The 113,838-nt window shown below is 70.8% G+C and carries 96 protein-coding genes (2 of these 96 cut by a window edge); 41 read left to right on the forward strand and 55 right to left on the reverse strand.

Going from position 1 to position 113,838, the window contains the following annotated elements:
- The 3 genes in view from argC to CRP50_RS16230 are tightly spaced (at most 23 nt apart) and all read left to right on the forward strand, a layout consistent with a single transcriptional unit that may run on beyond the window.
- On the forward strand, positions 1 to 215 hold the 3' portion of the coding sequence (argC, locus tag CRP50_RS16220) for an N-acetyl-gamma-glutamyl-phosphate reductase (RefSeq protein WP_097280223.1). Its footprint begins 829 nt before the window's first position; 215 of the gene's 1,044 nt are visible here — the last part of the coding sequence; the start codon falls outside the window, past its left edge; its stop codon occupies positions 213 to 215.
- A 23-nt stretch (positions 216 to 238) separates the two neighbouring features.
- On the forward strand, positions 239 to 793 hold the full coding sequence (locus CRP50_RS16225) for a gamma carbonic anhydrase family protein (protein ID WP_097280224.1): 555 nt from the start codon (positions 239 to 241) through the stop codon (positions 791 to 793).
- Positions 790 to 1,302, forward strand: a complete 513-nt coding sequence (locus tag CRP50_RS16230) for a nucleoside deaminase (protein WP_097280225.1) — start codon at positions 790 to 792, stop codon at positions 1,300 to 1,302. Before CRP50_RS16225 ends, CRP50_RS16230 begins: the two co-directional genes overlap by 4 nt.
- 146 nt (positions 1,303 to 1,448) lie before the next feature.
- Here CRP50_RS16230 and CRP50_RS16235 read toward each other — a convergent pair whose 3' ends face one another.
- Positions 1,449 to 3,143, reverse strand: a complete 1,695-nt coding sequence (locus tag CRP50_RS16235; RefSeq protein ID WP_097280226.1) for a Na/Pi cotransporter family protein — start codon at positions 3,141 to 3,143, stop codon at positions 1,449 to 1,451.
- A 209-nt stretch (positions 3,144 to 3,352) separates the two neighbouring features.
- Here CRP50_RS16235 and CRP50_RS16240 point away from each other — a divergent pair, with 209 nt between their 5' ends.
- A complete protein-coding gene (locus CRP50_RS16240) occupies positions 3,353 to 4,066 on the forward strand; it encodes a response regulator transcription factor (protein ID WP_097280227.1) in 714 nt (237 codons plus the stop codon).
- A 235-nt stretch (positions 4,067 to 4,301) separates the two neighbouring features.
- Here the strand turns inward: CRP50_RS16240 and CRP50_RS16245 are convergent, their stop codons facing one another.
- Positions 4,302 to 4,505 (reverse strand): helix-turn-helix domain-containing protein, encoded by a 204-nt coding sequence (locus tag CRP50_RS16245; protein ID WP_097280228.1) that lies wholly within the window; start codon positions 4,503 to 4,505, stop codon positions 4,302 to 4,304.
- A gap of 219 nt (positions 4,506 to 4,724) precedes the next feature.
- On the opposite strand from CRP50_RS16245, the gene CRP50_RS16250 reads away from it, so the two are divergent.
- Positions 4,725 to 5,138, forward strand: a complete 414-nt coding sequence (locus CRP50_RS16250) for a CoA-binding protein (RefSeq protein WP_217992066.1) — start codon at positions 4,725 to 4,727, stop codon at positions 5,136 to 5,138.
- A gap of 19 nt (positions 5,139 to 5,157) precedes the next feature.
- Here CRP50_RS16250 and CRP50_RS16255 read toward each other — a convergent pair whose 3' ends face one another.
- The 3 genes from CRP50_RS16255 to CRP50_RS16265 form a co-directional block, all read right to left on the reverse strand.
- Entirely contained in the window at positions 5,158 to 6,387 is a 1,230-nt protein-coding gene (locus tag CRP50_RS16255; protein ID WP_097280230.1) for an MFS transporter, read from the reverse strand.
- 114 nt (positions 6,388 to 6,501) lie between these two features.
- Entirely contained in the window at positions 6,502 to 7,095 is a 594-nt protein-coding gene (locus CRP50_RS16260; protein ID WP_097280231.1) for a hypothetical protein, read from the reverse strand.
- 185 nt (positions 7,096 to 7,280) lie between these two features.
- A complete protein-coding gene (locus CRP50_RS16265; RefSeq protein WP_097280232.1) occupies positions 7,281 to 7,544 on the reverse strand; it encodes a DUF2249 domain-containing protein in 264 nt (87 codons plus the stop codon).
- 239 nt (positions 7,545 to 7,783) lie between these two features.
- Here CRP50_RS16265 and ccoG point away from each other — a divergent pair, with 239 nt between their 5' ends.
- On the forward strand, positions 7,784 to 9,232 hold the full coding sequence (ccoG, locus tag CRP50_RS16270) for a cytochrome c oxidase accessory protein CcoG (protein WP_097280233.1): 1,449 nt from the start codon (positions 7,784 to 7,786) through the stop codon (positions 9,230 to 9,232).
- 27 nt (positions 9,233 to 9,259) lie between these two features.
- Here ccoG and CRP50_RS16275 read toward each other — a convergent pair whose 3' ends face one another.
- Entirely contained in the window at positions 9,260 to 10,672 is a 1,413-nt protein-coding gene (locus CRP50_RS16275; RefSeq protein WP_097280234.1) for a hypothetical protein, read from the reverse strand.
- A 151-nt stretch (positions 10,673 to 10,823) separates the two neighbouring features.
- On the opposite strand from CRP50_RS16275, the gene CRP50_RS16280 reads away from it, so the two are divergent.
- On the forward strand, positions 10,824 to 11,939 hold the full coding sequence (locus CRP50_RS16280; RefSeq protein WP_097280235.1) for a CaiB/BaiF CoA transferase family protein: 1,116 nt from the start codon (positions 10,824 to 10,826) through the stop codon (positions 11,937 to 11,939).
- A gap of 40 nt (positions 11,940 to 11,979) precedes the next feature.
- On the opposite strand, the gene CRP50_RS16285 is transcribed toward CRP50_RS16280, so the two are convergent.
- From CRP50_RS16285 to CRP50_RS16300, 4 genes are all read right to left on the reverse strand, one after another.
- A complete protein-coding gene (locus tag CRP50_RS16285) occupies positions 11,980 to 12,285 on the reverse strand; it encodes a hypothetical protein (RefSeq protein WP_141415180.1) in 306 nt (101 codons plus the stop codon).
- Positions 12,286 to 12,414: 129 nt separating this feature from the next.
- Complete coding sequence (locus CRP50_RS16290; protein ID WP_176525215.1) at positions 12,415 to 12,867, reverse strand: bacteriohemerythrin; 453 nt, start codon at positions 12,865 to 12,867, stop codon at positions 12,415 to 12,417.
- Positions 12,868 to 13,047: 180 nt separating this feature from the next.
- Positions 13,048 to 13,719, reverse strand: a complete 672-nt coding sequence (locus CRP50_RS16295; RefSeq protein WP_097280238.1) for an SRPBCC family protein — start codon at positions 13,717 to 13,719, stop codon at positions 13,048 to 13,050.
- Between the two features lie 146 nt (positions 13,720 to 13,865).
- Positions 13,866 to 15,293, reverse strand: a complete 1,428-nt coding sequence (locus tag CRP50_RS16300) for an NAD-dependent succinate-semialdehyde dehydrogenase (protein WP_097280239.1) — start codon at positions 15,291 to 15,293, stop codon at positions 13,866 to 13,868.
- Between the two features lie 181 nt (positions 15,294 to 15,474).
- On the opposite strand from CRP50_RS16300, the gene CRP50_RS16305 reads away from it, so the two are divergent.
- Positions 15,475 to 17,370, forward strand: coding sequence for an ATP-binding protein (locus CRP50_RS16305; RefSeq protein WP_176525216.1), 1,896 nt, complete (start codon positions 15,475 to 15,477; stop codon positions 17,368 to 17,370).
- Entirely contained in the window at positions 17,367 to 17,735 is a 369-nt protein-coding gene (locus tag CRP50_RS16310; RefSeq protein WP_176525217.1) for a response regulator, read from the forward strand. The genes CRP50_RS16305 and CRP50_RS16310 overlap by 4 nt, the downstream gene beginning before the upstream one ends.
- Before the next feature lie 59 nt (positions 17,736 to 17,794).
- On the opposite strand, the gene CRP50_RS16315 is transcribed toward CRP50_RS16310, so the two are convergent.
- The 3 genes from CRP50_RS16315 to CRP50_RS16325 form a co-directional block, all read right to left on the reverse strand.
- Entirely contained in the window at positions 17,795 to 18,229 is a 435-nt protein-coding gene (locus CRP50_RS16315) for a hypothetical protein (protein WP_097280241.1), read from the reverse strand.
- Between the two features lie 126 nt (positions 18,230 to 18,355).
- A complete protein-coding gene (locus tag CRP50_RS16320; RefSeq protein WP_097280242.1) occupies positions 18,356 to 18,583 on the reverse strand; it encodes a hypothetical protein in 228 nt (75 codons plus the stop codon).
- A gap of 125 nt (positions 18,584 to 18,708) precedes the next feature.
- Positions 18,709 to 19,251, reverse strand: coding sequence for a hypothetical protein (locus tag CRP50_RS16325; protein ID WP_097280243.1), 543 nt, complete (start codon positions 19,249 to 19,251; stop codon positions 18,709 to 18,711).
- 300 nt (positions 19,252 to 19,551) lie between these two features.
- Between CRP50_RS16325 and CRP50_RS16330 the strand changes: the two genes are divergently transcribed.
- Positions 19,552 to 20,826 (forward strand): glutamine synthetase family protein, encoded by a 1,275-nt coding sequence (locus tag CRP50_RS16330; RefSeq protein ID WP_416045215.1) that lies wholly within the window; start codon positions 19,552 to 19,554, stop codon positions 20,824 to 20,826.
- 84 nt (positions 20,827 to 20,910) lie between these two features.
- On the opposite strand, the gene ileS is transcribed toward CRP50_RS16330, so the two are convergent.
- The 3 genes from ileS to CRP50_RS16345 all read right to left on the reverse strand — a co-directional run bounded on the left by ileS (position 20,911) and on the right by CRP50_RS16345 (position 25,214).
- On the reverse strand, positions 20,911 to 24,054 hold the full coding sequence (ileS, locus tag CRP50_RS16335; protein WP_097280245.1) for an isoleucine--tRNA ligase: 3,144 nt from the start codon (positions 24,052 to 24,054) through the stop codon (positions 20,911 to 20,913).
- Positions 24,055 to 24,250: 196 nt separating this feature from the next.
- Positions 24,251 to 24,979 (reverse strand): SDR family NAD(P)-dependent oxidoreductase, encoded by a 729-nt coding sequence (locus CRP50_RS16340; protein ID WP_097280246.1) that lies wholly within the window; start codon positions 24,977 to 24,979, stop codon positions 24,251 to 24,253.
- Positions 24,980 to 25,001: 22 nt separating this feature from the next.
- The gene (locus CRP50_RS16345) at positions 25,002 to 25,214 is read right to left on the reverse strand and encodes a DUF2256 domain-containing protein (protein WP_097280247.1); all 213 of its coding nucleotides are present in this window, start codon (positions 25,212 to 25,214) and stop codon (positions 25,002 to 25,004) included.
- Between the two features lie 341 nt (positions 25,215 to 25,555).
- Here CRP50_RS16345 and CRP50_RS16350 point away from each other — a divergent pair, with 341 nt between their 5' ends.
- Positions 25,556 to 25,891 carry a hypothetical protein gene (locus CRP50_RS16350; protein WP_097280248.1) on the forward strand — a complete coding sequence of 112 codons (336 nt, stop codon included), beginning with the start codon at positions 25,556 to 25,558 and terminating at the stop codon, positions 25,889 to 25,891.
- A gap of 71 nt (positions 25,892 to 25,962) precedes the next feature.
- Here the strand turns inward: CRP50_RS16350 and CRP50_RS16355 are convergent, their stop codons facing one another.
- Entirely contained in the window at positions 25,963 to 26,580 is a 618-nt protein-coding gene (locus CRP50_RS16355) for a hypothetical protein (protein ID WP_097280399.1), read from the reverse strand.
- A gap of 269 nt (positions 26,581 to 26,849) precedes the next feature.
- On the opposite strand from CRP50_RS16355, the gene CRP50_RS16360 reads away from it, so the two are divergent.
- The 9 genes from CRP50_RS16360 to CRP50_RS16400 all read left to right on the forward strand — a co-directional run bounded on the left by CRP50_RS16360 (position 26,850) and on the right by CRP50_RS16400 (position 37,081).
- Complete coding sequence (locus CRP50_RS16360) at positions 26,850 to 27,968, forward strand: SDR family NAD(P)-dependent oxidoreductase (RefSeq protein WP_097280249.1); 1,119 nt, start codon at positions 26,850 to 26,852, stop codon at positions 27,966 to 27,968.
- Positions 27,965 to 30,010, forward strand: a complete 2,046-nt coding sequence (locus tag CRP50_RS16365; protein ID WP_097280250.1) for an SDR family NAD(P)-dependent oxidoreductase — start codon at positions 27,965 to 27,967, stop codon at positions 30,008 to 30,010. Before CRP50_RS16360 ends, CRP50_RS16365 begins: the two co-directional genes overlap by 4 nt.
- Positions 30,007 to 31,305: a TIGR04295 family B12-binding domain-containing radical SAM protein gene (locus CRP50_RS16370; RefSeq protein WP_097280251.1), complete on the forward strand. Its 1,299-nt coding sequence runs from the start codon at positions 30,007 to 30,009 to the stop codon at positions 31,303 to 31,305. Before CRP50_RS16365 ends, CRP50_RS16370 begins: the two co-directional genes overlap by 4 nt.
- Complete coding sequence (locus CRP50_RS16375; protein ID WP_097280252.1) at positions 31,302 to 32,459, forward strand: glycosyltransferase family 4 protein; 1,158 nt, start codon at positions 31,302 to 31,304, stop codon at positions 32,457 to 32,459. The genes CRP50_RS16370 and CRP50_RS16375 overlap by 4 nt, the downstream gene beginning before the upstream one ends.
- A complete protein-coding gene (locus CRP50_RS16380; protein WP_097280253.1) occupies positions 32,456 to 33,574 on the forward strand; it encodes a glycosyltransferase family protein in 1,119 nt (372 codons plus the stop codon). The genes CRP50_RS16375 and CRP50_RS16380 overlap by 4 nt, the downstream gene beginning before the upstream one ends.
- A gap of 2 nt (positions 33,575 to 33,576) precedes the next feature.
- Positions 33,577 to 34,677 (forward strand): glycosyltransferase family protein, encoded by a 1,101-nt coding sequence (locus CRP50_RS16385; protein ID WP_097280254.1) that lies wholly within the window; start codon positions 33,577 to 33,579, stop codon positions 34,675 to 34,677.
- On the forward strand, positions 34,674 to 35,792 hold the full coding sequence (locus tag CRP50_RS16390) for a glycosyltransferase family protein (RefSeq protein ID WP_097280255.1): 1,119 nt from the start codon (positions 34,674 to 34,676) through the stop codon (positions 35,790 to 35,792). Before CRP50_RS16385 ends, CRP50_RS16390 begins: the two co-directional genes overlap by 4 nt.
- Positions 35,789 to 36,583 carry a TIGR04290 family methyltransferase gene (locus tag CRP50_RS16395; RefSeq protein ID WP_097280256.1) on the forward strand — a complete coding sequence of 265 codons (795 nt, stop codon included), beginning with the start codon at positions 35,789 to 35,791 and terminating at the stop codon, positions 36,581 to 36,583. The genes CRP50_RS16390 and CRP50_RS16395 overlap by 4 nt, the downstream gene beginning before the upstream one ends.
- A gap of 78 nt (positions 36,584 to 36,661) precedes the next feature.
- Complete coding sequence (locus CRP50_RS16400; RefSeq protein WP_097280257.1) at positions 36,662 to 37,081, forward strand: CBS domain-containing protein; 420 nt, start codon at positions 36,662 to 36,664, stop codon at positions 37,079 to 37,081.
- A gap of 590 nt (positions 37,082 to 37,671) precedes the next feature.
- Here CRP50_RS16400 and glpX read toward each other — a convergent pair.
- The 4 genes from glpX to CRP50_RS16420 form a co-directional block, all read right to left on the reverse strand.
- A complete protein-coding gene (glpX, locus tag CRP50_RS16405) occupies positions 37,672 to 38,679 on the reverse strand; it encodes a class II fructose-bisphosphatase (RefSeq protein WP_097280258.1) in 1,008 nt (335 codons plus the stop codon).
- Positions 38,680 to 38,744: 65 nt separating this feature from the next.
- Complete coding sequence (locus tag CRP50_RS16410; protein WP_097280259.1) at positions 38,745 to 40,037, reverse strand: homoserine dehydrogenase; 1,293 nt, start codon at positions 40,035 to 40,037, stop codon at positions 38,745 to 38,747.
- Entirely contained in the window at positions 40,034 to 41,260 is a 1,227-nt protein-coding gene (locus CRP50_RS16415; protein WP_176525218.1) for an LL-diaminopimelate aminotransferase, read from the reverse strand. The genes CRP50_RS16410 and CRP50_RS16415 overlap by 4 nt, the downstream gene beginning before the upstream one ends.
- A 199-nt stretch (positions 41,261 to 41,459) precedes the next feature.
- Positions 41,460 to 42,764 carry an OmpA family protein gene (locus CRP50_RS16420; RefSeq protein ID WP_097280260.1) on the reverse strand — a complete coding sequence of 435 codons (1,305 nt, stop codon included), beginning with the start codon at positions 42,762 to 42,764 and terminating at the stop codon, positions 41,460 to 41,462.
- A 321-nt stretch (positions 42,765 to 43,085) separates the two neighbouring features.
- Between CRP50_RS16420 and CRP50_RS16425 the strand changes: the two genes are divergently transcribed.
- The gene (locus tag CRP50_RS16425) at positions 43,086 to 44,885 is read left to right on the forward strand and encodes a PHA/PHB synthase family protein (protein ID WP_097280261.1); all 1,800 of its coding nucleotides are present in this window, start codon (positions 43,086 to 43,088) and stop codon (positions 44,883 to 44,885) included.
- Between the two features lie 91 nt (positions 44,886 to 44,976).
- Positions 44,977 to 46,305, forward strand: a complete 1,329-nt coding sequence (locus tag CRP50_RS16430; RefSeq protein ID WP_097280262.1) for a flavin monoamine oxidase family protein — start codon at positions 44,977 to 44,979, stop codon at positions 46,303 to 46,305.
- A gap of 85 nt (positions 46,306 to 46,390) precedes the next feature.
- On the opposite strand, the gene CRP50_RS16435 is transcribed toward CRP50_RS16430, so the two are convergent.
- The 3 genes from CRP50_RS16435 to CRP50_RS16440 form a co-directional block, all read right to left on the reverse strand.
- Positions 46,391 to 47,083, reverse strand: a complete 693-nt coding sequence (locus CRP50_RS16435; RefSeq protein WP_097280263.1) for a PRC-barrel domain-containing protein — start codon at positions 47,081 to 47,083, stop codon at positions 46,391 to 46,393.
- Between the two features lie 404 nt (positions 47,084 to 47,487).
- Entirely contained in the window at positions 47,488 to 47,661 is a 174-nt protein-coding gene (locus CRP50_RS25630; protein WP_176525219.1) for a hypothetical protein, read from the reverse strand.
- A 336-nt stretch (positions 47,662 to 47,997) separates the two neighbouring features.
- Positions 47,998 to 48,594: an MgtC/SapB family protein gene (locus CRP50_RS16440; protein WP_097280264.1), complete on the reverse strand. Its 597-nt coding sequence runs from the start codon at positions 48,592 to 48,594 to the stop codon at positions 47,998 to 48,000.
- Between the two features lie 333 nt (positions 48,595 to 48,927).
- Between CRP50_RS16440 and CRP50_RS16445 the strand changes: the two genes are divergently transcribed.
- The gene (locus tag CRP50_RS16445; RefSeq protein WP_097280265.1) at positions 48,928 to 49,803 is read left to right on the forward strand and encodes a RibD family protein; all 876 of its coding nucleotides are present in this window, start codon (positions 48,928 to 48,930) and stop codon (positions 49,801 to 49,803) included.
- 5 nt (positions 49,804 to 49,808) lie between these two features.
- On the opposite strand, the gene CRP50_RS16450 is transcribed toward CRP50_RS16445, so the two are convergent.
- The 4 genes from CRP50_RS16450 to CRP50_RS16465 form a co-directional block, all read right to left on the reverse strand.
- Complete coding sequence (locus CRP50_RS16450) at positions 49,809 to 50,648, reverse strand: alpha/beta hydrolase (RefSeq protein ID WP_097280266.1); 840 nt, start codon at positions 50,646 to 50,648, stop codon at positions 49,809 to 49,811.
- A gap of 41 nt (positions 50,649 to 50,689) precedes the next feature.
- A protein-coding gene (gene prfB, locus CRP50_RS16455) for a peptide chain release factor 2 (RefSeq protein ID WP_097280267.1) occupies positions 50,690 to 51,821 on the reverse strand; the annotation gives its coding sequence in 2 pieces (ribosomal slippage) (positions 50,690 to 51,751 and positions 51,753 to 51,821; 1,131 coding nt in all).
- A 137-nt stretch (positions 51,822 to 51,958) separates the two neighbouring features.
- Entirely contained in the window at positions 51,959 to 54,664 is a 2,706-nt protein-coding gene (locus CRP50_RS16460) for a penicillin-binding protein 1A (protein ID WP_097280268.1), read from the reverse strand.
- Positions 54,665 to 54,781: 117 nt separating this feature from the next.
- The gene (locus tag CRP50_RS16465; protein ID WP_245913504.1) at positions 54,782 to 56,053 is read right to left on the reverse strand and encodes an N-acetylmuramoyl-L-alanine amidase; all 1,272 of its coding nucleotides are present in this window, start codon (positions 56,051 to 56,053) and stop codon (positions 54,782 to 54,784) included.
- A 632-nt stretch (positions 56,054 to 56,685) separates the two neighbouring features.
- Here CRP50_RS16465 and CRP50_RS16470 point away from each other — a divergent pair.
- Positions 56,686 to 59,301, forward strand: a complete 2,616-nt coding sequence (locus tag CRP50_RS16470; RefSeq protein ID WP_097280269.1) for an Rne/Rng family ribonuclease — start codon at positions 56,686 to 56,688, stop codon at positions 59,299 to 59,301.
- Between the two features lie 85 nt (positions 59,302 to 59,386).
- Here CRP50_RS16470 and CRP50_RS16475 read toward each other — a convergent pair whose 3' ends face one another.
- From CRP50_RS16475 to CRP50_RS16495, 5 genes are read right to left on the reverse strand one after another with little or no spacing between them, the layout of a single operon-like run.
- Positions 59,387 to 59,728 carry a helix-turn-helix domain-containing protein gene (locus tag CRP50_RS16475; RefSeq protein WP_217992062.1) on the reverse strand — a complete coding sequence of 114 codons (342 nt, stop codon included), beginning with the start codon at positions 59,726 to 59,728 and terminating at the stop codon, positions 59,387 to 59,389.
- 49 nt (positions 59,729 to 59,777) lie between these two features.
- Positions 59,778 to 60,125, reverse strand: a complete 348-nt coding sequence (locus CRP50_RS16480; protein ID WP_097280270.1) for a hypothetical protein — start codon at positions 60,123 to 60,125, stop codon at positions 59,778 to 59,780.
- A 28-nt stretch (positions 60,126 to 60,153) separates the two neighbouring features.
- Entirely contained in the window at positions 60,154 to 61,077 is a 924-nt protein-coding gene (locus CRP50_RS16485) for a 3-hydroxyacyl-CoA dehydrogenase NAD-binding domain-containing protein (RefSeq protein WP_097280271.1), read from the reverse strand.
- A 1-nt stretch (position 61,078) separates the two neighbouring features.
- Positions 61,079 to 62,239 carry a pyridoxal phosphate-dependent aminotransferase gene (locus CRP50_RS16490; protein ID WP_097280272.1) on the reverse strand — a complete coding sequence of 387 codons (1,161 nt, stop codon included), beginning with the start codon at positions 62,237 to 62,239 and terminating at the stop codon, positions 61,079 to 61,081.
- Between the two features lie 7 nt (positions 62,240 to 62,246).
- The gene (locus CRP50_RS16495; RefSeq protein ID WP_097280273.1) at positions 62,247 to 63,614 is read right to left on the reverse strand and encodes a gamma-glutamyltransferase; all 1,368 of its coding nucleotides are present in this window, start codon (positions 63,612 to 63,614) and stop codon (positions 62,247 to 62,249) included.
- 151 nt (positions 63,615 to 63,765) lie between these two features.
- Here CRP50_RS16495 and CRP50_RS16500 point away from each other — a divergent pair, with 151 nt between their 5' ends.
- On the forward strand, positions 63,766 to 65,049 hold the full coding sequence (locus CRP50_RS16500) for a M48 family metalloprotease (protein ID WP_245913505.1): 1,284 nt from the start codon (positions 63,766 to 63,768) through the stop codon (positions 65,047 to 65,049).
- A 71-nt stretch (positions 65,050 to 65,120) separates the two neighbouring features.
- A complete protein-coding gene (locus tag CRP50_RS16505) occupies positions 65,121 to 65,891 on the forward strand; it encodes a DsbA family protein (RefSeq protein WP_097280274.1) in 771 nt (256 codons plus the stop codon).
- A gap of 217 nt (positions 65,892 to 66,108) precedes the next feature.
- Here CRP50_RS16505 and CRP50_RS16510 read toward each other — a convergent pair whose 3' ends face one another.
- The 7 genes from CRP50_RS16510 to CRP50_RS16540 all read right to left on the reverse strand — a co-directional run bounded on the left by CRP50_RS16510 (position 66,109) and on the right by CRP50_RS16540 (position 74,998).
- On the reverse strand, positions 66,109 to 67,242 hold the full coding sequence (locus CRP50_RS16510) for a DUF2336 domain-containing protein (protein ID WP_097280275.1): 1,134 nt from the start codon (positions 67,240 to 67,242) through the stop codon (positions 66,109 to 66,111).
- 168 nt (positions 67,243 to 67,410) lie between these two features.
- Positions 67,411 to 67,839, reverse strand: coding sequence for a universal stress protein (locus tag CRP50_RS16515; protein WP_097280276.1), 429 nt, complete (start codon positions 67,837 to 67,839; stop codon positions 67,411 to 67,413).
- Between the two features lie 26 nt (positions 67,840 to 67,865).
- Positions 67,866 to 70,538, reverse strand: coding sequence for a TRAP transporter permease (locus CRP50_RS16520; RefSeq protein WP_097280277.1), 2,673 nt, complete (start codon positions 70,536 to 70,538; stop codon positions 67,866 to 67,868).
- 85 nt (positions 70,539 to 70,623) lie between these two features.
- Positions 70,624 to 71,604, reverse strand: a complete 981-nt coding sequence (locus CRP50_RS16525; protein ID WP_097280278.1) for a TAXI family TRAP transporter solute-binding subunit — start codon at positions 71,602 to 71,604, stop codon at positions 70,624 to 70,626.
- A 288-nt stretch (positions 71,605 to 71,892) separates the two neighbouring features.
- Entirely contained in the window at positions 71,893 to 72,732 is an 840-nt protein-coding gene (locus tag CRP50_RS16530; protein WP_097280279.1) for a 3-keto-5-aminohexanoate cleavage protein, read from the reverse strand.
- The gene (locus CRP50_RS16535) at positions 72,729 to 74,063 is read right to left on the reverse strand and encodes an aspartate aminotransferase family protein (RefSeq protein ID WP_097280280.1); all 1,335 of its coding nucleotides are present in this window, start codon (positions 74,061 to 74,063) and stop codon (positions 72,729 to 72,731) included. The genes CRP50_RS16530 and CRP50_RS16535 overlap by 4 nt, the downstream gene beginning before the upstream one ends.
- Positions 74,060 to 74,998 (reverse strand): MurR/RpiR family transcriptional regulator, encoded by a 939-nt coding sequence (locus tag CRP50_RS16540; RefSeq protein WP_176525220.1) that lies wholly within the window; start codon positions 74,996 to 74,998, stop codon positions 74,060 to 74,062. Before CRP50_RS16540 ends, CRP50_RS16535 begins: the two co-directional genes overlap by 4 nt.
- Positions 74,999 to 75,202: 204 nt before the next feature.
- On the opposite strand from CRP50_RS16540, the gene CRP50_RS16545 reads away from it, so the two are divergent.
- Positions 75,203 to 75,718, forward strand: coding sequence for an adenine phosphoribosyltransferase (locus CRP50_RS16545; RefSeq protein ID WP_097280282.1), 516 nt, complete (start codon positions 75,203 to 75,205; stop codon positions 75,716 to 75,718).
- A 75-nt stretch (positions 75,719 to 75,793) separates the two neighbouring features.
- Positions 75,794 to 78,781 (forward strand): PAS domain-containing sensor histidine kinase, encoded by a 2,988-nt coding sequence (locus CRP50_RS16550; protein ID WP_097280283.1) that lies wholly within the window; start codon positions 75,794 to 75,796, stop codon positions 78,779 to 78,781.
- Between the two features lie 14 nt (positions 78,782 to 78,795).
- Here CRP50_RS16550 and CRP50_RS16555 read toward each other — a convergent pair whose 3' ends face one another.
- Entirely contained in the window at positions 78,796 to 78,981 is a 186-nt protein-coding gene (locus CRP50_RS16555; RefSeq protein WP_097280284.1) for a hypothetical protein, read from the reverse strand.
- A 189-nt stretch (positions 78,982 to 79,170) separates the two neighbouring features.
- Here CRP50_RS16555 and CRP50_RS16560 point away from each other — a divergent pair, with 189 nt between their 5' ends.
- From CRP50_RS16560 to CRP50_RS16580, 5 genes are all read left to right on the forward strand, one after another.
- Positions 79,171 to 80,979 (forward strand): type I secretion system permease/ATPase, encoded by a 1,809-nt coding sequence (locus CRP50_RS16560; protein WP_141415181.1) that lies wholly within the window; start codon positions 79,171 to 79,173, stop codon positions 80,977 to 80,979.
- Between the two features lie 3 nt (positions 80,980 to 80,982).
- Complete coding sequence (locus CRP50_RS16565) at positions 80,983 to 82,335, forward strand: HlyD family type I secretion periplasmic adaptor subunit (protein ID WP_176525221.1); 1,353 nt, start codon at positions 80,983 to 80,985, stop codon at positions 82,333 to 82,335.
- Between the two features lie 43 nt (positions 82,336 to 82,378).
- Positions 82,379 to 85,303 carry an Ig-like domain-containing protein gene (locus CRP50_RS16570; RefSeq protein ID WP_176525222.1) on the forward strand — a complete coding sequence of 975 codons (2,925 nt, stop codon included), beginning with the start codon at positions 82,379 to 82,381 and terminating at the stop codon, positions 85,301 to 85,303.
- Positions 85,304 to 85,382: 79 nt separating this feature from the next.
- Positions 85,383 to 85,892 carry a hypothetical protein gene (locus CRP50_RS16575; RefSeq protein WP_141415182.1) on the forward strand — a complete coding sequence of 170 codons (510 nt, stop codon included), beginning with the start codon at positions 85,383 to 85,385 and terminating at the stop codon, positions 85,890 to 85,892.
- 9 nt (positions 85,893 to 85,901) lie between these two features.
- The gene (locus tag CRP50_RS16580) at positions 85,902 to 86,420 is read left to right on the forward strand and encodes a DUF421 domain-containing protein (RefSeq protein ID WP_097280288.1); all 519 of its coding nucleotides are present in this window, start codon (positions 85,902 to 85,904) and stop codon (positions 86,418 to 86,420) included.
- 15 nt (positions 86,421 to 86,435) lie between these two features.
- Here CRP50_RS16580 and ybiO read toward each other — a convergent pair whose 3' ends face one another.
- The 3 genes from ybiO to CRP50_RS16595 form a co-directional block, all read right to left on the reverse strand.
- Positions 86,436 to 88,691, reverse strand: coding sequence for a mechanosensitive channel protein (gene ybiO / locus CRP50_RS16585; RefSeq protein ID WP_245913506.1), 2,256 nt, complete (start codon positions 88,689 to 88,691; stop codon positions 86,436 to 86,438).
- Positions 88,692 to 88,833: 142 nt separating this feature from the next.
- Positions 88,834 to 89,688 carry an S-formylglutathione hydrolase gene (gene fghA, locus CRP50_RS16590; protein ID WP_097280289.1) on the reverse strand — a complete coding sequence of 285 codons (855 nt, stop codon included), beginning with the start codon at positions 89,686 to 89,688 and terminating at the stop codon, positions 88,834 to 88,836.
- 23 nt (positions 89,689 to 89,711) lie between these two features.
- Positions 89,712 to 90,830, reverse strand: a complete 1,119-nt coding sequence (locus CRP50_RS16595) for an S-(hydroxymethyl)glutathione dehydrogenase/class III alcohol dehydrogenase (RefSeq protein WP_097280290.1) — start codon at positions 90,828 to 90,830, stop codon at positions 89,712 to 89,714.
- Between the two features lie 134 nt (positions 90,831 to 90,964).
- On the opposite strand from CRP50_RS16595, the gene CRP50_RS16600 reads away from it, so the two are divergent.
- Positions 90,965 to 91,900, forward strand: coding sequence for a LysR family transcriptional regulator (locus tag CRP50_RS16600; protein WP_097280405.1), 936 nt, complete (start codon positions 90,965 to 90,967; stop codon positions 91,898 to 91,900).
- Here CRP50_RS16600 and CRP50_RS16605 read toward each other — a convergent pair.
- Together CRP50_RS16605 and CRP50_RS16610 are read right to left on the reverse strand one after the other, a co-directional pair.
- Complete coding sequence (locus CRP50_RS16605; protein ID WP_097280291.1) at positions 91,866 to 92,714, reverse strand: division plane positioning ATPase MipZ; 849 nt, start codon at positions 92,712 to 92,714, stop codon at positions 91,866 to 91,868. The genes CRP50_RS16600 and CRP50_RS16605 overlap by 35 nt on opposite strands.
- A 31-nt stretch (positions 92,715 to 92,745) precedes the next feature.
- Positions 92,746 to 94,815, reverse strand: a complete 2,070-nt coding sequence (locus CRP50_RS16610) for a molybdopterin-dependent oxidoreductase (RefSeq protein ID WP_097280292.1) — start codon at positions 94,813 to 94,815, stop codon at positions 92,746 to 92,748.
- A gap of 196 nt (positions 94,816 to 95,011) precedes the next feature.
- Here CRP50_RS16610 and CRP50_RS16615 point away from each other — a divergent pair, with 196 nt between their 5' ends.
- The 3 genes from CRP50_RS16615 (at position 95,012) to CRP50_RS16625 (ending at position 97,792) form a co-directional block, all read left to right on the forward strand.
- Positions 95,012 to 95,536 carry a queuosine precursor transporter gene (locus tag CRP50_RS16615; protein ID WP_097280293.1) on the forward strand — a complete coding sequence of 175 codons (525 nt, stop codon included), beginning with the start codon at positions 95,012 to 95,014 and terminating at the stop codon, positions 95,534 to 95,536.
- A gap of 64 nt (positions 95,537 to 95,600) precedes the next feature.
- Positions 95,601 to 96,704, forward strand: coding sequence for an NAD(P)/FAD-dependent oxidoreductase (locus tag CRP50_RS16620; protein WP_097280294.1), 1,104 nt, complete (start codon positions 95,601 to 95,603; stop codon positions 96,702 to 96,704).
- Complete coding sequence (locus CRP50_RS16625; RefSeq protein ID WP_097280295.1) at positions 96,701 to 97,792, forward strand: hypothetical protein; 1,092 nt, start codon at positions 96,701 to 96,703, stop codon at positions 97,790 to 97,792. Before CRP50_RS16620 ends, CRP50_RS16625 begins: the two co-directional genes overlap by 4 nt.
- A 228-nt stretch (positions 97,793 to 98,020) precedes the next feature.
- On the opposite strand, the gene CRP50_RS16630 is transcribed toward CRP50_RS16625, so the two are convergent.
- The 3 genes from CRP50_RS16630 to nthA are packed head-to-tail and all read right to left on the reverse strand — an operon-like array spanning position 98,021 to position 99,640.
- Complete coding sequence (locus tag CRP50_RS16630; protein ID WP_097280296.1) at positions 98,021 to 98,365, reverse strand: nitrile hydratase accessory protein; 345 nt, start codon at positions 98,363 to 98,365, stop codon at positions 98,021 to 98,023.
- Complete coding sequence (gene nthB, locus CRP50_RS16635; protein WP_097280297.1) at positions 98,355 to 99,014, reverse strand: nitrile hydratase subunit beta; 660 nt, start codon at positions 99,012 to 99,014, stop codon at positions 98,355 to 98,357. The genes CRP50_RS16630 and nthB overlap by 11 nt, the downstream gene beginning before the upstream one ends.
- Positions 99,011 to 99,640, reverse strand: coding sequence for a nitrile hydratase subunit alpha (gene nthA / locus CRP50_RS16640; RefSeq protein WP_097280298.1), 630 nt, complete (start codon positions 99,638 to 99,640; stop codon positions 99,011 to 99,013). Before nthA ends, nthB begins: the two co-directional genes overlap by 4 nt.
- 152 nt (positions 99,641 to 99,792) lie before the next feature.
- Here nthA and CRP50_RS16645 point away from each other — a divergent pair, with 152 nt between their 5' ends.
- Positions 99,793 to 100,179, forward strand: coding sequence for a group III truncated hemoglobin (locus CRP50_RS16645; RefSeq protein WP_097280299.1), 387 nt, complete (start codon positions 99,793 to 99,795; stop codon positions 100,177 to 100,179).
- Between the two features lie 10 nt (positions 100,180 to 100,189).
- Here the strand turns inward: CRP50_RS16645 and CRP50_RS16650 are convergent, their stop codons facing one another.
- The 4 genes from CRP50_RS16650 to CRP50_RS16665 form a co-directional block, all read right to left on the reverse strand.
- The gene (locus CRP50_RS16650; RefSeq protein WP_097280300.1) at positions 100,190 to 101,899 is read right to left on the reverse strand and encodes a putative bifunctional diguanylate cyclase/phosphodiesterase; all 1,710 of its coding nucleotides are present in this window, start codon (positions 101,897 to 101,899) and stop codon (positions 100,190 to 100,192) included.
- A gap of 60 nt (positions 101,900 to 101,959) precedes the next feature.
- Positions 101,960 to 105,199: a PAS-domain containing protein gene (locus CRP50_RS16655; RefSeq protein WP_097280301.1), complete on the reverse strand. Its 3,240-nt coding sequence runs from the start codon at positions 105,197 to 105,199 to the stop codon at positions 101,960 to 101,962.
- A 9-nt stretch (positions 105,200 to 105,208) separates the two neighbouring features.
- Positions 105,209 to 105,979: a transporter substrate-binding domain-containing protein gene (locus tag CRP50_RS16660; protein ID WP_097280302.1), complete on the reverse strand. Its 771-nt coding sequence runs from the start codon at positions 105,977 to 105,979 to the stop codon at positions 105,209 to 105,211.
- 129 nt (positions 105,980 to 106,108) lie between these two features.
- The gene (locus tag CRP50_RS16665) at positions 106,109 to 107,062 is read right to left on the reverse strand and encodes a YihY/virulence factor BrkB family protein (RefSeq protein ID WP_097280303.1); all 954 of its coding nucleotides are present in this window, start codon (positions 107,060 to 107,062) and stop codon (positions 106,109 to 106,111) included.
- A 226-nt stretch (positions 107,063 to 107,288) separates the two neighbouring features.
- Between CRP50_RS16665 and CRP50_RS16670 the strand changes: the two genes are divergently transcribed.
- The 3 genes from CRP50_RS16670 to CRP50_RS16680 all read left to right on the forward strand — a co-directional run bounded on the left by CRP50_RS16670 (position 107,289) and on the right by CRP50_RS16680 (position 111,669).
- Entirely contained in the window at positions 107,289 to 108,629 is a 1,341-nt protein-coding gene (locus CRP50_RS16670) for a uracil-xanthine permease family protein (protein WP_097280304.1), read from the forward strand.
- Between the two features lie 431 nt (positions 108,630 to 109,060).
- Positions 109,061 to 110,083: a ligase-associated DNA damage response exonuclease gene (locus CRP50_RS16675; protein ID WP_097280305.1), complete on the forward strand. Its 1,023-nt coding sequence runs from the start codon at positions 109,061 to 109,063 to the stop codon at positions 110,081 to 110,083.
- A 5-nt stretch (positions 110,084 to 110,088) separates the two neighbouring features.
- Positions 110,089 to 111,669, forward strand: a complete 1,581-nt coding sequence (locus CRP50_RS16680; protein WP_097280306.1) for a cisplatin damage response ATP-dependent DNA ligase — start codon at positions 110,089 to 110,091, stop codon at positions 111,667 to 111,669.
- 289 nt (positions 111,670 to 111,958) lie between these two features.
- Here CRP50_RS16680 and CRP50_RS16685 read toward each other — a convergent pair whose 3' ends face one another.
- Both CRP50_RS16685 and CRP50_RS16690 read right to left on the reverse strand, forming a co-directional pair.
- Positions 111,959 to 113,788 carry an ABC transporter ATP-binding protein gene (locus CRP50_RS16685; protein WP_097280307.1) on the reverse strand — a complete coding sequence of 610 codons (1,830 nt, stop codon included), beginning with the start codon at positions 113,786 to 113,788 and terminating at the stop codon, positions 111,959 to 111,961.
- 19 nt (positions 113,789 to 113,807) lie between these two features.
- Positions 113,808 to 113,838, reverse strand: partial view of an FAD-binding oxidoreductase gene (locus tag CRP50_RS16690; RefSeq protein ID WP_097280308.1) — the end only. It continues 836 nt past the right edge of the window; the window shows 31 of its 867 coding nt (coding positions 837-867); its start codon lies beyond the right edge, outside the window — the gene reads right to left on this strand; it ends in the stop codon at positions 113,808 to 113,810.

Consider the following 113,838-nt stretch of genomic DNA (forward strand, 5'->3'; position numbering starts at 1 on the left):
TGCCCGAGGGTCAGGTGCCGGCGACGCGCCATGTGCGCGGCTCCAACTTCGTGCTGATGAACGCCTTCGACGACCGCCTGCCCGGCCGCGCCATCCTCACCTGCGTCGAGGACAACCTGGTGAAGGGCGCCTCCGGCCAGGCCGTGCAGAACATGAACGTGATGCTCGGCTTCGAGGAGACGACCGCCCTGATGCAGCAGCCCATGTTCCCGTAATCGCGCCGACGGAGAGACGCCGCATGAGCCCGATCACGACCCAGCAGCCGCTCGTCCTGCCCTGGCAGGGCGTGTGGCCGAAGATCGCCGACACCGCCTTCGTCGCCCCCAACGCCACCGTCATCGGCGACGTGGAGATCGGCGCCGACAGCTCCCTCTGGTTCAACGTCACCGTGCGCGGCGACGTGAACTTCATTCGCATCGGCGCCCGCAGCAACATCCAGGACGGCAGCGTCATCCACGTCACGCGCGCCAAGCACGAGACGGTGATCGGCGACGACGTGCTGGTCGGCCACATGGCGGTCATCCACGGCTGCCGGCTGGAAAGCGGCAGCTTCGTCGGCATGGGCGCGACGGTCATGGACGCCGCCGTGGTCGAAGGCGGCGCCATGGTGGCGGCCGGCGCCCTCGTCAGCCCCGGCAAGGTGGTGAAGTCGGGCCAGTTGTGGGCCGGCACCCCCGCCAAGTACATCCGCGACCTGACGGCCGAGGAACTGGAAAGCCTGCCGAAGGGCACCGCCCACTACGCCAACATGGGCCGCCAGTACCGCGAGATGCTGGCGGGCGGCGGCGCATGACGGCGGCGACTCCGCCGGCCACCGATGACGCCGAGGCCGACCCGCACCGCCGCTTCATGCACCGCGCCATCGAGCTGGCGCGCCAGGGCATGGAGACGGGCGCCGGCGGCCCCTTCGGCTGCGTCATCGTGAAGGACGGCGTCATCGTCGGCGAGGGCCACAACGAGGTGGTGGCCGGCTGCGACCCGACCGCCCACGCCGAAGTGGTCGCCATCCGCCGCGCCGCCAGGGAACTGGGCGCCTTCCACCTGGAAGGCTGCACGGTCTACACCAGCTGCGAGCCCTGCCCCATGTGCCTCGCGGCGCTGTACTGGGCACATGTCGAGCGCATCTTCTACGCCGCCGACAAGCAGGACGCGGCCACCGCCGGCTTCGACGACGCCTTCCTCTACCAGGAACTGCCGCGCCCCATGGAGGCGCGCAGCATCCCCTTCGAGCGCCTGCTGGCCGAGGACAGCCGCAAGGTCTTCGAAAGCTACATGGCCCTGGAAGGCCGGATTCCGTATTGATTTCGGATGGTGTCGATCGCTTGCGATCGACACCGCCCTCACGCGCCGGGCGGGTCGCGCCGCGACCCTCGGCTCCCGCGCCTCGCGGCGCGCGGCCGCACTTGCGGCCGGGCAAGGGGCGAAGAGGCCCTCGCCTGCCCCCTCCCCTACTCCGCCGCCGCGCCCAGCGACGGTGCGGCTTCTTCCGTCGCCGGCTCGGGGTCGGCGAGCGCGCGGCAGATGCGCTTGCAGAAGTAATAGATGCGCCGCAGTTGCTCGATCAGCTCCATCTCGCGGGTATAGGCGGCGACGCGGTTGGGCTCGTTGGCGACAAGCCGGGCGGCGCCGTGGCGGGTGGCGGCCTGCACCAGGGCGTGGATGTCGGGCTTCATGGCGACCACCCGGCGCGCCGCGTCCACGTCGCCCGAGCGCACCGCCTCCAGCGTGCCGTCCAGCGCATCGAGCACCCGGTCGTGCAGGGCGGTGACGCGGCGGGCGGAATGTTCGCTGATGGCGATCTTCTCCTCCAGCCGACGGCGGCCGATGGTCACCATGTCGGTCTCCACCAGATCGCCGATGCTCTCCAGCCCCCGCGCCGCCTCCATGAGCGCCAGATAGGTCGTCGCCTGGGACCGCGTCATGGTGCGCGAGCCGATGCGCCGCAGGTAGTCCATCACCGATTCGTAGAGCACGTCGACCCCGGCATCCATGCGCGCCACCGCGTCCAGCGCCGGCCGCGAGCCCTGGATGGCCGCCGGCAGCCCAGCCACCAGCATGCGCCGCACCCGCGCGCCGACATTGCCCAGTTCCAGGCGCACGGCATCCAGGGCGGCGGGCGGCGTCTCCAGCAGGGCGGAGTCGAGGTAGCGGGGCCGCGGCAGATCCTCCATGCCCGGCAGCGGCGCCCGTTCGGGCACCAGCCACAGGATCAGGCGGGTGAGCGGCCCGGTGAACCAGATCATCACCGCCACGTTCACCACGTTGAACAGGGTATGGGCGTTGGCAATCTCGCGCGCCGCGCTGCCGGGCGTCAGGCCGGTGACCACCGCCTCCAGCTGCGGGATGAACGGCAGCCAGGCGACCACGCCGATGACGTTGAACAGCACGTGCGCCAGCGCCGCCCGCACCGCCTCGCGCGGGCGGCCGATGCAGGCCAGCATGGCCGTCGCGCAGGTGCCGATGTTGGCGCCGAGCAGCACCGCGATGCCGGCGTCGAGCGGGATCAACCCCTGCGACGCCATGGTGATGACGATGCCGAGGGTGGCGGCCGAACTCTGCACCACGGCGGTGAACACGAAGCCGACCAGCACGCCCCAAACCGGTTCACGCAGGGTCGCCACCGCCTCCACGAACTCGGGCGACTGGCGCAGGGGCGCCATGGCGTCGCTCATCATCGCCATGCCGAGGAACACGAAGCCGAGGCCGAGCAGCACCGCGCCCCACTGCTTCACCACCTCGTTGCGGGCGAGGAACCCGATGGCGAAGCCGGCGGTGACCAGCGGCAACGCCGCCTCGGTGATCTTGAAGGCGACCAGTTGGGCGGTCATGGTCGAGCCGATGTTGGCGCCCATGATGACGCCGATGGCCTGCCCGAGCGTCATGATGCCGGCCGAGATGAAGCCGACCACCAGCACCGTCGTCACCGACGACGACTGGATCACCGCCGTCACCAGGGCGCCGGTGAAGGCGCCGACGAAGCGGTTGGTGGTCAGCGTCGCCAGCACCTTGCGCATGCTGTCGCCGGCCACCGTGCGCAGGGCGCGCGACAGGGTCTCCAGCCCGAACAGGAACAGCGCGAGCCCGCCGAGCAGCCCGGTGACGATGGCGAAGACGGGAAGGTCCGCGGCGCCGCTGGCGTCCATGGTAAAACCCCCTCGAAGGACGGCGGTCACGAGGCCGCCGGGCCGCAGCAAGCGCACTCTGTGCGCCTTTCGCAGCATACACGGCGACCGGGAAGGTTACAATGGTGTGACAGCGGCCGGTCGCATGGCCCCTTGACCCTACGGGGAATCCCGGCATCCTGACGCGGAAGGCGGGGCAACCATCATCACCGCACGGCATCGGGAGAAGCATGGCGCGACGGGAACGGCTGGTGATCGTCGACGACGACCGCACGGCGCGCGAGTTGACGGGCGACTATCTGCGGCGCGAGGGCTTCGACGTCTGGGAAGCGGCCACCATGGCCGAGGCTCTGGAGGGCGCCCCGCGCTGGGGGGCCGACTGCTGGCTGCTCGACGTCCGCCTGCCCGACGGCGACGGCTTCGACCTGGCGCGCAGCCTGCGGGCCGGGCCGGCGCCCGACGCCGGCATCATCTTCGTCACCTGCCGCGACGACACCATGGACCGCGTCATCGGCCTGGAACTGGGCGGCGACGACTACGTGCCCAAGCCGGTCGCCCTGCGCGAGCTGCTCGCCCGCGTGCGCAGCGTGCTGCGCCGCCGCCGCCCGGCCGTGCCGGCCGATCTGTCGGTGCATACCTTCGACGACTGGACCATCGACCTCACCCGCCGCGAGTTGATGGACCCGGCGGGCGCGCCGGTGCGCCTGACGCGCGGCGAATTCGACCTGCTGGCCGCCCTGGTGCGCTCCGCCGGGCGGCCGGTGGCGCGGTACTACCTGGTGGAGGTGGTGTCCAACCGCGATCCCGACGTCGGCGAGCGCACCGTCGACACCCTGGTGTCCCGCTTGCGCCGCAAGCTGGAGTCCAATCCGCGCAGCCCGCGGCTGATCGTGACGGTGCAGGGGGTCGGCTACAAACTCGCGGCCCAGGTGCGGGGCGGATAATTCCGGGTCCGGACGGATCCCGCGGTTGAAATGTCGCGGTTGCGCCCCATGTCGAGTCGGTGACGAGAAGACTTCCCCTTCTTCGATCAGATCCCGTCCTTGGCGGCGAGCGGCATCCCCTGCCGTTCGCCGCTTTTTTCGTCGCCCGGCCGCGGTCGCGGTGCAAACGTGCGAAGGCCCGGCGCGACGGCCGGGCCTTCGTGTCGGGGCGGTGTGCGGCGGGCGGCGCCGGGCGTCAGCTGCGGTCGGGCGTGGCCGGCGCCGGAATGTTGGCGTGGGCGTCGGCGAAGGCTTCCAGGTCCCGCACGGCGATCCGCCAGTCGCGGCCCACCTTGATGGCGCGCAGCTTGCCGTGGCGGATCCAGTCGCCCACCGTGCGGGGCGTGACCTTCATGCGCTCCGCCACTTCGTTGACGGTCAGCATGGGAGTGCGGAACATGCGCGGACTCCAGTGATCGGGCTCACCGGGTATCCACATCCGGCCGGCGGCGCGCCGCACCGGAGGATACCCTTCCGAAAACGCATATAAACACATGCCCGCTGCTTTCAACCACTGTCTCATGCGCATCCCGCCGTCGCCCTTCGGCGTAGCATGCGCGACTCCGCCACCGCGAGGGAGACCGCCGCCATGCCCGCCGACGACTTGCGCCACGCCCCCATGGACGCGCGCGTCCACGCCCTGCTCACCCAATGCCGCCGCATCGCCGTGGTCGGCGCCTCGCCCAAGGCCCACCGCGCCAGCAACCGCGTCATGGCCTTCCTCGGCCGCCACGGCTACGAGACGGTGGCGGTGAACCCGGGGCACGAGCGCATCGACGGCGTGCCCTGCTTCCCGCGCCTCGCCGACGTGCCGGGGCCGGTAGACATGGTGGACGTGTTCCGCCGCAGCGAGCGGGCCGGCGACATCGTCGACCAGGCCATCGCGCTGAAGGACGAGAAGGGCATCCGGGGGGTGTGGCTGCAGCTCGGCGTCATCGACCATGCGGCGGCGGAACGCGCCGCCGCCGCCGGGCTGATCGTCGTCATGGACCGCTGCCCGGCCATCGAACTGCCGCGCCTCGGCCTCGGTTGACGCGCGGCGGGCGCCCGCCCTACTCGGCCGGCACGGCCACGGGGGCCGGCTTGGGCTGGTCGCCGGGCAGGCGCAGGGCGCAGGCGGCGATGATGGCGGCGGCGCTGGCGAGGCCGACGTAGAGCCAGAAGAAGTCGCCCGTGGTGCCGCGGATCCACCCCGCCAGCTGCACGCCGAGGCCGGAGATACCGAAGGCGATGACGAACTTGGCGCCATAGGCGGTCGCCCGCCAGCGCGCCGGGGTGAACTTGGCGAGCAGGCTGTTCTCCGCCGGCAGGGCGCCGATGCTCAGCGTCACCATCATCACCGCCGTCAGCAGCAGCGGCACGCCGGCGAGGCTCGCCGCCGCCGCCAGCAGCGGCACCTGCACCAGATACATGCCGATGTAGACGGCCTTCAGCGGGTAGCGGTCGGCGAGATGGCCGCACCACACCTGCAGCAGCCCGGCGACGCCGTAGACGATCATCACCGCCGTGCCGATGCCGAGCGTGCCGGTGCCGCCGATCCAGTCGCCGAGACGCTCCTCGAACACCTTGGGCAGGCTCGATTGCGTCGCCTGATAGATGAGGCCGCCGCACAGCATGCATAGGGCCAGGATGGCGTAGGCGCGCACCGTGTCGCGGCGGTCGGGTTCGGCCTGCGGGGCGGCGTCGCGCTTGGTCTCGCGGATGACGCCGGTGCGCAGCAGCACGACGAAGACGACGCCCAGCGCCAGCACCAGCACCGCCGGCGCGATGAAGGCCGACCGCCAGCCGAAGGTCTCGATGAGGGCGCCGGCCGTCACGCCCGCCGCCGCCGGGCCGAGGCCGCCGAACACGCCGTTGAAGCCCAGCGCCTTGCCGCGGTTCTTCGCCGAACGCACCAGCCAGGCGATGCCGACGGGGTGGTAGATGGACCCGAAGATGCCCATGGCGACCAGTGCCAGCGCCATTTCCGTCGGCGATCCGGCGAGCCCGACCCACAGGGCGGAGGCGCCGAGGCCGAGGAAGTAGACCGCCATCATGCCCGTCGCCGACCAGCGATCGCCGAGCCACCCGGCCGCCGGTGCGCACAGGCCGTAGAGCAGCTTGCCGACGATGATGAGGGTCAGCGCCTGCTCGTAGGGAATGCCGAACTGCTTCGGCAGCACCAGGGCGACCACGTAGAACACGGGCTCGAACAAGTGGCTGAAGAAGTGCGCGATGCCGGCGATCCACGCGACCGTGCGGGCCTCGCGCTCGGCGGGGTCGGCGGCGACGGAGGTCGGCATCGGCGGGCTCCATGGACACGGTGGAGGCGACAGCATAAGCGCACCACCGCGCAGCGTCCCAGGGCCATTACCGGATCGTGGCGGGGCTGGCCGTCCCGGACGGCCGGCCGCGCGTCACCAGGGGAAGCTGCCGCGCGCCTGCTTGAGGCAGCGGCTCAGCTTCTTGGCGTTGCCGGCGTAGCGCAGATGGCAGCCGTCCTCCAGCGCTTCCTCGAACAGGCGGGGGTCGCCGTTGAGGCAGCGGCGCAGCTTGCTCGGGTTGCCCTCGTAGCGGGCGACGCAGCCCTGGTCGAGGGCGGCCGACTGCCCCTTGCTCAGGTTGTCGCGGGGGTCGTCGCGGTCGCGCCCGCCGTAGCCGCCGCCGAACCCGCCACCGCCGCCGGGGAACCCGGGGAAGCCGAGGTTGGTCTGCGGCCGGCCGACGGAGTCCGTGGGGATCTGGCGGCCGTAGCGGTCGACATAGATGGCGCGGCCGTATCGGTCGGTGACCGGGCGGCCGAAGCGGTCGACCAGCAACCGCGCGTCGCCCTGCCGGCCGTAGGAGGAGGACGAACCGCCGTCGCCCCAGCTCCAGCTCAGGGTGCCGTCGTTGCCGTACCCGCCGCCGTCGTTCAAGCGCGGGTCGAGGGCCCCGGCCGAGGTCACCGACAGGCAGCCGGTGAGCAGAAGGGTGGCGCAGGCGGCGGCGAGGCTGCGGAGGCTCGGCATGGCGGGGCTGTCCGGCTGGAGGGATCCACGCTGGCTACGCTGCCCCGGCATGATGGCGGAATTGCGGATGGGGTGGTGGGGCGGCACAACGGGCGTTCCGTCCGCGCCCCGCCGCCCCCCCAAAGCGAAAAAGGGCCCGCCGTCCGGGAGGAGGACGGCGGGCCCGGCGGTGGTGCGGCGTCCCCTCAGCCGCCGCAACAGCCGCAACAGTGGTCCTTGCCGCGCAGCTTTTCGATGCGGACCTGCCACTGCTCCGGCCCCTGGGCGAGGTAGGCCCAGGCGAACTCGCCGTCGTGCAGGGCTTCGAACTGGCGGTGCAGCGGCACCGGGTCGTGGTCGACGTCCAGGCGCAGGGCGCCGCCCACGGGCAGGCGGCCGAAGCTGTCGAAGATGGCGTGGTGGCGGTCCCACGGCGCGAGGGCGGCCACGTCGATGACGATGTCGGACAAGGAAGCGGTCTCCGCTGATCGGTTGTGCGTCGCGCCCGATCCTGCCCGGCCCGCCCCCCCCGCCCCTTGATCCCGGTCAAGCCGCCGCCCGCCCCATCGCCCCGTTTTGACCAACGTCAAGGGCGCCCCGTCACGGTGCGGGCATGGTCCGGAAACGATGGCGCCGACACCTCTTCCGTTCGGTCGGCGCCCGGTCTATATGATGCAGATACGATGCATCTTATCCAAACGGGGTCCGCATGAGCCAGACGCAGACGCACGGGGGCGGCAGCCTCTACGCCAGCCGCGTGAAGATCCACCCGAAGGCGGTCAAGGGGCCGTTCCGGCGGGCGAAGGACGTTCTCGGCGTGGCGCTGATGATCGTCTTCTTCGTGTCGCCGTGGCTGCGCTGGACCCGCACCGGCACGGCACCGGACCAGGCGATCCTGCTCGACCCCGTCGGCCAGCGCGGCTGGTTCTTCGGCCTGGAGATCTGGCCGCAGGAAGTCTACTACCTCGCCGGCATCCTCATCGTCGGGGTGCTGGCGCTGTTCATGACGGCGTCGCTGGCGGGCCGCGTATGGTGCGGCTTTTCGTGCCCGCAGACGGTGTTCACCGACCTGTTCATCCGCGTCGAGCGCCTGTTCGAGGGCGAGCGGGCCGCCCGCATCCGCCTCGACAAGGCGCCCATGAGCCTGAACAAGGCCGCCCGCCGCGCCGGCAAGCACACCGTCTGGCTGCTCATCGCCGCCGCCTTCGGCGCCACCGTCACCTTCTATCTGGCCGACGCGCCGACCACCCTGGTCGGCTACCTGACCCTGGACGCGCCGCTGTGGCTGGCCGGCATCGCCGCCACCTTCATGGCCTCGACCTACCTGCTGGCCGGCTTCGCCCGCGAGCAGTTCTGCAACTACATGTGCCCGTGGCCGCGCATCCAGTCGGCCATGCTGGACGACAACAGCCTAGTCGTCACCTATCAGGACCAGCGCGGCGACAGCCGCGGCCCCAAGCGCAAGTCGCAGACCTGGGAGGAGCGCTTCGCCGCCGGCTTCGGCGACTGCATCGATTGCGGCCAGTGCGTGCAGGCCTGCCCCATCGGCATCGACATCCGCCAGGGCGTCAACGCCGACTGCATCAACTGCGGCCTGTGCATCGACACCTGCGACGGCATCATGACCACCATCGGCCGACCGCAGCGCCTGATCCGCTTCGACAGCTTCGCCAACGCCCGCGCCCGCACCGAGAAGCGCGCCGAGCCGACCCGCCTGCTGCGGCCGCGCAGTTTCGCCTACGTGGCGGTGCTGGCGGTGCTCGGCATCGGCCTCGCCGGCGCCTACGCCGGCCGCTCGACGCTGGACGTCACGGCGCTGAAGGAACGCTCGCCGCTGTTCGTGGCGCTGTCCGACGGCTCCATCCGCAACACCTACACCCTGAAGGTCCACAACAAGGACCGCGAGGCGCGCCGTCTGGAACTGGCCATCGCCGACGCCCCCGAGGGCATGTCGCTCAGCATGCTGGCCGCCGACGGCACCGCCACTGAAGCCTTCGACGCGGTGGACGTGGCGCCCGACGGCGTCGCCTCGCTGCGCCTCTTCGTGCAGGCGCCGCGCGGGGCGGAACGGCCGGAGGAAGTGACGCTGGTGGTGCGCGACGCCGATACCGGCCAGACCCTGCGCGAGGGCCTCGCGTTCAGCTGGCCGGGGGCCTGACCCCCGGCAGTCGGTTGGCGGGGCGCCTCAGCGCCCCTCCACCTTCAGGGCCAGGGCGGCGGAGCCCTGCCCCATCTGCAGCGCCGCCAAGGCGACCGGCAGCAGCACCGGTGCCGTCGGCTGCAGGGTGATGCTGAAGGCGTTGCCGCCGACCAGGAAGGCCCGCACCGCCTCCGCCACCATGGCGGCATCCTCGGCCGAAACGGCCTCCTGCGCCTCCATGGCGACCATGGCCGCCGCCATGTCGGCGAAGCCCTGGCGATCGCCGCCCGACAGGTCGTCGATCAGCACGTCGGCGAGGCGGTCGTCCGTATAGGTCAGGCTCGCGCCGACCAGGGAGATGCGTCCCGCCATGGCCTCGGCGGCGGCGAAGTCGTCGGCATCCAGCGCGGCGGCCAGTTCCACCAGCGGTACGTCGCGCAGATCGGCCTGCAGCACCGCCTCGCCCATGCCCTCGCTGCGCACCCGCAGCGGGCCGAGCGTCAGCGCGCCGGAATCGGCGTCGAACCGCTGCACCGCTTCCACCGACAGGTCCACCGTATCGCGCCCGAGCGCCTGCAGCATGGCACCGGCGACCGGGTTCTCGTCGGCGACGACGCTGGCCGGCAGGGTCACGTGGTCGATGCGGGTGTTCGACGACACCAGCACACCATCCACGCGCTCGATGCCGTCGACGGTGACCCCGCCGACGCCGAAGGACACCGTCGGGCCGGTCAGGGACAGCTCGGTCAGGCCCAGTTCGGTGATGCCGAAGGCGTTGCCGGCGGCGACCTGCAGGGCGTCCTCGTCCATCCGCCCGATGCCGCCCAGGTCGAGGCCGGCGACGGCCAGCCGCTGCAGGCTCATGGCCGTGCCGTCGGTGGCGGCCAGGGCGGCGCCCTCCAGCGTGACGCGGCCGTAGCGGCCGGCGGCGACGTCGGCGAAGGTCAGGGTCTTGGCGGTCATGCTCACCGAGCGATCGTCGGGCCGCGCCTCGACCTGCGTCAGTACCAGGGTGCCGACGCCGAGCCCGCCCAGCAGATGGGCGACGGCCTCGGCGTCGTCGGCCTGGTCGGGGATGTCGGGCAGCGGCGCGACGGCGGTGGCGGCGATGCCGCCGATGGTGACGACGCCGGCATCCGGCAGGGTCATCACCACGTCCGTCAGGTCGGCGGTCTCGGCGCCGCCCTCGGGCGTCAGGCCCTCGGCGCGCAGCGAGGCGATGCGGGCCTGATAGCCGTCGGCGCGCTGGTAGGTCAGGCCGCGCACAGTGACGCCGCGGCCGAAGGGCTCGGCATCGACGCCGCTCCAGGTCAGCTGCTCGCCGGTGCCGAGAGAGGCCGCCAGATCCTCCAGCACCGTCTGGGCGCGGGCGTCGGCCACCCGGTCGGCGATCAGGTATCCGCCGCCGGCGACGGCGACGACGGCAGCCGCGGCGATGGCGGCGACCTTGGTATTCATGAACGTGATCCCCCCCGAACTTTCGATGCCCATAGGAGTAGCACGGGTGCCGGGAGCCGTCAGCTTTACGTTTACGGAAACTTCCGCTTGCGGCACTCTGGCGCTCGCCGTTCATCGCCCACCGCTTCGCCCGGGAAGGAGCCCCCGCCCCATGCTTGCCGATTGCCTCGCCGGTATCCGCGTGCTCGACCTCAGCCAGTACGTGCCTGGGCCCTATGCGACGCTGCTCATGAGCGACCTCGGGGCCGAGGTGGTGAAGGTGGAGCCGCCGGCGGGCGACCCCATGCGCGGCCTGCCGCCGCTGGGCGCCGACGGCGTGGCGCCGGCCTACCACGGGCTCAACCGCAACAAGACGGTGGTGCGCCTCGACCTCAAGAGCGAGGACGGCAAGGCGGTGCTGCGCGACCTGGTGGCGGCGGCCGACGTGCTGCTGGAAAGCTACCGCCCGGGCGTGCTGGAGCGCCTCGGCTTCGGGCCGGAGGACCTGCGCCGCCTCAACCCGGGTCTCGTCCACTGCGCCCTGTCGGGCTTCGGCCAGACCGGGCCGCTGCGCCTGCGCGCCGGGCACGACTGCACCTACATGGCGCTCGCCGGGGCGCTGGCGGTGACGGGGACGGCGGACCTGCCCATCGCGCCCTTCCCGCCCATCGCCGACCACGCGAGCGCCATGAACGCCGTCATCGCCACGCTCGCCGCCCTGGTGCGCCGCGGCCGCACCGGCCGAGGGGCGGCGCTCGACCTGTCCATCTACGAAAGCGGCCTCGCCCTGCAGTACCAGAGCCTGCTGACGGCGGCGACGGCCCCCATCGCCCACGAGCGCGACCTGTTGAACGGTGCCGCGGCCTATTACCGCGTCTACCGCTGCGCCGACGGCGGCTTCATGGCGCTGGGTGCCATCGAGCCCAAGTTCTGGCGCGATTTCTGCGTCCAGGTCGGGCGCGAGGACTGGATCGCCCGCCAGGACGAGCCCTTCCCGCAGACGGCCCTGACCGCCGAGGTGGCGGACTTGATCGCGAGCCGCAGCCGCCAGGAGTGGACGGACGCCTTCGTCGAGGTCGACTGCTGCTTCGAGCCGGTGCTGACGCCCGCCGAGGCCGCCACCCACCCGCAGGCGGCGGCGCGCGGCATGGTGACTCTGCTGCCGACGGGCGACGCCGAACCGCTGTTCCCCGCCCACGCCGACGGCCAGCCGCCGGCGGCCCGGCGCCCGCTGGTGGAGGCCGAGGCGACGGCGGTGCGCGACGCCTGGACGGCGCGGCGCGACTGAGCGGAGGCAGAGGGCAGGACGAGGCCGGCCGGCGCCGGCCTCAGCCGTCCAGCGTCATGTCGACGGCGATGCCGCCGGCCTTGGCGACGCGCACGACCTTGCGGCTCTTGCGGGCGATGGGGATCTTCGCCTTCATGCAGTAGGCGAGCAAAGCCGCCGCCACGAAGGGCTCCTCCATGACGTGGTAGAGCTGCTTGCCCTCGCGCGTCTGCATGTGCACGCGCAGCTTCACGGGCAGTTCGCCCTCCACCTTGAAGTCGAGCACCGCCCCTTGCGGGGCGCCGGTGTTGGACGTCAGGCTGAACTCGGACAAGGCGCGCGCCACCTCGACTTCGCTGAAGAGCAAGCGGCGGATTTCCGTCGGCATTCCACAGGGTCCCCCAAAGGCGCCCTTGGTTCGGCGCCCGATTCCCCCAACACATTACCGTGTAATGACTCTCACGCAAAGGATGCCGCTCGGCGCGGCTCGGCTCCGTCAGCCGGCGGCCAGGCGGGACTCCATGTGGCGCTGGATGTGCGGCTTCAGCTTCATGTCTTCCTGCAGGATGTGCTCCAGCAGCCAGGCGTTGAGGATGCCGAGCAGTTCCGCATAGGAATGGTGGTCGCATGCCACCCCTTCCGACTCCAGCTTCTCGCGCTTCTGCTTGAACCGCTTGTAGGCGGCGAGCAGCCGGCCGACCAGCACGCGGTGCTTCTCCTGGTGGGTGTCGCGCAAGGGATACCCGATCTCGCGCTGCAGGGCCTCTTCCCGCGCGAAGTGGATCTTGGTGTATTCCGCCAGCTCGCGGAACGTCTGGTCGAGCGCGATGAACGCCGCGCCGTTGCGGGTCAGGTTCTCGAAGGTGTTGAGAATGTCGATGAGCGCCTTGTGATCGCCGTCGATGACGGGATGCCCGACACTCATCTGGTCGCGCCACGTGATGGCCATGTGAGTCCGCCTCCCAACCTCACAGGTATTCTTGGTTGGGACAACCATCGCACGACGTTCTGTCCCCTGCAAACAGTGCGGAGGGCATAAGACCGCCCCTGCCGCCCCGCCCCGACCCGCCGTTTGGTCGGAAGCGGGGTCGCAGCGGACTCGGCCGTGCCGGGTCTGACCGGGCCTGCCTCAGCCGAGCGGGCTGCCGGCGGCGCCGGTGCTGGGCTGGCCTTCCAGCAGGCGCTTCAAGGCCATCAGGTCGTCGCGCGCCTGCACGTCCGGCTCCTCGCCCAGCAGGCGGGCGATGGCGGCACCCAGCCTGCCGCCGGGGGCTTCGTAGGTGAGTGTCAGGTGGACCTCGGTGCCATCGTCGGGCGCGTCGTCGAACACCACCGTCCCTTCGCTGCGCACGTCGGCCGGCGGCACCGTGCGCCAGCGGATGCGGCGATCCTGCTCGATGTCGTAGAGCTCGGCGTCCCACCCGAACGAGGTGCCGGCGGGGCCGCGGACCACCCAGTGGTGGCGGTCGGGACCGGCGGCGGTGACGCTCTCCACATGGCTCATGAACTGCGGGAAGTGGGTCGGGTCGCGCCAGTAGGCGAAGACCTCGTTGCGCGGCCGGGCGATGGTGACGCTGCGGTGGACGCGCAGCCAGCGGCTCGGCTTGTGGGCGGCGCCGGGCGCGATACCGTCGCCCTCGCGCATGCGGTGGTAGAGGTAGGCGCCGCCGGCCGCGACCGCGGCGAGGCCGAGCGGCCCCATCTTGCGCAGCGCGAACAGGGCGACGAGCCCGCCGGCGACGAGGGCGCCGGTGCCGAGGGGTCTGGCGTCGCCCCCGGCGGGAGGTGTGCGGTCGGTCATTGCGGGGCCTCCGGTGGATCTGGGCCGGGCGGCGGAGTGCCGCCCTGTCGATCCCCCGAACGCCGTGCGGCCGACCGCCGTTCCGCGCGGCGGCCGTCGGAAGCCGGGAGCGGCGGCGCCGGCCGCCGCTCCCTGCCCCCGCGTCGTCACACCGAGAAGCCGGCCAGCTTGGTCTCCAGGTACTCGTCGATGCCCTCGTGACCGCCCTCGCGGCCGAGGCCGCTGTCCTTCATGCCGCCGAAGGGCGCGGCGGCCGCGGTCGGGTTGATGTCGTTGATGCCGACGATGCCGAACCGCAGCGCCTCCATGCAGCGCCACGCCCGCCCGATGTCACGGGTGTAGACGTAGGCCGCGAGGCCGTAGGACGTGTCGTTGGCCATGCGCAGCACCTCGTCCTCGTCGTCGAAGACGATGACCGGCGCCACCGGGCCGAAGGTCTCCTCGCGGTAGATGCGCATCTCCGGCGTCACCCCGGCGAGCAGGGTCGGCGCGAAGAAGTGGCCCTGGGCGAGTGCCCCCTCGGTCAGGCGGGCACCGCCGGCGACGGCGGTCGCGCCCTTGGCGACGGCGTCCTGCACCTGGGCTTCCACCTTGGCGACGGCCGCCTCGTTGACCAGCGGGCCGATGGTGACGCTGTCGTCGAGGCCGGAGCCCGCCTTCATCTTCGCCACCCGCTCGGCGAACACGGCGGTGAAGCGCTCCACCTGGCTGCGGTGGACGAAGAAGCGGTTGGGCGAGATGCAGGCCTGCCCGGTGTTGAGGAACTTCACCAGGCTGGCGCCCTTGGCGGCGTGCTCGGCGTCGGCGTCGTCGAACACCAGGAAGGGCGCATGGCCGCCCAGTTCCAGCGACACCCGCTTCATGTTGGCGGCGGCCTGCGAGGCGAGCATCTTGCCGACCGGCGTCGAGCCCGTGAAGGTGATCTTGCGCACCACTGGGTTGGTGACGAATTCCTCGCCCACCGGCTTCGGGTCGAGCGCGGTGACGAGGTTCACCACGCCCTTGGGCAGGCCGGCGGCCTCGAACACCCGGAACATCTCCACGGCGCACAGCGGCGTCGCCTCGGCGGGCTTGAGCACCACCGTGCAGCCGGCGGCCAGCGCCGGGCCGACCTTGCGGGTGATCATGCTGATGGGATAGTTCCACGGTGTCACAGCCGCCACCACGCCGACCGGCTGCTTCAGCACCACGAAGCGCTGGTCGCCGCGCGGCGCCGGGATGGTCTCGCCGTAGACGCGCTTGGCTTCCTCGGCGTACCACAGCAGGAAGTCGGCGCCGTACTGCACCTCGTTGCGGGCGGCCTTGAGCGGCTTGCCCTGCTCGGTGGACATCAGGCGGGCGAGGTCTTCCTTGCGCTCCAGCATGATCTGCCAGGCGCGGTAGAGGAAGGCCGAGCGCTGGTAGGCGGTGGTGCGCGACCAGCCGGCGAAGGCGGCCTCGGCGGCGGCGATGGCGGCGCGCGCCTCGGCGGTTCCGCCGTCGGGCACCCGGCCGATCTCCTCGCCGGTCGCCGGGTTGGTGACGGGGAAGGTCCGGCCGCCGTCGGCCTGCACCCACTGTCCGTCGATGTACATGGATCGTCTCCTGGCTTGTTCTCGGTTTCGTGGCGCGCGCCCGCCCGGCCGTCGCGCCGGCGGATTGTGGGCGGCGGCGCGCCCCTTGGCAACCGCTCCGCGACTCCCGATCTTTTGCCATTGCACAGCATCTTCGTTTGCCGCACTCTGCGCCGAGGATCTTCCGAGGATTCATCCGCCCATGCTCACCACCCTGGCGCCCGACGGCCTGCGCACGCTGATCGATGCGATCGGCGCGCCCGTCTTCGTGGTCGCGGTGGAGGACGAGGGCGCCTTCCGCTTCGTCGCCGTCAACGGCCGCCTGGAGACGCTGGTCGGCGTCACCGACGCCGCCCTGCGCGGCCACCGCATCGAGGACGCCCTGCCCGCCGACGTCGCCGAGCGCCTCGGCCGGCGGCTGGCGGACTGCGTCGCTGCCGGCCATGCCTACGAGTACGACGGCTACATCGAGAACGACGGCGTCCGCTGGCTGAAGGTGTCGCTGACGCCGCTGCTCGACGACGCCGGGCGGGTGGTGCGCATCATGGGCGTACCGCTCGACGTCACCGACACCCGCATGGCCGAGGACCGACTGCTGCGCGCCGCCGAGGCGGGCGGCGTGGCCGTGTGGGAATGGACCCTCGGGCCCGACGCGGACGGCGGGCTGCTCAAGCAGGTGAACCTCGCCCCGCTGCTCGGCCTGAGCGAGGACGCCGGCACCGACGCCGCCGCGTGGCTCGGCGCCATGACGGACGAGGCCCGTGCCCGCCTGACGCCCATGATCGAGGCGGCCATCGCCGCCGGCGGCGGCATCGTCACCATGGATTACGCCCAGCCGACGCCGGCCGGCCCGCGCCACCTGCTCGGCCGCGGGCGTGTGTGTGTCGACGGCGGCAGCGTGCGCATCGTCGGCTCGACCGTCGACGTCACCGAGCGCCAGGCCCTGACCCGCGCCCTGACCGCCGAACGCACCATCTTCCGCGAACTGGCGCAGCTGTCGTCCGACTGGTTCTGGATGACCGACGAGAACGACCGCTTCGTGCCCTTCCCCGCCGTCGGCGAGGGCGACGGGGTGACCGTGCTGCAGGCCGAGGGCCTGTCGCGCCGCGACCTGCTCGACCCCCGCCTGCCGGCCGAGGACATGGCCGAGATCGAGGCGGCGGTGGCCGCACGGCGGCCGTTCCGCGACCTCGTCTACCCGCAGCGGCGGGCCGACGGCACCACCTCCACCGTCAGCATCAGCGGCAACCCGCGCTTCGACGAAGCGGGGCGCTACCTCGGCTACATCGGCGTCTGCACCGACATCACGGCGCGCCGCAACTGGATGAAGCTGCAATACGGCCGCCAGAAGATGGAGGCGCTGGGCCAGATGGCTGGCGGCCTCGCGCACGAGCTGAACAACCTGCTGCACCCCATGATCGCCTTCGCCACCCGCGCCCGCCGCATGGTCGGCGACGAGTCGCCGGCGGCACCGCTGCTGGAGGACATCGCCACCAGCGGCCGGGCGGCGCGCGACATCGTGCGCGGCGTGCTCACCTTCTCGCGCCACGACCGGGCGGAGCAGCGGCCCATCGTGCTGGCCGACGCCATCTGCCGCGCCGTCGATTTCGCGGTCGGCGTGCTGCCGCGCGAGGCGCGCGTGGTGCGGTCCATCGAGCCTCTGCCCGATACCGCCGCCGTGCGCGCCGCCGACGTGGCGCAGGTGGTGATGAACCTGGTCAGCAACGCGCTCGACGCCACCGGCGGCGGCGGCACCCTCACCGTCGGCCTGCGCCGGGTGCAGGTGCCGGGCGACGCGGCGGCGGAAGCGCGGGGGCTGGCGCGCGGCGCCTATGCCGTGCTGCGCATCGCCGACGACGGCTGCGGCATGGATGCCGCCGTGCTCGGCAGCATCTTCGATCCGTTCTTCACCACCAAGCCCGTCGGCGAAGGCACCGGCCTCGGCCTGTCCGTCGTCTACGGGATCGCCCGGGGATGGGGCGGCGACGTGGCGGTGACCAGTGCCCCCGGGGAGGGTGCTGCCTTCGAGGTGTTCGTCCCGCTGGTGGCGGAGGCGGCATCGTCCCAGCAACGGCAGACGAGGGATATCGCGGTTTGAAGCGGATACTCTTGGTGGAGGACCAGCCGCTGGTCCGCAAGGCGGTGCGCGGCGCCCTGGAAGACGCCGGCTTCGGCGTGGTGGAAGCCGGCGACGGCGAAGAAGGCCTGTCGGCGGCGCGGCGCGACAGCTTCGACCTGGCCATCGTCGACATCTGGATGCCGCGCGTCGACGGCATCGAGTTCCTGAAGCAGGTGCGCGCCATCCACGCCGACCTGCCGGTGATCGTCATCTCCGGCGGCGGCCCCGACGCGCCGCTCGAGGTGAAGGCCCACCTGGCCCAGGCCCACGGCGCCCACGAGGTGCTGTTCAAGCCCTTCGAGGACGACGAACTGATGGCGGCGGTGGACCGCGCCCTCGGCTGAGACCGTAGCAAGGTCGGGCGCCGGCTGTCGCAGGCCTGCGCCCGCCTCTCCGGGCGGTCTTACTTGCCCTTCATGGCCCGCACGTACATCTGCAGGCGGCCGTCTTCCAGCAGGATGCCGTAGCTGTCGCCGGTGCGGAAAGTCTCGCCCGACTTCTGGCCGCCGGACCAGATGAGCGGCAGTTCGAAGATTTCCTGCTCGTCGCCCTGGCTGATGACGAAGGTCACCGCGCTGCCGGTCTGCGACACGACCGTGAACAGCTTGCCGCTCTCGCCGTCTTCGAATACCGAGCCGAGCTTGGCGTCGCCGAATTCGCGCACGGTCCAGGCCTTGGTCTGCACGGCCGGGGGCATGGACTTGATGACCTTGGTGGTGCCGATGGCGCCTTCGGCGGCGGCCTGGGCACCGGCGTCGGCGGGCGCCAGGGTCGCGGCGGCGAGCGCCAGCGCGGCGAGGGCGAAAAGGCGGCGCGGGGCGCGCAGGGAAAGCAGCATCGTCCGGACTCTCTGTCTGTACCGCTCGGGAATGGACGGCCGACTCCGGCCGCACGTCCTCCATTACCACAAGCGAGCGGCCCCGTCGCCGATTCCGTCACCCGATGGCTTAGACCGTCCGGTCCCTCACCGCGTCCGGCGGTTGAAGTCGAGCAGCTTCGGGCGCGGCAGGGCACCGCCTTCGGCCGGACGGTCGTCGCGGCGCACATAACGGCGTTCCGCGTCGGGAATCTCGGGGCTGCGGCCGCCGGTGAAGTCGTAGACCTTCGGCGTCTGCACGGTCACCGGCGATCCGCGGTCGCCGGGCAGGCCGGTGAGTGCGAAGCCGTAGGGTGTGCGGGTCCGTGTCGTCATGGGGTCCTCCTGCGTGCCGTCCGGGGGCGGCCGCGGGCCGCGCCTCCTGCACGAATCGTAGACCCAGACTTAGCGAGTCGGACTTTGGTATCCAGTGACCTGGATCACACCGGCGGTTGAAGGGATCATCCGCCGGGGAACGCGCGCAGATCCGTCGGCGGATCGTCGTCGTCCATCTCCGGCGGCATCGGGGCGGGATGGCTGCGCACCGGGCGCGGCTGCGCGGGCACCGCCGGCTGGGTGGCGGCGCTCATGCGGGCGAGATCGCGCCCCACCGCTTCCAGCGCCCGCTGCAGCTCGAGCTGGCGGCGGCGCAGCTCGTCGATGGCTTGGGCCTGCGCGAGTCTCGCCGCCTCCCCCTCGCGACGCACCTCCGCCACCGTCTCGGCGGTGCCGGCGGCGGCCTCGGCAGTCAGTCGTTCGACGTCGCGGGCCAGCTGTTCCTTCAGCTTGGCGACATCGTCGTGCACCTCGCGCCGGATCTTCTTGGAGCGGCCGGCCGCCTCCTCCTCGATCTCGGCGAGCCGGCGGTCGAGCACGGCGTTCAGCTCCACCTTCAGCTCGTAGGCCTTGCGCACCAGCGCCGACATGTAGGTCAGCAGCCCGATGACCAGCACCGCGAGCAGCGCGAGGCCGATGGTCATGCCGGCGACGGAAGACATGGACATGGCTCAGATCCCCTACGGAGGAGGTAGATCCCCCTTCCTTGGTCGTAGATTGTCTTCCTCCGAAAGCGGTTGCGCAAGGGCCGAAGCGACACGCGCTGCGGTAGACGTTTTTCGCTCTGCGAGCCCCCTGTCGCCAAACCCGACGGTCACGGTATAGTACGGTTGTTCGCAACCATCTGCGTGAGTGACATGCCAAATGCAGACACACCCCCCCAGCACACCCCTGAACAGTCCGTCGAGTACCTGACCGAGTGGATCCGCTCCCGCGGGATCACCGAAGTCGAGTGCCTCGTGCCCGACATGTCCGGCATCCCCCGCGGCAAGATCCTGCCGGCCCACAAGTTCCTCTCGGGCCTCACCGACCGCGGCCTGCGCCTGCCGGAAAGCGTGTTCATCCAGACCGTCACCGGGGAATACCCGGAAGAAGACGTCATCGACGAGATCGACGGCGACATCTATCTGCGGCCCGACGCGGCCTCCATCCGCATCGTGCCGTGGTACGAGGAACCGACCGCCCAGGTCATCAACGACTGCATCCATCGCGACGGCCGCCCGGTCGACATCTCGCCGCGCCACGTTCTGCAGAACGTGCTGCGCCTGTACGAGAACAAGGGCTGGAAGCCGGTCATCGCGCCGGAGCTGGAATTCTTCCTCGTCAAGGTGAACGCCGACCCCGACTACCCGCTGGAGCCGCCCATCGGCCGCTCCGGCCGGCCGGAAATCGGCCGCCAGGCCTACGGCATCGACGCCGTGAACGAGTTCGATCCGCTGTTCGAGGACGTCTACGACTACTGCGATGCGCAGGACCTCGACGTCGACACGCTGCACCACGAGGGCGGCGCCGCGCAGATGGAGATCAACTTCAACCACGGCGAGGCGCTGAGCCTGGCCGACCAGGTGTTCCTGTTCAAGCGCACCGTGCACCAGGCGGCGCTGCGCCACGACGTCTATGCGACGTTCATGGCCAAGCCGCTGGAGGGCCAGCCCGGCAGCGCCATGCACATGCACCAGTCCATCGTCGACCCGAAGACCGGCAAGAACCTGTTCGCCACCGCCGACGGGACGGAGACGGACCTGTTCCGCTGGCACATCGGCGGGCTGCAGAAGTACCTGCCGCAGGCCATGCTGCTGCTCGCGCCCAACGTGAACAGCTTCCGCCGGCTGGTGCGCAACTACAACGCCCCCATCAACATGCATTGGGGCCGCGACAACCGCACCGTCGGCCTGCGCGTGCCGTTCTGCCAGCCGGAGGCCATGCGCGTCGAGAACCGCCTGTCGGGGGCCGACGCCAACCCCTACCTCGCCATGGCGGCGTCACTCGCCTGCGGGTACCTGGGCATGACCGAGCAGATCGAGCCGACCAAGCCGATCACCGGCTCGGGCTACACCAAGGCGCACGCCCTGCCGCGCCACATGCCGGAAGCCATCGACCGCTTCGCCCATGCGCGCAAGCTGCAGGAGGTGCTCGGCGAGAGCTTCTGCCGCGTCTACGCTGCGGTGAAGGAGGCCGAGTGGGACGCCTACCAGGACGTCATTTCGTCATGGGAGCGCGAGTATCTGCTGCTGAACGTGTAAACAGCCGGCAGTCGCCGTAAAAGAAACGCCGCCGGACCCGGGTCACCCCGGTTCCGGCGGCGTCTTTGCTTTCGGCGCCGGCGATCAGGCCGCCGCCGTCTCCGCCTTGGCGACGCCGATGCGCACCGTCTGGCCCTGCATCTCGTGCTCCGAGACGTGGCCGGCGGCCGAGAGGTCGTCGGTCAGGCGCAGGTCGACGGCCAGCGTCTCCTTCTTCACCGTCTCGCCGAACTGTTCCAGCGCCGGGCGCAGGCCCTCGGGCGCCGCCACCGTCAGGACGATGCGGTCGGAGATGTGCAGGTCGGCGTCCTTGCGGGTCATCTGCACGAGGCGGATGACGTCGCGCGCCTGGCCTTCGCGCTCCAGGTCGTCGGTGACGGTAACGTCGAGGATCACGACGCCGTGGCCGCGGGCGACGGTCGCCGAGTGGACGCCCTCGGCCGTCAGCACGCGCAAGCTGAAGTCGTCGCCGGCCAGAACCTGCCCGGCGATCTCCACCGTGCCGGCGTCGGTGAGCGTCCACTCGCCCGCCTTGCCGGCCGCCATGACGTCGCGCATGGCCTTGCCGATGCGGGCGCCGATCTTGGGGTTCACGTGCAGCGACTGGGTACCGTACGCATGCGGATTATCCGACAGGGTGATCGCCTTGACGTTCACCTCGTCGCGGATGACGTCCTCGAAGGCGCGCAGGCGCTCCACCTCCGGCACCGCCACCGTCAGTTCCGGCAGCGGCAGGCGGACGCGCTTGTTGGCGGTTTCGCGCAAGCCCAGCGTCGCCGAGGCGATCTCGCGCACCAGATCCATGGTGTCGAGCAGCTCGGTCTCCGCCGGCAGGGCCTCGGCCTCGGGCCAGTCGGCCAGGTGCACGCTCTCCTCGCCGGTCAGCCCCTTGTAGATGGCTTCCGTCAGGAAGGGCAGCAGCGGCGCCGCCGCCTTGCACACCGTCACCAGCACCGTATAGAGCGTGTCGAAGGCCGCCTGGTCCACCTTGCCGCCCTCGGCCCAGAAGCGCGGGCGGGAGCGGCGGATGTACCAGTTGTTCAGCGTGTCGATGAACGGCGGCAGCGCGGCGCAGGCGCCGGGGATGTCGTAGACGTCGAGCGCCTTCTGCACGTCGGTCACGAAGCGGCGCGTCTTGCCGAGGATGTAGCGGTCGAGCACGTTGTCCGAGCCCGTGGCGATCTTCGCCTGCACCCCTTCCGCATTGGCGTAGAGCGTGAAGAAGTAATAGGCGTTCCACAGCGGGATCACCACCTGCCGCTGGGTCTGGGCGATGTCGCGGCCGTCCTTGGCGAGCGCCAGGTCGCCGCCGGTGAGCAGCGGCGAGCCCATCATGTAGAAGCGCAGCGCATCGGACCCGTAGGTGTTGAACATGTCCACCGGGTCCGGATAGTTCTTCAGGCGCTTGGACAGCTTCTGGCGGTTCTCGTCCAGCACCACGCCGTGGCACATGCAGCTGCGGAACGGCGCCTTGCCGAACAGCGCCGTCGACAGCACCACCAGCGTGTAGAACCAGCCGCGCGTCTGGGCGACGTATTCCACGATGAAGTCGCCGGGGAAGTGGCCTTCGAACCACTCCTTGTTCTCGAACGGGTAATGCACCTGGGCGAAGGGCATGGAGCCCGATTCGAACCAGCAGTCGAACACGTCCTCGATGCGGCGCATCATGGACTTGCCGGTCGGGTCGTCGGGGTTCGGGCGCACCAGTTCGTCGATGAACGGGCGGTGCAGGTTGTCGGGCCGCACGCCGAAGTCGCGCGCGATCTCGTCCAGGCTGCCGTAGACGTCGACGCGCGGATAGCGCGGGTCGTCGGACTTCCAGATGGGCAGCGGCGTGCCCCAGAAGCGGGCGCGGCTGATGTTCCAGTCGCGCGCGTTCTCCAGCCAGTTGCCGAACAGGCCGTCGCGGACGTGCGCCGGCGTCCAGTCGATGCCCTTGTTGACCTCGACCATCTTGTCCTTGAAGGCCGAGACCTTCACGTACCAGCTGTTGATGGCCTTGTAGATCAGCGGCGTGTCGGTGCGCCAGCAGTGCGGATAGTTGTGGCGGTACTGCTCGTGCTTGACGACGCGACCCTGCGCCTTCAGCTCCTGGATGATCGGCTTGTTGGCGTCGAACACCAGCATGCCGTGGTAGTCCGGCACCTCGGCGGTGAACTTGCCTTCGCTGTCCACCGGCACCACCAGCGGGATGCCTTCCTTCTCGCAGACGAGCAAGTCGTCCTCGCCGAAGCCCGGCGCGAGGTGGACGGTGCCCGAGCCCTCGGAAACGTCGACGAAGTCGGCGGTGATGACGCGGAAGGCGTTGGCGGTCTTGGCGAACCACGGGAACAGCGGCTGGTAGGCGCGGCCGGCCAGATCACGGCCGGTGACCGTGCCGACGCGCGGCAGGTCGCCCAGCTCCTTCTTGTAGCGGCCGAGCGTCTGGGCACCGATGATGAGGTGCTCGCCGTCCTTCTCCAGCACGGCGTATTCGATGTCGGCCCCGACCGCCAGCGCCAGGTTGGACGGCAGGGTCCAGGGCGTGGTCGTCCAGGCCAGCAGCTTGAGCGGCGCCGCATCGCCGTCGCGCGGCACCAGGGTGAAGCCGACGGTGATCGCCGGGTCCTCGCGCTCGCGGTAGGAGTTGTCGAGGCGGGTCTCGAAGTTGGACAGCGGCGACTGCACGGCCCAGCTGTAGGGCACGACGCGGTGGCCTTCGTAGACCAGGCCCTTGTCCCACAGGGTCTTGAACGCCCACAGCACCGACTCCATGAAGTCGATGTTCATGGTCTTGTAGTCGTTCTCGAAGTCGACCCAGCGGCCCTGGCGGGTGACGTAGTATTCCCAGTCGCTGGTGAACTGCAGCACCGACGTCTGGCAGGCGGCGTTGAACTTCTCGATGCCGTAATCGAGGATGGCCTGACGGCCGGAGACGCCGATCTCCTTTTCCGTCGTCAGCTCGGCGGGCAGGCCGTGGCAGTCCCAGCCGAAGCGGCGGTCGACCTTGTGGCCGCGCATGGTCTGGTAGCGCGGCACGGTGTCCTTCACGTAGCCGGTGACCAGATGCCCGTAGTGCGGCAGGCCGTTGGCGAACGGCGGGCCGTCGTAGAACACGAACTCGCTGCCGCCGTCTCGGCTCGACACCGACCGCTCGAAAATCTTCTCCCGCTTCCAGAACTCGAGGGTCTGTTCCTCGAGCTTGGGGAAGCTCGGGCTGGACTGGATTTCGGGGTAGTGTTTGGTCATCGGTGTTCCGGCATCCTGAGTGGCGGCCCGGCGCCCGCGCAAAACCACGGCGCCCGCGTCCGCGAAGCGACACGGTGAGATGGGGAGCGGATCATACGAAAGCCACCCCGCGCCTGTCGAGCGCGGGGTTTGGGCGAAAGCCACCCCGCGCCCGTCGAGCGCGGGGTTTGGGCGGAAGCCGAACTCGATACGCGCCCTACCGCTTGGCCGCCACCACGCCGCGGCCGCCGTCCACCGCCAGCACCTGCCCGGTCACCCAGCCGCTCTCCGGCCCGAGCAGCCAGGCCGCCGCCGCCGCCAGATCGTCGGCGGTGCCGAGGCGGGGAATGGGGTGCAGGGCGGCGATGCCCTTGGCCATGGCCTCGGTGCCGATCAGCGGCTGCGCCATGGCGGTGTCCGACAGGCTGGGGGCGACGGCGTTGATGCGCACCCGCGGCGCCAGTTCGGCGGCGAGGCTCGCCACCAGGCCTTCCACCGCCGCCTTGGCGCTGCCGATGGCAGCATGGGCCGGAAAGCCCGACCGCGCGGCGACGGAGGAGAACAGCACCACCGCCCCGTTCGCCTGCGCCAGGGCCGGCGCCGCCGCCTTCACCGCCAGCGCGGCGCCGAGCACGTTCAGCCGCCACGCCTGCTCGAAATCCGCCGCCGTCGTCTTGGCGAGCGGCTTCAGGACGATGGACCCGATGCAATAGGCGAGCCCGGCCAGCCCCTCGCCCTCCCCCGCCCGTTCCACGGCCGCGCCGAGCGCAGGCTCGTCCAGGGCGTCGGCGACGGCGTAGCCGGCGTGCAGCTCCCGCGCCAGGTCTTCGACCTTCGCCTCGTCGCGGGCGATGAGGAAGACCGGCGTTCCGGCGGCGGCGAGGCGGCGGGCGAGCGCTTCGCCCGTGGCGCCGGTGGCGCCGAGGACGGCGACGGGTGCAGGCATGGCGGCGGACCTTTCCGGTCTGTCAGGGGCGGCGGGGGGATGCGGCGGCGGCGGCGACCGCAGGGGATACGGCCGGACCACCGGCCGCCGCGCCGACGCGCTTGCGATCGCGCCGGCATCTCTCGGAACACCACACGACCTCCGCCCACACCAGCGCCCACTTGCGCCGCCACGCGAACGGACGGCCGCAGGCGGGGCAGGTCTTCATGGGCAAGTGCGGCTTGGCGTGGGCCATGATCGGGCGCTCGCGACGCGAGGGAAGGAAGGAGGGGCGTCACGATCCCCGGCGCCATCCGGCTTCCACATCGTACGCACGGAGGGGTGACGCTCGATGCCGGGTTTGGAAGCCGCCCAGACCGACAGCGTCCGGGGTCGTGACATGACGGTTTACGGGGGTCCGGATGGGCCGGATCACCGGCCGTTCGCACCGCGCCGAAGATTTTTCGCGGCCCGCCGCCCCGGCCCCTGACTCCGCCTTGAAAACACCGCACTTCCACGAGCAAATGAAGCCACGAACACGATTGTTCGTGGTACGCCCGGGGGGCGTACCGGACTGCCCTTTGGGGGATCAGCATCATGCGTAACCTGATTGGTGCCGCCGTCGCCGTACTGGTCGTGGCGGGGTCGGCGCTGCCGGCCGCGGCCGGCTCCTGGACCTTCGGCCTTCTGAACAACACCGGTGAGACCATCACCGGCTTCCGCACCAAGGAAGACGGCGCCTGGAGCGGCAACTGGCTGAACGGCAAGGTGGCGCCGGGCGACGAATTCGAGATGGACTTCGGCACCGCCGAAGGCGAATGCGTCGTCCGCACCCAGGTGACCTTCGCCGACGGCAGCTACTTCGACTACGACGTCGACTACTGCCAGGTGTCCAACCTGTACGTCTACGACCAGGAAATCCGCTGGGATTGATCCGGTCGCCACGGCCGTCCGCGACCCTCGGGTCGCGGGCGGCTTCGCCGTGAGCAGGCCGGCCGCGCGCCCTATTGCGCCGCCTGCGCCGCCTTCTCCTCGGCTTCCTTAAGAAAGACCCAGACCTGCCGTTCCTCCTTGCGCAAGCCCTCCGGCGCGCGATCGGCGTTTGCGTGGGCCGAGGCGCAGGCGGCGGCCAGCTCGCCGATCTCCCAATGGGCGATGACGGCGGGGTGGACGTAGGCCTTGCGGCAGATGGCCTGGGTATTGCGCAGGCGGTCGGCGACCTGCGCCACCGCCGCCTTCAGATGGCTCTGCCGCTCCTTCTTGGTCGTCGCCTCGGGCGCAGCGCACAGGGCATGGTAGGCCATCACCGTCGCCGCCCAGGTGCGGAAGTCCTTGGCCGTGAAGTCGTCGCCCGTGTGGTCGTGCAGGTAGGCATTGACCTCCGCCGAGCCCACCGAATGGCGCGGGTCGGCGCAGATCCAGACGTCGCGGTAGGCCGGTGGCACCGCCAGGGCGTTGCAGCGCGCGATCTCTTCCGGGTCGGTGATGCGGGTGCCGGCGGCATCGTAGAAGGTGAAGCCCTTGCCGCGCCGCCGGCGGCGGATGCCCGGCTCGGTGTCGGAGGAATGGCGCAGGCCGTGACGCTTCAACTCGGGGCCGGAGACGGGACTGGGGTCGGGCATGGACGCAGGCGCCTCCACCACGATGATCGAAACGGGCTTCTTCAAGCCTTCAGAAGCCGGTTTTGCGCTTCTTCTGGCGTCTTTTTCGTGCTTTCCGACAACGGCAATCGATTCGAAGGCGTTGCGATCGGCAGAGGAGCTTCCGCGGCCCTCCCTGCCCCGCCCCGCCGTCTTCCCGTCCGGCCCCAGCCGAAAGGAGAAGATGAACCAGCGGAACCGCCAGCAGAAGGTCCGCGTTGCCTCCCCTGAGCTCAACCTTAGGAGGGGCCATGAGCGGCAAAGTTCTCATTACCGGTGGTGCAGGCTTCATCGGCTCTCATCTTGCCGACGCCTTGCTCGCCGACGGTCATTCGGTGCGCGTCTTCGACAACCTGTCCGAACAGGTCCACGGCCCCGACGCCGGCGTGCCCGACTATCTTTCCCCGGACGTGGACTTCGTGACCGGCGACGTGCGCGACAAGGATGCCTTGCGCGCCGCGCTGGACGGCGTCGACACGGTCTATCATCTGGCCGCCATGGTCGGCGTCGGTCAGAGCATGTACCAGATCGACGACTACACCGCCGTCAACGACCTCGGCACCGCCGTCCTGCTGCAGTGCCTGAGCGAGCGCCCGGTCGGCCGTCTCGTCGTCGCCTCCAGCATGTCCATCTACGGCGAAGGCCTCTACAAGGACTGCTACGGGCGTCTGGTGGACGACGCCAGCCGCGCCGTCGACCATCTCAAGCGCGGCCAGTGGGAGCCCATGGGCCCCGAGGGCCGGCCCTACGAGCCGATCCCGACGCCCGAGAGCAAGCGCCCGGAACTCGCCAGCGTCTATGCGCTCGGCAAGTACGTGCAGGAACGCATGTGCCTGATGGTCGGCCAGGCCTACGGCATTCCCACCACCGCCATGCGCTTCTTCAACGTCTACGGCACCCGTCAGGCGCTGTCGAACCCCTATACCGGCGTGCTCGCGATCTTCGCGAGCCGCCTGCTCAACGGCAAGCCGCCGCGCATCTTCGAGGACGGCAAGCAGCGGCGCGACTTCGTGCATGTGAAGGACGTGGCGCAGGCTTGCCTCGCCGCCATGAAGCGCCCCGAGTCCGCCGGCCACGCCATCAACATCGGCTCCGGCCGGGTCCACACCATCACCGCCATCGCCGAGGCGCTGGGCCGCACCATGGGCTGCGCCGACATCGTGCCGGAGATCACCGGCGAGTACCGCGTCGGCGACATCCGCCACTGCTTCGCCGACATGACCCTGGCCGAGGAGGTTCTCGGCTTCCGCCCGCGCATCGAATTCGAGGACGGGCTCGCCGAGCTGGTGGACTGGGTCGCCGCCCAGACCGCCCAGGACCGGGTGGAGGACGCCGCGCGCGAACTGCGACAGCGGGGGCTGGTGGCATGACCGGCGGGACACCCACCCAGGCCCGCGGCGCCCCGGCGCTCGGGCTCGTCGAATGGCTGCGGCCGGGCGACCACGACCGCGTGGAAGCCCTGCTGGCCGACATGAAGCGGCTCGGCATCGGCCACCTGCGCACCGGCGTCTCGTGGGCCGACTGCTACACCGAAGACGGCCGCGCCTGGTACGGCTGGCTGCTGCGGCGTCTGGCACGCGACGTGGAGGTTTTGCCCTGCGTCACCTACACGCCGCCGTCCATCGCCGAGCAGCCCAGGACCAGCGCCCCGCCGCGCGACCTGAAGGCCTATGCCGACTTCCTCGACGTGCTGGTGACCGAGCACGGCGAGTGCTTCGAGTGGGTCGAACTGTGGAACGAGCCCAACAACCTGAACGACTGGGACTGGCGCCTCGACCCGGCGTGGAACAAGTTCGCCCACATGGTGGTGCTCGCCAGCTGGTGGATGCGCGAGCGCGGCAAGAAGACCGTGCTCGGCGGCATGTGCCCGACCGATCCCAACTGGATGTCCCGCATGCGGGAGCTGGGCGCGCTGGAGGCGGTGGACGCCGTCTCGCTGCACGGCTTCCCCGGCACCTGGACCCATGACGGCAAGGACTGGGGCCGGCATGTGGAGGAGGTGCGCGCCTCGCTGGACGGGATGGACCGGCAGCCCGAGTTCTGGATCACGGAAGCCGGCTATTCCACCTGGCGGCACGACGAGACCAGCCAGGCGGAAGTCTTCCTCGACCTGCTGAAGGCGCCGGTGGAGCGCGCCTACTGGTACGCCTGGTCCGACCTCGACGACCGGCTGGAGAGCCAGGAGGGCTACCACGTCGACGAGCGCCACTACCATTTCGGCCTGCGCACGGCGCAGGGCCGCGAGAAGCTGCTGTTCCGCCTGCTCGCCAAGGGCGGCGTCGACCTGGTGCGCAAGGTGGACGACGAAGCCCACCGCAAGCCCCTGCCCGCCCCCGCCGTGGCGCGCGGAGAGAAGCCGGTGCTGGTCACCGGCGGCGCCGGCTTCCTCGGCTCCAACCTCGCCCACCGGCTGGCGGCGCAGGGCCGCCACGTGCTGCTCTACGACAACCTGAGCCGCGCCGGTGTCGAGGACAATCTGGCCTGGCTGCTGGACGAGCACCCCGACCGCGTCGAGCCCGTCGCCGGCGACATCCGCGACCGCTGGACCGTGCGCGACGTGGTGGCCGAGGCCGGCACCGTGTTCCAGCTGGCCGCCCAGGTGGCCGTCACCACCTCGGTCAACGACCCGCGCGAGGACTTCGACATCAACCTCGGCGGCGTCATGAACGTGCTGGAGGCCGCCCGCGCCGCCAAAGTGCCGCCCAAGCTGGTGTTCGCCTCCACCAACAAGGTCTACGGCGCGCTGTCGTCCATCGAGATGATGGAGGAGAAGACCCGCCACCAGCCGCTGAACCCGCACGTGCGCCGCCACGGCGTGCCGGAGAGCCAGCCGCTCGACCTCTACAGTCCCTATGGCTGTTCCAAGGGCGGCGCCGACCAGTACGTCGTCGACCATGCCCGCATCTTCGGGCTGCCGGCCTGCGTGTTCCGCATGAGCTGCCTCTACGGCCCGCGCCAGTTCGGCACCGAGGACCAGGGCTGGGTTGCCCACTTCATGATCCGCGCCCTGCGCGACGAGCCCATCACCCTCTACGGCGACGGCAAGCAGGTGCGCGACGTGCTGTTCGTCGACGACGTGGTCGACGCCTGGCTGCTGGCCGAGCGCCACATGGACGCCGTGCGCGGCACCGCCTTCAACATCGGCGGCGGCCCGACGAACGCCCTGTCGCTGCTGGAGGCCATCGACCACATCGGCACGCTCGCCGGCCGCCGGCCGGAGGTCGGGTTCGGCGACTGGCGGCCGGGCGATCAGCCCTGGTACGTCAGCGATACCCGCACCTTCGGCGCCATGACCGGCTGGCGCCCCCGCGTCGCCCCGGCGGACGGCTTCCGCCGCCTGCGCGACTGGCTGGTGGCCCAGGGCATGGGCCGCGTCGCCGAAGCTCCCCCGGCCAAGAAGGTGGCTGTATGAAAGTCTGCCTCGTCAATCCGCCGTGGACGTTCGACGGCAGCATCTACTTCGGCTGCCGCGAGCCCCACCTGCCCCTCGAACTGGGCTACGCCAAGGCCCTGCTGGAGCGCGCCGGGCACGAGGCCGTCCTCGTCGACGGCCACCTGGAGGGCCTGAGCCTCGCCGAGGTGCGCGACCGCATCGCCGCCTTCGCGCCCGACATGACGGCGGTGACCACGGCGCCCACCTACCTGTTCTGGCGCTGCGCCCCGCCCGAGCTGCGGGTGCCGCAGGAACTGATCGAGAGCGTGCGCGACGTCGCCGGCGACATCGTGGCGGTCGGCCCGCACGCCTCCACCACGCCGCGGGCGGCGCTCAAGAAGCTCGGCCTCGACACCGTCGTCATGGGCGAGTGCGAGGAGACGCTGGTGCGGCTGGCGAACCGCGAGGACCGCCGTGCCATCCCCGGCGTCGCAATACGCGACCCGGCCATGGAGAGCGGCTTCAAGGTCACCGGCGGCCCGCAGGCGGCCAGGTTCACCGACCTGCCGGCGCTGCGCTGGCCCGACGACTGGGTGCGCCGCCATCGCCACCATCACCACCGCTTCGACGGCGAGCCCACCGGCCCCGGTGCCGAGGTGGAGGCCAGCCGCGGCTGTCCCTTCTCCTGCTCCTTCTGCGCCAAGGAGAACTTCCGCGACAAGTACCGCCGCCGCGACCTCGCGGTGCTGCTGGAGGAGATCGACGGGCTGATCGCCCAGGGTGTCGAATACCTCTACTTCGTCGACGAGATCTTCCTGCCCGACCGTGCCCTGCTGGAGGCCCTGGTGGACCGGCCGGTGAAGTTCGGCATCCAGACGCGCCTCGACCTGTGGAAGTTCGACATGATCGACCTGCTCGGCCGCGCCGGTTGCGTCTCCATCGAGGCGGGGGTGGAGAGCATCACGCCCGAGGGGCGCGCCCTGCTCGACAAGAACTGCAAGCTCGGCACCGACGAACTGACCGAGCGTCTGGTCGCCGCCAAGAAGGTGGTGCCCTTCGTGCAGGCCAACCTCATCGAGCTGCCGACCGACGACGACGCCGAGATCGCCGCCTGGCGCGAGGTGGTGCGCGAGCGCGGCGTGTGGGCCAACGACCCGGTGCCGCTGTTCCCCTATCCGGGCTCGCCCGACTACCGCAAGCTGTTCGGCCTGCCCGACGACCAGGCGTGGGAACGGGCCATGGACTACTACCTGACCCACTACGTCGACTTCAGCGACATCCAGGAGGACAAGCCGCTGCCGCTCGCCGCCCTCGAACGCCGGGCGGCGGAATGAGCGCGGCGGCCGCTCCCCCCGCCCCGCGCTGCGTGCTGATGACCGCCGACACCGTAGGCGGCGTCTGGCATTACGCCCTGGAACTGGCGCGCGGCCTCACCGGCCGCGGCATCGTCGTGGCGCTCGCCACCATGGGCCGGCCGCCGACCCCCGACCAGCGCGCCGCCGCCCGCGCCGTCGACGGGCTGGTGCTGGAGGTCAGCGGCTATGCGCTCGAATGGATGCGCGACCCCTGGGCCGACGTGGAGGCCGCCGGCGACTGGCTGCTGCGGCTGGAAAAGCGCTACCGGCCGCAGATCGTCCACCTGAACGGCTATGCCCACGCCACCCTGCCCTTCGCGGCGCCGGTGCTGGTGGTGGCACATTCCTGCGTGCGCACCTGGTTCCAGGCCGTGAAGGGTGCCGAGCCCGGCGACGAATGGATCCGCTACCGCGCCGAAGTCACCGCCGGCCTGCGCGCCGCCGACCTGGTGGTGGCGCCGACCATGAGCTTCCTCGCCGACATGGCGACGCTATACGGCCCCTTCGGCGAGGCCCGCACCATCCGCAACGGCCGCGACGCCGCCGACTACGACCCGACCCGGCCCAAGGCGCCGCAGGTGCTGGCCGCCGGCCGTGCCTGGGACGAGGCCAAGAAACTGCGCGTGCTGCAATCGGCCGGCCTGCGCGGCCCGTGGCCCATCCGCATCGCCGGCGACGCCCACGGCCCGGAAGGCCGCGCCCAGCCGGTGCCGGGGACCGAGCCCCTCGGCCTGCTCGGGCCGGACCGCCTGCGCGAGGAGATGGCGCGCTCGGCCGTCTTCGCCGCCCCTGCCCTCTATGAGCCCTTCGGCCTGGGCGTGCTGGAGGCGGCCCTGTCGGGCTGCGCGCTCGTGCTGTCCGACATCCGCACCTTCCGCGAGTTGTGGGACGGCGCCGCCGCCTTCTGCCCGCCCGACGATTCCGAGGCCTGGGCGGCCGCCCTCGCCGACCTGGCCGCCGACGACGCCCGGCGCAAGCGGCTCGCCGCCGCCGCCCTGGAGCGCGCCCAGCGCTATTCGGCCGAGGCCATGGTGCGCGGCTACGCCGATGCCTATGCCGACCTGCTGACGGGCGCCGTCGCGCCGCCGCCCGTGGCCGCCCAGCCGTCTCCGACGACGGAGGTTCCTCTGTGAAGTTCGTGCTGTTCTACCACTCCCTTCACTCCGACTGGAACCACGGCAACGCCCACTTCCTGCGCGGCATCGTGCGGGAGCTGCAGGCCGCCGGCCACGAGGTCGCGGTGTGGGAGCCGGCCGACGGCTGGTCGCGCGCCAATCTGGTGGCCGACCACGGCGAGACGGCGCTCGACCGCATCCAGGAGGCCATGCCCGGCCTGCGCTCCACCCTCTACGACCCGGCGGCGCTCGACCTCGACGCCGCCCTCGACGGCGCCGACGTAGTGCTGGTGCACGAGTGGAACGACCCCGCCCTGGTCGCCGCCGTCGGTCGACGCCGCGCCGCCGGCGGGCGCTTCCGCCTGCTGTTCCACGACACTCACCACCGCAGCGTCAGCGCGCCGCAGGAAATGGCCGCCTACGACCTGTCGGCCTACGACGGCGTGCTGGCCTTCGGCGAGGTGATCCGCCGCCTCTACCTCGACAAGGGCTGGGGCCGCCGCGCCTGGACGTGGCACGAGGCCGCCGACACCGCCCTGTTCCACCCGCGCGACGACGTGGCGCCCGAGGGCGACCTGGTGTGGATCGGCAACTGGGGCGACGGCGAGCGGTCGGAGGAACTGGCCCGCTACCTGCTCGCCCCGGTGCAGCGCCTGGGCCTGCAGGCCAAGGTGCACGGCGTGCGCTACCCCGACGAGGCACGCGACGCCCTGGCCGCCGCCGGCATTCCCTACGCCGGCTGGCTGCCCAACCACCGCGCGCCCGAGGTCTTCGCCGCCCACCGGGTGACGGTGCACGTGCCGCGCCGCTACTACACCGAGATCCTGCCCGGCATCCCCACCATCCGCGTCTTCGAGGCGCTGGCCTGCGGCATCCCGTTGGTCTCCGCCCCGTGGGACGACGCCGAGGGCCTGTTCACGCCGGGCGAGGACTACCTGGTCGCCCGCGACGGTGCCGAGATGGAGGCGCACCTGCGCGCCGTGCTGTCCGACCGCGCGCTGGCGGAGTCGCTGCGCGACCGGGGCCTCGCCGCCATCCGTGCCCGCCACACCTGCGCCCACCGCGTCGAGGAGCTGATGGCCGTCCTCGCCGAGCTGGGCCTTTCCGACGCTTCTCCGGCAGAGGTCGCCTGACCATGCATATCGCCTTCTTCGGCTCCAGCATCGTTTCCGCCTACTGGAACGGCGCCGCCACCTATTACCGCGGCATCCTGGGGGCGCTCGCCCGCCGCGGCCACCGCATCACCTTCTACGAGCCGGACGCCTTCGACCGCCAGAAGCACCGCGACATCGAGCCGCCGGAGTGGTGCCGCGTCGTCGTATACAAGCCCTGCGAGGACGCCGCCGCCGCCCAGCTGGAAGACGCCCGCGGCGCCGACCTGGTGGTGAAGGCCTCGGGCGTCGGCGTGCTCGATTCCTTCCTGGAAAAGTCCGTCCTGGCGCTCAAGTCGCCGCGCACCCGCGTGGTGTTCTGGGACGTCGACGCGCCGGCGACGCTGGAGAGCATCCACACCAGCCCCGACGACCGCCTCGGTCCGCTGGTGCCCGACTTCGACATGATCCTCACCTACGGCGGCGGACCGCCGGTGGTGAGCGCCTACGAGGCGCTGGGCGCCAAAGCCTGCGTGCCCATCTACAACGCGCTTGAGCCGGAGACCCATCACCCGGTGCCGCCCGACCCGGCCTTCGCCGCCGACCTGTCGTTCCTCGGCAACCGCCTGCCCGACCGCGAGCGGCGGGTGGAGGAGTTCTTCCTGAAGGCCGCCGCCGGCGTGCCGGGCAAGCGCTTCCTCATGGGTGGATCGGGCTGGGACGACAAGCCCATGCCGGACAACGTGCGCTGGATCGGCCACGTCTATACCCACCAGCACAACGCCTTCAACTGCTCCGCCCGCGCCGTCCTCAACATCACCCGCGACAGCATGGCGCGCACCGGCTTCTCGCCGCCGACGCGGGTGTTCGAGGCCTGCGGTGCCGGCTCGTGCCTGGTCACCGACGCCTGGACCGGCATCGAGCAGTTCCTGGAGCCCGACCGCGAGGTGCTGACGGCCGTCGACGGCGACGCCGTGGCCGCGCACCTCGCCGACCTGTCGCCCGAACGCGCCGCCGCCATCGGCGCCGCCGGCCGGGCGCGGGTGCTCGCCCATCACACCTACGACCACCGCGCGCTGGAGGTGGAGCGGCTGCTGGAAGGCCGCGACACCGGCGCACCCGCCCTGGAGGGCGCCGCCCGATGAGCCTCGACATCGTCATCATCGGCCTGTCCGTCACCTCGTCCTGGGGCAACGGCCACGCCACCACCTACCGCGGCCTCGTGCGCGAACTGGACCGCGCCGGACACCGCGTCACCTTCCTGGAACGCGACGTGCCGTGGTACGCCGCCAACCGCGACATGCCGCACCCCGCGTGGTGCGCGACGCACCTCTACCAGGACCTGGCGGACCTGAAGACCCACGCCGCCACCGTCGGCCGCGCCGATCTGGTGATCGTCGGCTCCTACGTGCCCGACGGGGTGGAGGTCGGCCGCTGGGCGCAGCAGACCGCACGCGGCGTCGTCGCCTTCTACGACATCGACACGCCGGTCACCCTCGCCAAGCTGGCCCGCGGCGACCACGAGTACCTGTCGCCCGAGGTGGTGCGCGGCTACGACCTCTATCTGTCCTTCACCGGCGGCCCGATCCTGCGGCGCATCGAGCAGCAGTACGGCGTGCCGCTGGCCCGCGCGCTGTACTGTTCCGTCGACCCGGACATCTACTACCCCGAACCGAGCGTGAAGCAGTGGTGGGATCTCGGTTACCTCGGCACCTATTCCGACGACCGCCAGCCGACCCTCGACCGCCTGCTCATCGAGCCGGCCCTGCGCGCGCCCGACAGCCGCTTCGTGGTCGCCGGCCCGCAGTACCCGCCGGAAATCGCCTGGCCGGTGAACGTGGAGCGCATCGAGCACTGCCCGCCCATGGAGCATCGGGCCTTCTACAACGCCCAGCGCTTCACCCTCAACGTCACCCGCGCCGACATGATCCGCGCCGGCTGGAGCCCGAGCGTCCGCCTGTTCGAGGCAGCCGCCTGCGGCACGCCCATCGTCTCCGACTGGTGGGAGGGGCTGGACGAACTGTTCGAGCCGGGCCGCGAGATCGTCATCGCCGAGACGCCCGACGACGTCACCCGCCTGCTGCGCCACATCGGCGCCGATGACGCCCGGGCCATGGGCGAGCGGGCGCGCCGCAAGGTGCTGTCGGCCCACACCGCCGCCCATCGCGCCGCCGAACTGGTGGCGGCCTTCGACGAGGCGCTGGCCGCCAAACGGGTGCGCCGCGACGCCGAACCCCTGGCTCAGGAGGTGCGGGCATGACCCACGGCGCCAAGCCCACCGGCCCGACGGTGGAGGATCTGGCGCCGTGGTTCCACAACCTTCATCTGCCCGACGGCCGCCAGACCCGCCCCGACCATCCTTTCGGCGACTTCCCCGCCTGGAAGTGGGCCGAAATCGCGCCGCACCTGCCCGCCGACCTGACGGGCGCCCGCTGCCTCGACATCGGCTGCAATTCCGGGTTCTACAGCTTCGAGCTGGCGCGGCGCGGCGCCACGGTGGTCGGCATCGACATCAACGATCACTTCCTGCGCCAGGCCCGCTGGGCGGCGGGGCACATGGGGCTCGAAGACCGTGTGTCCTTCGAGAACCGCGCCGTCTACGACTACGCCCGCCTGCCGCGGGAGCATTTCGACATCGTGCTGTTCATGGGGGTGTTCTACCACCTGCGCTATCCCATGCTGGCGCTGGACACCCTGCGGCGGCTCGACCCGGACCTGATGGTGTTCCAGACCCTGACGACGCCCGACCCGGACGTCGACCCGCGCGCCATGGACGACATCGGCTTCCAGGAGCGCGAGATCCTCGACCGGCCGGGTTGGCCGCGCCTGGCCTTCATCGAGAACGCGCTGAACGCCGACCCCACCAACTGGTGGGTGCCCAACCACGCCGCCGTCGTCGGCATGTTGCTGGCGGCGGCCTTCCGGGTGACGGCGCGGCCGGGGGCGGAGACCTACCTCTGCCGGCCCATGGCCATCCACTCCGGGTTCTGGCAGCCGGAGGAATTCCAGGGCGCCACCGGCCTCACCGACGAACCGCCGGGAGAACCCTGACCGCCCCGCCGCCGTTCGCAGGGGATGAGGCCGGCCCGTCCGCGGCCGGTTCCCAGACCCGCGTAACGGAGGAAGATCATGGCGCAGCGCGTCAAGGAGATCATGTCCAAGAACGTCCGCCTCGCCGAGCCGGGCATGTCGCTCAAGGAGGTGGCCAACGTGATGAAGCAGTACGACATCGGCATGATGCCGGTGTCCGACAACGGCCGCCTGGTCGGCACCATCACCGACCGCGACATCGTGCTGAACGGCACCGCCAAGGGCCTCGACCCCAACAACACCAAGTGCGTCCAGGCCATGAGCGAAGGCATCGAATACGCCTACGAGGACGACACCATCGCCGAGGCGGCCCGCCTGATGGCCGACCGCCAGATCCGCCGCCTCGCCGTCCTCAACGCCCAGAAGGAACTGGTGGGCCTGGTGGCGACCGCCGACATCGCGACGCACTCGGGGCCCGAAACCACCGACCGCGCCATCGACGGCATCTCGCGAGGGTGAGGGCGGTGCCGAGGCACGGTCCTCCACGGCCACCGTCCGGGGAGCCGTGGATGCGCGGGTCGAGCCCGCGCATGACAAGTGGTTGATTTCGTGAAGAAAAGTGTCATGGCCGGACTTGATCCGGCCATCCACGGCGCCCCCGCCGGTGGCCAGAGGCCCCGTCCTCCACGGCCACCGTCCGCGGGAGCCGTGGATGCGCGGGTCAAGCCCGCGCATGACAAGTGGTTGATTTCGTGAAGAAAATTGTCATGGCCGGACTTGATCCGGCCATCCACGGCGTCACCGCCGGCGGCCAGAGGCTCCGTCCCCCACCGCCGCCGTCCAGGGAGCCGTGGAGGCGCGGGTCAAGCCCGCGCATGACAGGTCACTGATAAGAAAAGAGAAATTGTCATGGCCGGGCTCGACCCGGCCATCCACGGCGCCCCCGCCGACGGCCAGAGGCACCGTCCTCCACGGCCGCCGTCCGCGGGAGCCGTGGAGGCGCGGGTCGAGCCCGCGCATGACAAAGGGCGGAGGGCACGCCCCCGCACGCAAAAGGGCCCGCCGGTTTCCCGGCGGGCCCTTCGCGCGTCGGCGAAACGCCTTGGCGTTTACTCGTCGACCGGTTCGAAGCCCGTCTTGCGGTCGAAGTTGTGGTGCGCCTCGATGTAGCGGACCGTGCCCGACTTGGAGCGCATCACCATGGAATGGGTGACCGCGCCGCCGTGCCAGCGGCGGACACCGCGCAGCATGGCGCCGGTGGTGACGCCGGTGGCGGCGAACATCACGTTGCCCGAGGCGAGGTCCAGCAGCTTGTACTTGCGGTTCAGGTCCTCGATGCCCCAACGCTTGGCGCGGGCGCGCTCGTCGTCGTTGCGGAACAGCAGACGGCCCTGCATCTGGCCGCCGATGCAGCGCAGCGCCGCGGCCGCCAGCACGCCTTCCGGCGCACCGCCCGAGCCCATGTAGATGTCGACGCCCGACTCGGCCTGGGTCGTCGCGATGACGCCCGAGACGTCGCCGTCGCCGATGAGCATGATGCGGGCGCCGGCGGCGCGGACGCGGGAGATCAGCTCCTCGTGGCGCGGGCGGTCGAGGATGCACACCAGCAGGTCGTCGACGTCGGACTTCTTGGCCTTCGCCAGCTCACGCAGGTTCTCTTCCGGCGTCGCGTCCAGGTCGACCACGTCGTCGGGCAGGCCGTTGCCGACGGCGATCTTGTCCATGTAGACGTCGGGCGCGTTCAGGAAGCCGCCCTCTTCCGCCATGGCGATGACGGCCAGCGCGTTGGGGCCGCCCTTGGCGGTGATGGTGGTGCCTTCCAGCGGGTCGAGGGCGATGTCCACCTTGGTGCCGCCGTTGCCGAGGCCGACCTTCTCGCCGATGTAGAGCATGGGCGCCTCGTCGCGCTCACCCTCGCCGATGACGACCGTGCCGTCGATGTTCAGGCTGTTGAGCGCGCGGCGCATGGCGTCGACGGCGGCCTGGTCGGCGGCCTTCTCGTCGCCGCGGCCCATGAGGCGCGAGGCCGACAGGGCGGCCGCCTCGGTGACGCGCACCACCTCGAGCGCCAGGTTGCGCTCGAGAACGTTGTTGAAGCTGCTGGTCTGCTCCGACATGGGGACCTCTAAATGGCTTGAACCAATGGCGGGAATATCCGGTGAATGAACGCTCGGCCGCCGGCTTACAGCTCTTCGATGCGGATGACGTGCGGCGGTTCCACCACCGCGTCGAGCGCCTCGATGCGCTCCAGCGCCTGCCGCAGGGCCGACCCTTCGGTCTCGTAGACGGTCATGACGACCGGCACGATCTCGCCGGGGGAACGGCCGCGCTGCAGGATCTGCTCCATGGACACCTGCGCGTCCCGCAGCGCCGCGGCGATGTCGGCGAACACGCCCGGTACGTCGAGAACCTGCAGGCGGATGTAATACGCGCCGGTCAGCTTATCGAGCGCTCCGACGGTGTGCGCCTTCAGTTCGGCGGCGGGTACCCCGAAGGTGAAGCCGTGCCGCCCGCAGGCGAGGTCGATGACGTCGGCCACCACCGCCGAGGCGGTCGGGCCGGCGCCGGCGCCGCGGCCTTCCAGAACGGTGCGGCCGACGAAGTCGCCCTCCGTCACCACGGCGTTGAACACGCCTTCCACATGGGCGATGGGGCTGGCGATGGGCACCATGGTCGGGTGCACCCGCTGCTCGACGCCGAACTCGGTCTCGCGCGCGATGCCGAGCAGCTTGATGCGGTAGCCGAGCAGCTCGGCATACTCGATGTCGAGCGCGCTGACGTTGCGGATGCCCTGCACGCTGACGGCGCCGAAGTCCACCGGGCTGCCGAAGGCGAGGCTGGTGAGGATCGACAGCTTGTGCGCAGCGTCCACCCCGTCGATGTCGAAGGACGGATCGGCCTCGGCGTAACCCAGCGCCTGCGCCTCTTCCAGCACGTCGGCGAAGTCACGCCCCGTCTCGCGCATGGTGGTGAGGATGTAGTTGCAGGTGCCGTTCAGGATGCCGTAGAGCGAGGTGATGCGGTTGCCCGCCAGACCCTCGCGCAGCGTCTTGATGATGGGGATGCCGCCGGCCACCGCCGCCTCGTAGGCGAGCACGACGCCGGCCTTCTCGGCCTCCAGCGCCAGCTGGGTGCCGTGGTGGGCGAGCATGGCTTTGTTGGCGGTCACCACGTGGCGGCCGCGCGCCATGGCGGCCTGCACGGTGCGCTTGGCGACGCCGTCGGCGCCGCCGATCAGCTCCACCACCACGTCGCAGTCGGCGGTGTCGGCCATTTCGACGGCGTCGTCGAACCAGGTGATGCCGGTCATGTCGAAGCCGCGATCCCGGCCCGCGGTGCGGGCCGAAACGGCGGTGACGGTGACGGGCCGGCCGCAACGGCGGGCGATGAGGTCGGACTGCTCCTGCAGGAGCTTGACGGTACCGGCGCCGACCGTGCCCAGGCCGGCGATGGCGACTTTCAGCGGTTCTCTCACGTTGCGCTCGCCCGTTTCTTTTCGGAGTCTTCCAGGACCTTGTCGTAATTCGACAGGAACATCTTGATGTTGCGCACCGCCTGACGGACGCGGTGCTTGTTCTCGACCAGGCCGATGCGCACATGGCCGTCGCCGTGCTCGCCGAAGCCGAGGCCCGGGGCCACCGCCACCTTCGCTTCCGTCAGCAGCAGCTTGGAGAATTCCACCGAGCCGAGGTGCGCGAAGGCGGGCGGGATGGGCGCCCAGCAGAACATGGTGGCCGGCGGCGCCGGCACCTTCCAGCCGGCGCCGTGCAGCCCTTCGATGAGGACGTCGCGGCGCTCCTTGTAGAGCTGGCGGATCTCGTCGACGCAATCCTGCGGGCCGTTGAGCGCGGCGGCGGCGGCCACCTGCACCGGCGTGAAGGCGCCGTAGTCCAGGTAGCTCTTCACCCGCGCCAGCGCCGACACCAGCTTGCGGTTGCCGCAGGCGAAGCCGATGCGCCAGCCCGGCATGTTGTAGGTCTTGGACATGGACGTGAACTCGATGGCCACGTCGCGGGCGCCCGGAATCTGCAGGATGGACGGCGGCGGGTTGCCGTCGAAGAAGATCTCGGAATAGGCGATGTCCGACAGGATCCAGATGCCGTGGTGGCGGCAGAAGTCCACCACCTGGCCGTAGAAGTCCAGGTCGGCCACGTAGGCGGTCGGGTTCGACGGGTAGTTGATGACCAGCGCGACCGGCTTCGGCACCGAATGGCGCACGGCGCGGTCGAGCGCGGCCAGGAACTCCGGCCCCGGCTCGGCCGGCAGCGAGCGGATGGAGCCGCCGACGATGATGAAGCCGAAGGCGTGGATCGGGTAGCTCGGGTTCGGCGACAGGATGACGTCGCCCGGGCTGGTGATGGCCGACGCGAGGTTGGCGAGGCCTTCCTTGGAGCCCAGCGTGGCGATCACCTCGGTCTCGGGGTCAAGCTGCACGCCGAAGCGGCGCTCGTAATAGGCCGCCTGGGCGCGGCGCAGGCCGGTGATGCCCTTGGAGACGGAGTAGCGATGGGCCCGCGGGTTGCGCGCGGCCTCGCACAGCTTGTCGACGATGTGCGCCGGGGTGGGCTGGTCGGGGTTGCCCATGCCGAAATCGATGATGTCCTCACCGGCGGCGCGAGCTCGGGCCTTCATCGCGTTCACTTCAGCGAAGACGTAAGGCGGCAGCCGCTTAATCCGGTGGAACTCCTGGTCGATCATGGCACTGTCCAAAATGACGTCGACGGCCTTGCAGACGAAGGGGAACGGCACGCGCAGGCGAGCCCGTGGAGGGCCGGGCGCCGAGGCCGGAACGGCCGCCTTCCCCCCGGCCCCTTTCTACAGCCTCGCCCGCATCGGCGCGACTGCTTTCTGTAAGGATTTGCGGGTGCCGCGCGACAGATCGTTGCGTGGCCCGGGATCAGCGGACGAGGTAGATCTCGACCCGCTGGTTGCCCACCTGACCCGACGGCATGACTTCCTGGTACACGGGCTGGCTGGACCCCACCGCGGCGGTCTCCAGCACCTCGTGCGGCACGCCCTCGCGCACCAGCGCCTCGGCCACGGCGTCGGCGCGCGCCACCGAGGTTTCGAAGTTCACCAGCATGTGCCGCTCCTGCGGCATGTCGGCGGTGAACCGCGAGGAATGGCCGACGACGCGCACGAAGCCGCCCTGGCGCGCCTGCAGGTCGGCGACCTGGCGGATCACCTGACGGTCGCGCGCGGTCAGCGCCGTCGAGCCGAAGCCGAAGTGGATGACCGCCGTCGGCGTGCCGGACGGCAGGTTCACGGCGGACCCGGCGCCGGCGGAGCCGTAGCCGTAGCCGCCGCCCACCACCACCGCCGGCTGGGCCCCGCCGACGACGACGGTGCCGCCGTGGCTGGTCACCGCCGGCTGCATGGCGGGCTGCACGATGCCGCCGCCGACCATCACCGGGCCGCCGGCAGGGACGATCCCGCCGGCGCCGATGCTCGGCGCCAGGGGCGCCATGCGGCTGCCGTAGGAGTGACCGCCGTAGGCATGGGCGACGGCGGCGTCGAGGCGGCTGGTGTCGGCCACCAGCGGCGCGGGCGGCGGAACGGGAACGGGAACGGGCACCGGAACGGGCGCCGCCGCCACCTGCGGTTCGGGTTCGGGTTCGGGCGCCGGCTCGGGCGCGGAGTCGGCGGCCAGCACCAGCGGCGTCGGGGCGGGCGTCGATTCGGCGATCACCGGCGAGGCGCCGGAGGGCTTGGCGGCCACGGCGGCGACCGGCGCCGCCTCCACCGGGGCGGTTTCGGCCACCGGCGCGGGGGTCGGAGCCGGAGCGGGGGCCGGAGCGGCGACCGGCTCGGGCGCCGGAGCAGGCGCGGCGGCGGCCTGCGGTGCGGCCTCGACCGGCGCGCTCGACGTCGGCGCCGGCACGGGGGCCGGCTCCGGGACCTTCGCCTCGGCGGGGGCGTCCTCCAACGGGCGCACGGTGGTGACCGGGCGGCGGCGGATGCTCTCGTCGTAGCGGGCGTTGCCGGAATCGCCGATCAGGCCCTCGCTCACCGGGCCGATGTCGCGCCGCTCTGCGGCTTCGGCGGCCGCGGCGGGCTCGGCGGCGGCGGGCTGATCGGACGAATCTTCACCAAACATGGAACAAGACGCCACGATGGACATTCCCACCAGCAGCGCCCCGGCCTTCAGGCCGCGACGGGCCCCCGACTTCACCGCTGCCTCTACCTTCTGCCGATCCACCATGACGTCTCCGAACCCTCGCTTGCCGCTGCGGCAACAATTCGTTCAACAAACGCGACTTTATGTCTGCCCGCTCCGTCACTACAGTGATGCGGCGCGGCTGCCGACGGTCGGTCGCGCGGCGAGTATACAGGGCCGTAGGCGTCTCGCCCAGCCCGGCCTTGCGGTGCCGGCAGGGACACTTCCGAGTTAGAACAATGGACAAGGCAAGCCGATCTCTCTAGCCTCTGCGAAATACCCACAAGCGGAGAACCGGCAAGCCCCGTCTTCCCGACAGCACCCACCCTCCAGGTTTCCAGGGACGGTTCCACGAAGGACTGCACGATGGCCGACAATCAGGACCCCGATTTGAAGATGCCCGACCCCGCCGAGCTCACCAAAGCGATGACCGGCATCGCGGAACGCAGCCAGCGGCTGGTTTCGGACTTCCTCGCCCGGCAGGCGCAGAACCCCGAGGTGCAGGTCAGCGACCCGCTGAACCTGGGCCAGGCCTTCCTGGAAATGACCACCCGCCTCATGGCCGACCCGACCAAGCTGGTCGAGGCGCAGATGACGCTGTGGCAGAACTACATGCAGCTGTGGACCAACACGGCCCGCCGCATGATGGGGGAAAAGACCGATCCGGTGGTGACGCCGGAACCGGGCGACCGCCGCTTCAAGGACGAGACCTGGCAGGACAACGAAGTCTTCGACTTCATCAAGCAGTCCTACCTGCTGTCGTCGCGCTTCGTGCAGGACGTCGTCAGCCAGACCGACGGCATGGACGAGCACACGCGCAAGAAGCTCGACTTCTTCGCCAAGCAGTACGTCGACGCCATGGCGCCCACCAACTTCGCCATGACCAACCCGGAAGTGCTGCGCGCCACCGTGGAAAGCGGCGGCGAGAACCTGGTGAAGGGCCTCGAGCACCTGCTGGAAGACCTGGAGCGCGGCCACGGCCGGCTGCGCATCTCCATGACCGACGAGAAGGCCTTCACGGTCGGCGAGAACGTCGCCGCGACGCCGGGCCAGGTGGTCTTCCAGAACGACCTGATGCAGCTGATCCAGTACACCCCGACCACCGAGAAGGTGCGCGAGGTGCCGCTGGTGATCGTGCCGCCGTGGATCAACAAGTTCTACATCCTCGACCTGCGGCCGAAGAACAGCTTCATCAAGTGGTGCGTCGACCAGGGCCACACCGTCTTCGTCATCAGCTGGGTCAACCCCGACGAGAAGCTGGCCCAGAAGTCCTTCGAGGACTACATGCAGGAAGGCACGCTGACCGCCATCGAGCAGGCCAAGATCCAGACCGGCGCGCCGAAGGTGAACATGGTCGGCTACTGCCTGGGCGGCACCCTGCTGGCCTCCACCCTCGCCTACCTGACCGCCAAGGGCGAGGCCGACCAGGTCGCCTCCTCCACCTTCCTGACCACGCTGACCGACTTCGAGAAGGCCGGCGACCTGAAGGTGTTCATCGACGAGGACCAGCTGAAGAGCCTGGAAACCAAGATGGACGAGGCCGGCTACCTGGACGGCGCCGACATGGCGACCACGTTCAACATGCTGCGCGCCAACGACCTGATCTGGTCCTTCGTCATCAACAACTACCTGCTGGGCAAGGACCCCTTCCCCTTCGACCTGCTGTACTGGAACAGCGACAGCACCCGCATGCCCGCCGCCATGCACAAGTTCTACCTGCGCAAGATGTACCTGGAGAACAAGCTGCGCGAACCGGGCGGCGTCGAGCTGTGCGGCACCCCCATCGACCTGTCGGCGGTGAAGACCCCCGTCTACATGCTGTCGACGCGGGAAGACCACATCGCGCCGTGGGTCGCCACCTACGAGCTGATGAACAAGGTTTCCGGCAAAGCCAAGTTCGTGCTGTCGGCCTCCGGCCACATCGCGGGCGTCGTCAACCCGCCGGCGGCCAACAAGTACTGCTACTGGACCAACAACCGGAAGGCCAAGACGCCGGACACCTGGCTGAAGGGCGCCGAGCAGCACGAAGGCTCGTGGTGGACCGACTGGGACGCCTGGGTGAAGCCCTTCGGCGGCAAGGAGATCGAGCCGCGCGACCCCGCCAAGGGCAAGCTCGAGGCCATCGAGCCGGCCCCGGGGTCCTACGTGAAGGCCCGCGCCGTCTGACGGGCGCGGCCGGTCGCGAGTGCAAGCGCAACGGGGACGGTCGCTCGGCCGTCCCCGTTGGCGTCGGTGGAGCAGAAAAGGAAGCCCGTCCATGACCAGCGCCCTCTCGCGGCGACACCTCCTCGGCGCCGCCGGTGCGGCCTCCGCAGCGCTTCTGCTCGGCCGCTCGCGAGCGGCGCGGGCGGCGGAGGTGGACGTCGTGGTGGTCGGTGCCGGCTGCGCCGGCCTCGCCGCCGCCGGCGCCCTCGTCGACGCCGGACTGACGGTCACGGTGATCGAGGCGCGCGACCGCATCGGCGGCCGGGCGGTGACCGAGCCGCTGTTCGGCACCCCCATGGACCTCGGCGCCGGCTGGCTGCATTCCTCCGACCGCAACCCGCTGACGCCGCTGGCGCGGGCGAGCGGCTTCACCGTGGTGCGCGACCCGCAGGACTACGAAGTCTGGCTGCCGCGCCGCGGCTTCCTCGACGCCGACGGCCTGAGCGCCTTCGAGGACATCCTCGACGCCACCGGCGAGGCCCTCTCCACCCTCGCCGCCGACCAGGGCGACCTGGCCGCCGCCGCCCTGCCCAAGCCGGCCGGCGACAGCGAGCGGCTCGCCCGGCATCTGCTCGGCCCGCTGGAGCAAGGCGTGCCGTTCGAGGCGATCTCGGCCGCCGACTACGACAGCCAGATCGCGACGGGCGAGGAGAGCTTCGTCGCCGAAGGGCTCGGCACCCTGGTCGCGACCCTCGGTGCGGGCATCGCCGTGCGCCTGAACACGGCGGCAGTCGCCATCGACTGGTCGGGCGCCGGCGTCGCCGTCGAGACCACCGCCGGCACCCTGCGGGGCCGCGCCGTGCTGGTGACCGTGCCGGTCGGCGTGCTGAGCGCCGGGCGCATCCGCTTCACCCCCGCCCTGCCCGACGACACGGCGCGCGCCATCGGCGGCCTGAGCATGGGGCTACTGAACAAGGTGGTGCTGCAGGTGCCCGGCAATCCGCTCGACATGGACCCATTCGACCAGTTGCACGCCCTGCTGCCCGACGGCGGCACGCTGGACCTGGTGCACCGCCCGTTCGGCAGCGACCTGATCCTCGCCCTGCTCGGCGGCACCGAGGCGTGGGACCTGGAGAAGGCCGGCGAGCGCGCCGCCATCGACCTGGTGACCGAGCGGCTGGTGACGGTCTACGGGTCGGATGCCCGCGGCATGGTCAAGGCCGGCCGCGCCACCGCCTGGGGGCAGGACCAGCTCACCCTCGGCGCCTATTCGGCGGCCCTGCCCGGCCAGCAGACGGCACGGGCGGCCCTGGCGACGCCGGTGGGCGAGCGGGTGTTCTTCGCCGGCGAGGCCTGCGAGCCCGAATGGGCGACGCAGGTGCCCGGCGCCTGGCTCACCGGCCGCAAAGCGGCGTCGGCCATCATCGACGCCCTGGCCTGATCGGCACCTCCCCTCCTCCGAGCATAGAAAAAGGCCCGCGCGGTGCGGGCCTCCTCCTTCATGCGGTGCGGTGTGGCGCCGTCGCTTACTGCGACTGGCCCTCCTGCTGGCTGCCCTCGTAGCGCGGCAGTTCGGAAATCTGCTGCTTGCTCATGGGCACCTGCACCTGCTCGCCGTTCATCTGCAGCTGGTCGGCCGAGATGACGTACTGCTTTTCGCCGATGCCGAGCACGCCGCCGCGTTCGATGACCACCTGCGGCGAGCCGCTGCCCTGGGCCGGCAGAACCTCGGCGATCTCGCCGGCCTCGTTGCCTTCCTGGTCGTAGATTTCCTTGCCGACCAGGGCCTCCAGCTCCTGCGCGCTCATGCCGGCCTGCTGCTGGCTCTGGGGCTCGGTCTGGGTGCCGGTCTGGGTCTGGGCCGTCGTCTCCTTTTCCTTCATGATGACGTCGGCGTTGTCGGACTGCTGCACCTGCACGTCGGGCTTGCCCTGCTCGACCTCGACCTCCGGCTTCGGCTGGTCGACGGTCACCTGCGGTTCGGGCGTTTCCACCTTCACCTTGGGCTCGGGGTCGACGACCGTCACGGTCGGAGCCGGCTGCGTGACGGTGACGTCGGGCGCGCCCTGGTCGACCTTCACCTCGGTGCCCGGGTCTTTCTGGGCCGTCTGCTCCTGCCCGGTCTGTTTGCCCGTCGTCTCCGGCTGGCTCTGGGCCATGGCGGGGGCGGCGAGACCGAAGGCGGCGATGACGGCGGCGCTGGCGACCATCTTCTTCATGACGGCTCTCCTGTTGTCGTGTCCGGGACCCCACCGCTGTGGACGGGGTGTGTGCCGGACCAACGCCGCCGCGCCTCGCCCGTTCCCGGTTTCCATTATGGCCGGAGCCACCCTTTACTGTTGGGCGATCAGACACCGCCAGATGCAACCTGCGTCGTGACGGACGTGCATGAAACGATCCTCAATGGGCATCGCCTCTTCCTTTGAGTTCGTTTGATCCACGACTACGTTTTCAACCAATCGGGAGCCCGACCATGTTCAAGTTCCTGCGCAATGTCGCCCTGCTGCGGATCGTCCAGCGCGCCCTGCGCCGTCGCCGCCGCTGAGGCGCCTCCCCATCCCCTGACGAGAAACGCCCCGGGACGATGCCCCGGGGCGTTTTCTCTTGCGCGTGCGCCTGGCGATCACAGGCGATCGCTCATCTCGATCTCGCCCGGCTTGGCGTAGCCCTCGGCGACGGCGATGGCGGCCGCCTTCAGGGTGTAGAGTTCCAGGCCTTCGACGCTGTCCGGGCGGTGGACGGTCCGCTCCAGACGTCCGATGCGCGAAAGGAGACGGTTGTAATCCCGGTGGGTCATGACTTGCCTCCTGAGTTTCGACCAGATCCCAGGGCGCCTAATGCGCTCTGTTTTGCCGGATCAACGACGATGCGGCCTTTGGTGTTGCAATTGATCCTACGCAACCCGTCCGCCCTTGGACCACGGGCGCCGCACGATCTCCGCCCCGCCCGCCGTGCGGCCGGCACAAAAAAGACCCGGACGCCGCGCAAAAGGACGTCCGGGCCCAGGGTACAGGGAGGGGCCCCTCCGGGGGGTAGAGGGGCGCAAGAAGCGTCCGAGCAGGGGTACGAAATCGGCACACTTCGCACCACCTACGCTGGCCCTTCGGGCGGGGTTCGTGCCGTCACGGATTTTTTACCGCGGCACCGACTGGTCCTCCGGCGGCCGCAGCAGGTCGGCGCGTTGTCCGCCGCCGTCGCCCGGCTCGCCCCCGGGCGACCGTTCTTCGTCGGCGTCCACCCCGTCGTGGCGCCGGCGGGTCATGGGTTCGACCACCAGCGTCTCGAACCAGTTGACCGCCACCAGCACCACCAGCCCGAGGCCGGTGCACAACGCGGCGATGCTCAGGTGGCCGGTGCCGCAGGCGACGCCGATGGCGCCGGCCAGCCAGATGGAGGCGCCGGTGGTCATGCCCGCCACCTTGCCGCCCGACTGCTGGATGATGGTGCCGGCGCCCAGGAAGGCGACGCCCGTGACCACCGCCTCCACCACGCGCACCGGATCGGGCTGGCCGCCCTCTTCCACGGCGTCCATGAACATCTCGCGCGCCAGCACGCCGAAGGTGGCGGCGGCGAGCGAGACCATGATGTGGGTGCGCAGGCCGGCCGGCTTCTGCAGCCACTCGCGGTTGAGCCCGATGGCGCCGCCGAGCACCAGGGCGGCCGCCAGCCGCACGGCGATGTCCTCGAAGGGCAGATGCGTCTCGAGCGACGCCTGAAGGATCTCGTTCATGGCGCGGCGTCCTTCTTCGTCCGGTGGAGAAGCCAACGCCGCCTGCTCGCGCCACGTTCCGCGCCCCGCCGGGCGGCCGACGCCGTCCATGGGCAACGGTGCCGCCGTCCTCGCGTTTTTCGGACAACCGTCGTCCCCTGCGAGGAGAGCTGCCATGCGGCCCGACGAAAGAACCGCGACGCGCAAGCCGCGACGCTGGATGGTCGGCCGCGCCACCCGGCCCGCCGCGCACTGACACATCCGCCGGCGCCCAGGCGGCGTAGAAGTACCCGAGGAACCCGCGCCGCCCGGCCTGTGTTCCTCTTCCAGGGAGACGGGAGGAGGATGCCACGCATGGTTCTCGATGCCGACGCGGCCTGGCGGCTGGTGCTGGCGCTGCGCGACCGGCCCTGCGACCGCCACACGGCGGCCGACTTGACGGTCCGCCCCGACGGCGGCTGGACCGCGCCGGAGCCACCTGTGCCCGAGGTACGGGCGCTGCTCGACCTCTACCTGCCGCTGGCGGCCTCCGGGACCTGGGTGCTCGGTCACCTCGGGCAGAGCCTGGACGGCCGCATCGCCTGCGAGAGCGGCCATTCGGCGGCGCTCAACGACGACCCCAACCTCGATCACCTGCACCGCCTGCGGGCGCTGGCCGACGCCGTGGTGGTGGGCGCCGGCACCGCGCGGGCCGACGACCCGCGCCTGACCACCCGCCGCGTCGCCGGCACCTCGCCGGTGCGGGTGGTGCTGGCCGGCGCCCGGCCGCTCGCCCCTGGCCTGCGCCTGTTCACCGACGGCGCGGCGCCGACGCTGGTGATCCGCACCGCCGCCGCCGCGCCCTGCCCGCCCGGCGTTCCCTGCGTGACCGTCGACGCCGGCCCCGACGGGGCTCCGGCGCCCGCGGCCGTCTGCGCCGCCCTGGCCCGCCGTGGCCTGCGGCGGGTGTTCGTGGAAGGCGGCGGGCGGACCGTCTCCGCCTTCTTCGAGGCCGGTGTACTGGACCGCCTGCAGATCTGCGTCGCGCCGTTGCTCATCGGCGCCGGGGTGCCCGCCATGACCCTGCCGCCCGTCGCCGCCCTCGGCGACGCGGTGCGCCTGGACGGCCGCTGGCTACCCATGGGGCGCGACATGCTGTTCGATTGCGTGTTGCGGCAGGACGGCCCGGCAGCGGCCGAAGACGGCGCCGACGACGAGCGCCGCGGCTTGGCCGACCGCGTCGGGGTCTGAACGGGTCAGGCGCTTTCGCGCCGCCTCGTCACCTCGTCCACCCAGGCGGCGATGCGCTCGCCGGCGCCGTAGTCGTAGAGATTGGCGTGCAAAGCACCGGGGTAGACGTGCAGCCGTTTCGGCTCGCTGGCCTTGGCGTAGAGGGCGCGGGCCATCTCCACCGGCACCAGATCGTCGTCCTCGCCGTGCAGCAGGAACACCGGGCAGCGGATGCGGCCGATCTTGGCCAGCGTCTCGAAGCGGTCGCGGGTCAGGCGGTGCACCGGCAGCCAGGGGTACTGCCGCTTGCCGACGGCGGGGATGGACACGAAGGCCGCCTCCAGCACCAGGGCGGCGGGCGGGTGCTCCAGCGCCAGTTGGGCGGCGACGCCGGAACCCAGGCTCTCGCCGTGGATGACCAGCCGGTCCTCGACCACGCCCTCCTGCGCCAGCACGAAGCGGCGGGCGGCGCGGGCGTCGGCGTAGAGGCCCTGTTCGGTCGGCGAGCCGGGATTGCCGCCGTATCCGCGGTAGTCGAACAGCAGCAGGCCCATGCCGGCCTCGCGGCAGGCCGCCGCCTTGAAGGCGCAGTCGGCCAGGTTGCCGGCGTTGCCGTGGCAGTAGAGCACGACGGGACGCTCGGGCGCGGCCGGCGGCAGCCACCAGGCGTTCAGGGCGAGCCCGTCCTCGGCGGTCAGCGTCACCACCCGCATGTCGGGCACGCCGGCCGCCGCCGGATCGGGCTGCGTCGTCGTGGGGGCGTAGAGCAGCGCCCGCTGGCGCAGGTACATGTAGGCGACGGCACCGGCGTACATCACCAGCACCGCCACCAGGGCCCACAGGATGGTGTTGAGCAGGATGGTCACGCGCCGGCCGGCCCCGTCTCCGCACAGAGAAGCGGCGGGCCTCAGCCCGCCGCCGTCTCGCCTCGCCGTTCGGTGCCCGTCAGCTTCGACGCCAGGGACGCCTGCATGAACGGGTCGATGTCGCCGTCCAGCACGCCCTGGGTGTCGGAGGTTTCCACCCCCGTGCGCAGGTCCTTCACCATCTGGTAGGGCTGCAGCACGTAGGAGCGGATCTGGTGGCCCCAGCCGATGTCGGACTTGGCGTCCTCGGTGGCCTGGGCCGCCTCCTCGCGGCGGCGCAGTTCCGCCTCGTACAGGCGGGCGCGCAGCATCTTCATCGCGTGATCGCGGTTCTGGTGCTGCGAGCGTTCCGACTGACACGCCACCACGATGCCGCTCGGCATGTGGGTGATGCGCACGGCCGACTCGGTCCGGTTCACGTGCTGACCGCCGGCGCCCGAGGCGCGGTAGGTGTCCACGCGCAGATCCTTGTCGAGGATCTCGATCTCGATGGTGTCGTCCACCACCGGATAGACCCAGACCGACGAGAAACTGGTGTGGCGCCGCGCCGCGCTGTCGTAGGGCGAGATGCGCACCAGGCGGTGCACGCCGCTCTCCGTCTTCAGCCAGCCGAAGGCGTTGTGGCCCGAGACCTTGACGGTGGCCGACTTGATGCCCGCCTCTTCGCCGTCGCTCTCTTCCACGTATTCCACCTTGTAGCCGTGCTGTTCGGCCCAGCGGGTGTACATGCGCAACAGGATCTGCGCCCAGTCCTGCGCCTCGGTGCCGCCGGCGCCGGCGTTCACCTGGAGGTAGCAGTCGTTGGAGTCGGCCTCGCCGGACAGCAGGCTTTCCAGCTCCGCCTTGGCGACCTGATCCTTCAGCGCCCGCAGGCCCTGCTCGCCCTCGACGACGGTGTCCTCGTCGTCCTCCATCTCACCCAGTTCGATGAGCGTCAGCGCATCGTCCAGATCCTTCTGGATGCCGTGGTAGCGGTCGAGGTTGGTCTGCAGCTGCGTGCGCTCGCGCATGAGCTTCTGGGCCCGCGCGGCGTCGTTCCACAGGTTGGGGTCTTCTACGATCGCGTTCAGCTCGTCGAGCCGTCTTACAGCCTGATCGTAGTCAAAGATGCCTCCTCAGCAGTGCCATCGACTGCTTGATCTCGGAGACCATGGTTTCGGTTTCGGCCTTCATGTTCATCCTCCCATGACGGCATGAGGGTCTTACTTACGGAAAAGACGCCGCCGGAACAACCCTTTCGCGCCGACCGTGCCGAAAGAGTCGGGGCGCCGCCCTTGCAGGCGGCGCCCCGATCCCGGTTGCGGCTGGCGTCAGTACAGGCCGCCGGCCGTCGGCGCGCGGGTGGCGCCGCCGCCGTCGCCCGGTGCACCGCCCGGCATGCCGGGAACGGCGCCGGTCTCGGACCAGGCATCGCCCTCGCCGGCCCCGAAGCCGTCGCCGGTGAAGCCCTGCGGCCCCACCGCATAGTCCGGCTCGCCGACGCGCTGGCTGGAGTACGGCGTCTGGCCCGGCTTGAAGGCCTCCAGGATGACGCGGCCGGTGCCCGGCATGGCCGGCAGGCCGCTGTCGTGGTCGACGCGCACCAGCTGCACGCCCGAGGGGATGCGGAACGGCGTCGCCTTGCCGTCGAGCGCCGCGGCCATGAAGTCCTTGAAGATGGGCGCCGCCACCGACGAGCCGGTCTCCTTCGGGCCGAGCGTCTTGGGATCGTCGAAGCCGACGAAGACGCCCACCACCAGGTCGGGCGAGAAGCCGACGAACCAGGTGTCGAAGCTGTCGTTGGAGGTGCCCGTCTTGCCCGCCAGGGGCACGCCCAGTTCGGCGATGCGCTGGCCGGTGCCGCGCAGCACCACGCCTTCCAGGATGGAGGTCATCTGGTAGGCCGTCACCGGGTCCACCAGTTGCTGCCGCGCATCGGGCACCGCCGGCACCGCCTGCTCCTGCCAGAACACACCGCCGCAGTCCGGGCAGGTGCGGTCGTCGTGGCGGAAGATGGTGTGGCCGGTGCGATCCTGGATGCGGTCGATGAGGGTCGGCGTCACCTTCTTGCCGCCGTTGACGATCTGCGCGTAGGCCGTGGTCAGGCGCAGCACCGTCGTCTCGCCGGCACCGAGGGAGTAGGACAGCATCTCGGGCATGTTGTCGAAGATACCGAAGCGCTCGGCCATCTCGGCCACCTTGTCCATGCCGACGGCGTGGGCGAGGCGGACCGTCATCAGGTTGCGCGACTTCTCGATGCCGATGCGCAGGGTCGACGGGCCGTAGAACTCGCCCGAGTAGTTCTTCGGGCGCCACTTGGGCAGGCCGGGGCCCTGGTCGAACTCCACCGGCGCGTCGAGGATGATGGACGACGGCGTGTAGCCGTTCTCCAGCGCCGTCATGTAGACGAAGGGCTTGAACGACGAGCCGGGCTGGCGCCACGCCTGGGTGGCGCGGTTGAACTCCGACGCCTCCAGCGAGAAGCCGCCGACCATGGCGAGCACGCGGCCCGTGTGCGGGTCCATGGCGACCATGGCGCCGTTGACGTTGGGCACCTGGCGCAGCAGGAAGCGGTTGGGCACGTCACCGGCGGTGGCGGCGGCCGGCTGGACGCCCTCCTCCGCCTTGGCCGCCTTGGCCCCGGCCTCTTCCACCAGCACCAAGTCGCCCACCTTCACCACGTCGGCCATGGACTTGGGCGCAGCGCCGAAGCGCTGGTTCTCCAGCCACTGGCGAGCCCACTTGGTGTCGTCGAAGGTGAGCGTACCGGCGCGGCCGCGCAGGCCGATGCGGGCTTCCTTGGGCGAAACCTCCAGCACCACGGCCATTTCCCACTCGGGCAGCGCGCCGCCGGGGCGCGGAACGTCGCCGAGCTTGCGCGCCCAATCTTCGGTGCCGTCGAAGTGCGCGACCGGACCGCGCCAGCCGTGGCGGCGGTCGTAGTCCATCAGGCCCTCGCGCATCACGCGGGTGGCGATGCCCTGCAGGCGCGGCTCCAGCGACGTGCGCACGGCGAGGCCGCCCTTGTAGAGCATGGTGTCGCCGTAGCGCTGCTGCAGTTCGCGGCGCACTTCCTCGGCGAAATAGGCGCCCTCGGCGACGATCTGCGTCTCTTCGCGCGGGCGCACGATCAGCGGCTCGTTCCACGCCTGCTCCGCTTCCTCGCGGGTGATGCGGCCGTCTTCGAGCATGCGCCCGATGACCCAGTCGCGGCGGCCCTTGGCGGCCTCGGGGTGGCGGAACGGGTTGTAGTTGTTGGGCGCCTTGGGCAGCGCCGCCAGATAGGCCATCTCGCCGATGGACAGCTGATCGAGCGACTTGTTGAAGTAGTTCATGGCCGCCGCGGCGACGCCATAAGACCCGCCGCCGAGGTAGATCTCGTTCAGGTACAACTCCAGGATGTGATCCTTGGAGAAGGCCTGCTCGATGCGGAAGGAGAGGATCGCTTCCTTGATCTTGCGGTCGATGGAGACCTCGTTGGTCAGCAGGAAGTTCTTGGCCACCTGCTGCGTGATGGTCGAGGCGCCTTCGGGGCGCCGGCCGCTGCCGTAGTTCTTCACGTTGGTGACGACGGCGCGCAGCAGGCCTTTGAAGTCGAGGCCGGGGTGCGTGTAGAAATTCTGGTCCTCGGCCGAGATGAAGGCGTCGATGACCAGCCGGGGCATGGCCTCCACCGGCACGAAGACGCGCTTCTGCACCGCGTATTCGGTGATGAGGCGGCCGTCGCCGGCGTAGATGCGGGTCGACACCGCAGGCTCGTAGTCGGCCAGCTGGGTGTGGTCCGGCAGGTCGCGGCCGTAGTAGTAGAGCGCCCCGGCGATGATCGCGACGCCGACGATGGCGCCGAGGAACGCGAGGCTGAGCGCGCCCACCACGAAGCGGCCGAACAGCGAACGCCGCTTGCGCGGTGCCCCTTGCGCGCCCTTCCGCGTCTTCTTCGCTCCGTCGTCGCCGCCGCCTTTCGGCCGCCGCGGGCGGGGAGTGTCGTGCGGGTCGCGCTCGGCGCGCAGCTCCGGCTTCCTGGTCTCGTCCGTCATCCTGTCGGGTATCCGTGATCGCCCGTGGTAGGGCCCATGCCCTCATCAACGTGTCGCGGCGCGGTATAGCACGACACCGGGGCAACATTAAGGCCGGAGGGGTGCCGGGGCTGCCCCTTACGGACGATAGGCCTTCTGCGTTCGGCTGAAGAAGCCGTCAAGCGTCCGTTCCAGCGCCTTGCCCAATTTCGCGCGATAGGCCGCCTGGCGCAACAGGCGTTCCTCGTCGGCGTTGGACAGATACCCCATTTCGACGAGGATGGAGGGCACGTCCGGCGCCTTCAGCACGGCGAAGCCGGCGAAGCGGTGGCTCTGGCGCAGCAGCTTGACGTCGCGCTGCAGCTCGTCGATGAGCTGCTCGGCGATACGCGACGACAGGTTCATGGTCTCGCGTTGGGCGAGATCGATGAGGATGTTGGTGACCTCGACGCTTTCGTGGCTGAGGTCGATGCCGGCGATGATGTCGGCCTTGTTTTCCTTGTCGGCGAGCGCCGCCGCCTCGGAGTCAGACGCCTTCTCCGACAGGGTGTAGACCGACAGGCCGCGCACGGCCGGGTTCTTGATGCTGTCGGCGTGCAGCGAGATGAACAGGTCGGCATCGTGCCGGCGCGCCACCTCGAAGCGGTCGCGCAGCGGCAGGAAGATGTCGCGGTCGCGCGTCAGCACCACCTTGAAGCGGCCCGACTTCTGCAGGATGTCGCGGAACTCGCGCGCCGCCGCCAGGGTGATGTTCTTTTCGTAGACGCCCGAGGCCCCGATGGCACCGGGGTCGACGCCGCCGTGCCCGGGATCGAGCACGATGACCTTGGGGCGGTTGGGGTCGCGCGGCGGCTGCGTCGCCTGCGGCGCCGGCCGCAGGGCGGCCTCCTGCACGCCGCCGGTCGGCTCGGGTGCCGTCTTCAGGCTGCCGATGCGACGCTCCGGCCCCGCCGCGGCGAGGAACTGCGCGGCGGTGGTTTCCTGCAGGTCGAGCACGAAGCGCCAGCCGGCCTGCCCGTTGGGCGGCAGCAGGAAGGCCTGCTTGACCGTGGCGGGACGCACGAGGTCGAGCACGACGCGCGACTGGCCGGGCTGGAAGAGGCCCCAGCGCAGGGCGGAAACGACGCCCTTGGCGGGCGGCAGGTTTTCCTCGCCGAAGCTCCACTCCACCTCGGGCAGGTCGAGCACGATGCGGTTGGGCTCGGTCAGCGTGAACAGGCTGAAGTCGATCGCCTGCGACACGTCGAGGACGAAGCGGGTGAATTCCTGGTGATTGCCGAGCCGCACGGCGGAGGCGCGCACCGCCGCCCACGCCTCGGACGGGCGCAGAACGCCACCGAGTGCGGCCGTGGCGGCGGCACCCAGCATCACCATGCGTCGCGTCACTGTCGGGAAGGGCCAGGCGGCCATGATCCCCCTCGCGGCCGTCGTCTGCGGTATGGGCTCGTCGGGAAGGCAACCTGCCCAGTTAACAAACGCTTAAGCAGGTACCTTGATAAAACGGATCATCCCCGAATCGGAGTCGGGACGCAAGGAAAACCCGCGCGACTCCGCAGATTCTTCGACGCAGGGCGCATCCGTCGCCCCTGCCGGACGGCTGTGGCGGGCAACAAACCGTTGTGCGGGGCGCCGCCCGTCGCTATGTTGGACTTGCGAATTTCCGCTGTCGGCGGAAATCCCTGCCGCCCGGTCGCGATGCTCCGGGTCCGGCGCCCGAATGGGGCGGCCGGATCGGAACGGCGCCTCCCGGCAGACGGACTCCCCGGGCTCCCCGCCCGGCCGCCGCCGACGGCCTGTTCGAGATTTTGTGTCCGAGGCCTTCATGCAGTCCCGCGGCATTCCGATGTCGATGCACCCACCGACCGTGCCCGCCGTGCCCCTTCGGGCGCCGCGCGGGGCGAGCGCGCCGCCGTGCGCGCCGTCGGGGAGTGAACGCATCGCCGTCGCCGCCGCCGTTTCCGCACCCGGCCTCGTCGGATCGACCTCCCGTCCAGGATGGCGCACAGATCGCCGCCGGGCGGGACTGCGGAGTCAGACAGTTAATGGTCAAGCGTATGCTCATCGACGCCACGCACTCGGAGGAGACCCGGGTCGTCGTGGTGAACGGAACCCGCCTGGAAAGCTTTGACGTCGAAACCAGCACGAAGAAGCAGAACAAGGGCAACATCTACCTCGCCAAGATCGTCCGGGTGGAGCCGTCGCTCCAGGCCGCCTTCGTGGATTACGGCGGCAACCGGCATGGTTTCCTGGCGTTCAGCGAAATCCACCCCGACTACTACCAGATCCCCGTCGCCGACCGGCAGGCGCTGCTCGCCGAGCAGCAGGCCGAAGCCGCCCGCGAAGCCGCCGAGGCCGAAGCCGCGGAGAACGACGACGTCGACGATCTGGGCGGCGACGAGGCCGAGGAAGAGCCGGCCACCCGCTCCCGCCAGCGCTCGACGCGCAACTACAAGATCCAGGAAGTCATCAAGCGCAAGCAGATCATGCTGGTGCAGGTGGTCAAGGAAGAGCGCGGCAACAAGGGGGCGGCGCTGACCACCTACATCAGCCTCGCCGGCCGCTACTGCGTGCTGATGCCCAACACCGCCCGCGGCGGCGGCGTGTCGCGCAAGATCACCTCGGCGCAGGACCGGCGTCGCCTGAAGACCATCATGTCCGACCTGGACGTGCCGGGCGGCATGGCGGTCATCCTGCGCACCGCCGGGGCGGAGCGCAACAAGACCGAGATCAAGCGCGACTACGACTACCTGACGCGCACCTGGAACCAGATCCGCGAGAACACGCTCGCCAGCCGGGCGCCGGCGCTGATCCACGAGGAAGCCAACCTCATCCGCCGCGCCATCCGCGACGTCTATTCGGCCGACCTGGAAGAGGTGCTGGTCGAGGGCGAGGAAGGCTATCGCCTCGCCAAGGACTTCATGAAGACGCTGACGCCGAGCCACGCCCGCAAGGTGCAGCGCTACCGCGACCCGATCATGCCGCTGTTCCACCGCTACCAGGTGGACAGCCAGCTCGACGCCATGCACAGCCCGACCGTGCAGCTGCGCTCGGGCGGCTACGTGGTCATCAACCAGACCGAGGCGCTGGTCGCCATCGACGTCAACTCGGGCCGCGCCACCAAGGAGCGGCACATCGAGGAGACGGCGCTCAAGACCAACCTGGAAGCGGCGGAGGAAATCGCCCGCCAGCTGCGCCTGCGCGACCTCGCCGGCCTCATCGTCATCGACTTCATCGACATGGAGGAGAGCCGCAACAACGCGGCCGTCGAGAAGCGGCTGAAGGAAGCACTGAAGAACGATCGCGCCCGCATCCAGATGGGCCGCATCTCCGCCTTCGGCCTGCTGGAACTGTCGCGCCAGCGCCTGCGCCCGTCGCTGATGGAAACCAGCTTCCACGCCTGCCCGCACTGCGGCGGCACCGGCATGATCCGGTCCACCGAGTCGACGGCGGTGCACATCCTGCGCATCATCGAGGAAGAGGGCGTGCGCCAGCGCTCGACCGAGGTGACGGTCACCGTCCACCCGACGGTCGCGCTCTACATCCTCAACTACAAGCGCCAGGCCATCGAGGACATCGAGGGCCGCTACGCCATCAGCGTCTTCATCCAGGGTGACGAAAGCCTGATCCCGCCCGACCACCGCATGGAGCGCGTGAAGGGCGACCGCAAGGAAGAGGTGCGCCTGACCGACCTGCCGCCGCCGGTGATCGACGCCGACGAGGACGAGGACGAGAGCGAAGACGTCGCCGAGGAGGTCGAGGCCGAGGTCGAAGCTCCGGCCGCTGCGGCTGCGCCGGCGCCGGTCTCCGAGAAGGTGGCCGAGCGGGCCGAGGCCGGCTCCGACGAGGACGGCGAGTCCGACGACGGCCGCAAGCGCCGCCGCCGCCGCCGCCGCCGTCGCGGCAAGCGCAACGGCGACTTCGAGACGCAGGGCGAATCCGCCGCCGACGCCGTCGGTGTCGAGGACCAGCTCGACGAGGACGCCGAGGGCGAGGAAGACGCCGAGACCGAAGCCGAGGGCGATGCCGAGGCGGAAGGCGAAGCTGAAGGCGAAGGCACCGATCTCGGCACCCTGGAAGGGGAAAGCGAGAGCGACGCCGACAAGCGCCGCCGCCGCCGCTCCCGCCGCGGGGGCCGCCGCCGCCGCAAGGGTGGCGTCGAGGGTGACGACCAGCAGCCCGCCGTCGCCGCGGAAGGCGCCGAAGACGCGGCCGAGCCGGCCGAAGTGGCCGTCGCCGACGAGGACGAAGGCGGCGCCCTGACCCCGCCGGCCGACGACGAGGAGGCCGCTCCGGCCGCCGCCGATCAGGCCGAACCGGCCCGCAAGCCGCGCCGCCGCCGTGCCAAGGCCGACGAACCGGCCGCCGACGAGGCCGCCGACGCCGAGGGCCGCACCGCCCGTGGTCGCGGCCGCCGCCGCGCCGCCGCGCCGGTGGACGAGGTGACCCCGGCCGTCAGCGAGCCGACGGAACTGGCCGAAGCCGTGGCCGAGGAAGAAGCCCGCATCGAGGCCTCTCCGGCGCCTGCCCCGACCGAGGAACCTGCGCCCGCGCCGCAGCCCGAGCCGGTCGCCGCCGCCGAACCGGAACAGCCGGCCGCCCCGGAAGAGCCGCAGGAACCGGCGAAGCCGCGCCGCGGGTGGTGGGAACACTCCCTCTGACGGCAGTGCCGAACGAGCACGACGAAACGGGCGCCGGAGTTTCCTCCGGCGCCCGTTCTCTTTTCCGATCTGTAGGGTGGGTGCCTTACGCCGCCAGCACGGCCTGCACCGCTTCCGGATTGCGGGCGATGACGGCGAGCAGGATGCGGCTCGCCGTATCGGGGCTGCTACGGCCCTGCTCCCAGTTGCGCACGGTGGCGACGTCGAGCCCGAAGCGCAGGGCGAAATCCTCCTGGCTCAGGCCGGTACGCTCGCGGATGGCCTTCACGTCCACCTGGGCCGGCGCCTGATAGGGCACGGCGGTAATGCCGCAAGCCGCCAAGTCGGCCTCCAGCGTCGCGCGATCCTCCACCATGGGCAGCTCCGCGATGGCCCGGCCGGTCTCGGCCAGGGCGGTCATGGCGCGGTGAGCCTGACGCATGGTCATGTGACGGCGCACGAGCGCGTCTGCCGCGTCCACCGTCCGCGGCGGCGCGTCAGTCGCGGGCAGCAGCAGGATCCGCACGGCGGAACCGGAGGACACCCGGTCGACGCCCTGGACCTGCACCCGTGGTCCGAACCGCTCCCTCAAGGACGATTTCATCGCAGTCCACAGCCTCCATCACGGCCTGCGCGAGCCAGCGCAGGCGCACCATTCCGAACTGGCGAGGCCCCATGTCCTCGCCATGGGTGTGAACGCCCGAAAGAACCATGCGGCGGTCCACGAACCGCACCTCGGCCAGCATGGCGAGCGTTCCGGCCGGCGTCGACAGGCGAACCGTCAGCGCATTGTCCTCGGAAAGATCGTCGGTGACGACGATGCGGATGTCGGCGGCCGTCCACATGGATTATGTACGCAAGCTGCGCAGCATTTCAAGCCCCGCCCCGCGCCGTCGCCAACGCCTTCAGCACCGCCACCAGGGCGGCGTCGCGCTCGGCTTCCAGCTCGGGCAGGCCGCGGCCGGCGGCTTCCGCCTCCACCCCCGCCACCAGCGCCGCCTTCACCGCATCGGCGAGGGCCGGGGTGCCGAGGTCGGCCCAGCGGCGTTCCTGCGCCGGCCCCAGATGGTCCAGATAGGCCTTCAGGCCCCCTGCCCCGCCGCCGAGGTGATAGAGCATGTGCGGCCCCATCACCGCCCAGCGCAGGCCGGGGCCGAAGGCGACGGCCTTGTCCACGTCCTCGACGTCGGCGATGCCCTCGGCCACCAGATGCACCGCCTCGCGGTAGAGAGCGGCGGCGAGACGGTTGGCGACGTGTCCCGTCGCCTCGCGCTTCACCAGGATGGTCTGCTTGCCGAGGCTGTCGAAGAAGGCCCGCACCGCCGCCGTCACCGCCGGATCGGTGGCCGCACCCGGCACGATCTCCACCAGCGGCACCAGGTGCGGCGGGTTGAAGGGATGCGCCACCAGCAGGCGCTCGGGGTGGGCCAGCCCCTCCTGCAGGGCCGAGGGCGGATGCGCCGTGGTGCTCGACGCGATGGGCACGCCCGGCGTCGCCGCCGCATCCAGGTCGGCGAGCAGCGCTTGCTTGGCTGCCAGGGCCTCCGGCCCCGCCTCGATGACCAGATCGACGCCCGCCACCGCCTCGGCCAGGGGCAGCACCTGCCAGCGTCCCGGCGTGGCGGGCGGCGCCTCCAGCTGGCGCAGAGCCGTCCAGGCGCGGGCCTGCATGGCCTCGATCCGCGCCGCCGTCTCCGCCGCCGGATCGACGACGCGCACCGCGTGGCCCTTCCAGGTCAGCAGGGCCGTCCAACTGGCACCGATGAGGCCGGCGCCCACCACCGCGACCACCGCCACGTCAGCGCCTCCAGGCGGTCAGGGCGGCGACCGCTTTCTCCATGTCCTCGGTGGCGCCGGCGAAGGAGAAGCGCACGAAACGGTCGCCCTCCACGGCATCGAAATCGACGCCCGGCGTCGCCGCCACCCCCGTCTCGGCCAGCATGCGGCGGCAGAAGCCCAGGCTGTCGTTGGTCAGGTGCGCCACGTCGGCATAGAGGTAGAAGGCGCCGTCGGCAGGTGCCAGACGGTCGAAGCCGGCGCCCGGCAGGCCCTGCAGCAGCACCTCGCGGTTGCGGGCGTAGCGGGCGACGTTGGCCTGCAGTTCGTCCTCGCAGTCGAACACGGCGATACCGGCGTGCTGCGACAGGGTCGGCGGGCTGATGAACAGGTTCTGCGCCAGGCATTCCACCGGCCGCACCATGTCCTCGGGCAGCACCAGCCAGCCGAGGCGCCAGCCGGTCATGCAGAAGTACTTGGAAAAGCTGTTGATGATGATGGCATCGGGGGCGAAGCCGGCCACGGTCTCGGCGTCCATGCCGTAGGTGATGCCGTGGTAGATCTCGTCTGACACCAGCCGCACCTTGTGGGCATCGCACCACGCCGCCACCCGCCGCAGCTCGTCGGCGGGCATGACGGTGCCGGTCGGGTTGGACGGGCTGGTGACGATGAGACCGTCGAGCGTCGCCGCCGTCTCGCCCAGGCCCTCCAGCACCTCCACCGTCGGCTGGAAGCGGGTGGCGGGTCCGACGGGTACGGGCACCGGTGTGATGCCGAGCGCCTTCAGGATATGGCGGTAGGCGGGGTAGCCCGGCTGGGTGACGCCGACGCGGTCGCCGACCTCGAACGCCGACAGGAAGGCGAGCACGAAGGCGGCCGACGACCCCATGGTCGCCACCACCCGCTCCGCCGGCACGTCGACACCGTGGGTGCGGGCGTAGTGGCCGGCGATGCGGCTGCGCAGCTCCGGCAGGCCGAGGGCCACCGTGTAGCCGAGCGGCTGGCCGGAGGCGAGCAGCGCCTGCACCGCCTCCGCCGCCCGCCGCGGCAGGCCGGTGGAGGGCTGGCCGACCTCCAGGTGGAGTGTCGCACCGCCGGCGGCTTCCCGCTCGGCGGCGGCGCGCATGACGTCCATGACGATGAACGGGGGGACGGTGCCGCGCTGGGCGATCTTCAATGCCATACGCCGCTCACTCCCGCCCGACGACCATGCCGTAGCCGCTGGAGCGGCTGTCGGTGACGACGCGGCAGCTCGACGGGTTGGGCGGAATGCCCTGGCCGCAATGGGCGGCGTTGACGAGGCCCGAGATTTCGTCGCGGCCGGAGATCACCTCGCCCAGGGCCGCCTGCAGGTCGGCACCCTGCTCCAGCGCCCGGCCGGCGATGCGGCCGATGGACGAGGCGGCGGCGGCACCGCCGGCGGCGCCGGCAAAGTAGAACTCCTTCACGTTGGGGTTCACGGCCATCAGAAGGCCGATGGGCTGGCGCACCGCGCCCGGCTGCGGCGGCGGCACGGCGATGAGCATGCCGCTGCCCGGCGCCATGCCGCCGGCGCCGAAGGGGCCGTTCATGGTCAGCACGCAGGCGACGGCCCCGCCCTCGTTGTCGACCACCACGAGGCCGGAGGAGCCCGGCGCCGGCTGGCCACCCTGCTGCGGCACCGCGCCCCCGGCGGCGACGGCCTGGTAGACCTGCAGCGTCTCCGTCCCCGGCACGCCGGCCGGCGGGGCGGCGACCACCTCGTTGCCGCGCATGGCGGTGGCCGGCTCCAGCCAGCGCGGGCGGTAATCGCGCAGGGAGTCGAGCGTCAGGGCGAAGCCGACGCGGCGGTAGGCCGCCACCAGGTCGCGCGCCATGAGGCCCTGATAGAAATCGCCGACGCCACGCAGGCGGATACGAGCGAGCGAGGCGCCCAGGTTCTCCTGCACGAGGCGCGAGCCCTCGCCGGGCGACATGCCTTCGCTGTCGGCGAAGGTGCGCACGGCTTCCATGTCGTTGCGCAGCACCGCACCGCCGGCGACGAATTCCTTGGCGAGCGCCCGCGAGGCCGGGAAGCCTAGGCGCGCCATCTGTTCCGCCGGGGCGAGCAGGCTCTCCCACCGCAGCTCGCCGTACTTGGCGTGCAGGGCGAACAGGCCGCGCGGCAGGCCGGGCACCGCCGCCGGGAAGCGGGCGCCACCGTCGATGGGGGCGAAGCCGGGCAGGAACTCGAGCACCTCGACCTTCTCGGTCTCGGACCCGTGCACCAGACAGATGCCGCCGCCGAGGATGCCGGCCGACGACGGCAACGTCACCGCCATGGTGAAGGCGGCGGCGACGGCGGCGTCGGCGGCGGTCCCACCGGCCGACAGGATATCGCGGGCGGCGAGCGCGGCGTGCGGCTCGTCGGCGGCGACGAGGCCCGCGAAGCCGGTCACCGCTCCGATCTGGCCGCGTTCCACGTCCGAACCGCCGGCGCAGGCGGTCAAAGCGAGGGCGGTGGCGACCGCGACACCCAGGCGGGCGGTGCGGCTGCGTTGACGGCGCTGCGGGCGGTCACTAGCTTCAGGGGACAACATCGAGGGTCGGTCCTTGATCAAGCACGTGTTCTTTCGGGCGATGGCCCGGCGGCGGAATGCCGGCAGGCGCTTCGCCTCGCTGGCAGTGGTCGTGGTTACGGCGGTCGCCCTGGTCCTGGCAAGCCCTGCCCGGCCGGCGTTCGCCCAGGGTATGTCCCTGATCCGCGACGCGGAAATCGAAACTACCATCCGCGGTTGGGCCGCGCCACTGCTGCGGGCGGCGGGGGTCGCCCCGGAGTCGGTCAGCATCAGCCTGGTGCGCGACGAGTCGCTGAACGCCTTCGTCACCCTCGGCAACAAGCTCTACCTCCACACCGGCCTGCTGAAGCGCAGCGAGAACGCATCGCAGGTGATCGGCGTGCTGGCGCACGAAATCGGCCACATCGCCGGCGGCCATGCCGTGCGCCTGAAGGACGAGATGGAGACGGCGCAGATGCTGTCCATGATCGCCGCCGCCCTCGGCATGGCGGCGGCGGCCGGCACCGGCCGCGGCGACGTCGGCGCGGCGGTCATCATGGGCGGCGGCCAGGCGGCGCTGAAGAACCTGTTCAGCTTCACCCGCACCCAGGAAAGCGCGGCCGACCAGGCGGCGCTCAAGTACCTCAACGCCACCGGCCAGTCGGCGGCGGGCCTGCTGCAGTTCTTCGAGATCCTCGGCGACCAGGAACTGCTGCTGACCAGCCAGCAGGACCCGTACGTGCGCACCCACCCGCTGACCACCGAGCGCATCGCGACGGTGCGCAACGCCGTGGAACAATCGGTCTATCCCGAGGTGCGGGAGACGGCGGCGGACCAGGTCGCCCACGACCGCATGGTGGCGAAGCTGTTCGCCTTCCTCGAAACGCCGGGCCGCACCTTCCAGCGGTATCCCGAAACGGACGAAAGCGTCCCCGCCCGCTACGCCCACGCCATCGCCTACTACCGGCAGGGCAAGCTGGCCCAGGCCGTGCCCATCATCGACGGCCTCATCGAGCAGTACCCGCAGGACCCCTACTTCCACGAACTGAAGGGCCAGATGCTGCTGGAGAACAGCCGCGTCGCCGACAGCATCGGCTCCTACCGGCGGGCGGTGGACCTGCGGCCCGACGCGCCGCTCATCCGCATCTCGCTCGCCCATGCGCTGATCGAGACCCAGGACGACACGCTCCTGCCCGAAGCCCAGAGCCACCTGACCGAGGCCCTGAAAACCGAGCGCGGCAACGGCTTCGCGTGGCGGCTGCTCGGCACCACCTACGGGCGGGAGAACGACATGACCATGGCGTCCTACGCCATGTCCGAAAGCGCGCTGCTGCAGGGCGACCCGAGCCAGGCGCTGTTCCACGCCAGTCGGGCGGAACAGGGGCTGAAAGTCGGAGACCCTACCTGGCTGAAGGTGCAGGACGTGAAGCAGCGGGCGCAAAATCTCATGGAGGAGATGAAGCGCCGCGGCGGCTGAGCCTTGCATCGGTCCCGCCGCGTCGCCATCATCGCCGCAACCAACCTTTCCACTCCTATCGGAAGACCCGCATGATTCGCCTGCTTTCGCCGTCGCGGCGCACCCTCGCGGCCGCCGCCGTCGCCCTGGCCGCCGCCGTCGCCGCGCCCGTGCCCGCCGCCCACGCCGCCGACGCCCTGAGCGCCGCCCAGGCCGACCAGGTGCGCGACATCGTCCGCCAGTACCTGATCGAGAACCCGGAAGTGCTGGTCGAGGCCATGCAGGCGCTGGAGGCCAAGCAGCAGGCCGCCGCCGAGCAGGCGCAGCAGGACGCCCTGAAGACCCACGCCGAACAGATCTTCCGCGACCCCGGCAGCCCGGTGTTCGGCAACCCCGACGGCGACGTGACGCTGGTGGAGTTCTTCGACTACCAGTGCGGCTACTGCAAGGCGGTCCACCCGTCGGTCCTGAAGGCCATCGGCGAGGACAAGGGCCTGCGGGTGGTGATGAAGGAATTCCCCATCCTCGGCCCGGCCAGCGTCTACGCCTCGCGCGCCGCGCTGGCCAGCCGCGAGCAGGGCAAGTACGAAGCCCTCCACAACGCGCTGATGAGCCACGACGGCAAGCTGGACGAGGCGACCGTGGACCGCATCGCCGGCAAGGTCGGGCTCGACATGGAAAAGCTGAAGAAGGACATGGCGGCACCGGCGGTCGACGATCAGATCGGCGTCACCATGGCCCTCGCCCGCGCCCTCGGCATCCGCGGCACCCCGGCCTTCGTGGTGGGCGACACTCTGCTGCCCGGCGCCGTGCCGCTGGAACGCCTGAAGCAGGAAATCGCCAAGGCCCGCGAGGCGGGGTGACGGCGAAGGGGCGGCGCCATCGCCGCCCCTCGGTCGTGGAGAACGCCGCACCCACGGCGACCGTCGGTGACGCCGTGGATGGCCGGGTCGGGGCCCGGCCATGACAATTTCTTATGTGCTCTCAATACCTTGTCATGCCCGGACTTGATCCGGGCATCCACGGCTCCACGGCCGGTTGCCGTCCTGCACGCCCCACAGCCGACCCAGGGCGAACCCCTCACGCCCCGACGTGCAGCGTCGGCGGCAGGGTGTTCATCTTGGCGAGCAGGTATTCCAGGTCGCTGTTCTCGAAGTCGACGCCGAGGTCGCCGTACTGGGTCAGCACGCGCTCGATCATGCGGCGGGAGTAGCGTTCGCGGTCGTTTTCCTCGCCGTCGTAGTCGGTTTCCCGCGCCACGTCGACGGCGGCCCGCACCGCCGGGTAGAAGGTCTTCGGCAGGCCTGCCTTCTCGAAGATGCCCTTGAGGCCGAGCGAGCCGGCATCGTGGATCAGCTGGCGGGCATTGATGATGGGAATGCCCGCCCGCACCGCCAGGGCGTATTCGCAGAACTTCACGTCGCCCATGCACACCGCCCGCAGGATGATGGAAGGCGTCAGGCGGCCGTGGTCCTGCATCTGGATGACGAGGCGCTCGACCTCGTCCTCGGTGCTTTCGCTCGACAGGCCGATGGTGGCGCGCTCGCGGCTCTGCAGCACCAGGTCGGCGGCCACGTCGGCCGGCAGCTCGTGGTTCTCCAGGATGTGGGAGCGCAGCGTTTCCGACACCCGCGTCACCAGCTTCTCGGCGACGGTCACCGGCAGCACGGCGCGGTGGGCGAGCGGGTTCTGCACGGCCTCTTCGTCGCCGAAGCGGTCGACGATGCGCAGCAGCGCGCTTTCCGAAAGCTCGGCGCCCTCGTTGCCGGCCAGGGTCGCAGCCACCTCGACGTCGCCGCGCTCGACCAGTTCGTCGGCGACCTTGGCGTCGACGGTCTCGCGGCGGGCCACCGCCTTCTGCTTCTCGCGGTCCTGGCTGCGGACGATCTCCACCAGGTCCTCGGTGTTGAGCACCGTGGAGAATTCGAGGATCGGCAGCGCCACCTGGGTCACGTCGCGGGCCAGGCTGAGCGCCACGTCGTGCGGCACCAGCGGATTTTCCTTGAGGTTGACCGCCAGCGCCCGGCGCACGCGGACTTCGGCGTCGCGCACCATGATGCGGAAGATATCGACCGCGAGCTGGCGCTCGGACTCCGTCAACTCCAGCTCGCCGAACTGGCGGGCGAGCTTGTCGGCGGTCTCCGACCGCGCCTCCCCCGAGGGATCGGACAGGAGGCGGTTGACGTCTTCTGCGGTAAGCTTCTGTTCAGCCATGGCCCGGTCTTGCCGTCCCTGCACGTGATGGCGCCGCATCCACCGCAGGCGCCTGCGAAAGCGCCACGGTAGGTCTTCCTGTTCTCTTTGTATACGGGTAAGTGCCCTGCGGCAATGACGCGCGTCACTCGCCGCAGGGAGTATCGGACTGCAGATGTCGGGTGACGGCTACTCGCGCACCACGAGAACGCTCACGTCGGCATGGCGCACCACCCGCGCGGCGTTGGGGCCGAGCAGGTAATCCTTCAACTCCGGCCGGTGGGCGCCGATGACGATGAGGTCGGCCTTGGTCTTTTCCGCCATGCGCAGCACGGTCTCGTAGACGTTCCCCTCGCCGACGATGTGCTGCACCTTCATGCCCTCGGGAAGGTGGGGCCGGATCTCCTGGCGCAGGCGCTCCAGCAGCTTGCCGGCCATCTCCTTCTCGTAGCCCTTGGGGAAGAACTGGCCGACCATGCTCATGCCGAAACTCGGCAGCACGGTCATGACGTGCAGCGTGCCGCCGGCGAAGCCGTTCAGCTCCGCCGCCGTCTTCAGCGTCGCGCGCAGGTCGCTCGGATCGTCGAGATCGATGGCGACGAGGATGTCGTGGTACATGCGTCGGTCTCCTTGCGCGGCGGCGGTCAAGCGGGCGCGTGGGCGGCGGCGCCCTGCTCGGCGCGGCGGCGGCGGAGTTGTACCGCCACCAGCCCGCCCAGCAGCAGCAGCGCCGGAATGTACATGAGTTCCTTGGGCGGCACGTCGGCATCCAGGCGCACGGCCTGCAGCTCGAAGTCGAAATCGACCCCGGCCTGTTCCGCCGGGCCGCCGAAGGCCAGCAGGTCGACGAAGAGCTTGCCGTCCTCCTCCCGCGTCGCCGTGATGCCGGCATTGGCCAGCCGCTCCTCGAAGGAGCCGGCGCCGCCCAGCGGCAGGACGACGGTGCGCTCCACCTCCTCGCCCTCGATGGTCATGCCGGCGACCCGGAACGGCAGGCCGGCGTCTGGGCGCGCGCCCTCCACCGCCTCGACCATGCGGTCGGCGCCGACCCACTCGGTCGGCGGATAGATCATGTCCATCCAGTAGCCGGGGCGGAACAGGGTGAAGGCGACCAGCAGCAGCACCGCCGTCTCCCACAGCTTGGTCTTGGTGAAGAACCAGCCCTGGGTGGCGGCGGCGAAGGCGAACATGGCGGTCACGCCGATGACGAAGACCATCAGCGCGTGCCAGACACTATGCACGTCGATGAGCAGCAGGTCGGTGTTGAAGATGAACAGGAACGGCAGGATCGCCGTGCGGATGTCGTAGGCGAAGCCCTGGATGCCGGTCTTGATGGGGTCCGACTTCGCTATGGCCGCCGCGGCGAAGGCCGCCAACCCCACCGGCGGCGTGTCGTCGGCCAGGATGCCGAAGTAGAACACGAACATATGCACCGCGATCAGCGGCACCACGAGGCCCGCCTCGGCGCCCAGGGTCACGATCACCGGTGCCATCAGGGTCGAGACGACGATGTAGTTGGCCGTCGTCGGCAGCCCCATGCCGAGCAGCAGGCTGATGAAGGCGGTGAAGATGAGCATCAGCATCAGGTTGCCGCCGGAGATGAACTCCACGAACTCGGTCATGACGAGGCCGATGCCGGTCAGCGTCACCGTGCCGACCACGATGCCCGCCGCCGCCGTGGCGACGCCGATGCCGATCATGTTGCGGGCGCCCATGACGAGGCCCTCGAACAGCTCGTGCAGGCCGGTGCGGGTTTCCTCCGCCAGGTCGCCGGCCCTGCCGAGCAGGGTCTTGAGCGGCCGCTGGGTGAGCGCGATGAAGATCATGAAGCAGGTGGCCCAGAAGGCCGCGAGGCCCGGCGACATGCGTTCGACCATCAGGCACCACACCAGCACCACCACCGGCAGCAGGTAGTAGAGGCCGGCGCGCACGGTCGGGCCGACCGGCGGGCATTCCTCGATGTCGGTGGCGTGCGACAGTTCGGGCTCGCGCACCGACACCCACAGCAAGCCGGCATAGGCGATCAGCAGGGCGGCGCCGGCGATCCACACCGTGGCCTCGCCGAACACCGTCTTGCTCCAGCCGAGGCCGTAGTAGACGGCGGCCGACAGGATCACCAGGCCGAAGAAGGTGAAGACTGCCGACAGCACCGCCCGCTGCCACGATCCCGCGTGCGGCCGCGGCAGGCCGCGCAGACCGGCCTTCTCGGCCTCCAGGTGCACGATGTAGACCAGCGCGATGTAGGAGATGAGCGCCGGCATGATGGCGTGCTTCATCACCTCGATGTAGCTGATGCCCACGTATTCGACCATCAGGAAGGCCGCCGCGCCCATGATGGGCGGCGTCAGCTGGCCGTTGGTCGACGACGCCACCTCGACGGCGCCCGCCTTTTCGGGCGTGAAGCCGACGCGCTTCATGAGCGGGATGGTGAAGGTGCCGGTGGTCACCACGTTGGCGATGGACGACCCCGAGATCAGGCCGGTCAGCGCCGACGACACCACCGCCGCCTTGGCCGGGCCGCCCTTGAAGTGGCCGAGCATGGCGAAGGCGACGCGAATGAACCAGTTGCCGGCCCCGGCGCGCTCCAGCAGCGACCCGAACAGCACGAACAGGAAGACCATGCTGGTCGAGACGCCGAGCGCCACGCCATAGACGCCCTCGGTGGTCAGCCAGTAGTGCGACGCCGCCTTGTTGAGCGACGCCCCGCTGTGGGCGATGACGTCGGGCATGTACGGCCCGCCGAAGGTGTAGATCAGGAACACCGCCGCCACCACCATGAGCGGCGGCCCGAGCGCGCGGCGCGTCGCCTCCAGCAGCAGGATCATGCCGACGCCGGCGACCACCAGGTCGATGGTGGTCGGCAGGCCGGGGCGCTGCGACAGCGCCTCGTACTGGTACCACAGGTAGCCGGCACAGACGGCGCCGACGGCGGCGAGCACCCAGTCGAGCACCGGCACGCGGTCGCGCGGGCTCGATTTGAGGGCCGGATAGGCGGTGTAGGCGAGGAAGATGGCGAAGGCCAGATGGATGGCGCGCGCTTCCGTCGAATTCAGCACGAAGCCCATCACATAGGGCAGCGGCGAGGCGTACCACAGCTGGAACAGCGACCACGCCAGCGCCGTGCCGATGAGCAGCTTGCCGGCGGCGCCGGCCGGAGCGCGCGAGCCGGTTTCCGCTTCGGCGACGAAATCCTGGTAATTCTCGTCGGCCTCGCCCGGGCCGTCGCCGACGGGCTTGCCGATGTCGGCTTCGCGGGGCGGGGCGCCGGCGGGGGCGCGGGGCTTGGTCGGATCGTCGTCGGGGCGGTGCTCGGCCATGGCGGTGTTTCCCGATGCTATCAGGGCAAGACGGGGGAGCCGGTGACGGCTCCCCCGCTCTGCTGGGACTGCGACGGCAGCCGGATCACTTCAGGAGGCCGGCTTCCTTGTAGTACTTCTCGGCACCGGGGTGCAGCGGGGCGGCCAGGCCATCGGCCACCATCTGCTCCTTCTGCAGGTCGGCGAAGGCCGGGTGCAGCTTGCGGAAGTCGTCGAAGTTCTCGAACACCGCCTTGACCACGTTGTAGACGGCCTCGTCCGACACCCGCGCGGTGGTGACGAAGGTGGCCTTGGGGCCGAGGGTGGTCACGTCGGCGTCGGTGCCGTCGTAGGTGCCGCCGGGGATGGTGGTGAAGGCATAGGACGGGTACTTCTCGACGAAGGCCTCGGCCCAGGCGCCTTCCATGGGCACCAGCACCGCGTCGCAGGCCGTGGTCGCTTCCTTGACCGAGCCGTTGGGCACGCCGGCGGTGTAGGAGATGGCGTCGACGCGGTTGTCGCACAGGGCCTGCGCCTGCTCGGCCGGCTTCAGCTCGGCGGCGAGCGAGAAGTCGCCGGTGGTCCAGCCCAGCTGCTCGAGGATGAGCCCCATGGTGGCGCGCTGACCGGAGCCCGGATTGCCCAGGTTGAAGCGCTTGCCCTTGAGGTCCTCGAAGGTCTTCACGCCCGAATCGGTGCGGGCGACGATGTGCAGCGGCTCACCGTGAATGGAGAACACGGCGCGCAGATCCTTGAACGGCTCGGCGAAGTCGCCCTCGCCGTCCCAGGCGCGGCCCTGGACGTCGGACTGCACGACGCCGAACTCCAGCTCACCCTGCTGCAGCGCATTGATGTTGTAGACCGAACCGCCGGTGGATTCGACGGAGCAGCGGATGCCGTGGTCCTTGCGGTCCTTGTTCACCAGACGGCAGATGGCGCCGCCGGTCGGGTAATAGACGCCGGTGACGCCGCCCGTGCCGATGGTGACGAACTGCTGGTTCTGCGCGGCGGCCGGCGTGGCGTCGACGAAGGCCGAAACGCCCAGCGCCACGGCGGCGGCGAAGGTGATGGCGCCAAATTTCTTCATTTCGAAGCTCCCTTGAACTGTTGGTCGGCAAGGCCGGCGCAATGCATGCCGGTCCGGACGGTGGGCGAGCCCGCGACCGCGCCGCGACCGCTCGCCCCAGGGCCGCCGGGCGGCGGCCGAAGTCCCATGGTCGCCGCGCGGGCGGCGGAAGCCCGCGGGGCGGGACCCGAACAGTCGGCGGATCGATCGACACCGTCGAATGGTTGTATCGGCATCGTAGCGCGATGCGCCGGATGTTCCACCAAAAAAGTCCGACGAACTAAGGTGCTTATTGGTTTTGCATCGCCGTCATCGGAACAATCGGAGCATGTCTCGCGCCTGCGCCGCAGTAGCCGGGCGACGGCCCAGCAGGCGGCCGCCCTGGGCGACCTGGGCGACCAGATCGGCGTTGTCGGCGGCGAGCGATCCGTCGGCGCGGTGCAGGTTGTTCTCGAATCCGACGCGGGCGTGGCCGCCGAGTCCGACGGCGGTGAGCACGCAGGCGGCTTCGCGTCGGCCGAAGGCGCAGACGCTCCACAGCCCGTCACGGGCCGCATCCCACCGCTCCACGAAGGGGAGAACATCGCGCGGGTCCGACTCCTGATTGCGCGTATAGCGTCCAAGAACGAACAGCACGTGCATCCGGTTGCCGGGAATCACGCCGCGGCGGCGCAGATCGCGCATGCGGTCGAGATCCTCGCCGGAATAGAGGATGTACTGCACCAGGCACTCCCGCTCGTAAAGCTCGCGTAGGAAGGCCTCCCCCGCCGCCTCGTGGTCGGCGTCGGGGATCAGTTCGCGCACGGCCAGCGACACGGCTTCGGGCTCGACGGCGCGCACCACGGCCATCTGCTCGGGCGCGGTGTAGCGGCCGACCGCTTCGGTGGTGATCTGCAGGATCAGGTCGTCGCCGACAGTCGACCGCACCGCCGCCATGGACTCGCGGTAGAGGCCGGCGTCGAGGATATGCCCGCCCTCGGCATCGCGCACGTGCAGGTGGAGCATGCAGGCGCCGGCGTCGCGCCAGCGCACGGCGCCTTCGGCCATCTCCGCCGCCGTCAGGGGAATGGCGGGGTGGTCGGACTTCACCTTGCGGGCACCGTTGGGCGCCACGCAGATCATCAGGAATTCGGGCTCGGGACTGGTCATGGCGCCACCTCGGCAAAGACGTCGGTCAGCGAGGCGGCCAGCTTGTCGACCAGTTCGCCGACCTGCGCCTCGCTCAGGATGAACGGCGGCGCGAGAAGGGCGTGATCGCCGGTGCGGCCGTCGATGGTGCCGCCCATGGGGTAGATCATCAGGCCGCGCGCCAGCGCCGCCTTCTTCAGCCGCGCATGAAGACGCTTCGCCGGGTCGAAGGGCTGCCGGCTCACCCGGTCGGCGACGAGTTCCAGCCCGAGGAACAGGCCGCGGCCGCGGATGTCGCCGACGTGGGGATGGTCGCCCAGGCGGTCGCGCAGGGCGTCCATCACCGCCGCGCCCTTGGCCTGCACCTCTGCCATCATGCCGGGCTCGGACAGCCGGTGCTGCACGGCCAGCGCGGCGGCGCAGGCGGTGGCGTGGCCCATGTAGGTGTGGCCGTGCTGGAAGAAGCCGGTGCCGTCGCGGAAGGCATCGTACAGCCGGTCGTGCACCAGCACCGCGCCGATGGGCTGATAGCCGGCGCCGAGGCCCTTCGCCACCGTCACCAGATCGGGCACGATGCCTTCCTGCTCGTAAGCGAACAGGCTGCCGGTGCGGCCCATGCCGCACATCACCTCGTCGAGGATGAGCAGCACGCCGTACTTGTCGCAGACCTCGCGGATGCGCCGGAAATAGCCCGGCACCGGCGGCAACGCGCCGGCCGTGGCACCGACCACCGGCTCGGCGATGAAGGCCGCCACCGTCTCCGGCCCGAGGCGCAGGATCTCGGCCTCCAGCTCGGCGGCGAGGCGGGCGCCGTACTGCTCCGCCGTCTCGTCGGCGCGGCGGTCGCGGTACTCGTAGCACGGCGCGACGTGGCTCACTTCGATGAGCATGGGCTCGAACTGCGCCCGCCGCCACTGGTTGCCGCCGGCCGCGAGCGCGCCGAGCGTGTTGCCGTGGTAGCTCTGGCGTCGGGCGATGAGGCGGGAGCGCGACGGCTGGCCGATCTCCAGGAAATACTGCCGCGCCATCTTGAGCGCCGCCTCCACCGCCTCCGACCCGCCGGACACGAAGTAGACGTGATCCAGCGGCCCGGGTGCCGCGTCGGTCAGGGCCTCGGCGAGGGCTTCCATGGGCTCGTTGGTGAAGAAGCCGGTGTGGGCGAAGGGCAGCTTGCGCACCTGCGCCGTAATGGCCTCGATCACCGCCGGGTCGCTATGCCCGAGGCACGAGACGGCGGCGCCGCCCGAGGCATCGAGGTAGCGCTTGCCGGTGGAATCGAGGATGTAGCAGCCGTCTCCCTCCACGGCGACCGGATAGTCGGCATGGAGCTGGCGGTGAAACACACGGGTCATGGGCTTTTCCGTCTGCGTCGGGGTTCCTGCCAATAGGCGTTGAAGCGCGCCAGTTGTTCCTCGGCGGTGCTGATGGCATCCAGCGCCTCCTCGCCGCCGTGGGCGACGACGGCGGCGACCAGCACCTGCACCACCGACATGGCCGGCACGATGGAGGAGAAGAAGCTCGGGCTCGCCGTCTCCACCGCCAGCACGTGCCTGGCGCGGAGCGCGATGGGCGAGACGACGCTGTCGGTGACGGCGATGATGGTGGCGCCGGCATCGGCCGCCACTTCCGCCGCCAGCACCGTGTCGCGGGCATAGGGGCGGAAGCTGAAGCAGATCAGCGCATCCTGCGGCCCGATGCCGCGCAGGCCGTCGAACACCGTGCCGGCGGTGCCGTGCACCAGCGTCGAGTTGGGATAGGCCATCTCGTAGGCATAGTGGAAGTAGTGGGCCAGCGAGAACATGCTGCGCAGGCCGAGCACGTAGACGCAGCGCGCGTTCACCAGCGTCTCGCGGCAGCCGAGCAGGGTCGCCACCCGGTCGTCGTCGTGCGCCATCTGGGCGAGCGCGGCGGCGTCCACCTCCAGCATCTCGCGCACGAGATCGACCGTGCCGGCCTCGCCGCGGGCCTGCAGGGTGCGGGCGCGGGCGACATAGGCGCCCTCGCCGCCGCGCAGCCAGGCGCGGTAGGGCTCGCGCATGGTCTCGAAGCCGTCGAAGCCGAGGGCGCGGGCCAGCCGCACCATGGTCGACGGTTTCACGCCGGCGTGCTGGGCGAGGCGGCGCATGGACGTCAGCGCCACTTCCTCGGGATGGGCCAGCAGGTAGCGGCCCGCCTGCTTCAACTGCGGACTGAGGTCTTCGTACATCGCCTGGATGCGTTCCTGCACGCGGGCGACGTCGAGGTCGGCCGCATCTTCCGACGCGACCGGGTCTTGAACGATGGCCATGCTTTTTGTCCCGGCCTTGGTTCCTCCGTCCGGAAACGTTAGGGCCATGCGCACGAGACTGCAACGTTTGATTCATTTCGCTTCAGAATCGGATCATCCTGCCCATGGCGACGGACGGCGGCACTTGGTCTTTGACCCCATGACTGTTCGGAGTAGGATGCGACGATCCTTCCCCATTTCGCGCCGAAAGAGGCCTGCCCCGCGATGGACATCCGCGACCATATCCGCCAGATTCCCGACTTCCCGAAGCCCGGCATCAATTTCTACGACATCTCGACGCTGCTCGCGCATCCCGACGCTTGGCAGGTGAGCATGGGCCGGCTGGCGAAGAAGGTGTCGGTGTGGCAACCCGACGTGCTGGCGGGCATCGAGTCGCGCGGATTCCTGGTTGCGGCGCCGCTGGCACTCAAGCTCGGGCTCGGATTCGTCATGGTGCGCAAGCCGCGCAAGCTGCCCGGCAAGGTGATGCGCCACGAATACTCGCTCGAATACGGCACCGACACCGTCGAGATCCAGGCCGACGCCGTGCAGCCGGGGCAGCGCGTGGTGGTGTGCGACGACCTGCTCGCCACCGGCGGCACCGCGCAGGCCGCCGTCAACCTGTTCCGCGAGGCCGGAGCGGAGGTGGTCGGCGTCGCCGCCATCATCGAGCTGTCGTTCCTGGAAGGCCGCAAGCGCCTGGACGTGCCGTTCGACGCCCTGATCGCCTACGACGAGTAAGCACACCCGCTCCACCGCGCGGATGCGTCGCCCCGGGCGGCGCCTCCGGTCCGCCGCCGCCGGAACCGCCGCCCCATGACCATGAGCCTTCCCCTCGACACCGCGACGCTCGGCGCGGTTCTCGGCTCGGCGGTGCTCGCCTTCGCCATGCTGCTGGCGCGCGCCCTGCCGCAGGCGCCGCGGGCGCTGACGTGGTGGGCGGCGGCCTTCTCGGCCCAGACGCTGGCCTTCGGCACCCTGTTCGCCGCCCCCTTCGTCGGCGCCGACGCCCTGATGTGGGTGGCCGAGGCGCTGCAGGCCGCGTCGGGCCTGCTCATCGTCGCCGGCGTGTGGCGGTTCCTCGGCGGCCACATCGACCCGCGCGCCATCCTCGCCGGTGCCGTCGCCGCCCTGCTGTGGCCGGCCGCCTCCATCGGCCTGCACGGCGACCACCCGCTGGAAGAGCCGCTGCTGTTCGGCCTGCTCGGCGTGCCGCAGGTGGTGGCCGGCGCCGCCTTCCTGGTCACCCGCGAGGGCCGCCGCGAGGTCGCCCACAAGGTGGCCGGCGTGCTGTTCATCGTCAGCGGCATGCACGGCCTCGCCTCGCCGCTGCTGCAGGGGTGGGACGCGCTGCTGCCGTGGCTCTACGTCAGCCACCAGATGCTGGCGATCCTGCTGGCCGTCGCCCTGCTGGTGGTGGTGCTGCGCCGCCTGCAGCAACTGGCCGAGGCCGAGACGGCGCGCGCCAACCGCACCCAGGCGCAGTTCCTCGACGCGGTGGAAAGCCTCAACGACGCCTTCTGCCTGTTCGACGCCGGCGACCGGCTGGTGCTGTCCAACCGCCGCTACCGCGAAGCCTTCGAGCGCCACGGCGTCGCCGTCCGCCCCGGCATGACGTTCCAGGAACTGGTGGAGATGGCCGCCGACAGCGGCATGCTGACCGACAGCCTGGGCCGCCGCGACGCCTGGATCGCCGAGCGCCTGCGCGCCCACGCCAACCCCGCCGGCCCCTTGGAACAGACCCTGGGCGACGGCCGCGTCGTGCTGCTGCGCGAGTACGTGACCAGCGAAGGCGGCCGCGTCTCGGTCCGGTCCGACATCACCGAGGCCAAGCAGGCCGAACAGGCGCTGCAGGACAGCCAGCAGCGCTTCAAGGATCTGGCCGAGGCGGCGTCGGACTGGTTCTGGGAAACCGACGGCGACCTGCGCTTCACCTTCGTCAGCCCGCGCGTGCGCCACGTGATGGGGGTGGAGGCGGCGCATTTCGTCGGCCGCACCCTGCTCGACCTCGCCGACGAGGCGCCCGACGCCGCCGGCGCCCGCAAGCGCCTGGAGCGCCTGCGCGACCACCTGCCGTTCCGCGACCTCGACATCGCCCAGGCACTGCCCGACGGCCGCGTCAAGCACCTGCGCATCAGCGGCCGGCCGGCGCACGACAAGCAGGGCGTCTTCCGCGGCTTCCGCGGCACCGCCACCGACGTCAGCGCCGAAGTGGAAGCCCGCGCCGCCGCCCAGTGGGCGCAGCACCAGCTCATGGACGCCATCAACTGCATCTCCGACGGCTTCGCCCTGTGGGGGCCCGACGACCGGCTGGTGCTGTTCAACGAGAACTACCGCATCCTGTTCGGCCCCGCCGCCGCCAAGGTGCGGCCGGGCATGACCTTCGACGATCTGCTGCTGCTGCAGCTCGACAGCGGCAGCGTGCCGGTCGCCGCCGCCGACCGCGACGCCTGGCTCGCCGCCCGCCGCGCCAGCCACAGCCGCGCCGCCAGCAGCATGGAGATGATGCAGCGCGACGGCCGCTGGCTGCTCATTTCCGAACATCGCACCCCCGACGGCTACGTCGCCGGCGTCTATACCGACGCCACCGCGCTCAAGCGCCGCGAGCAGCAGGTGGCGGAACAGGGCGCCCGCCTCGCCACCATTCTCGACAACATGCCGCAGGGCATCGCGGTGTTCGACGCCGAAACCCGGCTGGTCGACCACAACCGCCTGTTCCGCCGCATGCTGGGCCTGCCGCTCGACCTGGCGCGGCCGGGCACCGAATACGCCGCCATCATCCGCCAGCTGACCACCCAGGGCACCTTCGGCGCCTGCGACATCGAGGCCTGCGTCGCCGAGAAGGTTGAGGCGCTGCGCCTCCTGTCGCGCGACCGGGCGGAATGGACCATGCCCGACGGCACGGTTCTGGAAGTGCGCCGCGCCGCCATGCCCGACGGCGGGGCGCTGACCACCTACATCGACGTCACCAGCCGCAAGCGCAACGAGATCATCCTGCGCGAGGCCAAGGAAGCCGCCGAGCGCGGCAACCGCGCCAAGGCCGCCTTCCTGGCCAACGTCAGCCACGAGCTGCGCACGCCGCTCAACGCCATCATCGGCTTCTCGGAAGCCATTTCGAGCGAGCTGTTCGGCCCCATCGCCAACGCCACCTACAAGGAATACGTCAAGGACATCTTCGACAGCGGAACGCACCTTCTGAACCTCATCAACGACATCCTCGACATGTCGAAGGCCGAGGCGGGGCGCATCGATCTGGACGAGGAGATCATCGACGTCCCCGCCGCCATCGAACTCAGCCTGCGCATGGTGCGCAAGCGCGCCGAGGGCGCCCATGTCGCGCTGCTGGTGGACGTGCCGCCCCGGCTGCCGCGCCTGCAGGGCGACGAACGGCGCATCAAGCAGATCCTGCTCAACCTCCTGTCCAACGCCATCAAGTTCACCGACATCGGCGGCAGCGTCTCGGTGGCCGCCTGCCTGCGCGACGACGGGCGCCTCGCCATCCGGGTGGCCGACACCGGCATCGGCATGACGGCGGAGGACCTCGACAAGGCCATGGAGCCCTTCGGCCAGGTCGACAGCCGCCTCGCCCGCCGCTACGAGGGCACCGGGCTCGGCCTGCCGCTGACCAAGGCGCTGGTGGTGCAGCACGGCGGCGACCTGGAGGCGGAGAGCGCGCCGGGCGTCGGCACCGCCATCACCGCCATCTTCCCGGCCGAGCGCGTGCTGCCGCCGCTCGACGGCGACGCGGACGACGGCACAGCCACCCCGGTGGCGCCCGAACGACAGACGCACCCGGCATTCTAGGCGGTCTAGGTGGTCTAGAAGTGGCCGAGGAAGGCCACGGCGATGGCGGCGACGGTCATGATGGCGACCAGGAACCAGCCGCGCAGGTGATTGGTCTTCTCGTCGTGGCGGTCGGCGCGGAAGGCCGACAGCCCCCAGATGGCGGCGGAGGCCACGGCGAAGAGAATGCCGAACTTGAGGGCGTAGAGCATCAGATCCATGCGGCGGAGCCTACACCCGCCGCGCCCGCGTTTCCACCGCCGCCGATCCTTCGGAGCAGTCCCCGGCCGTCCGGTTCCGGACGGGCGATATGAGGGCTTAAGTCCGCGTTCTCCATTGATTCCCCGTGCCTTCCTCTGGCTTGCTTCCTGTCGGGAAGCATTTCCGGACAAGGCGGCGGGAGGGCCATCGTGGCGGCAAGAGCCAGTCAGAAGACGGCGGCGGGCGAGACCGTGCGCCCACCGGAAACGGTGGCCGCGCGGCGGCGCCTGCTCGCCGCGCTCGGCATCGTGCTGGCGTTCAGCTTCGTCATCGGCCTGCTGATGTTCGTCGGGCCGCTCTACATGCTGCAGGTCTACGACCGCGTGCTGTCGAGCCGCAGCCTGCCGACGCTCGGCGTCATCACCGCCGCCGCCGTCGGGGCGCTGCTGGTCATGGCGGTGATCGACGCCCTGCGCACGCGCATCCTGGTGCGCGCCGCCGCCCGCCTCGACGCCGACCTGGCGCCGCGCCTGTTCGATGCCGCCTTCCGCGCCGGCCTGCGCCACCCCGAGGGCAACCACGTGCAGGCCCTGCGCGACCTCGACAGCGTGCGCGACACCATTGCCGGCCAGGGCATCGCCGCCCTGTGCGACCTGCCGTGGGTGCCGCTGTTCGTCGCCGTCTGCTTCCTCGTCCATCCCTGGCTGGGCGCCGCCGCCCTGCTCGCCGCCGGTCTCAGCGTCGCCATGGCGCTCGCCAACGCCTGGACGACGCGCCGGCCGCAGCGGGAAGGCACCCGCGCCGGCCTGACCGCCGCCGCCCAGGCCGCCGACGGCGCCCGCAACGCCGAGGTCCTGCAGGCCATGGGCATGCTGTCCGCCGCCCGCGCCCGCTGGCAGCAGGCGCACCAGGCCGCCGTCGGCTGGCAGGCCCGGGCGCTGGACCGCTCCGCCGTCACCATGGCGGCGTCCAAGTCCCTGCGCATGATGCAGCAGGTGCTGGCCCTCGGCACCGGCGCCTGGCTCGCGCTCAACGGCGAGATCAGTCCGGGCATGATGATCGCCGCCTCCATCATCATGGGTCGCGCGCTCGCCCCCATCGACATGCTGGTCGGCAACTGGCGCGGCCTCACCGCCGCCCGTGCCGCCTGGGGCCGCATGGACGACCTGCTGCGGCTGGTGCCGGCGGAACGGGCGCGCATGGCGCTGCCGGCGCCCACCGGCCACGTCTCCGTCGCCGCCATGACCGTGGTGCCGCCGGGCCGCACCACCCCCTGCCTGCGCGGCGTCACACTCGACATCCCGGCCGGCGAGCTGCTCGGCGTCGTCGGCCCCTCCGCCGCCGGCAAGTCGAGCTTCGCCCGCGCCCTGGTGGGCGTGTGGCCGGTGGTGCAGGGCACGGTGCGGCTGGACGGCAACGAGGTTTCGGCCTGGGATCCCGACGTGCTCGGCCGCTCCATCGGTTACCTGCCGCAGGACGTGGAGCTGTTGGACGGCACCGTCGCCGAGACCATCGCCCGCGGCGGCCCGGTGGACGCCGACGCCGTACTCGCCGCCGCCCGGCTGGCCGGCGTCCACGGCATGATCCAGGGACTGGAGCAGGGCTACGACACCCGCATCGGACGCGACGGCCATGCCCTGTCGGCCGGCCAGCGGCAGCGCCTGGCGCTCGCCCGTGCGCTCTACGGCGACCCGGCGCTGGTGGTGCTGGACGAACCCAACTCCAACCTCGACGCCGAGGGCGAGGCCGCCCTGGTGCGCGCCCTGCAGGCGGTGCGCCGCGCCGGCCGCACGGCGGTCATCGTCACCCACCGCACCAGCATCCTGTCGGCGGTCGACCGCATCCTGGTGCTCAAGGGTGGCCAGGTGGAGGGGCTCGGCACCCGCAACGAGATCCTCGCCGCCCTCATGCCCAAGGCCCGCACGGCCGCTCCTGCCGGCACCGGCTCCGGCACCGGCGCGACAGCGGGCGCCGCCCCCTCGCCCCTGTGGACCACCCTCGGCCAGAGCGGATCCTGATCCATGTCCGTCACCCCTGCCGCCTCCGCCCTGCCCGCCCCCGCCGGCGCCTCCCGCGATGCGCCGCGCCCGCCCCTGCGCCTGCGCGGCCCGGTGCTGCTGGGTGCTGCCGTGGTCGGCCTGTTCGTCCTCGGCCTCGGCGGCTGGGCGGCGACGGCGCCGCTCGCTAGCGCCGTCACCGCGCCCGGCGCCATGGTGGTGGAGAGCAACCGCAAGACCGTGCAGCACCTGGAAGGCGGCATCGTCGCCGCCATCCTGGTGCGCGACGGCGACACCGTGCGCGCCGGCCAGCCCCTGCTGCGCCTCGACGACACCCGCGCCCGCGCCACCGTGCGCCTGCTCGCCAACCAGACGGCGGCGCAGGAGGCCCTGGCGGCCCGCCTGGAGGCCGAACGCGACGCCGCCGCCGCCGTGACCTTCCCGCCCGCCCTGCTGGACACCGCCGCCCGCGAGCCGGAGGCCGCCGCCGCCGTCGCGCTCCAGCAACGCCAGTTCGAGGAGCGCCGCCTGTCCCACCTCGGCCAGACCGAGATCCTGGAAAGCCGCATCGGCCAGCTGCGCGAGCAGCGCGACGGCCTCGCCATCGAGAAGGCGGCCGGCGAACGCCAGCTCGCCCTGTTCCGCGACGAGGTGGCGGGCCTGCGCGAGCTGTTCGCCCAGGGCCATACCTCGCGCACCCGCATCCTCGCCATCGAACGCGAGATGGCCGCCCTGGAAGGCGCCGTCGGCCGCATCGTCTCGGCCATGGCGCAGGCCGACCAGAAGGCCGGCGAGACGCGGCTCGAGATCCTGCAGCTGACCCAGACCTTCCGCGAGGACGTGGTGGCCCAGCTGCGCGAGGTGCAGGTGGCGCTCGGCGATCTGGTGGAGCGCCGCGCCGTCGCCGAGGACGTCCTGCGCCGCACCGAGATCACGGCGCCGCAGGACGGCATCGTGCAGGCCCTGGCCGTCCACACGGTCGGCGGCGTGGTGGAGGCGGGCCGGCCGCTCATGGAGATCGTGCCGGCCGCCGACCGGCTGCTCATCGACGCCCGCCTGTCGCCGCTCGACATCGAGAACGTCACCCCCGGCCAGACGGCGGAAGTGCGCTTCTCCGGCCTGCACGACCGCACCCTGCCGCTGATCGAGGCCGCCGTCACCCGCGTCTCGCCCGATCACTTGACCGATGCCGACGGCCACCCCTACTACGCCGCCCGCCTCGACCTGCCGGCCGCCGAACTGGCCAAGCTCGGCAGCCACCGGGTGCAGGCGGGCATGCCGGTGGAAGTCTTCATCCAGACCGGCGAGCGCACCGTGCTCGACTACTTCGTCGAGCCGCTGACCCGCTCGCTCGACCGTGCCTTCGCCGTGGAGTGACCAGCCCCAGCCCCCGATGACCGCCGCCGCCGAGGAGGACCGCATGAGCCGTACCGTGATCCAGGGCACCACGAGTTCCGACCTCCTCGACCACAGCGGCGAGACGGCCGCCTTCGAGATCCTCGGCGATCGCGGCAACGACACCCTGCTCGGCGGACTCGGCGACGACCTGCTCGACGGCGGCGACGGCCACGACATCCTCGACGGCGGCGCCGGAAACGACATCCTGCGCGGCAGCGCCGGCCTCGACCGCTACGAGGGCGGCGCCGGCGTCGACACCCTGGCCGGCACCGACGGCGACGACGCCGTGCGGCTCTACGTGCTGAGCGGCATCGAGGTCATCGACATGGGCGCCGGCGACGACCGGGTGTACGGCGGCAACGGCAGCGACTTCTGGGACTTCTCGGCCATGACGCTGACGGGCGTCGAGCTGATCGACCTCGGCAACGGCTGGAACAGCTTCACCGGCAGCGCCGGCGACGACCGCATCACCGCCGGCAAGGACGGCGACGTCCTCGACGGCGGCGGCGGCACCGACACCGTCGTCTACCGCGGCGCCTATGCCGACTACACGCTCTCGCTGGCGGGCGGGACGCTCACCGTCCAGGGCCTCGACGGCAAGGACAAGCTGACGAGCATCGAGCGCGTCGAGTTCGCCGACGGCGTCTGGCAGGACGGCACCTTCACCGCCGACGACGGCAGCACCGGCGGCGGCGGCGGAGAGGGGGGAGGTGACGGCAGCGGCGGGACGCCGGGCGGCGGTACCTATACGCTGGTGGAGGGCACGGCCGCCGCCAACCGCCTCGACGTCTCCGGCGCCACCGCGCCGCAGGAATTGCGCGGCTACGGCGGCAACGACACCCTGATCGGCGGCGCGGCGGGCGATCTGCTGGACGGTGGCGACGGCCACGACATCCTCGACGGCGGCGCCGGCGACGACATCCTGCGCGCCAGCGCCGGGCTCGACCGCTACACGGGCGGCAGCGGCACCGACACCATCCTCGGCACGGCCGGCGACGACGCGGTGCGGCTCTACGCCTTCGGCGGCATCGAAGTCATCGACATGGGGGCCGGCACCGACGTGGTGTTCGGCGGCAACGGCAGCGACTACTGGAATTTCTCGGCCATGACGCTGGTCGGGGTGGAGCTGATCGACCTCGGCAACGGCTGGAACAGCTTCACCGGCACCAGCGGCAACGACCGCATCACCGCCGGCAAGGACGGCGACGCCATCGACGGCGGCGGCGGCACGGACGAGGTCGTCTATGCCGGCGCCTATGCCGACTACAGCCTGAGCGTCTCCGGCGGCACCATCACGGTCGAGGGGCCGGACGGCCGCGACAGCCTGACCCGCATCGAGCGCCTCGCCTTCGCCGATGGCGTCTGGCAGGGCGGCAGCTTCACGCCCACTGACGGCGGGGGCAGTGGCGACACCAACCGGGCGCCGGTGGCGCAGAACGACAGCCTCTCCACCGCCGCCGGCACGGCCGTCACCTTCGCGCCGCTCGGCAACGACAGCGACCCCGACGGCGATACGCTCTCCATCGTCGGCAACACCCTGCCGGCGCACGGGTCCCTCGCCAAGGCCGGCGACCAGTGGACCTATACCCCGGCGTCGGGCTTCACCGGCACCGACAGCTTCCAGTACACCATCAGCGACGGCGCCCTGCAGGACACCGCCACCATCAGCGTCTCCGTCACGCCACCGCCGAGCGGCGGCGGCGCCGTGGTCTCCGCCGCCTTCTGGAACGCGCTCACCGCCGTGCCGCTCGGCGGCTGGGGCAAGATCAACACCAACAGCTTCCGCGACGTCTGGCCCGATATGGCGGACCGCGCCACCGAAGGCACCCCGGCCAGCATCCTCCAGGCCTGGAGCTCCATGGCCTGGGACAGCAACCGCAACGACCTGATCTTCTGGGGCGGCGGCCACGCCAACTACTCGGGCAACGAGATCTACCGCTTCGACACCGACACCCTGAGCTGGCAGCGCGCCTCGCTGCCCACGGCCTTCGAGACGACCGCCAACCAGGCGGTGTTCCAGACGGTGGACGGGCCGGACCATTCCCCCATCTCCGCCCACACCTACGACAACAACGAGTTCCTGCCGCTGACCGACCGCTTCGTCACCTTCGGCGGCGCCGCCTACGGCAGCGGCTCCAACTTCGTCTATGTCGATCCCGTCACCGGCGCGACCACGCCGACCGGCCCCTACTTCTGGGATCCCGACCGCGCCGACCCCGACAAGGTGGGCGGCCTGACGGGCTCGGGCATCGACCCCTCGACGCCCGGCGGACAGATGTGGGAGAACCGCGACGCCATTGGCCCGGTGGGCGGCACGCCGCTCGGATACCTGCTCAACGGCACCACCGACACCGCCGTCATCGGCGGCAAGGACGTGGTGTTCGTCGGCACCAACAACCTGTGGAAATACACGGTCCACGACCCGAACGACGCCGCCAAGGACACATGGGAGGTCATGGGCAAGAAGTGGGCGGGCTTCGACGGCCAGGGCACCGGCATCTACGACCCCGTCAACAACATCTACGTCCGCTCCGCCGGCAGCACCTTCACCTACTGGGACCTGGACACCCCGGGCACCCAGAACCACAACGTCAACTTCACCCCGACCGACCTGACCGGCGGCTTCTCCATGACCTCGGGCACCGCCATGGAATACGACGCGGAACGCGGCCGCATCCTGCTGTGGCGCGGCACCGACGACGTGTGGGAACTGGACGCGCCCGATACCATCGGCGCGGCCGGCTGGACCATCCGCCGCATCGACGGCGTCGCCGGGCCGGACGGGGTGCCCGACCTGCCGGGCTACGACCAGACCACCACCGGCATCCTCGGCAAGTGGAAGTACCTGCCGGACATCGACGTCTTCCTCGGCGTCTACGACCACACCGAGGGCGGCATCTGGGCCTACAAACCGACCGACTGGAACCCCGACGTGGCCCTGGCCTGAGACGGTTTCGGCCCGGCGGCGGACACCGGACGGCCGCGCGGCGTTGCTCCTGCAGGCCCGCCCCCAGCCGGAGACCGCCATGCGTCCCGCCCAGCCCCTGCTCGCCGCTGCCGCCGCCGTCCTCGCAGCGGCCTTCGCCCTGCCCGCCCCCGCCCAGGAGGGGGCGGCCGATCCGCTGGAGCGCGACCGTACCCAGCCGGTGACCAACGACACCTACGTGCGCCTGTGCACCGGGTGCCACATCGCCTATCCGCCCAACTTCCAGACCGCCGACGCCTGGCAGGCGATCCTCGACCGCCTGCCCGAGCACTTCGGGGCCGAGGTTCCGGTACCGGCGGAACGGGACGGCCAGGACCTCGCCCAGTACCTGCGCGATTTCGCCGGCCGCCCGGGCCTCGGCGTGCTGACGGGGGTCGAGCCGGACGCCGTTCCGCTGCGCATCACCGAACTGCCGTTCTTCGCCAAGGCCCACGCCGAGGTGCCCGACCGCGCCCTGCAGCGCGCCGGCGGCGCCTGGCGCTGCGAGGCCTGCCACCCACGGGCGCAGGAAGGCTCGTTCGAACGCGCCCGCGCCGGCGGCCAGAAGTAGGAGGCCGCCGTGTTCTTTGATCAATGGGACGGCCTGCTGCGGGTGGTCGTGGTGGGCACGCTGGCCTATGTGGCGCTGATCGTGCTGCTGCGGCTGACCGGCAAGCGGACGCTCTCGAAGATGAACGCCTTCGACTTCGTGGTGACGGTGGCGCTCGGCTCCACCCTCGCCACCGTGCTGCTGTCGAGCGACGTGGCGCTGGCCGAGGGCGTGACGGCCTTCCTGCTGCTGGTCCTGCTGCAATGGGCGGTCGCCTGGGGCTCGGCCCGGTCGCGCCGGTTCCGCCACCTGGTGAAGGCCGAGCCGCGCCTGTTGCTGCACGAAGGCGTGATGCTCGACCAGGCCCTGCTGGCCGAGCGGGTGGCGCCGGAAGAGGTGATGGCCGCCGTGCGGTCCTCCGGCCACGCCGACCTGAGCAAGGTGACGGCGGTGATCCTGGAGACCGACGGCACCTTCAGCGTCGTGTCCGACGGTCCGCCGGAGCGACGGACGGCGCTGGCCAACGTGGCCGGCCGCCCGCCGCCCTGAGCAGGGGGCGCCCCCCTACTCTGCCGCCTTGGGCAGCAGGGGCGCGGGCAGCGGCACCGGCGGGGCGGAGCCGTCCTTGTCCTGCCCGAAGTAGAGGGTCATGTGCGGGAACGGGATTTCGATGCCGGCGGCGTCGAAGTGCTTCTTCACCAGCCGGTTGTAGGCCCGCCCCAGCGCCCACTGCGAGCCCGGCGCGGTCTTGATGCGCACGCGGATGTTCACCGAGCTGTCGGCCAGCGCCGTCACCCCGTGCACCTCCAGGTCGTCGAGGATGAGCGCCCCGTTGGCCGGATCGGCGCGCAGTTCCTCGAAGGCCGCCTTCAGGTGCTCGATGGCGTCGTCGATGTTCTCGCGGTAGGCGATGCCGTATTCGCCGACGTGGTAGGCGAAGTCGCGCATGAAGTTGGTCACCATGTCGACCGAGCTGAACGGGATGATGTGGTACGACCCCGCCAGGTCACGCACGCCGATGGAGCGGATGGTCAGCTTCTCCACCGTGCCCGTGATGCCGCCGGCGGTGACCACGTCGCCGGCGTTCATGGCGTTCTCCAGCTGGATGAAGACGCCGGTGATGATGTCCTGCACCAGCTTCTGCGACCCGAAGCCGATGGCGAGGCCGAGCACGCCGGCACCGGCGATGAGCGGGCCGATGTCGATGCCGATCTCCGACAGCACGATCATGGCCGTCATGGTGATGAGCACGATGGAAAAGGCGTTGCGGAAGATGCTGAGCAGCGTCTTCTCGCGCGCGCCGGGCTCGCCGGTGCCGGTTTCCGGGCTCAGGCGATGCTCGACCCACGAGGCGACGGCGATCCACACCGCCACCGACAGCACGATGATGAGGGCGACGTCGAAGAAGGCGCCGATGAGGCCGGAGCCGCGCTCGCTTTCGGCCCAGGCGGCCAGGTCCCACAGGTCCCAGGCGTCGGCGATCAGCGCCAGCACGCCCACCAGCACCACGATGCGCACCACCCGCAGGCCGGTCGGCACATAGGCGTTGAGGCGCTTTTCCAGGTTCGGCAGGTTGCGGCGGGTATCCTCCGGCACGCGGATGCCGAGGGTGATGAGGCGTTCGAGCAGCGCCGAGACGATGAAGCCGCCGGCCACCGCCAGCAGGCTCTGCAGGGTAGAGGCCGCCATGAACGGCAAGGCGTCTCCGGGGCGCACCACCGTCACGAAGGCGAGCGCGGCGAAGTAGCCGATGGCGAAGATGTGCCAGCTGCGCGCCAGCAGGCGCAGCACCGCCCGCACGAAGCCGCTGCCCGAGCGGTCGGCGCGGGCGGTGAGGCTGTCGCGCACGCGGCGGCGGTTCTGCAGGATCACCATCAGCGCGTAGACGAAGGCCAGCACCATGATGAGCACGGCCGTCGCCCGCCCCGCCGCCAGGGAAACCTGGGCATTGACGATGGGCACCGCCGTCAGCATGCCGTAGCCGATGAAACCGACCATGCGGGCGAGCCAGGTGTTCCAGTAGGCGGCGTCCTCGTCGCCCAGCGGCAGGATGCGAAGGCCCGCGAAGCGCCCGGCGAACAGGCCTCGCAGGCCGGTCTTGACGATCTCGATGATTAGGAAGGCGTTCAGGAACAGCGACTGCGCCGTGTTCATGCGCCCCTGGTCGCCGAGCACCGTCAGCGCCAGCAGGTAGCCGGCCACCCAGGCCAGCAGCACGACGCCGACGTCGAGCAGCGCCGCGCCGGCGATGGCCAGCGTCCGCCGCACCCAGCGCCGCCCGCCTTCCGGCGAGGCCAGCACCCAGCGGTCGGCGCGGCCGTAGACGGCGGCCACCAACCGGCGCAACACGAAGAACAGTACCAGCGTCACGCCGACCACGATGGCGAGTTCGCCCGCCCAGGTCGCCATGCCCGAGAAGAAGTCGCGGCCGTCGCCGTCGGCCATGTCGGCGAGGCCGCGCCACACGGCGGTCGCCTGATCGACGGCGCCCTCGGCGAAGCCCTTGGTCAGGGCCGCCACCCGGCGGGCCAGCGACGGCTCCGGCGACAGGCTCGCCGCCTCCGCCTTGGCCGCCGCCTCCAGCGCCGCCGGATCGCCCTCGGCCACGCCCTCCCCCGCCGGCGCCGCCAACTGCCGCAACGTGTCGATCAGGGCCTGGCGGGAGGCCTCGTCCTCCAGGATGTCGGCCAGTTCGGCATAGCCGGCCGGCGGGGCTTCGGCGGCGGCGGGCTCGGCGGCCGCCTCCTGGGCGAGAGCGGGCGAAAGGGGCGCCAGGGCGGCGCAGATCAGCAGCAGTAGGCCGGTGAGGCGGGCGAGCACGATGTCCTCCGGGTGATCGGTACGTCATCTATCCGGACGATGAGCATGATCGCCCGGATAGATAAATACGACACGATCGGCCCGGTGGATGACAAGGTTGGCGACTCTTTTTCTGCCCTCGGGCGCCGTTGCGCCCTCGGGATCAGGCTTCCAGCGCCGCCGCCGCGTGGCGCAGGTGGTCGTCGATGAAGGTGGCGATGAAGAAGTAGCTGTGGTCGTAACCCGGCTGCATCCGCAGCGTCAGCGGATGCCCGGCCGCCTCCGCCGCCGTGCGCAGGGCGTCGGGCTGCAGCTGCTTGCCGAGGAAGCTGTCGGCCTCGCCCTGGTCGACCAGCAGCGGCAGGCGCTCCGTCGCCATCTCCAGCAGTGCGCAGGCGTCCCACGCCCGCCAGGTGGAGCGGTCGGGGCCGAGATAGCGCGAAAAGGCCTTCTCGCCCCACGGCACCGCGCTCGGGTTGACGATGGGCGCGAAGGCGGAGACGGAGCGGTAGCGGCCGGGGTTGCGCAGGGCGCAGACCAGCGCGCCGTGGCCGCCCATGGAATGGCCGGCGACGCTGCGCTTGTCCGACACCGGGAAGTTGGCCTCCACCACCGCCGGCAGTTCGTGCACCACGTAGTCGTGCATGCGGTAGTGGGTAGCGTAAGGCTCCTCCGTCGCATCGACGTAGAAGCCGGCGCCGTGGCCGAAATCCCACGCGCCGTCGGGGTCGCCCGGCACGTCGGGGCCGCGCGGGCTGGTGTCCGGCGCCACGATGGCGAGGCCCAGCTCGGCGGCGAGGCGGAGGGCGCCCGCCTTCTGCATGAAGTTCTCGTCGGTGCAGGTCAGCCCCGACAGCCAGTAGAGCACCGGCACCCGCGCCCCCTCTACCGCAGCCGCAGGCGGCAGATAGACGGCGAAGGTCATGTCGCAGGCGACCGTGGCGGCGCGGTGCTTGACCCGCAGATGACGCCCGCCGAAGCAGGCGTTTTCCGCGACGATGGTCAGGTCGTCGGCCATGGTGTCGGTCCTTCTCCCCGGGTTCAGCGGTCGTACAGGATGACGGAGCGGATGCTCTTGCCCTCGTGCATCAGGTCGAAGGCTTCGTTGATGCCGTCGAGCCCCATGGTGTGGGTGATGAAGGTGTCCAGCTCGAACTCGCCGTTCATGTACTGCTCGACGATGCCCGGCAGTTCCGACCGCCCCTTCACGCCGCCGAAGGCCGAGCCGCGCCACACGCGGCCGGTGACCAGCTGGAACGGGCGGGTGGAAATTTCCTGGCCGGCGCCGGCGACGCCGATGATGGTCGACTCGCCCCAGCCCTTGTGACAGCACTCCAGCGCCGCGCGCATGACGTCGACGTTGCCGATGCATTCGAAGCTGTAGTCGACGCCGCCGTCGGTCATCTCCACCAGCACCTCCTGGATGGGCCGGTCGAAGTCCTTGGGGTTGACCACGTCAGTGGCGCCCAGCTGGCGGGCGATCTCGAACTTGTCGGGGTTGATGTCGATGCCGATGATGCGCTCGGCCTTGGCCATGACGGCGCCGATGATGGCCGACAGGCCGATGCCGCCCAGGCCGAAGACGGCGACGGTCGAACCCGGCTGCACCTTGGCGGTCTTCAGCACCGCGCCCATGCCGGTGGTGACACCGCAGCCGAGCAGGCACACCTTTTCCAGCGGCGCGGTCTTGTTGATCTTGGCGAGCGCGATCTCGGGCAGCACCGTGTATTCCGAGAAGGTGGAGGTGCCCATGTAGTGGAACAGCTCCTTGCCCTTGGCGCTGAAGCGGCTGGTGCCGTCGGGCATCAGGCCCTTGCCCTGGGTGGCGCGGATGGCCTGGCAGAGGTTGGTCTTGCCCGACAGGCAGAACTTGCACGTGCCGCATTCCGGCGTGTAGAGCGGGATCACATGGTCGCCGACCGCGACCGAGGTGACGCCCGGCCCCACCTCTTCCACCACGCCGGCGCCTTCATGGCCCAGGATGGAGGGGAAGATGCCTTCCGGGTCGGCGCCCGACAGGGTGAAGGCGTCGGTGTGGCAGACGCCCGTCGCCACGATGCGCACCAGCACCTCGCCCGCCTTGGGGGCGGCGACCTGCACCTCCTCGATCTGCAGCGGCTTGTTCACTTCCCAGGCGACGGCGGCGCGCGACGTGACCATGTGTGGCTCCATTCCCTACGAAAAACCGTGACTCGAACGCTCACCCTAGCACCGGCGCCGCCGAAACGATCTTGCACAATGGGCGAGGATTGTTGCCGTATGGGGACAATGCCCGCAGACGGAGGACCATGGCCATGAGCCGGTGGGACGGCATCGACGAGTTCGTGGCGGTGGCCGAGGCCGGCGGTTTCGCCCGCGCGGCGGAGCGCCTGCACGTTTCCTCCTCCCACGTCAGCCGGCAGGTGGCGCGGCTGGAAGACCGTTTGCAGACCCGCCTGTTCTACCGCACCACCCGCAGCGTCACCCTGACCGAGGCCGGCCGCCTGCTGCTGGAGCGCTGCCGCCGCCTCATCGAGGAGCGCGACGACGCCCTGACCTCGGCGGCGGAGACGGAGGGCGAGCCCAAGGGCCTGCTGCGCCTCACCTGCTCGGTCGCCTACGGCGAGCAGTTCGTGGTGCCGCTGGTCAACGATTTCCTGGAGCACCACCCGCGCCTGCGGGTGGACATGGTGCTGACCAACAGCACGCTCGACCTGGTGGCCGAGGGCATGGACCTGGCGGTGCGCCTCGGTCGCCTCAGCGACAGCAGCCTGGTGGCGTCGCGCATCGCGCCGCGCGTCATGCACCTCTGCGCCGCCCCCGCCTACCTGGAGCGCCACGGCGCGCCGGAGAGCGTGGACGCCATCGCCCGCCACGCCTGCCTCGTCGGCACGTCGGACCTGTGGCCCTTCGCGGATGGTGCGGGCGGCGAGCGCATGGTGCGGCCGCAGGGGCGCTGGCGCTGCAACAGCGGCACCGCCGTGCTCGACGCCGCCCTGCGCGGCTTCGGCCTGTGCCAGTTGCCGGACTACTACGTCATGCCGCACCTGCAGGACGGCAGCCTCGTGTCCCTGCTGCCCGACCGCCGCCCGGCGCATACCGCCGTCTGGGCCGTCTATCCGCAGCGCCGCCATCTGGCGGCCAAGGTGCGGCTGCTGGTCGCCCACCTGAAACAGGGGCTGGCCGCGCGGCCGGAGTATGCCGCCTCGTCCCCCCTCACGCCAGGCTGCGCGCCAGGGCCTTCAGGTTGATGGCATCCAGCAGGGCGCGCAGTTCCTGGCGGGCGGCGACGTGGCTCATGCTCAGTTCCACGTTCACGCCCTGGGCGCGCAGGTCGAGGAGCGTCAGGCCCTGCAGGAACAGCTCGCGGTAGATGACGCGCTCGCCGAGGCCGGGTGCGGTGCGGAAGCCGATGCGGCCCGACAGTTCGTCCACCAGTTCTTCCATCTGCCGCTTCATGCGGCTGTCGACGTGGCTCAGGCGGTTGCGCAGGACGACCCAATCCACCGAGCCGCCGTCCTTCAGCGCCCGGTTCTTGCGCGTTTCCCAGATGGAGGCGGCGTAGTGGCTGGGGCCGGCGATCTTCATGGTGTCCGGGTCGACGCGGGCGATGACGTCGAGGTCGACGAAACTGTCGTTGAGCGGTGTGATGAGGGTATCGGCGAAGACGTGGCCGGCACGCGACAGGTAGTTGTCCGAACCCGCCGTGTCGATCAGCACCACGTCGTTGGTCTTCGACAGGTCGGCGATGGCGCGCAGCAGGCGGCGCAGGTCGGTGTCCTTGTCGGGCGACATCTCGATGGGAACGTGGGTCGGCTGCGGCAGGTCGAGGCCGCGGTCGCGGCAGGCGCGCGCGCGGTTCTCGATGTAGCGGGTGAGCGTACCCTGGCGGGCGTCGAGGTCGACGGTGCCGACGCGCAGGCCCTCGTAGAGCAGGCTCACCACCAGGTGCATGGCGATGGTGGACTTGCCGGTCCCGCCCTTCTCGTTGCCCATGACGATGGTGTGCACGCCCTCGCCCTGGGTCCAGTTGCGGCGCACACCCTGCGGCGCGTCTGCGTTCATGGGCCGTCCCTCCCCCTCGTTGGTCGTCATGTCACGACGCCGCCCGCAGCCACACGGTGGTGTCGTGGAAGGCGCCGCCGCCGGCCGGAGGCGGCGGTTCGGCGCTGGTCAGCGTGTTGATGCCCTCGCCGCCCTCGAAATCGGCGTTGGGCCAGATGCTTTCCACGATCAAGATACCACGCTGCACGCCGTCGAACACCTCGGCGTGAAGCGGCACCTCGCCGCGCCGGTTGCCGAGGACCACCACGGCACCGTCGGCGACGCCGTACTCGGCGGCGTCGAGCGGGTGGATCTTCACGGTCGGCCGCTTCTCCTGCTTCCGGCTGGTCGGCGTTTCGGAAAAGCTGGAGTTGAGGAAGTTGCGGGCCGGCGCCGTCACCAGGCGGAACGGCCGCTCGTCGCTCAGCTCGTCCAGGATCGCCACGTGGTCGGGCGCCGCCGGCAGCGCGCCGCCGAGCGGGCCGAGTTTCGTCCAGTCGGGGTGGAACCGGAACCGCCCGTCGGCCTGCGGGAAGCCGTCGTGGAAGCAGCCGCCGGGCCCGTGGTCGTTGCGCACCGAGACGTCGATGCCGCCTTGCGCCAGCACCTCCTCCGCCCCCGGCCAGCCGCTGGCGCGCAGGGTGGCGTCCACCACCTCCCACGCCGTCATGTGCAGGGTCGGGTGGTCGGCGCCGAGGCGCTTCAGCAGTTCATTCACCACCCAGTGGTTCTCGCGGCACTCGCCGGCTGCGGTGATGACCGGCTGGTGGACCTGCAGGAAGGTGTGCCCGCCCGCCTTGTAGACGTCGGCGTGCTCCAGGAACATGGTCGCCGGCAGGACGAGGTCGGCGTATTTGGCCGTTTCCGTCATCACCTGCTCGTGGACGCAGAGGAACAGGTCGTCGCGCGACAGGCCCGCCTTCACGGTGCGGTGCTCGGGCGCCACCATGGCCGGGTTCATGTTCTGGATCATCATGGCGTGGACCGGCGGCCCGCCCGCCAGTTCCGCCGGGTCGTTGGTCAGAACCCGGCCGATGCGCACCATGTCGAGGCCGCGCTGGCCGCGGCGCGGCGCATCGGCGGCGGTGATGAGGCGGTCGTCGATGTGGTAGCCGCCGGAGTAGCTATAGAGCCCGCCGCCGCCGCGCACGCCCCACGCCCCCGTCACCGCCGGCAGGCAGGAGGCGGCATGCATGGCCGCCGCGCCGTTGCGCTGGCGGGTGAAGCCGTAGCCGAAACGGATGTAGCTCTTCTTCGTGCTGCCGTAGAGGCGGGCGAAAGCCTCGATCTCGGCGGCCGTCAGCCCCGTGATGGCCGCCGCCCATTCGGGCTTGCGGTCCTTCAGGTGCGCCTCGGTCGCCGGGCCGAAGTCGGTCAGGCGGGCGAGGTAGTCGCGGTCGGCCAGGCCGTCGCGCAGCAGCACGTGCATGACGGCGCAGGCCAGCGCCCCGTCGGTGCCCGGCCGCAGCATGAGGTGGACGTCGGCCTGCTTGGCCGTCGCGTTGCGGTAGGGATCGACCACCACCACCTTGGCGCCATGCGCCTTGCGGGCCTTGGCGACGTGGGTCATCACCTGCACCTGGGTGTGCACCGCATTGGTGCCCCACAGGACGATCACCTCGGCCTCGGCGATTTCCAGGCTGCTGGTGCCCATCTTGCCGCCGACGCCGGCCAGCCAGCCGGGATCGGCCGTGCCGGTGCAGATGGAGCCGGTCTGCAGCGAGTAGCCCATGAGGTTGGCGAGCCGCGCGATGCCGTCGCGCTGCACCAGGCCCATGGTGCCGGCGTAGTTGTAGGGCCACACGGCTTCCGGCCCGTGGCGGTCGGCGGTCGACTGGAATCTCTCCGCCAGCAGGTCGAGCGCGGCGTCCCACGACAGCGGCTCGAACCGGCCCTCCCCTTTGGCGCCGACGCGCACCAGCGGGCGGGTCAGGCGGTCGGGATTGTGGACGCGCTCGGCATAGCGGGCGACCTTGGCGCAAACGACACCATCCGTAAACGGATGATCCTTCGCCCCATGCACGCGCCCGATGCGGTCCGGCGCGAGGCGTTCCACGGCCAGCGCGCAGGCGGACGGACAGTCGTGCGGGCAGACGGAGGGAACGATCTCGGCGACGGTCATAAACACCATATGATGAGAGCTGGGACGATTGCCCAGACTGTAGCGGCAAAGCCCGCGCCGACGCCAGCCGAACGTTGCGGGACCGGTCGATTCGGGTTATCTCTCGCCCACTGTTCTCGCCCCGGCGGTGGTCGCCTGGGGTCGTGCCCGCCGTCTGTGCTGCGGCGTGTGGCTGTAGATAAGGACCGTTGTCGTCATGAACCGTCTCATCCTGCCCGTCGCCGCCATGGCGGCCGTGGTGGTGGCGTCGAACATTCTCGTCCAGTACCCCATCAACGACTGGTTGACCTGGGGCGCGCTGACCTACCCCTTCGCCTTCCTCATCACCGACCTGACCAACCGTACCTGGGGCCCCGCCGCGGCCCGCCGGGTGGTGACGGTCGGCTTCCTCATCGCCGTGGTCATGTCCGCCTGGCTCGCCACGCCGCGCATCGCCGCGGCCTCGGGCGCGGCCTTCCTGGTCGCCCAGCTGCTCGACGTGACCCTGTTCGACCGCCTGCGCCACCTGCGCGTCTGGTGGGCGGCGCCGCTGGCGTCCTCCACCGTCGGCTCGGCGGTGGACACGCTGATCTTCTTCGCCGGCGCCTTCGCCCTGACCGAGGTGCCGTGGGTGTCGCTCGCCGTCGGCGACTACGGCGTGAAGCTGGTGCTGGCATTGGCCATGCTGGTGCCCTTCCGCATCGCCATCAGAACGGTCCTGGCGAAGCCCTCGCAGGCTTGATACAGAAACGGGGCGGGCCGCAGGGTCCGCCCTTTTTCGTTGCACAGGCAGGAGGATCGGCGGCGTGACCGAACGGATGGACTGCGTGGTGATCGGGGCCGGTGTGGTCGGCCTCGCCGTGGCCCGCACCCTGGCCCAGCGGGGCCGCGAGGTGATCGTGCTGGAGGCCGAGGACGCCATCGGCACCATCACCTCCAGCCGCAACAGCGAGGTCATCCACGCCGGCGTCTACTACCCCACCGGCAGCCTGAAGGCGCGGCTGTGCGTGCGCGGCAACCGCATGCTCTATGCCTATTGCGACGCCCGCGCCGTGCCCTACAGCAACTGCACCAAGCTCATCGTCGCCTGTTCGGAAGACGAAGTTCCGGCCCTGAAGGCCCTGCAGGCGAAGAGCGCCGAGAACGGCTGCCGCCTCGACTGGATGGAGGCGAAGGACGCCATCGCGCTGGAGCCCGCCCTGCACTGCTTCGGCGCGCTGCACTCCCCCACCACCGGCATCGTCGACAGCCATTCGCTCATGGTCTCCCTGCAGGGCGAGCTGGAGGACCGCGGCGGCATGATCGCCTTCAAGTCGCCGGTCATCGGCGGCGCGGTGCTCGATGACGGCCGCGTGCGGCTGGAGGTGGGCGGCGCCGAGCCCATGTCCATCGAGGCGGGGCTCGTGGTCAACTGCGCCGGCCTCGGCGCCCAGACGGTGGCGCGCGCCATCGCCGGCCTCTCGCCCGAAACCATCCCGCCGCAGCACTACTGCAAGGGCAACTACTTCACCATGACCGGCAAGGCGCCGTTCGAGCGCCTCATCTACCCGCTGCCGACGGCGGCGAGCCTCGGCCTGCACTACACCCGCGACATGGCGGGCCAGGGCCGCTTCGGGCCGGACGTGGAGTGGATCGACAACCTCGACTACACGGTCGACCCGAAGCGCGCCGAAACCTTCTACGAGTCGATCCGCCGCTACTGGCCCGACATCGTCGACGGCCAGCTGCAGCCGAGCTATTCGGGCATCCGGCCGAAGATCCAGGCGCAGGGGGAGCCGGCGCGCGACTTCGACATCCAGGGTCCGGCGCAGACGGGCGTCGCCGGTTATTGCGGCCTTTACGGAATCGAAAGCCCCGGCCTGACATCCTGTCTCGCGATCGCGGACTACGTGGCGGAGATGGTGGCGTGACGGCATCGGCATGGCGCAAGGCCCTGGCGACGACGACCCTGGCGGTGACGCTGGCGGCGGCGGCCCCGGCCGTGGCGCAGCAGCAACAGCAGCAGCCCGCCATGCCGGAAGTGACCTGGCCGCCGCCGGCCGACGCTCCGCCGCGCAAGGTGGAGATCATCAAGGTGCAGGACTGGCGCACCCGCGCCCGCGACATGGTGGAGACCCTGTCGGAATACGTCCGCGCCCGCGCGCCCAACGCCACCCTGCTCATGCGCGGCGGCGCCTCGCTGCTGTTCCGCACCGAGAAGGACCAGGAACTGGCCGACCTCGCCGCCCCGCCGGGGGTGGCCGCCAACCGGCCGGAGCCGGAGCCCATCGGCACCCTGCAGCGCCAGTTCGCCCGCGCCATCGACGGTGTCGTGGTCGACGGCCTGTCCTGCGGCTTCACGCCCGAACTGTCCGCCGACCAGGTGAAGCGGCTGCACGGCTTCGGCGTGAAGGTGCTGACCATCGAGGCCTGCCCGACCGACGAGGCCGCCAAGGCCGCCCGCGAGAGTGCCGCCAAGCTCGGCGTGCTCGCCCACGTGGGCGGGGCCGACAGCCTGGGGCAGATCCCCGGCGGCCGGCTCGCCGGCGCCAACCCGCAGATGGTGCAGGCCCTCGGCGAGGCGAAGACCATCCTGTTCAACCTCGACAACCGCGCCTACGCCTCCAAGGGCGACTGGCTGCGGGCGCTGTCCGAGACCAACCACGACGTCCTGGTGATCGAGCCCTTCTTCCGCGGCGACAAGGCCCTGACGCCGCAGGAGGTCTATGCGCTCAAGTTCAAGAAGGTGGGCACGCCCCGCCTGGTGCTCGCCCGCCTGCCGATGACCACCGCCTACGACACGGCGTGGTACTGGAAGGCGACGTGGAAGGTGGGCAACCCGTCCTTCATCAAGGACGTCGGCGAACGGCCGGGCGCCTTCGTGGTGGACTACACCAACACCGAATGGCGCTCGCTGGTCGGCCAGACCTTCTCCGGCCTCATGGACCTGGGCTTCGACGGCATCATGCTCGACGGCATGGACGCCGTCGCCCGCATGGACGACGAGGCGGTGAACTGAGGGGCGTGGGGCCGGATCAGGTCCGGCACTGCCTGTTTTCTACTGAAGTTTCAATCACTTGTCATGCCCGGGCTCGACCCGGGCATCCACGGCGTCACCAGCGGCGGCCGCCTGAGCACCGTTCTCCACGGCCGCCGGCAGGGGAGACGTGGATGGCCGGATCAAGCCCGGCCATGACACGATCTTGTGGTTTTTCAGGCACTTACGGCAGCCGTGCCCACTGCCCCCTCACCCGCCCTTCAGCCGCACCGGCTCCCCATGCGGGGTCGCGCGGTAGGCGTCGGCCCAGGCGGCCTTCAGGGCCTCCAGCGTGTCCTTGTCGGCGACGTCGCGGGCGGCCAGCATGACCTCCAGGGCCGTCACCCAGTGACGCCAGTAGGCGCTGCCGTCGGTGTCGGGCTGGCCGGCGGCGCGGGCCATGGCGAGGGTGGCGCCGAAGGTTTCCGTCCATTCGGTCCAGGTGAACAGCCCGCGCTGCGACAGGTGCACCGCCACCGCGAAGGCCTGCGCCTGCCACGGCTCGGCGAAGGGCCTTTCGGGCACGGGAGTGGGCGCGGTCGCGTCAGACGGCATCGAGGTAGGGCTCCCACAGGTCGAGGGTGACGGACTGGCGCGGGTCGGCGTCCGGCCCCCACAGCTCGCGCGCGGTAAAGCGCACGGCGTAGAGGTGGCAGGGCGCCTCGCCCAGGCGGTGGGCGTTGCTGTCGGGGAAGACGTGGCCGCCGTGCTGCATCACCACCTCGCCCACCTTGCCACGGGCGTAGCGCGGCAGGCGGGTGTGCCCGGCCGGGTTGATGTTTTTCGCCCGCACCCGGTCGCCGACGGCATAGCGCGGCGCCTCTGCGACGGGACGGGCGCTCGGGCCGCCGCGGCGGAGCGTCGGGCCGACCTTCTCCGCCGTCAGCGGCGGCTCAGCGCGCTGGGCGCCGGCGTCGGGGCGGCCGGTGGCGAGTTCGTCCGCCGTCAGGAGCCCCGTCTCCACCATGAGCATGCCGAGGGCGGCGATCCACTTCTCGTAGTAGGTGTAGCGCAGGTAGTCGGCGGCCGGCAGGCGTTCGCGGGCATGGCGGCTGATGTCGATGTTCCACCGCCCCCAGGCGGCCATGGCGAGGGTGAGCGCCAGCGCCCGCTTCTCCCATTCGCCGTGGAAGATGGGCTCGTCGGCCTCGGGGCGCACAGGGCCGAAGCCCTGCATGCCGCCCATGTCGTGGACGCCGTTCATGCGGCGGGCTCCTGCGCCAGGCCGGTGCCGATCATGCTGTCGCGGGTGACGAGGTCGGCGAGCGCCTCTTCGTCCATGCCCTCGGTGCCGGCGGGGCGGCGCGGGATGACGAGGTAGCGCATCTCGGCCGTCGAGTCCCACACCCGGATCTCCGTCTCCTCGGGCAGGGTGACGCCGAAGTCGGCCAGCACGCCGCGCGGGTCGATGACGGCGCGCGAGCGGTAGGCGTCGGATTTGTACCACACCGGCGGCAGGCCGAGGACGCTCCACGGGTAGCAGCTGCACAGGGTGCAGACGACCATGTTGTGGACCGTGTCGGTGTTCTCGACGATCACCATGTGCTCGCCCTGGCGGCCCTCGTAGCCCAGTTCGGCGATGGCGGCGGTGGCGTCGTCACGCAGGCGGGCGAGGTAGGCCGGGTCGCTCCACGCCTTCGCCACCACGCGGGCGCCGTTGCGCGGGCCGACCTGGGTCTCGTAGGTGTCGATGATGGCATCGAGCGCCGCCGGGTCGACGAGCCCCTTCTCCACCAGCAGCGTCTCCAGCGCCTTCACCCGCAGCGCCGGGTCGGAGGGCACCGCCTGATGATCGTGGTCGTGATCGTGGTCGTGGCCGTCGTGCGGCATGGACGCTCCCCGTCGACTGTGGTTCTTATGGGCCAGCGTGGCCGATCCGGCGCCCGAGCGCAATGGTCGGACATGGGGCGCCCCCTTGCGCGCGGCCGGCGGAAGGGATAAATGAGTTTGATATGCATCTTACGTGCGGAAGGAGAACACCCATGCGCCGCGATCAGGTGACGGAAGAGGGCATCGTGGCCCTGGTGGACGGCTTCTACGACAAGGTGCGCGCCGACGCGACGCTCGGCCCCATCTTCGAGGAGGCCATCGCCGGCGACTGGGGTCCGCACCTCGCCAAGATGTACGATTTCTGGTCGAGCATCATGCTGACCACCGGCCGCTACAAGGGCCGCCCCCTGCCCGCCCACGTCCGCCTGCCCATCGAGCCGCAGCACTTCGGCCGCTGGCTGGAGCTGTTCACCGAGACGACGGACGAGTTGTTCGAGCCCGACGTGGCGCACGCCTTCCAGGTCAAGGCCCACCAGATCGCCAACAGCTTCCTGACGGCGCTGGAAACGGTGAAGCAGTTCCCCTCCATGGCGCGGTAGGGCAGCGCCCTCACCCCGCTTCCGGCACCCGCGCGTCCAGCACCCAGCGGGCGAAGTCGTCGGCCGGCAGCGGCTTGGCGAACAGCCAGCCCTGCCCCACCTGACAGCCCTGGCCGCCCAGGTAGTCGCCCTGGGCCAGCGTCTCCACGCCCTCCGCCACCAGCTTCATGCCGAGGTCGCGGCCCATGGCGATGACGGCGTTCACGATGGTCTGGCTGCCCGCCGTGTCGGGCAGGCCGCGCACGAAGCTCTGGTCGATCTTCAGCTCGTCGGCCGGCAGGCGGCCCAGGTAGCTGAGCGACGAGTAGCCGGTGCCGAAGTCGTCGATGGACAAGGACACGCCCGTCATCCGCAGCATGGCCAGCGTCGCCACCATCCCGGCGTCGTCCTCGCCGGCCAGCGCGCTCTCGGTCATTTCCAGCACCAGGGCAGAGGCCGGCAGGCCCGTTTCCTCCAGCACCGCGCGTACCATCTCGGGGAAGTCGGGCTGGCGGAACTGCTGCACCGACACGTTCACCGCCACCCGGAAGTCGGCCGGGAAGCCGGCGTCGAGCCAAGCCTTCATGCGGCGGCAGGCGTCACGCAGCACCCAGGCGCCGATGTCGATGATGAGCCCCGTCTCCTCCGCCACCGGGATGAACACCGCCGGCGACACCCGGCCGAGGGTCGGGCTGTGCCAGCGCAGCAGCGCCTCCGCCCCGATGGGGGTCTGGGTGGCGAGGTCGACCTTGGCCTGGTAGTGCAGTTCGAACTCGCCGGCGGAGAGGGCGTCGCGCAGGGCGTGGGCGATTTCCAGCCGTTCCAGCAGCTTGCCGGCCTGATCGGCGCGGAAGACGCGGCTGGCGTTGCCGCCTTCCGCCGCCACCGCGTGCGCCGCCTCCTCCGCCCGCGTCACCAGGGCGGCCGCTTCGGTGCCGTGGTCGGGGTGGACGGCGATGCCGATGGAGACGGTGGTGAACAGGCGCCGGCCGCCCACCTCGTAGGGCGCGCCCATGGACCGGCGCAGGTCCTCGGCGCACTCCAGCACGCGGCCGGGGCCGTCCAGCGCCACCACGAAGCGTTCCGACCCGTGCCGCGCCACCCGCGTCCCCGGCGGCAGGCTGGCGCACAGGCGGGCGGCGACACCGCACAGCAGATCCTCCGCCCCGTCGGACCCGAGCGCCAGTTCGAGCTGGCGGAAACGGTCGACCTCGACGAACAGCACCGCCAGCCGCTGCGGTCCGCCGGCCAGCACCTCGGCCAGGGCGGTCAGGAAGGCGGCGCGCGTCGGCAGGCCGGTGAGCGCGTCCTCGCGCCGCGCCTGGGCGGCGGCCGCCACCCGCTCCGCCTCCATGCGCGCTTCCAGCCGGCGCACGCGGGCGAGGCGGGTTTCCACCGTCGCCAGCAGCATTTCCAGGTCGATGGGCTTGGTCAGGTAGTCGTCGGCGCCCAGTTGGCGGCCGGCGATGACGTCCTTGCGGTCGGCGAGTGCCGACAGGAAGACGAAGGGAATGTCGGCCAGATCGTCGGCCCGCTCGCGCAGGCGGGCGAGCACGTCATAGCCGCTCAGGCCCGGCATGGTGACGTCGCACAGCACCATGTCGGGGCGCGTCTCGGCGATGAGGTCGAGCGCCTGCAGGCCGTCGTCGGCCTCGATCACCTCGAAGCCGGCGTCGCGCAGTTCCTCTGCGAGAATCCGCCGCAGCGCCGCTTCGTCCTCGACGCACAGAATCCGTGCCATTCCCACCCGTTCCCCCACCTGAACCACCGCCCCGCCGGGCGCCCCACATCACTCTGTCCCTCACGCCGGCTCGGCGTCCACCTCTTCCGCCACCGCCGCCGGCACCCGCGCCGGCGGGCGCAGCGGCAGTTCCACCGTGAAGGTGGTGCCCGCCCCTTCCACGCTCTGCACCGCGATGGCGCCGCCGTGCATTTCCACCAGCCGCTTCACGAAGTTGAGCCCGATGCCCGTGCCGGCGATGCCGGTGGAGGTGCGGGCGCGGAAGAAACGCTGGAACAGGCGCGGCAGGTCCTCCGGCGGGATGCCGACGCCCTGGTCGGACACCGAGAACAGCGCCCTTTCCCCCTCCTGCCAGCCCTTCACCAGCACCTGCCCGCCCTTCGGCGAGTACTTCACGGCGTTGGCGAGCAGGTTGGTGACCACCTGGTCGAGCAGCGTGCCGTCGGCCACGAGCCGGTCGGGCAGCGCGTCCACCTCGCACAGGATCACGTGGTTGCGGGTCAGCGCCTGCTGGCGGTGGCAGACCTCGGTCACGATGTGGCGCAGGTCGCAGTCCTGCGGGGCGAAGCGGATCTCGCCGGAATCCAGGCGCGAGGCCGACAGAATGGCGTCGATCAGCCCCACCATGCGCGCCACCGCGGCGCGGATCTCGGTGCCCAGGTTGACGAAGTCCTGCTCGCCGAGCGTCGCCCGCCGCCGCATGAGGCGCTGGGTCGAGGCGTCGATGATGGCGAGCGGCGTGCGGAATTCGTGGCTGGTCATGGACACGAACTCGCGCTGCAGCTGGTTCAGCTCGCGCGCCCGCTCCAGCGCCGCGCGCAGGGCGTCGGCGGCCTGCTTGTGGGCGGAAATGTCGGTGATGACGAACAGGGTGGAGCCGTCGGGCGTGTGGTCCACCATGGTCTCGATCCACCGCCCGTCGGGCAGTTGGCGCTCCGCCTGGAAGGCCTCGCGGCGGCGGTAGAGATCGAGGCGCTCGGCGATCCAGGCCTCGTTCTGGCCGAGGCCCTGGGCGATGGCGCGGGTGATGGCTTCCATGGGCGTGCCGGGCTTCAGCAGGCTGCCGACCTCGGGCATGAAGTCGCGCACCTGGTCGTTGCACAGCACCAGCTTCTCGTCGGCGTCGTAGAGGGCGAAGCCGCCCTTGAAGGTCTTGATGGCGGTGACGAGCCGCTCTTCCGCCTGCCGCTGGGCGGCGGTGCGGCTTTCCACCAGTTCCTCCAGATGGCCGCGGTAGGCCGCCAGTTCCTCCTCCACCCGCTTGCGGTCGGTGATGTCGCGGATGAAGGCGGCACAGGTGCGCGCGCCCATCATGGGCATCTGCGTCACCGTCAGCTCGATGGGGAAGGTGGAGCCGTCGGCGCGCAGGCCGAGCGCCTCCATGCGCTGCTCGCGGTGGCGCAGCTCGCCGGTGGCGAGGTAGCGGCGGATGCCCTCGGCGTGGCCCTTGCGCATCTCGGCCGGCACCAGGGTCTCGACGATGAGGGTGCCGACCACGTCGCGGCGGCGGCGGCCGAAGATGCGCTCGGCGGCCTTGTTGAACTCGACGATGCGGCCCTGGCCGTCCATGGTGACGATGGCGTCGGCGGCGCCTTCGACGATGGCGCGGAAGCGTTCCTCGCTCTGCTTGTGCTCGGTGATGTCGGAACGGATGCACACCGTGCCGCCGTCCTGGGTGCGGAAGTCGGCGATGCGCAGCCAGCGGCCGTCGGTGAGGCGCCGCTCCACCATGGTGCCGGGGTCGCGGAACTGCTCCAGCCGGCGGGCGATGAAGCCGTCGCGGTCGATCACCGCCTCGTCGAACATGCCGGAATCGGCGGCGTGGCACAGGAAGTCCAGGTACGGCGTGCCGGGCATGAGCGTGTCCGCCCCCGGGCCGTAGGTCTGCATGAACTTGGAATTGGCGATGACCAGCCGTTCCTCGGCATCGTAGAGGGCGAAACCGTCGGAAATGGCCTCGATGGCCTCGGCGAGGCGCTGACGGACCTCGCGGTTGCGCGTCTCGGAGGCATGGGCGGCGGCGAGGCGGTCGCGTTCGGCCAGGTTGTCGCGGAATACGCCCAGCGCCCGCACGATGTCGCCCACCTCGTCGCTGCTGCGCACCGGCGGCAGGGTGACGTCGCGATCGCCCGCCGACAGCCGCCGCAGCGCCTCGGTGGCGCCGGTCAGTGGCCGCACCACGAGGCGCCGCACCACCAGCAGGCCGAGCACGGCGACCACGAAGGTGACGGCCAGGCCGCTCAGGATGGCGCGCTCGCGCATGCGGGTGACGGGGGCGTGCACCTCGGCGAGGTCGGCGGTCGCCACCACCGCCCAACGGGCGCCCAGGAAATCGAGCGGCGCATAGGCGGCGAGCAGTTGGGTCGGCGCGCCGTCGGGCCCCATCTCCTCGCTCACCATGATGCCGCTGCCGCCGGTGAGCGCGGCTTCCACCGGCGCGGTGTGGACGGCGCGGGCGAACAGGGTGGTACGGCCCGAGACGCGGCTGTCGGAGCGCATCATGTGGTCGGCGCCGACGATGAACACGTCGCCCGAACTGCCGAGGCCGGTGGCCGCCTGCACGATGCGGTTGATGCGCTCGGTCGGGATCTCCAGCACCAGCACGCCGGTCAGCGCCCCCGCCGGGTCGAGCAGCGGTGCCGCCAGGAAGGCGACGGAGCGGCCCTGCCAGGGATCGTAGGCGGAGAAGTCGACGAAGACCTGCAGGTCGGGCTGGCGGGTGCGGTCGTGGATGGCGATCACCGCCTCCCACACCCGCCGCAGGCCGGTGGCGGCATAGGGGCGGTCGGTGACGGTGACGGCGAAGTCGCCGCGCTTCTTCACCGAATAGATCACCCGCCCGGTGGCGTCGACCAGCAGCAGGTCGGCATAGCCGAAATCCTGGGTGAACTGGCGCAGCCGCGGGTGGAAGCGGTTGTGCGCCAGGCTGAAGATGGACGGGTCGTTGGGATGGTCCAGCCGGTCGCGGTCCTGCGGGCTGTAGGGGTTGGCGTCGATGTAGAAGTGCCGCAGCTTCTCCGACGCCCGCTCGCCCACCTCGTCCCAGCCGACCAGGAAGCTGGAATAGGCCTCCTCCAACAGCGGGTTGGCGAGCTGGCTGCGCAGGTCGCGGCGCAGGGTGTCGAGGTATTCCTCCAGCGCCAGCCGGCGGCTTTCCAGCAGGGCCTCCAGCCGCTCCTCGGCGGCGGTCGACAGCTCGCGCGCCGCCCGGTCGTAGTCGGCGTAGGCGACCACGAGCCCGGTGACCAGCGTCGCCAGGACGACCAGCAGGGGGATCTTCTGTGCCAGCTTCAGGCGCAAGGTGGACCGTCAGTAGATGCTGAAGGGGAAATACTTGGCATTGATCTTCTCGTAGGTGCCGTCGATGCGCACCCGCAGGATCGCCCGGTTCAGCGCCTGCAGGAGCGCCTCGTCACCATGCCTGACGGCGATGCCGATTCCCTCGTCCGCATAGATGGGGGCGCCGACGAATTCGAAGGCGGCGCCCTCGGGCGTCTTGGTCAGCGCCCACATGACCAGGCTGTCGGCGATGAGCAGGTCCGCCTCGCCGCGGATGAGCGCCGCATTGGCCTCCGACTGGGTGACGTAGATGCGCATCTCCATGCCGACGTCGCCCAGGTTCAGCAGGTACTTGTGGGCCGTCGTCTGGGCCTCCACCGCCACCCGCTTGCCGCGCAGGTGCTCGGGCGAGACGTCGATCTTCGCCCCCTTGCGGGCGATGAACTGCATGGGGGTGCGGTAATAGCGGTTGGTGAAGGCCACCAGCCGCTTGCGTTCCTCGGTGATGGACATGCTGGCGACGATGGCGTCGATGCGCCGGTCGTTGAGCGCCGGGATGAGGTCGCCCCAGGGAATGGCGACGATGTCGCACTCCACCTTCATGGCGGCGCACAGCGCATGCGCCATGTCGACGTCGAAGCCGCCGAGGGCTCCCGTCGCGTCGATGTAGCTGAAGGGGGCGTAATCGCCCTCCGTCCCAATGATGAGCTTTTCGGCGGCACGGCCAGCATGCGGCGCCGCGACGGCCGTAACGGCCGCCAGCACCAGCACCAGGGCCGCCCGCAGGAGCCACGCCCGCACGCCCTCGTCCCCCTACCCTCTCCTCGTCCGCCGGCCCTCCCGCCGTCGGTCGGAAAAGTGTCCCACAGCACGCGCCCCTTGCCCAGCGCCAAGGCGCAGGCCCGCACGGTCCGGCGGCGGACGGGGCGTTCAGCGGCGGCGCGCCGGCTCCGGTGGCGGCGACTCGTGCGCCGACCGCCGCCGGGCGCCCAGCTCGGCGTCGATCTCGGCGCCCACCAGCACGGCGTAGGACCCGACGAAGAACCACATGAGCAGCACGACGACGGCACCGAGCGACCCGTAGGTCTCGTTGTAGGAGGCGAAGCTCGCCACGTACCACGAGAACAGCATGCTGGCGACCAGCCACAGCACCGCCGCCACCACCGATCCCCAGCTCAGCAGCCGGAAGCGGGCGCGCGGACGGTTGGGCGCGACGTGGTAGATGACGTTGAGCGCCAGCAGCACGCCCGCCGCCATCAGCAGCCAGCGGCCGCCCAGCAGCACCTCCGCCGTGCCGTCGCCGGTCAGCCCGACGGCAGAGAAGGCCGCCGGCAGCACGACGATGAGCAGCAGCGCCACCACCATGCCGAGAAGCGTCGCCGCCGTCAGCCCGAGCGCCACCAGGTTCTGCTTCACGATGTTGCGGTTCTCGGCCTCGGCATAGACGATGTTGAGCGCCCCCATGATCGCCTTGATGCCGCGGGTGGAGGAATAGAGCGCGATGGCGGTGGACACGATCAGGCTGATGCTCAGGCTGCCGCCGCGGGCGGCCAGTTGCTCCATCTGGTCGTCGATGATCGCGTAGGCGTCGGCCGGCACCGCGGCCTCCAGCGTCTGCATCTGCTCGCGTACCGTCGCCGGGTCGGCGACCAGCCCGAACACGCTCACCAGCGCGGCGAGAAAGGGGAACAGCGCGAGCAGGCCGTAGAAGGCGACGCCGGCGGCGACGACGTTCAGGTTGTCCTGGCCGATGCGCTTCTGCACGCGCAGCAGGAAGCGCCACAGCCACACCAGCGGAATGCGGTCCAGGCGCCCGCGGCGGCGGCGGCGGGCGGCGGGCGGCGCATCCTGGGTGGCGGGACGGGTGGCGGAACCGGGCGGCATGGCGGGCGTTCCCTCTCGACGTTGCAGTGCGGCGGGTACCGCCCTTCCTCCGGCAACGGCCGGACGCGGGGCGGGGTTCTGCCACCGGCCTCGAACCGTCGGCGCATTTTTCTTGCACGGCGGGGTCCGGGCAGGCTACCGAACGCCCCCGTTCCAAGCGGGCAGGCCGGCCGCCCCCCGATCGCGCGCCCGCCGCCCCATCCTGCCGCAACCTGAGGGGAGACCCATGGCCGCCGCCGACATCGACGTGGTCCTGGACGTACACGACCGCCCGCGCCCGGGTACCTGGGCCATCCTGAGCCTGCAGCATCTGTTCGCCATGTTCGGCGCCACCATCCTGGTGCCGTTCCTGACCGGCCTGAACCCGGCCGTGGCGCTGGTCACCAGCGGCCTCGGCACGCTGCTCTACATCCTGTGCACGGGCGCCCGCATCCCGGCCTACCTGGGCAGTTCCTTCGCCTTCATCACGCCGATCATCTCCGCCGCCTCCATCGCCGGCACCGGCGGCGCGCTGGTCGGCGCCCTGGTCGCCGGGCTGATCTACGTGGTGGTCGCGTTCTTCATCTGGAAGGCCGGCATCGGCTGGCTGATGCGCCTGCTGCCGCCCATCGTGGTCGGGCCGGTCATCATGGTCATCGGCCTCAGCCTCGCGTCCGTCGCCGTCGACATGGCCATGAACATCCCCGGCCAGGGCACCTATTCGGCGCCCCACTTCGCGACGGCCATGGCGACGCTGCTCATCGCCATCCTCTGCGGCATGTTCCTGAAGGGCGTCTTCGCGCTGGTGCCGATCCTGTTCGGCATCGTCGGCGGCTATGTGGTCGGCCTGGCGCTCGGCATCGTCGACGTCAGCCACGTGGCCGAGGCGGCGTGGTTCGCCGTGCCGGCCTTCGCCCTGCCCTCCTTCGACCTGCCGTGGCCGCAGCTGCTGGCCTGCATCCTGGTGGTCGCCCCGGTGGCGGTGGTGACGCTGGCCGAGCACACCGGCGACCAGATGGTCCTGAGCAAGGTGACCGGCCGCAACTTCCTGGAGAAGCCGGGCCTGCACCGCTCCATCCTGGGCGACGGTGCGGCGACCATCCTGGCGGCCCTGCTCGGCGGCCCGCCCAACACCACCTACGGCGAGAACATCGGCGTCATCGCCATCACCCGCGTCATGAGCGTGTACGTGATCGGCGGCGCCGCCTGCCTCGCGGTGGTGTTCGGCTTCGTCGGCAAGATCGCGGCGCTGATCCAGACCATCCCGACGGCGGTGATGGGCGGCGTGTCGATCCTGCTGTTCGGCATCATCGCCAGTTCCGGCATGCGCATGCTCATCGACCGCCACGTCGACCTGGGCCGCAAGCGCAACCTCATCATCTCGTCGGTGATCCTGGTGATCGGCATCGGCGGCGCCCTGGTGCAGATGCCCTTCTCGGTGGACGTCGAGGGCGAGACGGTGGAAATCAGCGTCAAGATCGCCGGCATGGCGCTGGCGACCCTGGTCGGCCTCGTGCTCAACCTGCTGCTGCCGGGGCGTGAAGCGGCGGAGCACGGCGGCTCCATCTTCCAGCGCACGGAGGCGTGACGGCGGGCACGGCAAGAGATTGAAATAGCGTGAGAAATTGTCATGGCCGGGCCCCGACCCGGCCATCGGCGGCGGCCACCGGCGGCTGACACAACGCACCGCCCTCTACGGCCACCGTCCGGGGAGCCGTGGATGCCCGGCTCGGTGGCCGGGCATGACAAGGTATTGAAATGTCGTGAGAAATTGTCATGGCCGGGCCTGACCCGGCCATCCACGGCGTCACCGGCGGCTGACACAAGGCACCGCCCTCCACGGCCACCGTCGGGGGAGCCGTGGATGCCCGGCTCGGTGGCCGGGCATGACAAGCGATTGAAATGTCGTGAGAAATTGTCATGGCCGGGCCCCGACCCGGCCATCGACGGCGGCAACCGCGCCCCGCGTCACAGCCCCTTCCCCTTGACCTCCGGCGCCGGCCGCCAAACATCTGCGGCATGCATGCACGCGACTGGGTCAAGGTCACCCGCCAGGGGATCTACGTCGAGCCGGGGGACTTCCACATCGATCCGCTGCGGCCGGTGGGGCGGGCGGTGGTGACCCACGGCCATGCCGACCACGCCCGCGCCGGCCACGGCGCCACCCTCGCCACACCGGAAACCCTCGCCATCATGGCCGTCCGCAACGGCGGCAGCCTCGACGGTGGCGACCCGCTGCCCTACGGCGAACGCCGCACCGTCGGCGGCGTCGCGGTCACCCTGGTACCGGCCGGGCACGTTCTCGGCTCGGCGCAAGTGGTGATGGAGTACCGCGGCCAGCGCGTCGTCGTCTCCGGCGACTACAAGCGCCGCCGCGACCCCACCTGCCCGCCCTTCGAGCTGGTGCCTTGCGACGTCTTCGTCACCGAGGCGACCTTCGCCCTGCCCGTCTTCCGCCATCCCGACGACCGCCACGAGATCGCCCGTCTGCTCGGCTCGCTGGCGATCTTCCCCGAGCGCGCCCACGTGGTCGGCGCCTATGCCCTGGGGAAGGCGCAACGGGTCATCGCCCTGCTGCGCGAGGCCGGATGGGACCGCCCCATCTTCGTCCACGGAGCCTTGCAGGCGCTGTGCGACCTCTATGGCGCCCACGGCGTCGACCTCGGCCCCCTGCGCCCCGCCACCGCCGCCGAAAAGGCGGAGATGAAGGGGGAGATCGTCATCGCCCCGCCCTCGGCCCTCGCCGACCGCTGGAGCCGCCGCCTGCCCGACCCGGTCACCGCCGTCGCCTCGGGCTGGATGCGGGTGCGTGGGCGGGCACGGCAAAAGGGCGTGGAACTGCCGCTCGTGCTGTCCGACCATGCCGACTGGGACGAGCTGACCCGCACCATCGAGGAGGTGGGTGCCGCCGAGATCTGGGTCACCCACGGCCGCGACGACGCGCTGGTCCACTACGCCCGCACCCGCGGCCTGCACGCCGAGGCGCTGCACCTGGAAGGCTACGAAGAGGACCCCTCCGACGCCACCGGCGGGGGCGGCTGACGCCCATGCAGCAGTTCGCCGACCTGCTCGACGGTCTCGTCTTCATGCCCAGCCGCACCGGCAAGCTGCGGCTCATCGCCCACTACCTGGAGACGGCGCCCGATCCCGACCGCGGCTACGGCCTCGCCGCGCTGACCGGCGACCTCGACCTCGGCCCCGCCAAGCCGGGTGCCATCCGGGCGCTGGCGGAGGCGCGCTGCGACCCGACGCTGTTCTACCTGTCCTACGACTACGTCGGCGACCTGGCGGAGACGCTGGCGCTCATGTGGCGACCGCCGCCCGGCGTGAATGCCGCCCCGCCGCCGCTGCCGGAGGTGGTCGACACCCTCATGGCCGCGCCGCGCACGCGCACCCCCGAGCTGCTGGCCGGCTGGCTCGACCGGCTGGACGCGACGGGGCGGTGGGCGCTGCTGAAGCTCATCACCGGCGGCTTGCGGGTCGGCGTCTCGGCCCGCCTCGCCCGCACCGCCTTCGCGCAGTGGGCGGGGCTCGACCTGCACGACGTGGAGGAAGCCTGGCCCTGCGTCCGGCCACCGTATGCCCCGCTGTTCACCTGGGCGGCGGGGGGCGAGAAGCCGGCGCTGGCCGACGTCGCCGGTTTCCGCCCCTTCATGCTCGCCAACCCGCTGGAAGAGACCGACGTCCGCCAGCTCGACCCCGCCGCCTATGCCGTGGAATGGAAGTGGGACGGCATCCGCGTGCAGGTGGTCGGGCGGGCCGGCGACCGGCGCATCTACGCCCGCTCCGGCGACGACATCACCCACAGCTTCCCCGACGTGGCAGCGGCCATCGACTTCGACGGCGCGCTCGACGGCGAGTTGCTGGTGCGCGACGCCGACGGCGCCCCGGCGCCCTTCAACCACCTGCAGCAGCGCCTGAACCGCAAGACCGTCTCGGCGGCGCTGCTGCGCAAGTACCCGGCCTTCGTGCGCGCCTACGACCTGCTCCAGGCGGGCGAGGAAGACCTCCGCCCGCACCCCTTCGCCGAGCGCCGCCGCCGGCTGGAAGCCTTCCTCGCCCGCCCGCGCGAGCGCTTCGACCTGTCGCCGCTGCTGCCGCTGACCGCCTGGGACGATCTCGGCCGCCTGCGCGAGGAGGCGCGCGAGCGGCGCATGGAAGGGCTCATGCTGAAGCGGTGGGACAGCGTCTACGTCCCCGGCCGCCCCAAGGGGCCGTGGTTCAAGTGGAAACGCGATCCGCTGACGGTGGACGCCGTGCTGCTCTACGCCCAGCGCGGCCACGGCAAGCGGTCGAGCTACTACAGCGACTACACCTTCGGCGTCTGGCGCGGCGACGAGCTGGTGCCGGTCGGCAAGGCCTACTTCGGCTTCACCGACGAGGACCTGCGGCAGCTCGACAAATGGATCCGCGCCAACACCACCGACCGCTTCGGGCCGGTGCGGCAGGTGAAGCCGGGCCTGGTGTTCGAGGTGGCCTTCGACAGCATCCACCCCTCGCCGCGCCACAAGAGCGGCCTCGCCATGCGCTTCCCGCGCATCAGCCGCATCCGCTGGGACAAGCCCCACACGGAAGCCGACCGCCTGGAGACACTGGCGACGCTGGTGGAGGCGGGGGGAGGAGCGTGATCTCGTTGGCAGCGGGGGCTTTTCGCCACGGCAGCCGCCAGGGGAGCCGTGGATGCGCGGATCAAGTCCGCGCATGACAAAGGGGGAAAGTGTGACGGCCCGGCCAGCCGCTCGGCCGTCGCCCCCTACCATCTTTTGTGTCATGGCCGGCCTCCGAGCCGGCCATCCACGGCGTCACCGGCGTCGGGCATGAGGGCTTTCGCCACGGCAACCGCCAGGGGAGCCGTGGATGGCCGGGTCAAGCCCGGCCATGACATAGAGAGGTGCTTAATGGCCTCCCTGAGGCCCCTCAGCCGTCGCCCAGGAAGCCGCCCGACTGGCGTTCCCACAGGCGGGCGTAGAGGCCGCCGCGGGCGATGAGGTCTTCGTGGCGGCCTTCCTCGATGATGCAGCCTTCGTCCATGACCACCAGCCGGTCGAGGCTGGCGATGGTCGACAGGCGGTGGGCGATGGCGATCACCGTCTTGCCTTCCATCAGCACCGTGAGCTGTTCCTGGATGGCGGCCTCCACCTCGGAGTCCAGCGCCGAGGTCGCCTCGTCCAGCACCAGGATGGGGGCGTCCTTCAGGATGACGCGGGCGATGGCGATGCGCTGGCGCTGGCCGCCCGACAGCTTCACGCCGCGCTCGCCCACCTGCACGTCGTAGCCCGAGCGGCCGCGCGGGTCGCGCAGGTCGGCGATGAAGCCGTCCGCCTTGGCGAGCGCCGCCGCCCGCTCGACCTCGGCCTGGGTCGCGTCGGGGCGGCCGTAGCGGATGTTGTCGGCGATGGAGCGGTGGAGCAGCGCCGTGTCCTGCGTCACCACCCCAATGGCGGCGCGCAGGGAGGTCTGCGTCACGTCGCGCACGTCCTGCCCGTCGATGAGGATGCGCCCGGCCTCGACGTCGTAGAAGCGCAGCAGCAGGTTGACCAGCGTCGACTTGCCGGCGCCGGAGCGGCCGACCACGCCCACCTTCTCGCCGGGCCGGACGTGCAGGTCGAGCGCCTCGACCACGCCGCCTTCCTTGCCGTAGTGGAAGCTCACGCCCTCGAAGCGGATGTCGCCCTGTGTCACCGCCAGGTCCACCGCCTGCGGCCGGTCGGTCACCGTGTGCGGGCGGGCGATGGTCTCCATGCCGTTCTGCACCGTGCCGACGTTCTCGAACAGGGCGGTGATGGTGCGCAGGATCCAGCCCGACATCTGCGTCAGGCGGATGATGAGGCCGGTGGTCATGGCGATGGCGCCGGCGGTCACGTCGCCCGCCTGCCACAGCCACACGGCGAGGCCCGTGGTCGCCACCAGCAGAACGCCGTTGAGCACGGTGAGCGTCACCGTCATGTCGAAGATGGCGCGCATCATCACCCGGAAGGCCTCCAGGTGACGCGACAGCCCGGCGTGGGCGAAGGCGTCCTCGCGCTCGGCATGGGCGAACAGCTTGACCGACAGGATGTTGGTGTAGCTGTCCACCACCCGCCCCGACAGGGCCGAGGTCGCCTCCGACAGCGCGGCGCTCTTCTGCCGCACCGGCGGCACCATGATCCAGATGACCGCCGCATAGGCCGCCACCCAGGCCACCACCGGCACCAGCAGCCAGAGGTCCAGCGCGGCGAACAGGCCGAGCGTGCCGACCAGGTAGGTGACCAGGAACCACACCCCGTCGAGCACGTTCACGACCGACTCGCGCACCGCCGGGCCGGTCTGCATCACCTTCTGGGCGATGCGGCCGGCGAAGTCGTTCTGGAAGAAGGACAGGCTCTGGCGCAGCACCCAGCGGTAGTTGTGCCAGCGGATGTCGTTGGTCAGCGCCGGCACCAGCGTCAGGTTGATGAGCCCGCGCGACCACAGCACCAGCACCGGCCGCAGCACGGCGGCGACGAAGGCCATGCCCGCAAGCTCCCAGCCATAGAGGCGCAGGAAGTCGGCCGGCGCGGTGGTGTTCACCCAGTCCACCAGCACGCCCATGAAGGCGAACAGCGCCAGCTCGGCGAAGGACGCGAGCCCGGACACGACCAGCGTCAGGATCAGCAGCCCCCGCACCGGATCGAGGAAATGCCGGTAGAAGGCGGCGGTGCGCGACGGCGGCCGGACGATGTCGGTGAAGCTGAGCACCTGCACCAGGCGCTCGAAGAAGGCATGCATGGGGGTACCGGCCTCGGGGCTAGTCGTAGGTTTCCGTCCGCACCCGATAG

It is taken from the genome of Caenispirillum bisanense (assembly GCF_900230255.1).
Taxonomy (GTDB): Bacteria; Pseudomonadota; Alphaproteobacteria; order Rhodospirillales; family Rhodospirillaceae; genus Caenispirillum; species Caenispirillum bisanense_A.

Excerpts from the sequence above, each read along its gene's own strand:
- CRP50_RS16225 (WP_097280224.1), top strand. The coding sequence starts at position 239 with ATGAGCCCGATCACGACCCAGCAGCCGCTCGTCCTGCCCTGGCAGGGC.
- CRP50_RS16230 (WP_097280225.1), top strand. The coding sequence starts at position 790 with ATGACGGCGGCGACTCCGCCGGCCACCGATGACGCCGAGGCCGACCCG.
- CRP50_RS16235 (WP_097280226.1), bottom strand. The coding sequence starts at position 3,143 with ATGGACGCCAGCGGCGCCGCGGACCTTCCCGTCTTCGCCATCGTCACC.
- CRP50_RS16240 (WP_097280227.1), top strand. The coding sequence starts at position 3,353 with ATGGCGCGACGGGAACGGCTGGTGATCGTCGACGACGACCGCACGGCG.
- CRP50_RS16245 (WP_097280228.1), bottom strand. The coding sequence starts at position 4,505 with ATGTTCCGCACTCCCATGCTGACCGTCAACGAAGTGGCGGAGCGCATG.
- CRP50_RS16250 (WP_217992066.1), top strand. The coding sequence starts at position 4,725 with ATGGACGCGCGCGTCCACGCCCTGCTCACCCAATGCCGCCGCATCGCC.
- CRP50_RS16255 (WP_097280230.1), bottom strand. The coding sequence starts at position 6,387 with ATGCCGACCTCCGTCGCCGCCGACCCCGCCGAGCGCGAGGCCCGCACG.
- CRP50_RS16260 (WP_097280231.1), bottom strand. The coding sequence starts at position 7,095 with ATGCCGAGCCTCCGCAGCCTCGCCGCCGCCTGCGCCACCCTTCTGCTC.
- ccoG (WP_097280233.1), top strand. The coding sequence starts at position 7,784 with ATGAGCCAGACGCAGACGCACGGGGGCGGCAGCCTCTACGCCAGCCGC.
- CRP50_RS16275 (WP_097280234.1), bottom strand. The coding sequence starts at position 10,672 with ATGAATACCAAGGTCGCCGCCATCGCCGCGGCTGCCGTCGTCGCCGTC.
- CRP50_RS16280 (WP_097280235.1), top strand. The coding sequence starts at position 10,824 with ATGCTTGCCGATTGCCTCGCCGGTATCCGCGTGCTCGACCTCAGCCAG.
- CRP50_RS16290 (WP_176525215.1), bottom strand. The coding sequence starts at position 12,867 with ATGGCCATCACGTGGCGCGACCAGATGAGTGTCGGGCATCCCGTCATC.
- CRP50_RS16295 (WP_097280238.1), bottom strand. The coding sequence starts at position 13,719 with ATGACCGACCGCACACCTCCCGCCGGGGGCGACGCCAGACCCCTCGGC.
- CRP50_RS16300 (WP_097280239.1), bottom strand. The coding sequence starts at position 15,293 with ATGTACATCGACGGACAGTGGGTGCAGGCCGACGGCGGCCGGACCTTC.
- CRP50_RS16305 (WP_176525216.1), top strand. The coding sequence starts at position 15,475 with ATGCTCACCACCCTGGCGCCCGACGGCCTGCGCACGCTGATCGATGCG.
- CRP50_RS16315 (WP_097280241.1), bottom strand. The coding sequence starts at position 18,229 with ATGCTGCTTTCCCTGCGCGCCCCGCGCCGCCTTTTCGCCCTCGCCGCG.
- CRP50_RS16320 (WP_097280242.1), bottom strand. The coding sequence starts at position 18,583 with ATGACGACACGGACCCGCACACCCTACGGCTTCGCACTCACCGGCCTG.
- CRP50_RS16325 (WP_097280243.1), bottom strand. The coding sequence starts at position 19,251 with ATGTCCATGTCTTCCGTCGCCGGCATGACCATCGGCCTCGCGCTGCTC.
- CRP50_RS16330 (WP_416045215.1), top strand. The coding sequence starts at position 19,552 with ATGTCCGGCATCCCCCGCGGCAAGATCCTGCCGGCCCACAAGTTCCTC.
- ileS (WP_097280245.1), bottom strand. The coding sequence starts at position 24,054 with ATGACCAAACACTACCCCGAAATCCAGTCCAGCCCGAGCTTCCCCAAG.
- CRP50_RS16340 (WP_097280246.1), bottom strand. The coding sequence starts at position 24,979 with ATGCCTGCACCCGTCGCCGTCCTCGGCGCCACCGGCGCCACGGGCGAA.
- CRP50_RS16345 (WP_097280247.1), bottom strand. The coding sequence starts at position 25,214 with ATGGCCCACGCCAAGCCGCACTTGCCCATGAAGACCTGCCCCGCCTGC.
- CRP50_RS16350 (WP_097280248.1), top strand. The coding sequence starts at position 25,556 with ATGCGTAACCTGATTGGTGCCGCCGTCGCCGTACTGGTCGTGGCGGGG.
- CRP50_RS16355 (WP_097280399.1), bottom strand. The coding sequence starts at position 26,580 with ATGCCCGACCCCAGTCCCGTCTCCGGCCCCGAGTTGAAGCGTCACGGC.
- CRP50_RS16360 (WP_097280249.1), top strand. The coding sequence starts at position 26,850 with ATGAGCGGCAAAGTTCTCATTACCGGTGGTGCAGGCTTCATCGGCTCT.
- CRP50_RS16365 (WP_097280250.1), top strand. The coding sequence starts at position 27,965 with ATGACCGGCGGGACACCCACCCAGGCCCGCGGCGCCCCGGCGCTCGGG.
- CRP50_RS16370 (WP_097280251.1), top strand. The coding sequence starts at position 30,007 with ATGAAAGTCTGCCTCGTCAATCCGCCGTGGACGTTCGACGGCAGCATC.
- CRP50_RS16375 (WP_097280252.1), top strand. The coding sequence starts at position 31,302 with ATGAGCGCGGCGGCCGCTCCCCCCGCCCCGCGCTGCGTGCTGATGACC.
- CRP50_RS16385 (WP_097280254.1), top strand. The coding sequence starts at position 33,577 with ATGCATATCGCCTTCTTCGGCTCCAGCATCGTTTCCGCCTACTGGAAC.
- CRP50_RS16390 (WP_097280255.1), top strand. The coding sequence starts at position 34,674 with ATGAGCCTCGACATCGTCATCATCGGCCTGTCCGTCACCTCGTCCTGG.
- CRP50_RS16395 (WP_097280256.1), top strand. The coding sequence starts at position 35,789 with ATGACCCACGGCGCCAAGCCCACCGGCCCGACGGTGGAGGATCTGGCG.
- CRP50_RS16400 (WP_097280257.1), top strand. The coding sequence starts at position 36,662 with ATGGCGCAGCGCGTCAAGGAGATCATGTCCAAGAACGTCCGCCTCGCC.
- glpX (WP_097280258.1), bottom strand. The coding sequence starts at position 38,679 with ATGTCGGAGCAGACCAGCAGCTTCAACAACGTTCTCGAGCGCAACCTG.
- CRP50_RS16415 (WP_176525218.1), bottom strand. The coding sequence starts at position 41,260 with ATGATCGACCAGGAGTTCCACCGGATTAAGCGGCTGCCGCCTTACGTC.
- CRP50_RS16420 (WP_097280260.1), bottom strand. The coding sequence starts at position 42,764 with ATGGTGGATCGGCAGAAGGTAGAGGCAGCGGTGAAGTCGGGGGCCCGT.
- CRP50_RS16425 (WP_097280261.1), top strand. The coding sequence starts at position 43,086 with ATGGCCGACAATCAGGACCCCGATTTGAAGATGCCCGACCCCGCCGAG.
- CRP50_RS16430 (WP_097280262.1), top strand. The coding sequence starts at position 44,977 with ATGACCAGCGCCCTCTCGCGGCGACACCTCCTCGGCGCCGCCGGTGCG.
- CRP50_RS16435 (WP_097280263.1), bottom strand. The coding sequence starts at position 47,083 with ATGAAGAAGATGGTCGCCAGCGCCGCCGTCATCGCCGCCTTCGGTCTC.
- CRP50_RS25630 (WP_176525219.1), bottom strand. The coding sequence starts at position 47,661 with ATGACCCACCGGGATTACAACCGTCTCCTTTCGCGCATCGGACGTCTG.
- CRP50_RS16440 (WP_097280264.1), bottom strand. The coding sequence starts at position 48,594 with ATGAACGAGATCCTTCAGGCGTCGCTCGAGACGCATCTGCCCTTCGAG.
- CRP50_RS16445 (WP_097280265.1), top strand. The coding sequence starts at position 48,928 with ATGGTTCTCGATGCCGACGCGGCCTGGCGGCTGGTGCTGGCGCTGCGC.
- CRP50_RS16460 (WP_097280268.1), bottom strand. The coding sequence starts at position 54,664 with ATGACGGACGAGACCAGGAAGCCGGAGCTGCGCGCCGAGCGCGACCCG.
- CRP50_RS16465 (WP_245913504.1), bottom strand. The coding sequence starts at position 56,053 with ATGGCCGCCTGGCCCTTCCCGACAGTGACGCGACGCATGGTGATGCTG.
- CRP50_RS16470 (WP_097280269.1), top strand. The coding sequence starts at position 56,686 with ATGGTCAAGCGTATGCTCATCGACGCCACGCACTCGGAGGAGACCCGG.
- CRP50_RS16475 (WP_217992062.1), bottom strand. The coding sequence starts at position 59,728 with ATGACCATGCGTCAGGCTCACCGCGCCATGACCGCCCTGGCCGAGACC.
- CRP50_RS16480 (WP_097280270.1), bottom strand. The coding sequence starts at position 60,125 with ATGTGGACGGCCGCCGACATCCGCATCGTCGTCACCGACGATCTTTCC.
- CRP50_RS16490 (WP_097280272.1), bottom strand. The coding sequence starts at position 62,239 with ATGGCATTGAAGATCGCCCAGCGCGGCACCGTCCCCCCGTTCATCGTC.
- CRP50_RS16495 (WP_097280273.1), bottom strand. The coding sequence starts at position 63,614 with ATGTTGTCCCCTGAAGCTAGTGACCGCCCGCAGCGCCGTCAACGCAGC.
- CRP50_RS16500 (WP_245913505.1), top strand. The coding sequence starts at position 63,766 with ATGTCCCTGATCCGCGACGCGGAAATCGAAACTACCATCCGCGGTTGG.
- CRP50_RS16505 (WP_097280274.1), top strand. The coding sequence starts at position 65,121 with ATGATTCGCCTGCTTTCGCCGTCGCGGCGCACCCTCGCGGCCGCCGCC.
- CRP50_RS16510 (WP_097280275.1), bottom strand. The coding sequence starts at position 67,242 with ATGGCTGAACAGAAGCTTACCGCAGAAGACGTCAACCGCCTCCTGTCC.
- CRP50_RS16515 (WP_097280276.1), bottom strand. The coding sequence starts at position 67,839 with ATGTACCACGACATCCTCGTCGCCATCGATCTCGACGATCCGAGCGAC.
- CRP50_RS16520 (WP_097280277.1), bottom strand. The coding sequence starts at position 70,538 with ATGGCCGAGCACCGCCCCGACGACGATCCGACCAAGCCCCGCGCCCCC.
- CRP50_RS16525 (WP_097280278.1), bottom strand. The coding sequence starts at position 71,604 with ATGAAGAAATTTGGCGCCATCACCTTCGCCGCCGCCGTGGCGCTGGGC.
- CRP50_RS16530 (WP_097280279.1), bottom strand. The coding sequence starts at position 72,732 with ATGACCAGTCCCGAGCCCGAATTCCTGATGATCTGCGTGGCGCCCAAC.
- CRP50_RS16535 (WP_097280280.1), bottom strand. The coding sequence starts at position 74,063 with ATGACCCGTGTGTTTCACCGCCAGCTCCATGCCGACTATCCGGTCGCC.
- CRP50_RS16540 (WP_176525220.1), bottom strand. The coding sequence starts at position 74,998 with ATGGCCATCGTTCAAGACCCGGTCGCGTCGGAAGATGCGGCCGACCTC.
- CRP50_RS16545 (WP_097280282.1), top strand. The coding sequence starts at position 75,203 with ATGGACATCCGCGACCATATCCGCCAGATTCCCGACTTCCCGAAGCCC.
- CRP50_RS16550 (WP_097280283.1), top strand. The coding sequence starts at position 75,794 with ATGACCATGAGCCTTCCCCTCGACACCGCGACGCTCGGCGCGGTTCTC.
- CRP50_RS16555 (WP_097280284.1), bottom strand. The coding sequence starts at position 78,981 with ATGGATCTGATGCTCTACGCCCTCAAGTTCGGCATTCTCTTCGCCGTG.
- CRP50_RS16565 (WP_176525221.1), top strand. The coding sequence starts at position 80,983 with ATGTCCGTCACCCCTGCCGCCTCCGCCCTGCCCGCCCCCGCCGGCGCC.
- CRP50_RS16570 (WP_176525222.1), top strand. The coding sequence starts at position 82,379 with ATGAGCCGTACCGTGATCCAGGGCACCACGAGTTCCGACCTCCTCGAC.
- CRP50_RS16575 (WP_141415182.1), top strand. The coding sequence starts at position 85,383 with ATGCGTCCCGCCCAGCCCCTGCTCGCCGCTGCCGCCGCCGTCCTCGCA.
- fghA (WP_097280289.1), bottom strand. The coding sequence starts at position 89,688 with ATGGCCGACGACCTGACCATCGTCGCGGAAAACGCCTGCTTCGGCGGG.
- CRP50_RS16595 (WP_097280290.1), bottom strand. The coding sequence starts at position 90,830 with ATGGTCACGTCGCGCGCCGCCGTCGCCTGGGAAGTGAACAAGCCGCTG.
- CRP50_RS16600 (WP_097280405.1), top strand. The coding sequence starts at position 90,965 with ATGAGCCGGTGGGACGGCATCGACGAGTTCGTGGCGGTGGCCGAGGCC.
- CRP50_RS16605 (WP_097280291.1), bottom strand. The coding sequence starts at position 92,714 with ATGAACGCAGACGCGCCGCAGGGTGTGCGCCGCAACTGGACCCAGGGC.
- CRP50_RS16610 (WP_097280292.1), bottom strand. The coding sequence starts at position 94,815 with ATGACCGTCGCCGAGATCGTTCCCTCCGTCTGCCCGCACGACTGTCCG.
- CRP50_RS16615 (WP_097280293.1), top strand. The coding sequence starts at position 95,012 with ATGAACCGTCTCATCCTGCCCGTCGCCGCCATGGCGGCCGTGGTGGTG.
- CRP50_RS16630 (WP_097280296.1), bottom strand. The coding sequence starts at position 98,365 with ATGCCGTCTGACGCGACCGCGCCCACTCCCGTGCCCGAAAGGCCCTTC.
- nthB (WP_097280297.1), bottom strand. The coding sequence starts at position 99,014 with ATGAACGGCGTCCACGACATGGGCGGCATGCAGGGCTTCGGCCCTGTG.
- nthA (WP_097280298.1), bottom strand. The coding sequence starts at position 99,640 with ATGCCGCACGACGGCCACGACCACGATCACGACCACGATCATCAGGCG.
- CRP50_RS16645 (WP_097280299.1), top strand. The coding sequence starts at position 99,793 with ATGCGCCGCGATCAGGTGACGGAAGAGGGCATCGTGGCCCTGGTGGAC.
- CRP50_RS16650 (WP_097280300.1), bottom strand. The coding sequence starts at position 101,899 with ATGGCACGGATTCTGTGCGTCGAGGACGAAGCGGCGCTGCGGCGGATT.
- CRP50_RS16665 (WP_097280303.1), bottom strand. The coding sequence starts at position 107,062 with ATGCCGCCCGGTTCCGCCACCCGTCCCGCCACCCAGGATGCGCCGCCC.
- CRP50_RS16670 (WP_097280304.1), top strand. The coding sequence starts at position 107,289 with ATGGCCGCCGCCGACATCGACGTGGTCCTGGACGTACACGACCGCCCG.
- CRP50_RS16675 (WP_097280305.1), top strand. The coding sequence starts at position 109,061 with ATGCATGCACGCGACTGGGTCAAGGTCACCCGCCAGGGGATCTACGTC.
- CRP50_RS16680 (WP_097280306.1), top strand. The coding sequence starts at position 110,089 with ATGCAGCAGTTCGCCGACCTGCTCGACGGTCTCGTCTTCATGCCCAGC.
- CRP50_RS16685 (WP_097280307.1), bottom strand. The coding sequence starts at position 113,788 with ATGCATGCCTTCTTCGAGCGCCTGGTGCAGGTGCTCAGCTTCACCGAC.